Source organism: Actinacidiphila cocklensis (assembly GCF_907177275.1).
In the GTDB taxonomy this organism is placed as follows: Bacteria; Actinomycetota; Actinomycetes; order Streptomycetales; family Streptomycetaceae; genus Actinacidiphila; species Actinacidiphila cocklensis.
Map to the genome: position 1 here is coordinate 115344 of NZ_CAJSLV010000013.1, position 98184 is coordinate 213527.

The window sequence follows — 98184 nt, forward strand, 5'->3', positions numbered from 1 at the left end:
TCGCCGCCCAGGTCGGCCCCGACCACCTGGACGCCGACCTGCTGGTCGCGATGGACCGCGGCCACGAGAAGGCGCTGCGCAGGCAGGCCGACGACCCGTCACGGGTACGTCTGCTGCGCTCCTTCGACCCGGACGCGGCGGGCGACCCCGACGTGCCGGACCCGTACTACGGCGGCTCCGAAGGCTTCGAAGAGGTGCTGACCATGATCGAGGCCGCGATGCCCGGCCTCATGGACCGGGTGCGCGAGCACCTCGACGCATGACCTCCGAGAGCCCCGCCGCGGCGGCCGCCCGGCTGACGGGGCGACCGGCGGGCGGGGAGCGCCGCCTGTCGGGGACGCTCGCCGAGGCCGTACTGGACGGCGGCCGGGCGGTGATGGTCAAGCAGGCCGAGGGCGCGGGCGCGGCACGGGCCGAGGCGGCGGGGCTGCGCTGGCTGGCCGGCGCCGGTACGGTCCGGGTGCCCGCGGTCCGCGGCGGCGACGACCGGTGGCTGGTCACCGACCGGGTTGCCACCGGCCGCCCGGGACCGGCGGCGGCGGCCCGCCTCGGCAGGGACCTGGCCGGCCTGCACGCCGCGGGCGCCCCGGCCTTCGGCGCCCCGCCGCCAGGCGGCCCGCAGGACGCCTGGATCGGGCTGGCGCCGATGCGCAACACGCCCGGCCAGGACTGGCCGCGCTGGTACGCCGAGCACCGGGTGCTGCCGTATCTGCGGCAGGCCGTCGACAGCGGCGCCATGCCCCGCGCCGGGGCGGCGGTCGTGGAGGGCGTCTGCGACCGGCTGCCCGAGCTTGCGGGTCCCGCGGAACCGCCGGCCCGGCTGCACGGCGACCTGTGGAACGGCAACGTGCTCTGGGGCGCGGACGGGCACGCCTGGCTGATCGACCCGGCCGCGCACGGCGGCCACCGGGAGACCGACCTGGCGATGCTGCGGCTGTTCGGCTGCCCGCACATGGACCTGCTGGTCGACGCCTACCGGGAGGCGGCACCGCTCGCCGACGGCTTCGCCGCCCGCGTCCCGCTGCACCAGCTCTTCCCGCTGCTGGTGCACACGGTGCTCTTCGGCAGCGGCTACGCCGGCCAGGCGGTGGCCGCGGCCCGCGCCGCCCTGGCGGCCTGACCACGGGCCAGGGCGCCAGGAGCGCCGGCGGCGGGGGACGAAGGCTGCCAGTACCGCCTGCCAGACTCCCAGGACGGCGACGTGGCAGCAGTTTCGAACATGAGGCCGGTGAGCCGGCGTCAGCGGTCCGGAGCAGATTCGAGGCGTCCAGGACGCAGGTCCCGGCCACCTTGCGCAAGGACGGTTCGCCCCGCGTGAGCGGCACGGAGGTCGACCTTCCGGGCCAGGACCTGTCGTGTCCGGCTCGATGCGAGCGCTTGCTGGCGGAGTTCGCCTTCAGTGGCGGCGACGACGAAGCCGACTTCGAGCGCCTGGAGGGCGAGGTCGAGCCCATCCGCCGTGAGACGAGCAGCATCGACCCGCTCCCCTTCCAGGACGACGAGACCGCCTGGTCGGTGATCGGCGAGGAGGCCGCCGCGGGCCGGCGGTTCACGGGCGGCAGCCCGGGCGCCCGCTCCCTCTACGGGTGACCGCGGGCGCCGGTGCCGCGCACTGGATAGGGTGCGGCAACCGGAGGCGGGGACAAGGACGTCGGCCTCTTCGACACGGCGAGAAGTGAGCGACCATGACCGACGTCCCTGGCGGGCACCGCTTCGTGATCCTGCACGGCTGGCAGAACCACCGGCCCGTGGGCCACTGGCAGCACTGGCTGGCCGGGCGGCTTGCAGACCTGGGCCACGAGGTGGCCTACCCGCAGCTGCCGGAGCCCGACGACCCCGATCTCGCGGTGTGGCTCGGGCAGTTGCGTACCCTGCTGGCCGGGCCGCGGGAGCGGCCGGTCACCGTCGTGTGCCACAGCCTGGCCTGCGCGCTGTGGCTGCACGCCGTCGCCCGCGGGGAGCCGGCGGCGCCCGTCGAGCGGGTCCTGCTGGTCGCCCCGCCGTCGGGCGGCTTCCTGCGGCAGCACCCGCAGGTCGCCGCGTTCGCGCCGCCGCCGCTGACGCACCGGCAGGTGGCGGGTGCCGCCGGGCGCACCCGCGTCGTCTGCGGCGACGACGACCCGTGCTGCCCGGAAGGCGGTGCGGCCGAGTTCGCCGCACCGCTGGGCCTGCCCGCCGACGTCGTCACCGGCGGCGGGCACCTCAACCCGGACTCGGGGTACGGCCCCTGGCCCTCGGTCCTCGACTGGTGCCTGGCCCCGCCGGGCGACGACACCCCGCTACGGGGCCGCGACACGTAGGAGAACCGCGGTGCCGGCGGCCGCCCGGCCGGTCAGGAGGCGGCGAGGACGGTGACCGGGTGGTGGACGACGGCGCCGAAGAGGTAGCCCTGGTCGTTGGGCGTACTGCTGTCCGGCTGGCGGCGGCCCGCGGTGTCGGTGGCGCGGGCCAGCAGGGCCGTGGGACCTGCCGCCGTCGGGTGCCAGTCGGCCGACCAGCGCGACCAGGCGTGCGGGCGGGGCTCGTCGTGCAGCCGCGCGGGGCGCCAGGTGGCGCCCGCGTCGGTGCTCACCTCGACCCGGCGGATGCCGCCCGCGCCCGACCACGAGCGGCCGGTGAGCCGGTGGCTGCGGCCGGCGGTGAAGGCCGCGCCGTCCTGGAACTCGAAGGCGCTCTTGACGGTCTGCCGGGTCAGCGGGTCGCTGCCGCCCGGCGGATAGGCGGCGCCGAAGAGCCGGTAGAAGTCGGTGTTCCAGGGGGAGTACAGCGGCTCGGCCGACACCTCGATGTCCCCGACCCACTTGATGTTGGCGATGCCCACCCAGTCGGGCACCACCACGCGCACCGGGAAGCCGTGGTCGTAGGGCAGCGGGCGGCCGTTCATCTCGTACGCGAGGACCACGTCGTCCAGGGCCTTGGCGTACGGCAGCGGGCGCCGGACGTGGCCGAGGTTCGCCCCGCCTGACACCCACTCGTCGTCCAGGCCGCGCGGCTGCAGGTCCACGGTGTGCGGGCGGGCGCCGGCCAGTCGCAGCACCTCCGCAAGCCGCACCCCGCGCCAGCGGGCCTGGCCGATCGCACCCAGGGTCCACGCGGTGCCGCTGACGGTGTCGCCCTGCTGGGTGGTGTAGTACGAGCGGCCGTTGCCCGCGCACTCGACGAACGAGTCGACCGTCACCGACGGCAGCCTGCGCAGGTCGCGGTAGCCGAACTCGACGGGCCGGTCGAGCCCCGGCCCGCCGCGCAGACCGCTGCCCCACAGCTTCAGGCTCCAACTGTCCGCGTCCAGCACCGGTGTCGAGGTGTGGTTGCGGACGAAGAAGCGGTCGACCGGAGTGAGGTAGCCGGTACCGCGCAGCGCACTCCAGTTGGTCTCCGCGTTGGTGCCGCGCACCGTGAACAGCTCGGGCGGCAGCGGCTTGACGATGCCGGGCGGCGGCGGTGTGTCGGCGGCCGCGGCAGGGCGGGGCAGCGTGCCGGCCGCGGCCACCACGCCGGCGGCGGTGGCCAGCCGCAGCAGGTCGCGCCGGGACACGCCCTCCGCGCGGGCCTGTCCCGCCAGCCACTGGTGCAGCCGGCGGCGGTCGTAGACGTGCTCTTCCACGGACATGTGCATCGACTCCTCGACGGGAGGGGGGACCGCGCGCGGGGAAGGCGGCGCGGGAACGCGGGCATGCCTCGGCCGCGGAGCGGCGGCACGCCGGGGGGAGGTGGTGGGTCAGCGACAACAGCCGTGCAGCGGACAGCGGCACGCGGCAGGGGAGCGGCGGTTGTCGTGGGCGATCACGGGGCCGATGCTAGCGTGCGAACGGCCGCCCGGGGGAGCCGATCACCGACCCGGATCGGCCGTCGGCGGGCGTCGGCGCCGACGTAGGCTGATCGGCCATGGACTATAGGAAACTCGGCTCGACCGGTCTCGACGTCTCCCGTATCTGCCTGGGCTGCATGAGTTACGGCGTTCCCGACCGCGGCACCCACAGCTGGACGCTCGACGAGGAGGCGACCCGGCCGTTCGTGCGCCGGGCCGTCGAGGCCGGGATCAACTTCTTCGACACCGCGAACGTCTACTCCGACGGCACCAGCGAGGAGATCGTCGGCCGGGCGCTGGCCGACTTCTCCCGTGACGAGATCGTGCTGGCCACCAAGGTGCACGGCCGGATGCGACCGGGTCCCAACGGCGGCGGGCTGTCCCGCAAGGCGATCCTGACCGAGATCGACCACAGCCTGCGCCGGCTCGGCACCGACTACGTCGACCTCTACCAGATCCACCGCTGGGACCCGACGACTCCGATCGAGGAGACGATGGAGGCCCTGCACAACTTGGTGAAGGCCGGCAAGGCCCGCTACATCGGGGCGAGTTCGATGCACGCCTGGCAGTTCTCCAAGGCGCAGTACATCGCCGAGCGGCACGGCTGGACCCGTTTCGTCAGCATGCAGAACCACTACAACCTGCTCTACCGCGAGGAGGAGCGGGAGATGATGCCGCTGTGCGCCGACCAGGGCGTCGGTGTCATCCCGTGGAGCCCGCTGGCCCGCGGCCGACTCACCCGGGCCTGGGACGCCACCAGCGCGCGCAGCCAGACCGACGGGTGGGGCATGAGCCTGTACCGGGACACCGACCGGCACATCGTGGACGCCGTCGCGGGCATCGCCGATGAGCGCGGAGTCACCCGCGCCCAGGTCGCGCTGGCCTGGCTGCTGCGGCAGCCCGGGGTGACCGCGCCGATCGTGGGTGCCACCAAGCCGCAGCACCTGGACGACGCGATCGCCGCGGTCGACCTGGAGCTGAGCGACGAGGAGTGCCGGCGCCTGGAGGAGCACTACTCCCCGCGCGGCATCGCCGGCTTCGCGTAGGGGGTGGCCGGCAGGCCGTAGCAGTCCCGACGCGAGGGAGCGGCCCGGCCGTTCGGCCGGACCGCTCCCGGTTCTCCGCGCGGCGCCCGCTACGCCGCGGTCACCGCCACGGTGGCGGCCTGCGCCGGTGTGCCGGTCGGGTCCTGGGCGGTGGCCCTGAACGTGTGCGGCCCGGCGGCCAGCCCGCCGGTCCCGGTGCACGTCCAACTGCCGCTGTCGGAGACGGTGGCCGTGCACAGCGGCGCGTCGTCGGACGTCACGGTCACTTTCGCGCCGGGCTCCGCGGAGCCCGAGACGGCCGGGGCCGCGCCGACGGTGCCGCCCGCGGCGGGCGAGGTGATCGCCACCGGCGGCGCGAAGCCGGTGACGTCCGGTACGCCGTCACCGCTGATCTTCACCGCCACGCTGTGCACGGTCAGCTGGCCGCCGCCGTTGCGCAGCCGGAAGTCGGCAGCGGAGTGCTGCTGGCCGCCGAAGTAGGCGTCGGTCACGGTCACCGTCGCGGTCTTCCAGGTGCTGGTGCCGGTCAGCGTGATTCCCGGGGCCGACTTGTACGGGTCGGAGCTGCCGTTGTCGTACTGCACCGAGAACGACCCGGTGCCCTGGTCGTAGTAGGAGATCGTGAAGGTCGCCGTGTAGTAGCCGGCGTGCGCGATCGAGTCGTCGACGTCGAAGTAGATGTTGCTCTGGGTGCTGGTGCGTGCCGACAGGCCGTCGACCACCGCCGCGGTCGTCGGGCCGTCGAAGCCGCCCGAGGGCCGCTCGTCCTCGCCCATGCCGTACGCGTGGTTGTCCGTGCCGACGACCGCGCCGACCACGGCGGTGCCGGGCGGCAGGTCGGAGGCGTCGAAGGCGACCCCCGCGGAGGCGTCGCTCGCCATGCCGGTCGGGTCGGCGACGGTCGCGGTGGCGGTCTGCCGCCCCGGGGTGAAGCCGCCGCCGGGGGCGCAGCTCCACGCGCCGGCGTCGTCCGCGGTGGCGGTGCACAGCACGCCGGACGCCTCGCGTACGGTCACCGTGCCGTCGGGGATCGCCGTACCGGACACCGCGGAGGCGAGCTTGACGGTGGCGCCGGTGCGCGGGGTGGTGATCACCGGGGCCGGCGGGAAGGCGTGCCGGCCGGGCACCCAGGCGCCGGTGACCGTCATGCCGACGCTGTGCACGGTGACCGGGCCGCCGGACGAGTGCAGCCGCAGGTCGGCGCCGCCCGCCTGCAGCCCGCCGAAGTAGCCGCCGGTGAGGGTGACTTCCGCGGTCCTCCAGGTGTCGCTGCCGGTCAGCGCGATGGTGCCGGCCTCGTGGTAGCGGTCCTGGGAACCGGCGTCGTACTGCACGGACAGCGAGCCGGTGCCGGCGTCGTAGTACGACACGGTGACCCTGGCGTCGTAGGACCCGGTCGCGGCCACGTCGTCGCCGACGTCGAAGGACAGGTCGCCCTGCGCGGTGCGGGCGCTGAGCCCGGCCACGTCGGCGGCCGTGCTCGGGGAGCCGGCGTCCTCGGTCTGGCTGAGGCCGTAGGCCCGGTTGGTGGCGCCGAGCACGGTGCCGACGGTGGCGCTGCCGGACTGGGTGGCGGCGTCCAGGCCGAGCTGGACGCCGCCCAGGTGCCGGGCCGCGGTCGGCGCGCTGCCGGTGACCTTCGCGAAGGGCAGGGCGGTGGTGGGCGCGGCGACCTGCTGGACGAGGTAGGACTCGCCGGCCTTCACCGGGACGTTGAGCAGGCCGGCGGTGGACCCCTGCACCACCACGTGGCCGTTCCTGCCGTCCACGACCTCGGTGCGCTGTCCCGGCCACGGGTTCTTCACCCGCAGGGTGCCCGAGGTGCCGGCCTCGATGGCGGCGGTGACCAGCCTGCCGCCCTGCACCTGCACGTCGACCTTGGTCCTGCCCTTGACGTGGACGCTGCCCGCGCCGTCCCACTGGCCGGGCCAGGCCGGTGCGAAGCGGATGATGCCGTCGTAGTCCTGCGCGAGGGCCTCGGCGACCGCGGTCGCGACGCCGGACTCCTGCTCGATGTAGGGCTGGTAGCCGACGGAGTTGCCCAGGTCGGCGAAGCCGTTGGGGTAGACTTGGTGGCCCTCGGTGAGCGAGATCAGGTTGGCGCGCACCTCGTCGGGGTTCTGCAGCCGGGCCGCGTCGATGGCGTCCATCGACCAGTCGTTGCCGCCCTTGTTGGGCCGGTGGGCGTAGCTGCGCTGCTCCAGCGAGAACAGTCCCGCGTCCTGGTCACTGATGGTGTTCCAGGGCCACAGCGGCTCCAGTTCGATGTTCTCGCCGTTCCTGCGCTGCGCCGCCGGCTCGTAGGAGATCGCCAGCATGTCCGTGCCGGTGGCGTCGGCCGCCGCGGTCTCGGCCGCGGTGTAACCGGGGTTGAGCAGCTGGGTGCGGGTGGCCTGGTCGGTCCGCGGGTAGGGCGGGATCTGCGCCTGCGCGGTGGCGACCCGGGCCACCAGGGCCTTGTCGGCGCCGCGTTCGGTGCCCAGCACCTTCGCGATCCTGCCGATCAGCGGGAAGACCGCCTGGTCCAGCGCGATGTCGGTGGTCGGGTCCTGCACCGCCCACTGCGTCTCGTGCGCGTTGGCGTTGGCGTGCAGCAGCCCGTCGGCGCCCACCGTCTGGTAGGCGAGCTGGAATTCGGTGACGGACTTGATGAACGGCCAGTACCGCTTCAGCGCGGCCTTGTCGCCGGTCGCCTCGTACTGCTCCCACATGTAGAGGGCGATCTCCGGTCCCGAGGAGATGTCCAGGGCGTTCCAGTTGGGGCTGCCGGGCTCGCTGCACGAGCCGTTCTCGCCGACGCCGGGCGAGATGCCGTTGCCGTTGAAGCGCATGGTCTCCGACACGCAGGAGCCGGGGCGGCCGCCCATCTGCTGCTTGGTCCACGCCTCGATGGCGGGCAGGTCGTCGGAGTACATGTCGAAGATCGGGGTGTTGAGCTGGTAGTTGCCGCTGCTCATGTTGGCCGCGATCTGGGTGCGCAGATTCCACAGCCAGTACGCCGACGGCGTCCAGGTCTGGGTGTCGCGGTTCCAGGCGAACATGTCGGCCTCGCCGGCCTGGCTGCCCGGGTAGATGCCCTTCTTCATCGACGCCGCCTCCTCGTAGAGGTACAGCGTGCGCAGGTTCTCGACGTACTCGGCGCTGCCGTCGGCGGAACTCATCGCGATCAGGCCCGAATGCGCCCAGAAGCGGTCCCACCAGCGGTCCTGTGCGGACATCAGGCTCAGTACCGGCGCGGTCGCGTCATGGCCGATCACCTTGGCGGCCGTCGTGGCGGCGTCGCCGCCGGTCCAGCCGGGGGAGGCCACGACGACCCGGAAGGTGCCGTCTGCGTGCGGTCTGAAGCCGACCTTCACCTGGGTGGGGCCGGCGACGCTGGTCGTCACCTGGCGGCCGCCCGCGGTGATGGCGGCAAGCGATCCGAAGGTCCGGCCGCTGCCGATCGGCGGGGCGCTGTCGGCCCAGGTCTCGGCGAGGGTGCCGACCGTGCCGGACACCGCGGCGGTGGGCTTGCGCGGCGACCACAGGTCGATCGCGGCGGTCTGCGGCACGTCCGGGTCGGCGCCCGAGACGTCGACGATCAGCTCGTCCTTGCCGGCGGCGACCCAGGCCTTCAGCGACATGCCACCGCCCGACTCGCGCAGCACCCCGTCGGTGAGGTCCAGTTGCCCGTGGAAGTCGGCGGCGTGCGAGATGACGGACAGGCCGGGGATGGTGAGCCGGCCGGGGGACTTGCGGTCGGGCATGGTGTCGGACCGGTTGAGCTGGGCGGTGAAGCCGCCCGCGGCCCAGGCGGCCACGCCCAGCGATCCGTTGCCGAGCGGCATGGAGGCGGTGGGGTCGGAGTTCGGCGAACCGAGCACGATGTCGGAGCGGCTGACGACACCCGCCGGGTCGAGGGTGAGGTTTCCGTGCTGCCAGGCGGTGGTCGGTCCCGAGGCGGCCGCGGCGGTGCCCGCGTCTGCCACGGCGGCGCCCGCGAGGGCGGTGAGCGCCGCCGAGCAGAGCGCGACGATCCGTCTGTACGGAACCCGCCGGCGACGGCGGGGGAAGTTCTGCACGATGCCCTCCAGGGCGATACGGCTTCCAGTCAACGGTGTTGACGTAGTAGTCCGATGAATGCGCCTGCTCTCGTGCATGACTCCTCTACCGCGTGCGGAAACAGGGCGCCGGGCGCACTTAACATCGGATGACTGTTGTTCTAGACCACCCATGGCGACGGCGTAAAGACCTCGGACGCACGAAGTGCCGGTCCGCGGACAATCCTCCGCGGACCGGCACTCCTTGTCGCAGCCGGCGGCGTCACCCTGCCGCGGTCGTCGGCATCCCGAGGTCGACCGGCCCGCCGGCCCCGCGCGCGGCGGGCTTGCAGGCGTCGTGGCAGGCCTTCTCCAGGGAGCAGCACAGCGAGCAGATCGCGCCGCCGTGGAAGGGGCAGCCGGCCATGTCCGGGCGCTCGAAGTCCTCCGCGCAGACCGAGCAGGTCATGGTCGCCGCCGACAGCAGGCCGTCCTCCTGGAACAGCGGCTCGGCCTGGTCGTCGGTGCGGGCGATGTAGTAGCGGCCCTTGGTGGCCAGCGCGAGCAGCGGTGAGAGCACCATCGCCACGACCAGCGCGATGAACGGCGAGAACGCCTTGCCGTACGCGCCGAAGGCGTGGAAGTACGCGGCGATCGACACGGCGGAGGCCACCAGCATCGAACCGAAGCCCACCGGGTTGAAGTTGTACAGGTGGGCCCGCTTGAACTCGATGTAGGACGGGCTGAGCTTCAGCGGCTTGTTGATCACCAGGTCGGCGACGACCGCGCCGATCCAGGCGATGGCCACGTTGGAGTAGAAGCCGAGCACCGTGTTGAGGAAGCCGAAGACGCCGCCCTCCATCAGGGCCAGCGCGATGCCGACGTTGAGGAAGATGTAGACGACCCGGCCGGGGTGCCGGTGCGTCAGCCGGGAGAAGAAGTTCGACCAGGACAGCGAACCGGAGTAGGCGTTGGTCGTGTTGATCTTGATCTGCGAGAGGATCACGAAGAAGGTCGCCAGGCCCAGCGCGACCGGGGCCGCGAAGGTGTGGATGCCGGAGACGTACTGCTGGATCGGCTCGTTCGCCTTGGCCAGGCCGATGTGCCCGGCGATGTAGAAGGCCAGGAAGGCGCCGCCGATCTGCTTGGCCGCGCCCAGCACCACCCAGCCGGGGCCGGCCGCGAGTACCGCGGTCCACCAGCGGCGGGCGTTGGCCGGGGTCTTGTCCGGCATGAAGCGCAGGTAGTCCACCTGCTCGCCGATCTGCGCGATCAGCGACAGCGCCACACCGGCGCCCGCGCCGATCCCGAGCAGGCTGACCGAGGAACCAGTGGGCGAGTTGCCGGCGAAGTGCGTGAACCGCGAGAAGGCGTGCGGGTCCTGGATCGCGATCGACACGAACGGCGCCACCATCAGGACCAGCCAAACCGGTTGGGTCCACACCTGCATCGTCGACAGCGCGGTCATCCCGTAGAAGACCAGCGGCAGGATGATCAGCGCGCAGATCAGGTAGCCCACCGCCAGCGGGATGTGCAGGCCGAGGTCCAGCGCCTGGGCCATGATGGAGCCTTCGAGGGCGAAGAAGATGAAGGTGAAGCTGGCGTAGATGATCGACGTGAGGGTGGATCCGAGATAGCCGAATCCGGCGCCTCTGGTCAGCAGGTCCATGTCGATGGAGTATTTCGCCGAGTAGTACGAGATCGGAATTCCGGTGAGGAAGATGGTGACCGCGGCGGCCAGGATCGCGATCAGCGCGCTGCCGAATCCGTGCGAGATCGCAATCGAGCCGCCGATCGCGAAGTCGGCGAGGTAGGCGATACCGCCGAGCGCCGTGGTGGCCACCACGTAGGGGGTCCAGCGGCGGAAGGACTTGGGCGCGTAGCGCAGCGAGTAGTCCTCCAGCGTGGTGTTCTTCGTCCAGCCGTTGTACCGGCGGGTCGTCGTACCGGTGGCGCCGCCGGGAGGCGCCGGTGTGTCGACCGTGTCCGTCACGAGAACTCCCTTTTCCGTCCGCGGTGTGCGTCCGCCGCCTCGGGACGCGTCCCGGGCGGCGTTGGAAGAGTCCCGCCGGTTTGTTTCTCGGTGATGTCGGGTTCTTTAAATGCGTGACGCGCGGCCGGGAAATGCGTGACGCGCGTAGAACGAAAGGAAAGGGTATCCCGGGGAAAAGTGGTGATCCGCTGTCCGAATCCGCGCGGCGGAATTCGGCGGCGCGCATTCTGGCGGGCGGCAGGCGTACGGCCGGAGCGCGGCCGGGCGCGGATGCGGCGCGAAGGGCGCGGGCGGCGCCGGCCGAGCGGCAGATGCTTCCCCTAGAAAGTATTTCCTGGGGAAGGTAGTGTCAATGCCCGGAGGGGGGTTCAGAGTTGGGCGACGACCGCGAAGTCGAAGGTGTCCGCCCTGGCCAGGTAGACCCGCTGGTCGAGGTGGTTGCCGCGCAGCCGCAGCGCGCCGCGCGGGCCCTCGTAGCCGACCGAGTCCCGTACCGCGTGCATCGCGCGTACGTCCGTCGAACCGGCCCGCTCGGCCAGCGCGCCGAGCAGCCGCAGCCCCTCGAAGCACGACTCGCCGAGGCTGCCCACCACCGGCGCGTCCACCCCGAAGCGGCGGGCGAAGCGCCGGTTGAAGTCCAGGCTCTCCGCGGTGGCCAGCGTCTCGAAGTAGCCCGCCGCCGACCACAGCCCGGTGGTGCCGCCGGCGCCGCTGGCCAGCAGCATGTTCTCGTCCATGTGGGTGCTCAGCCGCTGGCATCGGTCGTGCAGCCCGCAGGCGGCGAAGGCCCGGTTGAAGCCGACCGCGTCCGCGCCGACCAGCAGCATCAGCACCGCGTCCGCCTCGGTCCGCTCGATCTGCCGCAGCACGGGACCGAAGTCGGCGCCGCCCAGCGGCAGCAGCGCCTCGCCCACCGTCCGCCCGCCGCAGTCCCGCGCGTGCCTGCGGGCGGCGGCCGCGGTCACCCGCGGCCACACGTAGTCGTTGCCGACGGTGAACCAGCGCCGTACGCCGGTCGCTTCGGCCAGCAGCCGCATCGCCGGCAGCAGGTGGCGCCGGTCGGTCTCCCCGGTGAGGAAGACCCCGGGGGTGCGCTCGCCGCCCTCGTACTGCGCGGTGTAGACGTACGGCACCAGGTGCGCGATCCGCGGAGCCAGCGCCCGGCGCACCGCCGAGATGTGCCAGCCGACCACCGCGTCCACCGCGCCGAGCCGCACCAGCGCCTCGACCTCCGCCGCCACCTGGTGCGGCGGCCCCGCCCCGTCCACCGGGACCAGCCGGACCTGCCGGCCCGCGACCCCGCCGGCGGCGTTCAGCTCCTCCGCCGCCAGCTGCGCGGCCAGTTCGCAGGACGGGCCGAGGATGCCGCCGGGGCCGTGCAGCGGGACGACCAGCGCCACCGTGAGCGGCGGATCGGTCCCGGCCGTGACCGGGCCGCGGGCCGGCTGCGGTTCCGGGAGCATGCGGCCACCTCCGTGAGGCGCGTACGGGTACGAGGAAGGTCGACCCGGTCCCGGCGCCCTCGCAGAGACCTCTAATGTGGCCGAACAGTAGACCTGGGAAAGGACACCGGCAAACATGCCCTCGGATCCGGCACGGCAGCCCGGGCGTGACCTCGCGCTCGTCCTGAGCCGCGCAGAACGCCTCATGGTGGCGCGGCTGTCGGAGCTGCTCGCCGCGGAGGACTGCTCGGTCGAGCAGTGGCGGGTGCTCAGCGCGGTGGCGGACGGCGGCGGGCACCCCATGACGGAGATCGCCGACTACGCGCTGATGCCCGCGCCGAGCCTGACCAAGCTGGTCGACCGGATGGTCGCCGACAACCTCGTCTACCGCAGGGCCGACCCCGGTGACCGGCGCCGGGTGCTGCTCCATCTGGCCGCGCGCGGCCGCATCCTGCACCAGCGCGCCGCCCACCGGGTGGCCGAGGACCACGCCAGGGTGCTCGCCGCGCTCGGTGACGGCGGCGGTCTGGCCGCCGCCCTCACCCTGCTCGCCGACATCGCGGGCGACGGCCCGCGCGCCCGCCTTCCCGGCTGACCGGCCCTCCGGCGCGGCTCAGTCCTGCCAGCTCCAGTCGGCCACCTCCGGCAGGTCGGTGCCGTGCTCGCGGATCCAGTCGTGGTGGCGCAGCCGCACCTCCTCCATCCGCTGGCGTACCGCGGCCGCGGTGACCGGCAGGCCGGGGACGCGGTCGATGACGTCCATGACCAGGCGGTAGCGGTCCAGGTCGTTGCGCAGCACCATGTCGAAGGGCGTCGTCGTGGTGCCGATCTCCTTGTAGCCGCGCACATGGAACTGGGTGTGGCCGGTACGGCGGTAGGCCAGCCGGTGGATGAGCCAGGGATAGCCGTGGTACGCGAGGATCACCGGCTTGTCGGGGGTGAACAGCGCGTCGAACTCCGCGTCGGTCATGCCGTGCGGGTGCTCCTCGTGCGGCATGAGGCGGGCCAGGTCGACGATGTTGACGACCCGGACGCCCAGTTGCGGGAGGTGGCGGCGCAGCAGCTGGGCCGCCGCCAGCACTTCGAGGGTGGGGACGTCGCCCGCGCAGGCCAGCACGACGTCCGGGCCGCGCCGGACGTCCTCGGTGCCGGCCCACTCCCACAGCCCCGCGCCGCGGGCGCAGTGCGCGCGGGCGGCGTCCATGGGCAGCCAGTCGAAGCTGGGCTGCTTGCCCGCGACGACGACGTTCACGTAGTCCCTCGACGCCAGGACGTGGTCGGCGACCGACAGCAGGGTGTTGGTGTCCGGCGGCAGGTAGACGCGGACCACTTCTGGCGCCTTGTTCAGCACGTGGTCGATGAACCCGGGGTCCTGGTGGGAGAAGCCGTTGTGGTCCTGCCGCCACACGTGGGAGGTCAGCAGGTAGTTGAGGGACGCCAGGGGGCGGCGCCAGGGCAGCGCCCGCGTGGTGCGCAGCCACTTGATGTGCTGGTTGACCATGGAGTCGACGATGTGGACGAAGGCCTCGTAGCAGGAGAACAGGCCGTGCCTGCCGGTGAGCAGGTAGCCCTCCAGCCAGCCCTGGCAGGTGTGCTCCGACAGGATCTCCATGACCCGCCCGTGCCGGTCCAGGTCCTCGTCCACGTCGAGCACGTCGGCCTGCCAGGCCTTGCCGGTGGCGCCGTAGACGTCCTGCAGCCGGTTGGACGCGGTCTCGTCCGGGCCGACCAGCCGGAAGTCGCGGCGGCCCGCGCTGTCGGCCATGACCCGCTCCAGCATCGCGCCCAGCACCCTGGTCGGCTCGTGGAGGGTGGCGCCCGGGGTGTCGACGGGCACCGCGAACTCTTCGAGCGGCGGCAGCGGCAGCTCGCGCAGCAGCAGGCCGCCGTTGGTGTGCGGGTTGGCGCCCAGCCTGCGCGCGCCGGCCGGGACGCACTCCAGGACCTGCGGGCGGGGGCGGCCGTCGTGGTCGAACAGCTCGGCGGGCCGGTAGGAGTGCAGCCACTCCTCCAGCCGGCGCAGATGGTCCGGGTTGTCGCGCACCGCGGCGAGCGGCACCTGGTGCGACCGCCAGGTGCCCGCGACCGGCAGCCCGTCGACCTCGGCGGGGCCGGTCCAGCCCTTGGGGGTGCGCAGCACGATCACCGGCCAGCGCGGCCGGTCGGTGGCGCCGTGCTCCCGGGCGGCGCTCTGGAAGGCGGCGATACGGTCCAGCGCCGTGTCCATGGCCGCGGCCATCGCCTGGTGGACGGCCATCTCCTCGTCGCCGGTGACGTGGATCGGGTCGTGGCCGTAGCCGCGCAGCAGTTCGTCCAGCTCCTGCCGGGGGAGGCGGGCCAGCACCGCGGGGTTGGCGATCTTGTACCCGTTCAGGTGCAGGATCGGCAGGACGGCGCCGTCGTGCACCGGGTCGAGGAACTTGTTGGAGTGCCAGGAGGCGGCCAGCGGGCCGGTCTCCGCCTCGCCGTCGCCGATCACGCAGGCCACGACCAGGCCCGGGTTGTCGAAGGCGGCACCGTAGGCGTGGGAGAGCGAGTAGCCCAGCTCGCCGCCCTCGTGGATCGAGCCGGGCGTCTCCGGCGCGACGTGCGAGGGGACGCCGCCGGGGAAGGAGAACTGCCGGAAGAGCCTCGCCATCCCGGCCGCGTCCCTGGTGACCTCGGGGTAGGTCTCGGTGTAGCTGCCCTCGATCCAGGAGTTCGCCAGGACTGCGGGGCCGCCGTGGCCCGGGCCCCAGACGCAGATCGCGTCGAGGTCGCGGGCCTTGACCACGCGGTTGAGGTGGGTGTGCACCAGGTTCAGCCCGGGCGAGGTGCCCCAGTGCCCCAGCAGTCGCGGCTTGATGTGCTCGGGTCGCAGCGGCTCGGCCAGAAGGGGGTTGCCCATCAGGTAGATCTGCCCGACCGCGAGGTAGTTCGAGGCCCGCCAGTGGGCGTCGAGCGCCCGCAGTTCGTCCTCGGGCAGGGCCTCGGGCGGGCGGGTGGTGGACGCGTCGGGCATCGGGACCTCCAGGCGGGGACGGTGTCGTCCGCACGAGCCTTCCCGTCCGCCGCGCTCGGCAGCAGGGCCGTTCGGGGCAATGTCGCGGGACGTGCTGCCCTGAGGGGACCCGAAGGGGCCGAGCCGTGCCGCCCTGAGGGGGACCCCGGGGGCCGGGCGTACGCTCGACGAGGGACGGCGGTCACGCCGCCGTACGGTCATGTGAACGCAGGAGGGCTGCCGATGCCGGTGCCGATTCGGGGCGGGGGAGTGGCGCAGCGGGTGCTGTGGATCACAGCGGCGGCGGGGCTCGCGCTCGACCAGGTGACCAAGGCGGTCGCGGCGGTGGTCGTCGAGGGCCACCCGCCGAGCCACGTGCTCGGCGGGCACGTCACCTTCACCGCCTACCGCAACTCGGGCGCGGCCGGTTCGTTCGCGCCGCGCGCGACGCTGGTCTTCACGGTGCTGGCGATCGGCGTGCTCGCCTTCATCGCCCGCACCGCGCCGACGGTCAGGACCAGGGGCTGGGCGCTCGGCCTCGGCCTGATCTTCGCCGGAGCCGGCGGCAACCTCGCGGACCGCATCTTCCGCACGCCGGGCTTCGGCCGTGGCGCGGTGCTGGACTTCATCCAGGTCGGGCACGGGGGGATCTTCAACCTGAGCGACCAGTGCGTCATGGCCGGCGTGGTGACGGTGATGGTCCAGCTCCTGCGGGGCGTTCCCCTGGGCTCGGCGCAGCCCCCGCCCGATGCCGCGCCGGCCACCTGCGGTGGCCCGCGGCTCTGAGCGGCCGGGCGCGCAGGCGCGGCACCGGGCGTGTCGGCCGGGGTGCGCGCCGCACCGGGCGGGTCCGGGGGTGGTCGCCGCGCGGGCGTGGGGGTTCCCGCGGCGGACGGCACGGGTCGTGCGTGTCGTGGGCGTGTCAGGGCGCGGTGGCGACGCGCCCGGCAGCGGGCGCGGACCGGGCAGGCGGGCGGGTCACCCGTCGGCCGCGGCGTCCGCCGTCATCGCCTGCAGCAGCGCGGGCAGGCCGACGGCCAGCGCCTGCTGCTCCTCCTGGGTGAGTGCCGCGAGCCAGCGTTCGTGGCGCTGCTTCATCGCCTCGGCTATCTGATCGGACGCGAGCTGCCCCGGGCCGGTCAGCACCACCTTCTGGAAGCGGCGGTTGTCCGGGCAGCGGGCGCGCTCGACCCAGCCCTTCTCGGTCATGCCTGCCACCAGCCGGCTGACGGTGCTCTTCTCCAGCCCGAGATACGAGCCGAGCTCGTGCTGAACGCAGGGGCCGGCGGCCAGATAGCCCAGTGCCAGCGACTCGGAGAGTGACGCACCGAGCCCCGGTACGAGCCGGGACGGGTCGAGCGCACCACGCCGTCTGAACAAGCCGTCCATCGCCAATTCCAGCACGTCGTGCGGTCCGGCGGGCATTACCACCTCCGTGGGCCGCTTCCAGGCGGCCCTGATTGCTACGCTGCCGTCGGGCAGTTGTTATGTACAACTAAAGCGTCTTGCTCATGGTATCGGACCGGCGTCGGGCGGCGTGCGCGGCGGGGTCGTGGTCGTCCTGGTCTGCGAAGTCCGGGGGGAGGTGTCTTCACGGTACATCCCTGGTCGCGGCGACCCGCGCGGTGCGTCGTCGAGGGCCTCGGCCGGGAACTGCACCGACCTCGGAGCCCGCGACGTCGGTGTAGTTGTCTACTCAATCACCGATGTGCCCGTAAGTGACCAGGCCCGGGGGAATTTCGTCAACTCACCGGCTGGAAAACGCCCGTGGAGCGGACGATGCGTCAGCTGCGGTCCGTACCAATGGTGTCTGGGGCGCCGGCGGTGAGCAGCGACAGGATCGTGGTGCTGACCAGTTCGCCGGCGGTATCGGCATCGGTCCGCCCCGAGCCCACCTGCTCCGCGGCCAGGTGCATCAGCGTGTAGACGGTGGCGACCAGCCAGTCCAGCGGCAGGTCGTCGCGGAAGGCGCCCTCGTCCCGGCCGCGGGCCAGCAGCCGCTCGATCCGGTCGAGCACCAGCTCCGCGTATCCGCGCAGCCGGTCAGGCGGCAGGTTCGCCGACGCCACCAGGTAGAGGTTGCGGTGCCGTTCGAGCACCTGCCAGGACGAGCCGAGCAGCCGGGCGAGCACCTCCCGCGGCGGCCCCTCGTCGAGCGGCAGCTCCGTCAGCGCCCGGTCGGTCTGCGCGAAGGCCCGCTGCAGCGCGGCGTCCACCAGCGCCTCGCGGGTCGGGAAGTGCGAGTAGAGGGTGACCCGGCTGACCCCCGCGGCCCGCGCGATCGCCGACATGTTGAACTCCCGGTCGGCGGGCACGCACTCCAGAGCGGCGTCCAGGATCGCGGCGATGCTCCGCTCGGCGTCCGATCGGCGGCGCCTCCCGGCGTCGCCGCGCCGGATCGGCGAGTGATCGTCCATGCCTGTGAGGATATCCGGACGGGCGGCGACCGCGGAGCGCCCGGCGGCCGCCCGGGGACGGCCCGCGGAGGGAAGCGTGGAGCCGTAGGCCTGACGCTCATAGTGGGCGTATAGGCGCTCTGTAGCCGGTCCCGGCAGAATCGGCGGACGCCGAGTGGGGTGCCTGGTGGGACCGGTCCACGACCGCCGGCGTGCGGCGACGTCAGATGTTGTGCGGACAACGGGAGGGCACGCCATGTCGAGCCATCAAGTGCAGTTGCTGTTCGTCGACCTCGCGCTCATCGTGATCGTGGCGCGCTTACTGGGCCGGGTGGCGGCACGCTACGGGCAGCCCGCGGTGATCGGTGAGATCCTCGGCGGGATCCTGCTCGGTCCCACGGTTCTCGGCGGCGCGGTCGACACGCTCTTTCCCGCGGGTGTGCGTCCGGTGCTGACCGGCCTGGCCGACGTCGGGGTGGCGCTGTTCATGTTCACCGTCGGCCTGGAGATCGAGACCCGGCACCTGCGCGGCCGGGGCCGGCTGACCGCGGGCACCGCGCTCGGCTCGATGCTCGTGCCGTTCTCGCTGGGCGTCGCCATGGCCTTCTACCTGCTGCGCAACCACCCGACCGACCGGCACGGGGCCTTCATCGTCTTCGTCGGCCTGTCGGTGTCGGTGACGGCCTTTCCGGTACTCGCCAGGATCCTCACCGACCGCGGCCTGTCCCGCACCGCGCTGGGCGGCATCGCGCTGGCGACGGCCGCCGTGGTCGACGTGCTGGCCTGGACCGGGCTCGCCGGGGTCCAGGCCGCCGCCGCGGGCGGCGGCGACCACTGGCGGCTCTTCCTCGCCGCTCCCTACCTGCTGGCCGTCGTCCTCGTCGTACGCCCGCTGCTGCGCCGGCTGGTCGGCGACGGCACCCCGGCCCGGCCGCAGAGCCCGAGCGCGGTGCTCGTGGTGCTGGTCGGCATCCTGCTGTCGGCCGCGGCGACCGAGGCGATGGGCCTGCACTTCATCTTCGGCGCCTTCATCTTCGGACTGGCCACCCCCAAGGGCGTCGCCGTCCAGGCCTTCCACACCGAGATCACCGAGCACGTCGGGCGGATCTCCGGGCTGCTGCTGCCGGTCTACTTCATGGTGGCGGGACTCGGCGTGGACCTGCGGCACTTCGGCGCGACCCAGGCCGGCGAGATGGGCGTCATCCTGCTGGTCGCGGTGGCCGGGAAGTTCGGCGGCACCTACGTCGCCGCGCGGCTGCTGCGGCTTCCCGGCCGCCCGGCCTGCGCACTTGCAGCGCTGATGAACACCCGCGGCCTGACCGAACTGGTGATCCTCGGCGTGGGCCGGCAACTGGGCCTGCTGGACGGCCCGTTGTACTCGCTGATGGTCGTGATGGCGGTCGTCACCACGATGATGACCGGCCCGCTGCTGAACCGGATCTACCACCGCCCGGTCGAGGTGCCCGAGGCGCGCGTCGTCCGGCGGCGGGAGGAGGAGAAGGCGGCGTCGTAGCGCCTGCCGGCGCAGGGCCTGCCCCCGCGGGGCCGAAAGGCATGGCCGAGGATGTCGAGAACGGCACGGCGGCGCCGTCCCAGGGGTGGATGCCCCCACGATGGCGCCATCTCGGCAAGGGAGACCCGGTATGACGATCCAGCGGTTGGACAACGTCCTCATCGTTGTCGACGACCTCGACGCGGCCATTGCCTTCTTCGTCGAACTCGGCATGGAGCTGGAGGGCAAGGGGCCGGTCGAGGGGCGCTGGGTCGAGCGGGTCATCGGGCTCGACGGCGTCCGGCAGGACGTCGCCATGCTCCGGGTCCCCGGCGGCCCCGGCCGCGTCGAGCTGGCGAGGTTCCACGCGCCGAAGGCGATCAGTCCCGAGCCCAGGGACGCGCCGGTGAACACCCTGGGCATCCGCCGCGTCATGTTCGCCGTCGACGACATCGACGACACCGTCGCCCGGCTGCGCACCCACGGCGCCGAGCTGGTCGGCGAGGTGGAGCGGTACGGGGACGTCTACCGGCTCTGCTACGTCCGCGGCCCCGAGGGCATCGTCGTCGGACTGGCCGAGCAACTCGGCTGAGCGCGCAGGGCGCTCGGGCGCACCCGAGGTGGGGCCGCCCGCGGCAGGGTGGCCCCACCCGAGGCGCCCGAAAATTCTCGGGAGAACCGTTGACGCGAGTGTGGGAGCGCTCCCATTATGCCTGGGAACGCTCTTTGGAACGTTCCAAGCGTTCCGTTCCCTTCACGGTTTCCTTCTTCCCCCCACACCTGGAGGATCCATGACCACCCGTCGGAAACGTGCGCGCCGCCGCGCCTGGGCGGCGTCGGCGGTCGGCGCGCTCATCGCGGCCGGCACCACCTGGGCGGTGCAGGCCGCACCTGCCGCCGCGGCACCCGCCGCGGCCGGCTGCAGCGTCGCCTACACCATCACCAACTCCTGGCAGGGCGGCTTCGGAGCCGACGTCGAGATCACCAACCTCGGTGACGCGGTGTCGTCCTGGAGCCTGAAGTGGACCTTCGGGTCCGGGCAGACGGTGACGTCGGCGTGGAACGCCGACGTCACGCTCAACAGCAGCCAGGTCACGGCGACCAGCCTCACCTACAACGGCGCGATACCGACCGGAGGTTCGACCTCCTTCGGCTTCAACGGGGCCGTGTCCGGCTCCGGTACGGCCACTGTCCCGGCGTCCTTCACGCTCAACGGCGTGGCCTGCACCGGCGCCACGACCACCACTCCGCCGACCACACCCGTCACCACGCCGCCCACCACCCCGGTGACCACGCCGCCGACCACCCCGCCGACCACCACCCCGCCGCAGGCCGGCCAGGGCCGCCAGGTCGAGAAGCTCGACCGCGGGGTGATCTCGGTGCGCAGCGGCAGCGGCAACCTGGTGTCGTGGCGCTGGCTGGGCACCGACCCGGACAACGTCGCCTTCAACGTCTACCGCGGCGGCACCAAGGTCAACTCCTCGCCGCTGACCGGCGCGACGGACTACCTGGACTCGGGCGCCGCGGCCGACGCGTCCTACACGGTGCGGGCCGTGGTCAACGGCACCGAGCAGGCCGCCTCGCCCGCGTCGCTGTCCTTCGCGAACGGCTACCACGACGTCCCGATCACGCCCCCGGCCGGCGGCACCACCCCCGACGGCGTCGCCTACACCTACGAGGCGAACGACGCCTCGATCGGCGACCTCAACGGCGACGGCCGGCTCGACCTCGTACTGAAGTGGTATCCCACCAACTCCAAGGACAACTCCCAGTCCGGCTACACCGGAGACACCATCCTGGACGGCATCACCCTGGACGGCACCCGGCTGTGGCGCATCGACCTGGGCCGCAACATCCGCTCGGGCGCGCACTACACGCAGTTCCAGGTCTACGACTACGACGGCGACGGCAAGGCCGAGGTCGTCACGAAGACCGCGGACGGCACGACCGACGGCACCGGCAAGGTGATCGGCAGCTCCAGCGCCGACTACCGCAACTCCTCCGGCTACGTCCTGTCGGGCCCGGAGTACCTGAGCGTCTTCAACGGGCAGACCGGCGCCGCGATGCAGACGGTCGACTACGACCCGCCGCGCGGCACCGTCTCCTCCTGGGGCGACTCCTACGGCAACCGGGTGGACCGCTTCCTGGCCGGAACCGCCTACCTCGACGGCCAGCGGCCCTCGATCATCATGGCCCGCGGCTACTACACCCGGACCGTGATCGCCGCCTGGGACTGGCGCAACGGCCGGCTCACCGAGCGCTGGCGCTTCGACAGCAACGACTCGGGCAACAGCGCCTACGCCGGCCAGGGCGACCACCAGCTCGCCACCGCCGACCTCGACGGCGACGGCAAGGACGAGATCGAGTACGGCGCCATGGCCGTCGACGACAACGGCGCCCGGCTGTGGAACACCGGCCAGGGCCACGGCGACGCGCTGCACGTCGGCGACCTCGACCCCGCGCACCCCGGCCAGGAGGTCTTCAAGGTCGACGAGGACACCTCCAAGCTCGCCGCCTGGTTCGCCGACGCCAAGACCGGCAAGATCCTCTGGTCCAACCCCAGTTGCGGCTGCGACAACGGCCGCGGGGTCTCCGACGACGTCTACGCGGGCAGCCCGGGCGCCGAGTCCTGGTCGTCGGGCGTCAGCGGCCTGTACAGCGTGGGCGGCCAGAACATCGGCCGCAAGCCCGGCTCGGCGAACTTCCTGGCCTGGTGGGACGGCGACCCGGTACGCGAACTGCTGGACGGCACCCACATCGACAAGTACGGCACCAGCTCCGACGCCCGGCTGCTGACCGCCTCGGGCGTGCACTCCAACAACGGCACCAAGGCGACCCCGACCCTGTCCGGCGACCTGTTCGGCGACTGGCGCGAGGAGGTCATCTGGCCCACCAGCGACAACCGGGCGCTGCGGATCTACGCCACCCCCGACCCGACCGACCTGCGGATCACCACCCTGCTGCACGACACGCAGTACCGCACCGCGATCGCCTGGCAGAACACCGCCTACAACCAGCCGCCGCACCCCAGCTTCTTCCTCGGCGACGGCATGCCCACCGCACCCCGCCCCACCGTCTACACTCCCTGACCCGGACGGCGGACCGCGCGCGACGACGGCGGGCGGGGGGACACGCTGCCCCCCGCCCGCTCGTCGCGCACCGCCCCGGGGAAGATGGCGGGATGCCGTTCACACTCAGTCATCCCGCCGCCGTGCTGCCGATGCTGCGCGACGGCCGGCCCCGCGGACCGCTGGTGGCCTCGGCTCTGGTCGCCGGGTCGCTGGCGCCCGACATCCCGTACTTCACCGACTCGCTGGTGCACGGCACCTTCGGCTTCGGGGTGTTCACCCACAGCCCGCTCGGCGTGCCCACCGCCGACGTGGCGATCGCCGCGGTGCTCGCCGCCGGCTGGCACTGGCTGCTGCGCGAGCCGCTGGTCGCGCTGCTGCCCGACCGGTGGGCGGACGCCGCCGACGCCATGACCGCGCCGACCGGGCGGACCCGCGGGCTCGCGGGCGCCGGCCGCTTCGCCCTGTCCGCGGCCGCCGGCGCGGCGACGCATGTGGCCTGGGACGCCTTCACCCACGGCGGCCGGGCCGGCGTGCGGCTGCTGCCGGTGCTGGACCGTACGGTGCTGGGCCGGCCCCTCTACTACGACCTCCAGTTCGGGTCGTCCGTCCTGGGCCTCGGCGTCGTCGGCTGGTACGTGGCGCGCACCCTGCGCGCCGCTCCCGCGGACGCGACCGCGCCGCGCGCGGCCTCCGTGCCCGTACGGCGGCGGCCGCGGCTCTCGGCCCGTACCAGGATCGCCGCGACCGCCCTGGTCGGCGCGGCGGCGCTGGCCGGGGCCGCGGCACGGCTGGCCCGCTGGGACGACGGCCCGCTGCGCAGCGCCGGGGTCCTCGACCTCGTGCCGACCGTCGCCTTCGGCGGCGGCGCGGGCGCCGCGGTCGGCCTGGCCTGCTACGCGGCCGTGGCTCGTACCGCGCTGGGGCGCCGGGGGACCGCGGCGTGAACGGCTGGGCGGACGCGCTGGCGCTGGCCGGGATAGTGCTGGCCGGCTCGACGGTGCAGCGGATGTCGGGCATGGGCTTCGCGCTCGTTGCGGTGCCCGCGCTGGTGCTGCTGATCGGCCCCACGCACGGCGTCGCGCTGGCCAACTGCGCGTCGGGCGTGATCAGTGCGGTGGGCCTGATCGACACCTGGCGCCAGGTGCGGCTGGCCGCGATGGCGCCGCTGGTCGTCGCGGCGGCCTGCACGGTGCCCGCCGGCACCTGGGCGCTGCGCCACGTTCCCGAGCCCGACCTGCTCACCGGAATGGGCCTGCTGGTCACCGTGTCCGTCGCGGTGATCGCCAGCGGCGTGCGGGTGCCGGCGCTGCGCGGCCGCGGGGGAGCGGTCACCGCCGGCGCGGCCAGCGGCTTCATGAACGCCTCCGCAGGGGTCGGCGGCCCGGCCGTGTCGCTCTACGCGGTCAACGCAGAGTGGACGGTCGCGGAGTTCGTGCCCAACGCGCAGTTCTACGGCGTCGTGGTCAACGCCCTGTCGCTGGGCGCCAAGGGCGTACCGCACCTCTCGACGCCGGTGTGGGCGCTGGCCGGCGCGGGCATGGCCGTCGGCACCCTCGCGGGCCGGGTGCTCGCCGCCCGGGTGCCGGAGCGCTGGGCGCGGCTGACCATCCTGCTGCTCGCGCTGACGGGTGGCCTGACCACCCTGGTCAAGGGCATAGGGGAGTGGTGACGCGGGGCCGCCGTCGCGGCGGCCCCGCCTGCACGGCCGCCGGCTGAGCGAGGCAACCTTCCGGCGGTGCCAGGTGGTTGCAGAGGTATGGGCACTGACATACGCACCGGCCGCGCCCCGCGCGAGCCTTTCCCGTGCGGCATCGGTCCGCCGCCGCAGGCGTGACTCCCCGCCTCCGCACCCTCCTTGCACCGAAGGGCTCCACCCCATGCCTTCCCCCTCCCCTCGCGCCCTGCTGACCGGGCTGGGCGCGGCGGCGATCGCCGTCCTCGCCGGCTGCGGCACACCTGTCGGCACGGCCGCGCAGGACCGGGCCGCGCCCGTCGTCGCCGACGACCTGCCGCCGGGCAGTGCCACGACGACCGCGCCGGCGCCGACCCCCGCCCCGCCCCGGCAGCTGGCAGGGGTCGGCCCGCGGACGCTGGCCCGAATACCGCAGCAGACCCGGCAGGTCGTGCTGGTGACGGGGCGGTCGCGCGACTCGTCCGACGCCACGGTCGTCCTCTACCGGCGGACCGCGGACGGCGGCTGGAAGCCGGGCGCCGCCTGGCCCGCGCACAACGCCAAGGACGGCTGGACCACCGACCACCACGCGGGCGATCTGCGGTCCCCGATCGGGGTGTTCACCCTCTCGGACGCCGGCGGCCTGCGCTCCGACCCGGGCACGAGACTCCCGTACCACCACTCCGGCGGCTTCGACATCGGCGGCCGCGGCTTCCGCGGGGAGCCGCTCGCCGGGTCCTTCGACTACGTCGTCGCGATCGACTACAACCGCGCGACCGGCGTGACCCCGCTGGACTGGACCCGCCCGATGGGTGCGTCGCGGGGCGGCGGCATCTGGCTGCACGTCGACCACGGCGGCCCCACCCACGGCTGCGTCAGCGTGTCCGAGTCGCACATGAAGCAGCTGCTCGCCGCCCTCGACCCGGCCCTGCACCCGGTCGTCGTCATGGGTGACGCGGCCTCACTGGCCGGCTGAGCCGGACCGGAAGGCGCCGGCATGGCGGGCGCACCAGTCCGCGAACGTCGCCGGCCTGCGGCCCAGCAGCCGCTCCACGGTGTCGGTGCGGAAGCCCTCGGTGTCGGCCCGCAGCATGGCGAAGCCCTCGACGAGGGCTTCGGCCAGCGCGGGCGGCGCACCGTCGGGGAAGCGGGCCGCCACCGCCTCCCGCGCGGTCCGCGCGGGGCGTACGGTGATCGGCCGGCCGGCGGCGGCGGCGATGACCGCCACCTGCTCGGCCACCGTGAAGGCCTCGGCGCCGGTGAGCGCGTACTGCTCGCCCCGGTGCCCCTCGCCGGTGAGGGCGAGCACGGCGACCGCCGCGATGTCGGCGGGGTCGATCGGCGCGATACGGCCAGGCCCGACCGGGTCGAGGACGTAGCCGTCCTCGCGGATGGTGGGGAGCCAGTCCAGCGCGTTGGTCATGAAGCCGCCGGGCCGCAGCACGGTGGCCGGGATGCCGGAGCCGCGGACGATCTGCTCGCGCTCGTGGTGCCAGCGGCCCATCGCGGGCATCGGGTCGCCCAGCACGTTGGTCGAGGACAGGTGCACGACGTGCCGTACGCCGGCGGTGCGCGCGGCCTCGACGGCGTGGGCGGTGGTGTCGGTGCCGATGCCGGGTGTGAGCAGGAACAGCCGGTCGGCGCCGGCGAAGGCGGCGGTCAGCGTGGCGGGCACGGTCAGGTCGCCGGTGACGCGTTCGGCGCTCGCGGGCAGCGCGGCTGCGCGGGCCGGGTCGCGCACCAGCACGCGGAAGGCGGCGCCTGCGGCGTCGAGTTGCCTGACCAGCTCCCGGCCGACGTTTCCGGTGCCGCCGGTGACGAGTATCATCGGGTTCTCCTCGGGTCGTTTGCCGTCTAATGATCCGGCGGAGAGAACGCTAGTCGGCTAATCATTAGCCGTCAATCGATTCCGTGGGCGACCCGCGCCCCGCTGCCGGGAGGCCGCGATGCCCGAATTCCTCGACCTGCACAGCAGGACGACCAAGGTGCTGCGGGCGCTCGCCGACGAGGCGATGCGCGCCAACGGCCTGCACTACGGGCAGCACCACCTGCTCGCCGCCCTGTGGGAGCAGGACGGCAGGACGCCGGGCGAGGTCGCTGCGAAGCTGCACGTGACCACTCCGACGGTGGTCAAGATGGCCGACCGGATGACCGCGACGGGCCTGCTGGTGCGCCGCCGCGACGACCGGGACAACCGGCTGGTCCGGCTGTGGCTCACCGACGCGGGACGCGCACTGCGTGAACCGGTCGAAGCCGCGCGGCGGGAGCTGGAGGAGCAGGTCACCGCGGACCTGGACGGCACCGAGCGCGCCGCGCTGATGGCGGCCCTCACGAAGGTCAACCGCGCGGCGGAAGAACTGGCCGACCGCACGCCGGCCCCCTGACCCGGTCGCCCCGGGCCGCCCGGCTCAGCCCTTTGCGGCAGCCGTGGCGGCCCAGGTGCGGAGGTGGTCGTACTGGGGGGTGAGGCGGTGGTCGGTCGCGCCCATCGGGTCCTTGAAGAAGAAGGCGAACTGCGGCTGCACCCCCGACGCGCCGCAGGCCATGGCGCGGCCCATCAGCCGTACCAGGTCCAGGACCAGCGGCGCGGCCAGCGCCGAGTCGCAGCCCTGCCAGGTGAACTGCATCGTCATCCGCACCCCTAGGAAGCCGTCGAAGGCGATGTGGTCCCACGCCGTCTTCCAGTCGCCGAGCGACGGCACCTCGTCGATGTGCACCTCGCCCTCGACCGGGTCGGGCAGCAGCTCCGCGAGGCTGCGCGCCTTGGAGGCGGTCTTGCTCGCCGCGGCGGACGGGTCCGCGAGCGTCGCCCCGTCGCCGCCGCCGAGCAGATTCGTGCCCGACCAGGCCCGAACGCGGAGCGCGCGGTGCGCGAACATCGGTGCGAGCGCGCTCCTGACCAGGGTCTCGCCGGTCTTCCCGTCGTTGCCCGTGTAAGGGACACCGATGCTGCGGGCGAGTTCGTCGAGCGCGGGCAGCCGCATCGCGCCCGACGGGGTGAAGTCGACGTAGCCGCACCCGGAGCCGAGCGCGGCATAGGCGTAGAGGGCGTGGGGGGGCAGTACGGGGTCGGGTCCCGCCAGTGCCGTCCGCAGCGCGGCCAGGTCGGCGAAGGCGGGGTGCGGGGCCGGTTGCGGGGCGGTCGAGGACAGGTTGACCACCACGACGCAGTCCAGCCCGTGCCGCTCGCGGAAGTCCGCCAACTGCCCGGCTATCGCGGCCGCCTGCGGTGCCTGGGAGCCGGCCGCCACGCCGACGCCGGGCCGGATCTCCCGGTCGGCCGCGGCCAGCGCCTTCCCTACGGCGACCGGCAGGTCCGCGGGCAGGACGCCTGCCGCGACCAGCTGTTCCGCCCTTTTGGCCAGCGGGACGCCGGTGATGTCGCAGCCGCCGAAGACCAGGTCGCCGACCGGGGTGAGGCCCGCCGCGCGGAAGTCGGGCAGCTCGGTGACGCAGCCGACCGGCGGGGCGAGCCCCGCCGCGACGGCCGCGGCGCCGACGACGACCGTCGTGGCCACGGAACCGCGTGCGCCGATGATCCACACCCCCAGCCGGGGACCGTGTGCGGTGGCCGAACCCATGCCTTCACCTCCGTGCGTCACCTGCTGCGGAGCGTTCGGGGAAGCGTGCCCTCAAGGCCGGGGAAGAGCGTGGGACGAGCGGCCGCCGGGGCCGTGGGGCGCGGTCGGCTCATCCGCGCTCACGGCGCCGACGTAGCTGTTCGTCAGTTCAGCGAATAAACTAATCACCCCTTCCCCTTGCGGCAAGAGGCAGTCAAGAATCCATCGAACGCACCACGCGCCGACCCGACGTGGGAAACCCTGAGGCGGTGCCCCGGCAGAGCGGGGGCCGGGGTCGAGTCCGTGGAAGTCGACGCGTAAGGTGCATCCCCGGCATCCGTGGGCGATCATCGCCGACACCCGTGGTGGCCGGCCGCGGCTGCCACCGCAGGCCCCGTCTTTTGCCCCGGCTTTGCTGTGAGTGTCATTGAACGCCGTTGACCTGCGGTGGAGCGTCTCTTAGTTTGGTGAATGAATAAATGGGCCAGAGAGGTTTGCCGAGCGGGACCGGGTGCGGTCCGCGCCGGCGGAGAAAGGTCGCAGCGTGATGAACGGCGGCGGGCAGCCGGCGAGCAAGCAGAGCATGCGCCGGCACAACCTCGCGCTGGTGCTCCGTCAGGTGGCGGCCGGCCAGAGCGCGTCGCGGGCCACCGTCGCCGCCCGGGTGGGCCTGACCAAAGCCACCGTCTCCTCGCTCGTCGAGGAGTTGCGGCTGGCCGGGCTCGTCATCGAGCACGTGCCGGAGAACCAGGGCAGGGTCGGCCGCCCCGGCGGCGCGCTCGCGCTCAACCCGCAGGGCGCGGCCGGCGTCGGCGTCGAGGTCAACGTCGACTACACCGCGGTGTGCGTCGCCGACCTGACCGGCGCCCCCCGGGTCCGGCTCACCGAGCGGGCCGACAACCGCGGCCGGGACGCCGAGGAGACGCTGTACACGGCCGGCCGGCTCGCGGCCCGCGCGTGCGCCGCCGCCCGGCGGGCAGGACTGACCCCGGTCCAGGTCACCCTGGGCGTCCCGGGCCTCGTCCACGACGACAAGGTGCTGCACGCCCCCAACCTGGACTGGCGCCACGTCCCCGCCGCGGAACTGCTGGTGCGGGGCCTGGGCCGGCAGCGGCTCGCGGTCTCGGTCGACAACGAGGCCAACCTCGCCGCGATCGGCGAGTTCCAGGCCAGGCCGGCCGGCGCCGGTGCGAGCTTCCTGTACGTGTCGGGCGAGATCGGCATCGGCGCCGGGCTGATGGTGGACGGCACGCTCTTTCGCGGCGGCGGCTTCGCCGGCGAGATCGGCCATGTCACGGTGCTCCCCGACGGACCCGAGTGCGGCTGCGGCGCGCGCGGCTGCCTGGAGCGGTACGCGGGCCAGGACGCGCTGCTCGAAGCCGCCGCGCTCGACACGGTGAGCGCGACCCGGCTGGGCTCGGCGCCCGCCGCGGCCGCCACCGCGACCCGTACCGTCGGCGGTTCCGGGCGCCCCGCGCTGCAGGACCCGCCGACCGAGGCCAACGCCCCGGTGGAGCGGCTCGCCGCGCTGGCCGCCGAGGGCGACGAGGCCGCGGTCAGGGCGCTCGCGGTGGCCGGCCGGGCGCTGGGTGTCGCGCTGTCCGGCGCGGTGAACCTGCTCGACCCGCCCGAGGTGGTGATCGGCGGGATATACGCCAGGCTGGCGCCCTGGCTGATCCCCGGTCTCCAGGTGCAGTTGCACGAGCGGGTCACCTCGGGCCGCTGGCGGTCCGACCGGCTCCAGGTCTCCGGGCTCGGCACCGAGGCCGCGGTGCGCGGCGCCGCGGGCGCCGGGGTGCAGGAGATCCTGCGCGACCCGTCGGCGTACATCGACCTGACCAGCCCGGTGCTCTGAACGATCACCAACTCCCGCCCGGATCGACCGAATTGACGGCCGATCCGGCGGTGAAGGCCGGGACGGAAGCGCTTCGTGGCTTGTCTGTGACAACCCTTGACGCTCCGCGCTCGGCCAATTAGTTTTTTGAACCAACGAACCAATTCATCACTCCGCTCGCGGTTTGCGCTGATCAGCGCGCCACGTCGGAGCTGAGGCATCCCTTGCCCCCACCAAGCCGCAGGACGGACCCGTCGCCGCCCGGCGCGAGCAGACGTGCTTCGCCGCGCCCCGACGCGCTCCGTCCGCTCCACCCTGCGGCACATCCCCCCGCAGTGCGTCACACGAGGAGCCGCCATGCGCACGCCCCGCCCACGCACCCGTCTTGCCCTGCTCGCGGCACTGAGCCTGTCCGCGGCAGCGTTACTGACCGCCACCGCCCCCGCGGTGAGCGCCGCCCCCGCCCCGGCGTCCGCCGACCGGGCCGCGGCGGCCCCCTTCAAGGTGCTGGTGTTCTCCAAGACCACCGGCTACCGCCACGACTCCATCCCGGCCGGCGTCGCCGCGATCCAGCAGCTGGGCCAGCAGAACAACTTCACCGTCGTCGCCACCGAGGACGACACGCAGTTCACCGACGCCAACCTCGCGCAGTACGCGGCCGTGGTCTTCCTGTCGGCGACCGGCGACCCGGTGACCACCCAGGCGGAGAAGGACGCCTTCCAGCGCTACATCGAGAAGGGCGGCGGCTACGTGGGCGTCCACGCCGCCTCCGACAGCGGCTACTCCTGGTCCTGGTACGGCAACCTGGTCGGCGCGTACTTCAAGCAGCACCCGGCCATCCAGGCCGCCACCGTCAACATCGAGGACCACGCCCACCCCTCGACCACGGGGCTGCCGAACTCGTACACCCACACCGACGAGTGGTACGACTTCCAGACCAACCCGCGCTCCACGGTGCACGTCCTGGCCTCGGTGGACGACAACTCCTACACCGGCTCCACGATGGGTGCCGACCACCCCACCACCTGGTGCCACAACTTCGACGGCGGCCGCGCCTGGTACACCGGCATGGGCCACACCACCGAGAGCTACACCGAGCCTAACTTCCTGCACCTGCTGCTCGGCGGCATCCAGACCGCGGCCGGCGTCGTGCCCGCCGACTGCACGGTCAGCTCCACCCCGCCGCCCGTCGATCACGGCATCCACCTCAAGGCGCACGCCAACGGCAAGTTCGTGACCGCGCCGAGCGGCACGCAGCCGCTGATCGCGAGCAGCACCACCGTGGGCACCAACGAGACCTTCGACGAGGTCGACCTCGGCGGCGGCAACGTCGCGCTGCGCGCCCACGTCAACAACCAGTTCGTGACCGCGGAGAACGCCGGTGCGCAGCCGCTGATCGCCAACCGGGCCGCGGCCGCCGGGTGGGAGACCTTCCAGCTGATCCACAACTCCGACGGCAGCATCAGCCTCAAGGCCACGGTCAACGGCAAGTACGTCACGGCCGAGAACGCCGGCGCGGCGGCGCTGATCGCCAACCGTACGGCGATCGGCCCGTGGGAGGAGTTCGACCTCTCCACCAGCTGAGCCCCCGCGGAGCAGCACGGCCGCACGCCATCCGCGGCCGTGATGATCTGTCATGCCCATGATCACTCTGGACCAAGGAGACCCACGTGTTGTCCGTACGACCACGACCACGACCACGGCTGCGCCCGCGCGTGCGCACCCGGCTGCTGAAGTGGCTGACGCTGCTGGTGGCACTGCTCACGCTGCCCGTCCTCGCGGTGCTCGCCACCGTGCCCGCGGACGCCTCGCCCACGAGCGCCGCGGGCGCCGCCGCGAAGCCGAACGTCGCCGGCGTCCCCGACAGCAGCTTCCAGAAGGTGCTGCTCAACAACTCGGGCGGAAACCCGCTGCAGTTGGACATCGCCAGCGACGGCCGGGTCTTCTTCATCGACATGCTCGGCGACGTGCGGATCATCAACACCGGCGGCACCACCGTCACCGCCGGGCACCTCGACGTCTTCACGGCGAACGAGAGCGGTCTGCTGGCGATGGCCCTCGACCCGGCCTTCGCCACCAACCACTGGATCTACCTCTACTACTCGCCGGCGTCGGCGAGCGTCGACCGGCTCAGCCGCTTCACCGTCAACGGCTCCACGATGGACATGACGAGCGAGAAGGTCGTCCTGGAACTCCCGGTGCAGCGCGCCGAGTGCTGCCACCACGGCGCCGGCATGGCGATCGACCACAGCAACGGCAACCTGTGGCTCTCCGTCGGCGACAACACCAACCCCTTCGCCTCCGACGGCTACGCGCCGATCGACGAGCAGGCGGGGCGGGCCAACTGGGACGCCCAGCGCACCGCGGGCAACACCAACAGCCTGTCGGGCAAGGTGCTGCGCATCCACCCGGAGACCAACGGCACCTACACCATCCCGGCCGGCAACCTCTTCCCGCCCGGCACCGACAAGACCAGGCCCGAGATCTACGCCATGGGATACCGCAATCCCTTCCGGCTGGCCCTCGACCCGAAGACCGGCTTCCCCGTGGTCGGCAACTACGGCCCGGACGCCGGTACCGCCAACGCCGGCCGCGGCCCGGAGAACACCGTCGAGTGGGACCTGCTGAGCAAGCCCGTCAACGCGGGCTGGCCGTACTGCATCGGCAACAACACCCCCTACATCGACTACAACTTCGCCACCAAGACCTCCGGCGCCGCCTTCGACTGCGCGGGCGGCCCGACCAACAACTCCCCGAACAACACCGGTCTGACCAAGCTCCCGCCGGCCACCCCGGCCGACGTCTGGTACCACTACAGCGCGGACCCGAACAACTTCCCGCTGCTCAGCGGCGGCGCCCCGATGGCCGGGCCGGTCTACCGCTACGACGCCAACCTGGTCTCCGACCGCAAGTGGCCGGCGGCGATGGACGCCCAGGCGATCTTCTCCGAGTGGAACACCAGCAAGGTCTACACGTTCCACGTCAAGTCGGACAACACCGGCACCGACGACATCCAGACGTTCCTGCCGTCGGTGTCGTTCAAGAAGCCGATGGACATGAAGTTCGGCCCGGACGGCGCCCTCTACATGGTCGAGTGGGGCACCGGATACGGCGGCAACAACGCCGACGCGGGCATCTACCGCATCGACTACCTCAACGGCGGCGCCCTCCCGGTGGCCTCGGCGGGCGCCAACCGCACCAGCGGCCCCGCGCCGCTCGCGGTGAACTTCTCCAGCGCCGGATCCAACGACCCGGCGGGCGGCTCCCTGACCTACCGGTGGGCCTTCGGCGACGGCGCGACCTCGACCAGCGCCAACCCCAGCCACACCTACAGCGCGGCCGGCAACTACACCGCCGTGCTGTCGGTCACCAACAGCGCGGGCAAGATCGCCACCGCGAGCATCGACATCACCGCGGGCAACACCATGCCGACCCTTACCATCAGCGCCCCACCCAACGGCGGGGTCTTCGACTGGGGTGACAAGGTCAACTTCTCGGTCAGCGTCACCGACCCCGAGGACGGCACGGTCGACTGCAGCCAGGTCAAGATCCAGGCCATCCTGGGCCACGACACCCACGGCCACCCGCTCGACCAGTACTCCGGGTGCAGTGCCACGGTCGCCACGACGCTGTCCAACGGGCACAGCGACGGCGACAACGTCTTCTACGTGATCGAGGCCAGCTACACCGACAAGGGCGGCAGCGGCGGGGCCGCCGCCCCGCTCACCGGCCGGGCGCAGATCACCCTGCAGCCCAAGCACAAGCAGGCCGAGTTCTACACCGACACCGGCCGCGCGAGCGACGGGCAGGGCACCGACACCCCGGGTGTCACCGTCGAGAACGGCGCCGACAGCGCCGGCGGCGGCCAGGACATCGGCTTCATCGAGGACGGTGACTACTGGACCCTGTCGCCGATCGCGCTCAACAACATCACCTCGATCGGCTTCCGTACCGCCTCGGCCAACGCCGGCGGCCGTATCGACGTCCGCTGGAACTCCCCGACCGGGACGCTGCTCGGCACCGCGACCGTACCGACCACCGGTGCCTGGCAGACGTACACCGACGTCACCGCCAACCTGAGCAACGTGCCAGGCGGCAGTGGCAAGGTCTACTTCGTCGCCCGCAACGGGTCCGGCCACACCGGCCCCGGCGCGCTGATGAACGTCAACTGGATGATGTTCAACGGCGCGGGCGTCGGTACGCCGGGCACCCCCGGCGGAACCGGCATCAGCCTCAAGGCGCACGCCAACGGCAAGTACGTGACCGCGCCGAGCGGCACCCAGCCACTGATCGCCGGCAGCACCACGGTCGGCAACGCGGAGCGGTTCGACGAGGTCGACCTGGGCGGCGGCAACGTCGCGCTGCGCGCCCACGTCAACAACCAGTTCGTGACGGCCGAGAACGCCGGCGCCCAGCCGCTGATCGCCAACCGGGCGGCACAGGGCGCGTGGGAGACCTTCCAGCTGATCCACAACTCCGACGGCAGCGTCAGCCTCAAGGCCGCGGTCAACGGCAAGTACGTGACGGCGGAGAACGCCGGCGCGGCCGCGCTGATCGCGAACCGGGACGCCATCGGCCCCTGGGAGGAGTTCGACCTGAGCACCTCGTGAGCGGCACGAACAGCCGCGGCTGACACCGCAACTGACACGGAACTGCCCCGGGCCGACGGCCCGGGGCAGTTCCATGCGGGGGTTTCGGGGTGGCGGATCAGGTGAAGGACAACGGCAGGTACTGGTCGACGTTGTCCTTGGTGACCGTCGCCGAGAACAGCGTGATCGAGGTCGGCACCTCCTGCTCGACCAGGTCGCCGATGCCCTTGCCCTGGCCGATCAGCCGGGCCAGGGTCACCGCGGACGCCGACATGCTCGACGGGTATATCACCGTCGCCTTGAGCACCCCGCTGTCCGCCTTGATCTCCTGCATCGCGTGCTTCGACCCCGCGCCGCCGACCATGAAGAACTCGCTGCGCCCGGCCTGCTTGATGGCCGCCTCCACGCCGATGCCCTGGTCGTCGTCGTGGTTCCACACCGCGTCCAGCTTCGAGCGGGCCTGCAGCACGTTGCTCATCACCTGCTGGCCGCTGTCCGCGGTGAACTGCGCGGCCTGCCGGATGCTCACCGAGAAGCCCGCCTTCGCCAGCGCCTCCTTGAAGCCCTGGCTGCGCTGCTTGGTGAGGTCGAGGTTGTCGATACCGGCGATCTCGCCGATCACCGGCTTGCTGACACCCTTCGCCTTGAGGGTCTTGATGATGTACTGGGCGGCGTTGACGCCCATGCCGTAGTTGTCGCCGCCGATCCAGGTGCGGTAGGCCAGCGAGTTGTCGAAGACCCGGTCGAGGTTGATCACCGGGATGCCCGCGTCCATCGCCTGGGCGCCGATCGAGGTCAGCGCCTTGCCGTCGAAGGGCAGGATCACCAGCACGTCGACCTTCTTGTCGATCAGCGTCTGCACGGCGCTGATCTGCGCGTTGACGTCGTTGGTGCCCTCGGCGGGCTGGAAGCTGACGTCGGTGTACTGTCCCGCCTGCGCCTTGGCGTTCTTGGTGATCGCCGCCATCCAGCCGTGGTCGGCGGCCGGCGCCGAGAAGCCTATGGTGACGTGCTTGCCCGGGGTGCTGCCCGACGCGGCGGTCGTCGCCTTCACGTTGGCCTTGTCCGCGTCGCCGTTGGAGTTGCTGGTGCACGCCGAGAGCAGCAGACCGCTGCCCAGGGCGCCCGCGCCGAGCAGCATGCTTCTGCGTCCCATGGGCATGGGTCCGGTCTCTTTCATTCGGGTGTTCCCTTTCGTCAGGGGTGGGGAGGCGGGGGAGCTGGAGGTGGAGCGGGTGGAGCCGCCGGTCAGGCGGGGGAGCGCGCGCCCCGGGTGCGCTGCAGCAGGACGGCGACCAGGATGATCAGCCCCTTGGCGATCTCCTGGATGTCCGTGGTCAGGTTGTTCAGCACGAAGATGTTGGTGATCGTGGTGAAGACCAGGACGCCGAGGATCGAGCCGAACAGCGACCCGCGGCCGCCGGCCAGCAGCGTGCCGCCGATGATCACCGCGGCGATGGAGTCCAGCTCGTAGAGGTTGCCGAGGTTGCTGGCGCCGCTGGTGGTGCGGGCGGTGAGCATCACCGCGGCCACCCCGCAGCACACCCCGGACAGCAGGTACAGCAGCATGGTGTGCCGCCGCACCGCGATGCCGGCCAGCCGGGCGGCCTCCGGGTTGCCGCCGACCGCGAAGGTGCGCCGGCCGAAGGTCGTGCGGTTCAGCAGCAGCCAGCCCAGTACCACGATCCCGGCCATCAGGTAGACCAGCAGCGGGATGCCGAGGAACTTGTCGGTCGCGATCCGGTTGAACGAGTCCACCGTGACCACCTGCGACTGCCGGTCCGACAGCCGCTCGGCGACACCGCGGGCCGAGGCCATCATGGCCAGCGTGGTGATGAAGGCGACGATCCTGCCGTACGCGATCAGGATGCCGTTGAGCAGTCCGACCGCCGAGCCCACGACCACCGCGGTGAAGAGCATCCCGCCGAGGCCGTACGACTGGGTGGCCACCGTGGTGCACCACACCGAGGCCACCGCGACGATCGCGCCCACCGACAGGTCGATGCCGCCGCCGATGATGACGAACGTCTGGCCCACCGTGATGACGCCGATGACCGCCGCGCTGGTCAGGATGTTGACGATGTTGTTGCTGGTCAGGAAGTTGTCCGAGGTCACGGTCCCCACCACGCCCAGCAGGACCAGCACCACCACCAGGCCGAGACTGTGCATCTGGTGCAGCGGGAACAGCCGGAGCAGCTGCTGCCGTCCGGACCCCGGCCGGCCGGGGTCGGGGCCCTCCTTCACCAGCGACGGCCTGGTCGCGACGTCGGCGCCCGACCGGGCCTGCGCGGGCAGCCCGGGGGCGTCCTCCGCGGGTCTCGGCGTCGTCTGGTCACTCATGCGCGGCTCTCTTCCATCACGAGGTCGAGTACGTGGGATTCCTTCAGTGAGGCCGCTTCGGCCTCATGGACGATCCGGCCCTCGCGCAGCACCAGCGCGCGGTCGGCGAGGCCGAGGACTTCCGGCACCTCGCTGGACACGAACAGCACTGCCACCCCGGAGTCGGCCAACTCCCGTACCAGCGCGTACAGCTCGGCCCGCGCGCCGACGTCCACTCCCCGGGTGGGCTCGTCCAGCAGCAGCACCCGGCAGCCGCGCAGCAGCCAGCGGGCGAGCACCGCCTTCTGCTGGTTGCCGCCGGACAGCGTGCGGACCGGGCGCTGCGGGTCGGCCGGGCGCATGTCGAGCGCGGCGACCCGCTCGGCGGCCGCGGTCGCCTCCCGGCGCCGGTCCAGCCAGCCGAAGCGGGCGAAGCGGCCGAGCGAGGAGATGCTGACGTTGCGTACGACGCTGTCCTGGAGGAAGAGGGCCTGACTCTTGCGCTCCTCGGGCGCCAGGCCGACCCCCGCCCTGACCGCGGCGGTGACCCGGCCGGGCGGCAGCCGCCGCCCGTCGACCAGGACCGAGCCGGACGCCGGGCGCGTCGCACCGTAGACGGCGTGCAGGATCTCCGAGCGGCCGGAGCCGACCAGGCCCACCAGGCCGACGATCTCGCCGGCGTGGACGGTGAAGCTGACGTCCTCGAAGCTGCCGGGCTGCGTCAGGTGCTCCACCCGCAGCACCTCGTCGCGCTCCGGTACGCCGCCGGCCGCGCCGCGCTGCGGGAAGTCGTACGCGGTCTCGCGGCCGGTCATCAGCGCGACGAGCTGGGCGGTGGGGGTGTCGGCCGGCAGGCCGCCGGCCACCGTGCGGCCGTCCTTGAGCACGGTGACCCGGGTGCCGATGGCCCGGATCTCGGCCATGCGGTGCGAGATGTAGAGGACGGCCACGCCGGTGGCGGTCAGTTCGCCGATGACCCGGAAGAGGTTGGCGACCTCGTCCTGGGTGAGTACCGCTGACGGCTCGTCCATCACGATCAGCCGGGTGTCGTGCGACAGCGCCCTGGCCATGCTGACGATCTGCTGCTGGGCGGGGGACAGGCTGCCGACCTCGGTGCCCGGTGCGATCTCCGGGTGGCCGAGCGAGCGCAGCAGTTCGCGGGCGGCGGCGGCGGTCTCGCCGCGCCGGGTGAGGCCGAAGCGGGCGCGCTCGTGGCCGAGGAAGATGTTGTCGGCCACCGACAGGCCGTCCACCAGGTCGAGTTCCTGGTAGATGGTGGAGATCCCGTGCCGCATCGCCGCCGTCGGGCTGGGCAGCACCACCGGCTCGCCGTCCCAGGTCAGATCGCCGCTGTCCGGCTGGTGCGCGCCGGCCAACACCTTGATGAGGGTGGACTTTCCGGCGCCGTTCTGGCCCAGTAGACAGTGCACCTCTCCTGGCTCGACCTCCAGATCGACGCCGTCCAGTGCCTTGGCACCGGGAAATGCCTTGGTAATTCCCCGCATTCGAAGCAGAGGAGAACTCACATTGCCACCTTGGGAGGGGAGAACTGTGCGTGCCGATTGAGACACAAAGCGTTCGTTCGTCAGTTCAGCGAACAAACTAATAAGCGGCGAGGGGGAGGGCAAGAGCGGGGACGGCACCAGTTTGGAAACCTGACGGCACCTCACCGGCGCCGCGGCGGCCGTGCGGGCCGCCGGTCGCGCGGCGGGGCCGGCTCGCGGGCCGATCGGTGCGGCGGGAAGGTCTACGGTGTATAGTTTACGCTGTATACCAACGCTGGAGCCGACAGACGGGGTCGACGACGATGACAACCGAGACGATCGAGCTTTCGGCCGGGACCATCGACTACCAGGACACCGGCGGCGACGGCCCGGTGGTCGTGCTGCTGCACGGCCTGCTGATGGACGCGACGCTGTGGGACGCCGTGACCGGGGAACTGCGCGCCGGGCACCGCGTCGTGGCGCCGACGCTGCCGATGGGCGCGCACGCCCGCCCGATGCGTGACGACGCGGACCTCTCGCCCAGGGCGCTGGCCCGGCTGGTGGGGGAGTTCCTGGAGCGCCTCGACCTGCGGGACGTCACGCTGGTGGGCAACGACACCGGTGGTGCGCTGGTGCAGTTGCTGATCGCGGAGGGTGCCGCGCGGGTCGGCTCGGTCGTGCTGGCGTCCTGCGACGCCTACGACAACTTCCCGCCCGGGCTGACCGGGAAGACCGTCGTCATGACCGGCAAGCTGCCGCCCGCGCTGTTCGGCCTGTTCATGCAGCAGATGCGGGTCAAGCCGGTGCGGCGGCTGCCGATCGCCTTCGGCTGGCTGACCAAGCGCGGCGACGCGGTCACCGCGCGCTGGATGCGGCCGATCCTGTCCCAGCCGGGGGTCAGGCGGGACACGGTCAAGGTGCTCCGGGGGATCGCGGCGGACCGGCAGGTCCTGGAGCTGGCGGCGGAGTCGCTGGCCGGCTTCGACCGCCCGGCCCGGGTCGTGTGGGCAGAAGGGGACCGTGTCATGCCCCCCGCCCACGGCCGGCGGCTCGCCGCCGCCCTTCCCCGGGCGCAGCTCGTCGTCGTGCCCGACAGCTACACCCTGCTCCCCCTGGACCAGCCCGCGGCGCTCGCGGCGGCCATCGGGGAGGCGGCGTCCTCCACCACCTGACCACGGGCGGCGCAGGACACCGGACGGGCTGTCAGGTCGTCGCCTCGGCCGCGACCGGGCCGCCGCCGAGGGCGTTGCGGCGGGCCGGCATCGTCAGGGACGTCATCCGCCGCCGGCCCGCGACCCGCTCGTACGCGTAGACCGCCCGGATACCCGCGCGAAGCGTCGCCGACTTGGCGGCGGACCAGTGCAGCAGCTCGCCCATGTGGGCCATCACCGCGAGGCTGACCTCGCGGTACACGCGGATCTCGGCCAGCGCGCACTCGTGCAGCGTGCGGTGGATCAGCCGCCCGTGCCCGGCCGCGGCGAGCCGCAGCAACTCCTCGTGGCAGTACGCCAGGTGGTTGTCCTCGTCCCGGGCGATCTGCCGGACCGCCCGGCCGATCTCGGGGTGGTCGCCGAAGTGCTTGAGCAGCAGCGCCATCTGCTCCGAGGCCCGCTGCTCGGTCACCCGGCTGTGCGCCAGATACGTGACGATGTCCTGCTCGCTGAGCGGCTGGTCCTTGCGCAGCCGGGAGTGGGCGAGCCCGATCCCGGCGTGCTCCAGCAGCATCGTGTAGTCGGTGTCCGCGGGGACCGGCGCCGGATCGAGGCCGCGCCCGTGCATCAGGCCGTTGAAGATCCGCCCGTGCTTGTCCTCGTCCGCGCCGTGGCGGGCGATCTTGGGGGCAAGCTCGGCCAGGCCCGGCGGCACCAGGGCCGCGATTCTGCCGTTCTCCCAGCCGCCCTGCGTCTCGCCGCTCGCGGCGATGGAGCAGAAGAGCCGAAAGGACTCGTCGTTGTCCAGGATCTCCGTGAAAAGGCCGCGCGCCGACAGCACCACGCCTCTCCTCTCGCCGTCCACCGGGTGTCACGACGAGTCAATGGCGGTGCCGTGGCGCCCGCAACCGGAGAGCGCCGCGGCTCGGCCGTCCGGAGGAGGAGGTGCCGCGTCCCGGCGGGGGAGCCGTCAGCGAACGGCCCCGTGGAGGTCCCGGCCGTTCGCCGTACGGGCCGCCGCGCGGGCGATGTTGCGGGTCATGCCGCCGAAGACGGCGGCGTGGAAGGGGGAGACGGCCCACCAGTAGGCGTGGCCGAGCAGGCCGCGGGGGTGGAAGAGCGCGCGCTGGCGGTAGCGGGTGCGGCCGCCGGGGTCGCGGTCCACCGACATCTCCAGCCACGCCAGGCCCGGCAGCCGCATCTCCGCGCGCAGCCGCAGCAGCCGGCCGGGCTCGATCTCCTCGACCCGCCAGAAGTCCAGCGAGTCGCCGACCCGCAGCCGCGTCGCGTCACGGCGGCCCCTGCGCAGCCCGACTCCGCCGGCCAGCCGGTCGAGCAGCCCGCGCACCGTCCAGGCCAGCGGGAAGGAGTACCAGCCGTTCTCGCCTCCGATGCCCTCGACCACCCGCCACAGCTCGGCCGGGCTCGCCTCGACCACGGTCTGCCGGCGGTCGGTGTAGAGGCTGCCGCCCGCCCAGTCCGGGTCGGTGGGAAGCGGGTCGCTGGGGGCGCCGGGCACCGCGGCCGACGACCAGCGGGTGCTGACCTGGGCGTCCTGCACCCGGCGCAGCGCCAGCGACAGCGCCTTGTTCACCCCGATGGGCGTGCCCGGCGGGTCGGGCACCAGGCCCGCGATGTCGTGCTCGGCGCAGACGACCTCGTGCCGCAACGATTCGGCCAGCGGTTTGGCGACCGCCGCCGGCACCGGGGTGACCAGCCCGATCCAGTGGCTGGACAGCCGCGGGGTCAGGACGGGCACGGGCACGATGATCCGCCGCGGCAGCCCGGCCACCGCCGCGTAACGCTGCATCAGCTCCCGGTAGGTGATCACGTCCGGGCCGCCGATGTCGAAGGTGCGGCTGACGTCGTCCGGCATGGTGGCGCTGCCGACCAGGTAGCGCAGCACGTCCCGTACCGCGATCGGCTGCATCCGGGTCGCCACCCAGCGCGGTGTGACCATCGCCGGCAGCCGTTCGGTGAGATACCGCAGCATCTCGAAGGACGCGGAGCCCGAACCGATGATGACCGCGGCCCGCAGCACCGTGGCCGGCACCCCCGACTCCAGCAGGATGCGGCCCACCTCGGCGCGCGAGCGCAGGTGCGGCGACAGGTCCCGCGCGGGCACCCCGTGCGGGGTCAGGCCGCCGAGGTAGACGATCCGCCGCACCCCCGCCGCCCGTGCCTGCTCGCCGAAGACCCGGGCCGCCATCCGGTCGGTCTGCTCGAAGTCGCTGCCGGTGCCCAGCGCGTGCACCAGGTAGTAGGCGACGTCGATGCCGCGCAGCGCGTCGCGTACCGACGCCTCGTCCGTCACGTCGCCTGCGACCACCTCGGTCCGGCCCACCCAGGGGTGGTCGCGCAGCTTGACCGGGGTGCGGGCCAGGCAGCGCACCCGGTGCCCGGCGTCGAGCAGTTCCGGTACGAGGCGGCCGCCGATGTAGCCGGTCGCCCCGGTGACCAGGCAGTGCAGCCCGGAATTCCCCGATCGGTCCTGCGGCTCCGCCTGGCTGTCCACGTCGGCACCCTCTGCTCGGCCTGCCCGGCCGGCTCGCCGGCGGTCCTTCACGACCCAGCACACCACGGACGGCTCCCGTCCGCGGCCGCGCCGGGGCAGAGATCACCCGAAGCGCCCAACGGCGGCGGGCGGGCCGGACCTCCGGCCCGCCCCGCGGGTCAGACCTCCAGGTCGTTCTCGATGGACTTGAGCTGGTGGCGGGCCATCGCCAGGTTCGCCCGGCCGCGGTCGAGCGCCAGGTAGAGGAAGAGGCCGGACTTGCCGCGGCCGCGGAGCAGCCGGATCAGGTGGTACTGCCCGCCCAGGGTGATCAGGATGTCCTCGATCTCGTCCTTGAGCCCGAGCAGCTCCATCGTGCGGGCCTTGGCGCGGACGACGTCGGTGTTGCCGGCGGCGGCGACGGACAGGTCGAGGTCCTTGCCGCCGCCGAGGGTGCCCAGCGCCATGCCGCTGGTGTAGTCGACGAGCGCCACGCCGATGACGCCCTCGATGGAGGTCATCGCGTCCTTGAGCGCGGTTTCGGTGTTGGCCATGATCTTCGTGCTTCCCTTCGACGGTGTGTTCCGGTGGGTGCGGGGGGATGGTGATGAGGTCGGTTCCTTCGCGGGGTCCTGCGCGCGGCTCCTTGCGCGGCCGGCCCGCGGCCTGGGCGGCTGGTCGGTCATCGCGCACCGCCGCCCTCCGGCGCCGCGGGAGCGGCGCCGAGCAGCTCGGCCAGCCGGGCACCGCTGCGGCGGGCCTCCAGGTGCAGCCGGCCGACGTTGGCGCGCGGCCCTGCGAGCACCGCGAGCACCGCGTCCCGCCCTGCCGCGTGCAGCACGACGCAGCCGGAGTCGCAGCGGACCAGCAGCTCGCGCATCGACTGCTGGCCCGCGCTGTCGGCGAGCCGCAGGCCCACGCCCAGCGCGGCGGCGGTCAGCGCCGCGAAGCCCTCGGCCTGCACTCCCGGGGCGTCGGCGGCCAGCAGCAGGCCGTCGGTGGTGGCCGCGATCGCCCCGGTCACCTCCGGCAACCGCGCCCGCAGCCCTTCCAACTCGGTACGTATAGCGGCTTCGTGCACCATCGACCTCCTCCGCTCGGCACGCAGCGCGTGCCGCTGCAACGCCCGCCTCACAACCGCTCCAGCGCGACCCGCAGCCGGCGCAGCAGCGCCGCGTCCGGGTCGTCGCCGATGTTCTGGAACCAGGCCGGCGCCCTGGCCGGCGCCCGCGTGCTGCCGCGCGGCGTCTCGACCAGCCCGAGCGCGGCCAGCCGGCGTACGTCGACCAGCGCGTGGAAGGCCGGCCGGCCCAGCAGCGCGGCGATCGCCGACGGGGTGCGCACACCGTCCGCGAGGCCGAGGACGGCGGCCTGGCGGCGCGGCAGGAACGGCCGCGCGGCGGGGCGCAGCGCGGACCGCGCCACCGTCACCGGCGCGGCGTCCAGCCGCGGGTGCGGCCACAGCGACTCCAGCAGCAGCCGGCGCCGCAGGGTCTCGCCCTCCACCGCCGCGACCGGGACGCCGCCCAGCGAGCCGAACCAGTGGCGTACCCCGTGCCGGAAGCGGCTCGGGCCGCCCGCGGCCGGCGACAGGACGAAGTAGGCCGCGTCGTACAGCGCGCCGAGCCGGCTGATCTCCAACTCGCCCGCCGCCAGCGTGCGGTGCTCGATCAGCCAGCGGCCGGTCGCGCACTCGGCGCCCGCTGCGGCCACCGCCTCCTGCCAGGTCTCGGGCGAGAGCCGCCCGCCGGCCGTCAGCAGCACCTCGATGCCGGGAGCGGCCGGGCTCTCGGCGTGCACCACCTCGCCCTCGGCCAGGTAGAGCGCGCCGGTGTCCCGGAGCAGCACGCCGGTGGCGCGCTGCTCCGCGAGCCGGGACAGCATGGGGGAGTGGGCGGCCGGGTTCATACCAGCACCAGCCCCTCGGCCAGTTCGCGTAAGCCCCGCAGCGCGAGCGCGAGGTTCGCCTGCGGCCGGTCCAGCCACAGGTAGAGGAACACCCCGCCCTCGTAGGGCGCTTCGACGAACCGCAGCAGGTGGTATCCGGTGCCGGTGACCACCACCGCCTCCTCGGCCGCGGGGCCGGGGCCGTGCTGGTCCGCGGTGAAGACCGGGTGCTCGGCGGTCGCCCGGGCGTAGGCGGCGGTCTCGGCCGCCACCGCCTCGTGGTCGCCGCCCGCCGCCTCGCCGATGACGCCGAGGGCCAGCCCGCTGACCCACTCCACCAGGGCGGCACCGCGTGCCCCGGGCAGCGTCATCGCCCGCAGCAGGCACTCGTCGATCCCGGACACACGGCTCCCCTCGGTCCACGCCGTCGCGCGGCCGCCCGTTCGGGCGGTGACGAGCAAGTTACGCTCCGTGCAATCCGTTTCGGGGACTTCTGGCATTTTCCTGCGGTACATGCGGGCAGTTGCCCTAGGATGCCCGCTGCATCCGGACAACGGCCGCCTGGCAAGCGCTACTTGCGGGTCGACAGCGTCGTGACGCCCAGGTCGAACAGCCCGTCGAGCACCAGGTCCACGCCGACCGCGGCCAGCAGCAGCCCGATCAGCCGGGCCACCAGCTCCACGATCGCGGTGTGCGCCTTCTGCAGCAGTCCGCTGAGCAGCAGGACGCAGGCCAGGTCCACCGCGATGACCGAGATGAAGGCGGCCACGACGGTGCTGCGCCAGCTCCAGTCGTTGCGTTCCGAGGCCTCGATGAGCACCGCCGTCATGGCCAGCGGGCTGACCACGTAGGGCATCAGCAACTCCCGCAGCCCGCTGGTGAGATCGGGGCCGTCCTGGCCGCGCGAGTCGGAGCCGATGTGCAGGCCGAGCACCAGGCCGACCGCGTAGAGGAAGAAGATGATCCCGCCCGCCAGCGCCAGTGCGGGCGTCGAGATGTGGAACAGTTCGAGCAGCCACGGCGAGGTGAAGCCGGCCGCCACCCCGATGACCACCGCGCCGGCCGACGACAGCAGGGCGATGGTGCGCAGGTCCTTCCTCGGGTGGTGCTGCGCGAGCCCCGCGAAGGCGAGCAGCACCTTGGGCGGGCCGATCACGGAGAAGAACGTGACGAATGCGGCGGAATAGGTCAGGGTGATCATAACGGGCATGATGCGCAGTTCCCGGCCCCTGGCCCGGTATTGACGCAGCCCCGGCCTGTGCTTTCCGGCAACCGGCAGTATCGTTGCCCAGGGCAAGCAAGGTTACGGAGAAAGAGTCCCCATGAGCGCCCAAGCAGACGCCGCGCAGGCCGGCACCGCCGCACCCCCGACGGGCTACACCCACCGGCAGATCATGATCATCCTGTCCGGTCTGCTGCTGGGGATGTTCCTGGCCGCGCTGGACCAGACGGTGGTCTCCACCGCCATCTACAAGATCGGCGAGAGCCTCAACGGCCTGACCGCGCAGGCCTGGGTGACCACCGCCTTCCTGATCACCTCGACCATCGCCACCCCGCTGTACGGCAAGCTCTCCGACCAGTACGGCCGCAAGCCGTTCTTCCTCTTCGCGATCTCGGTCTTCGTCATCGGGTCCGCGCTGTGCATGCTCTCGACCTCGATGTACATGCTGGCCGGCTTCCGCGCCTTCCAGGGCATAGGCGCCGGCGGCCTGTTCTCGCTGGCCTTCGCGATCATCGGCGACATCATCCCGCCCCGCGAACGCGCCAAGTACCAGGGCTACTTCATGGCCGTCTTCGGCACCTCCAGCGTGCTCGGCCCGGTCATCGGCGGGGCGCTCGCCGGGCAGGACTCGCTGCTCGGCATCGACGGCTGGCGGTGGATCTTCCTGGTCAACGTGCCGATCGGCATCGTCGCGCTGATCGTGGTGGCCAAGGTGCTGCACGTCAAGCAGGACCGCCGCGCCCACCGGGTCGACTCGCTGGGCGCGGTCGCGCTGGTCGTCGCGCTGGTGCCGCTGCTGATCGTCGCCGAGCAGGGCCGAGAGTGGGGCTGGGGCAGCGGCACCGCGCTGACCTGCTACGTCGTCGGCGCGGTCGGCATCGTCTGCTTCCTGCTCGCCGAGCGCAGGGCCGGCGAGGAGGCGCTGCTGCCGCTGCGGCTGTTCCGCAACGGCGTCTTCGCGCTGGGCTCCGCCCAGTCCGCGATCATCGGCATCGGGATGTTCGGCGGCATCACCCTGATCCCGCTCTACCTCCAGCTGGTCAAGGGCAACTCGCCCACCAGGGCGGGCCTGCTGACGCTGCCCCTGGTGCTCGGCATCATGGTGCTGTCCATGGCGTCCGGCCTGATCACCTCGCGCACCGGCCGCTACAAGGTCTTCCCGATCATCGGCTGCGTGCTGCTGGTCGGCGGCATGCTGATGTTCTGGCAGATGGACGCCGACAGCAGCCTGCTGTACGTCGACGCCGCGATGTTCGTGGTCGGCGCCGGGCTCGGGCTGAACTTCCAGACGATCGTGCTGGCCATGCAGAACGCGGTGCCGCCGCGGGACATCGGGGTGGCCACCTCCTCGACCACCTTCTTCCGCCAGATGGGCGGCACGCTGGGCGTCGCCGTCTTCCTGTCCATCGTCTACTCGGTGGTCGGCGGCCGGATCGGCTCGGCCTACGCCGACGCGCGCGGCACCGCCGCCTTCGACAAGGCCGCGGCCGCCCACCCCGGCCAGCTGAAGCTGCTCACCTCGGGCGGTTCCGGCAGCCTGAACGACACGTCCTTCCTCAGCCACGTCGACCCGGCCCTCGGCCACCCCTTCAAGGTCGGCTTCACGGGCGCCATCAACGTCGCCTTCCTGGTCGGCGCGGGTGTCCTGGTGGTCGCGCTGCTGCTGTCCACGCTGCTCAAGGAGGTGCCGCTGCGGACCACCGCTGCGGCCTTCGCCGACCCGGACGAGGCGCCGCAGCCGGAGGCCGGCCGCACCGCGGGACGGACCGGGGGAGGCGCCACGGACAGCGGCGCCGCCGGCGGGCCGGCGGCGTAGCAGCCGGACACGGCAAGGCCGTGGACTTCGATCGGGCCGCCGCCCCGCGGGGCGGCGGCCGTACCGTCGTGGTCGGCCTGGACGACTCCGACTCCGCATGGCGGGCCGCCGCCTACGCCGTCGGGCTCGCCCGCAGGCAGGACGCGCTGCTGGTGGTGGTCCACGTGCTGCCGGCGCACCCGACCGCGATGCTGGCCGGCCTGAACTGGATGCTCGCCGCCGACGACCTGGCGGTCGCCCGTCATCTGGAGCACCGGCTGGCGGTCGGGCTGGCCGGCACCCTCGGACTGCCGTCCCCGCGCTGGGAGTTCCACATCCTGCGCGCCGCCGACGTGGTGAGCGGGCTCGCCGAGACCGCCGACGGGCTGCGGGCGGACACCGTGGTCATCGGCGCCTCCCGCGGCCTGCGCCGCCGGCTGTTCGGCTCACCGGGCGTGCGGCTGGTCAGGACCGGGAGGTGGCCGGTGATCGTGGTGCCTTAGCGCGACGGTCCCCGGGGTCGGCGGGGCGCGTGTCATGGGCGGTGACAGGTGGGGCCGTGGTTGCTTGAATGCGGGGGGCGCCGGGTGCGGCGCCGCCCGCTGTCCGCCGACCGCTTGGAGCGTCCGCCGTGCAGATATCCCGTCGTGCCCTGCTGTCGATCGCCCCGGCCGGCACCCTGCTGGCCCTCGCGGGCCGGACGCGCGCCACCGCCGCCGAGGGCCGCACCGTACCGTCCGCCGCCACCGACCGGGCCACCCTGCTCGGCAACGTCACCGCGATATTCTGCGGCACCCCCGAGTCCAACGCCCGCCCCGAGGTCGCGGCCAAACTCGCCGCCATCCAGTCCACCGCCACCGCACGGCTCGCCGCCATGGACGCCGCGGGCGCCGGCGAGCTGTTCCACGGCGTGGGCCTGGGCACCAGCGACCCGCACCTGTCCACCTCCTTCCAGTACCTGTACGAGATCGCGCTCGCCACCCGGGCGCCCGGCTCCGCGCTGCTGGGCGACGCCGCCGTGCAGCAGCGCGTCATCGACGGCCTGACCTGGCTCTACGACGGCTACTACGGCGACCAGGCCACCGGCTACTACGGCAACTGGTTCACCTGGGAGATCGGCATCTCCACCTACGCCGGCCGCATCCTGGTGCTGCTCGCCGACGTGCTCGACCAGGCCGCGCCCGACCTCACCGCCACCTACGTCGCCGCGATGGACGGCTACCTGCGCAACGGCAAGGACGGCGACGTCGACCTCGACTCGCGCTTCCACACCGGCGCCAACCTCGCCGACATCACCACCAACCGCATCCTGCAGGGCGCCGCGCTCGGCGACACCGCCCGCATCACCAAGGCCGTCGCCGACCAGCTGACCGTCTACGCCACCGTCGACCCCTACGCCCCGCAGCACGGCGTCACCGACGGCTTCTACGCCGACGGGTCCTTCCTGCAGCACTCCTCGGTCGCCTACACCGGCTCGTACGGCACCGGGCTGCTCACCCGGGTGGTGCAGACCGTCAAGATCCTCGACGGCACCGGCTACGCCCCCGCCGACGGCGGCCTGGCCGGCGTCGTCACCGGCTGGGTCGCCGACAGCTTCGCGCCGCTGATCGTCGAGGGCTGGATGTCGGAGGTCGTCAAGGGCCGCGCGGTGTCCAGGACCGGTACCGGATACGCCGACGTGGCCGTCGTGATCGAGGCTGTCGTCGACCTGTCCGGCTACGCCACCGGCGAGGCCGCCACCGCGCTGGCCGGCTACGCCAAGCACCTGCGGCAGGTGACCAGGGCCGCGCCCGACCCGGCCGGCTTCGTCTCACCGGTCAGCGTGGCCCGCTACGCCGACCTGCTCGCCGACCCCGCCGTCCCGGCCCGCGACATCAACCCCGAGGCGCAGCACAGCGCCTACCCCGCCATGGACCGCAGCGTCCACCGCCGCCCCGGCTGGACCTTCGCGCTGGCCCGCAGCTCCACCCGGATCAGCGGCTACGAGTACATGAGCGGCGAGAACCTGACGCCCTGGTTCGAGGGCGCCGGCGCCCACTACCTCTACCTCGCCGGGCAGGACCAGACGCAGGCCTTCGGCGTCGACTACTTCACCACCGTGCCGCCCGACCGGCTGGCCGGCGTCACCGCCCCCGCCGAGACCCGGCTGACCGTCCCCGAGCTGTACGGCACCCAGTGGTACGACAACCCCGCCGCCGGGTTCACCTCGTCCTCGGAGTCGCAGAACACCTACGTCTACTTCCCGCTCGGCACCAACACCTTGTCCGGCGGCGCGGTCCTGGGCAGCTACGGCGCCGCCGCGATGGTGCTGGCCCCCGACGCGGCCTGGGCGGCGAAGCAGGCGGGGCAGCTCCCCGCCGACTTCGTCGCCTACCGCGGCGCCGACGCCACCAGGTCGTGGTTCATGCTGGACGACGAGGTCGTGGTACTCGCCGCAGGCGTCGGCGACTCCGCCGGGCGCGCGGTCATCACCACCGCGGACGCCAGGATCGCCGGCGCCGCCGACCCGGTGGACCTCACCGGCGAAGTGCGCGGCGGCGCCCCCTGGTCCGGCACCGGCACCGCCCCGCTGGCCTGGCTGCGCTACGCCGACCCCGCGCAGGGCACCGCCGTCGGCTACGTGCTGCTCGACCCGCACCAGGTGCGGCCCACCGTCGCCCTCGACACCGTCACCCGCAGCCGCCGCGCGGTCCGGCTGACCAACCCCGACACCCCCGTCACCAAGCAGGTCTTCACCCTGGCCTTCCACCAGGAGCCGGGCGCCCCGCACACCGCACTGGCCTACGCCATCGTCCCCGGCGCGACCGAGAGCGCGCTGCGCGGATACGCCCGCGGCCCGCTCACCGTCCTCGCCAACAGCGCCGACGTGCAGGCCGTGAGCCACCGCGGCATCGGGCTGCTGGCCGCCAACACCTTCACCGCGGGCTCCCACCGGGCCGGCCGCCTCACCGTCGAGGGCCCCGCGTCGGTACTGCTCCGCGAGGCCCGCGACGGCACGGTGTCACTGGCGCTCGCCGACCCGACCACCGAACGCTCCACGGTGACCGTCCACCTGGGCGGCCGCCGCCTGCAGCCGGTGGCCGCGGACCCCGGGCTGCGGATCGGGCACGGTCCCGCCGGCACCACCGTGGTGGCGGACACCGCCCGGCTCTACGGCCGCTCCCTGGCCGCCACCCTGCGCTGACCGGCGGTCAGCACGGGGCGCAGCCGGGCGGGCAGGCGGGTCAGCCCGCCCGGCAGCGCGACGACCATGACGACGAACAGGGCGCCCAGCAGGAACAGCGGCTGGGACAGCGGCACCCGCAGGAAGGACGGCAGGCCCGACACCGTCTCGGAGCCCGCCAGGTCGCCGAGGCGGTGGTCGGCCCAGGTGTAGAGCACACCGCCGACCAGCGGCCCCCAGCGCGAGCCCGACCCGCCGAGCACCACCATCACCAGCAGCGACAGGGTGAAGTCCGACGTCGTGGTCTGCGGGGTCGCACCGCCGGTCAGCAGCAGGTGGACGATCCCGCCGACCGCGGCCAGCGCCCCGGCCAGCACGAAGGCGACCAGCTTGAAGCCGTACGGGCGCAGGCCCAGCACCTCCACCCGGCGCTCGTTCTCCTTGATGCCCTCCCAGACCCTGCCGGTGGGGGAGCGGACCGCCCAGTGCACGACCGCCAGGGTCAGCACCAGGTAGGCCAGGGCGATCCAGTAGAGGTTGGCGGTGTTGCCGATGCCGGCCAGCGAGGACGGCAGCTTGTCGGCCGGGATGGCCCGGCCCTCCTCGCCGCCGGTGACACCGCCGGGATCGCGCTCCACCAGGATCGAGCCGGCCTGCGCGAAGGCCAGGGTGACCATGGAGAAGGCGATGCCGCCGACCCGCAGCGCCACCGAGCCGAGCGCCGCGGCCAGCGCGACACCGCAGCACAGGCCGAGCACCGCGGACACCGCGAAGGGCAACCCTGCCTCCACCATGATCAGTTCGGTCGCGTAGCTGCCCGCCGCGAAGTACAGCGCATGCCCGAACGACAGCAGGCCGGTACGACCGAGCAGCAGGTCGTATCCGGTGGCGAGCGCACCGAACACCAGGCACAGGGCCAGCAGTTGCAGGCTGCCCGCGCTGCCGATCGGGCCGTCGAGCAGCCCGGGCAGCGGCAGCGAGCTGTAGGGTGCGGCGAACAGCGCGACGAGCGCCACGGCGGGCCACCACCGGCCGTAGCGGCGCAACGTCCCGGCCGGCGCGGCCACATCGCCTGCGGTGGCCGCCTCGCGGGCGGGCGTGGCGGTGGTCATGCGAGCCTCCCGGTGATGCCGCGCGGCTTGAGCAGCAGCAGGGCGGCGAGCAGCACGACGACGGCGAGGTCGCCGAGGCCCGACGCGGTGTAGTAGTTGGCGAACTGCTGGACCAGGCCCACCCCGACGGCGGCCAGCGCGGCACCGGCCACCGAGCCCATGCCGCCCATGACCACCACCACGAAGGCGAAGATCAGCAGCGAGGTGCCCTGGCCCGGGTCGACCGAGCCGTAGTACAGCCCGCCCAGCGCCCCGCCGAGGGCGGCCGCGGCCCCGCCGATCGCGAAGACCAGCGTGAAGGCCCGGCGTACGTCGATGCCCAGCGCGGTGACCATCGCCCGGTCCTCCACCCCGGCGCGTACCACCAGGCCGTGCCGGGTGCCGCCGAGGAAGAGCCGCAGCGCCACCAGCACCGCGGCGGCGGCGCCGATCAGCACCAGCCGGTTCACCGGGATGTGCGCCCCCAGCAGCCCGAAGGTGCCGGACAGCGCGGCCGGCCCGGGGAAGGGCCGCGCGTCGGGTCCCCAGATCGCCGACAGCAGCGCCGGGACGGCGAGCCCGACGCCCACGGTGGCGAGCACCTGCTCGCGCGGGCGGTCGTACAGCGGGCGGATCAGGGCCAGTTCGAGGACCATGGCGGCCACCGTGCCGACGGCGGTGCCGAAGCAGACCGCGAGCACGAAGCCGGGGCCGCCGGAGCCCGCGCCCGGCAGATGCCCGTCCGCGGCCCACCAGGTGGCGTACGCGCCCACCGAGAGCAGCGCCCCGTGCGCGAAGTTGAGGACGTCCATCAGCCCGAAGATCAGCGAGAGCCCGGACGCCACCAGGAAGTACAGTGCGCCCAGGCCCAGTCCGGTGACGGCGAGCAGCACGACGGTCGACATCACGCCCCCGCCTTCCCGTTGTCCGCGGCCGGGCCCGCGGGCCGGGCTGCCTGGTTGTCGTGCGGTGCCATGAGGTGCTCCTCGGGACGGGCGGTGCCGCGGCGGCCGACGCCCAGCAGCCGCCGGGTGGCCTCGGGGTCGGCGAGCAGGCCGGCGGCGGGGCCGCGGTGCGCGGTGCGGCCGTCGGCGAGGACCACGCAGTGCTCGGCGAGCCTGCGCACCATCGCCAGGTTCTGCTCGACCAGCAGCACCGGCGCGGCCTGCGCGGCCCGCTCCAGCACCTGCGCGACCTCGGTGACCACCTTGGGCGCCAGGCCCTTGGTCGGCTCGTCGGCGATGATCAGCCGGTTGCCGTTCAGCAGGGTGCGGCCGATCGCCACCATCTGCTGCTGGCCGCCGGACAGGGTGCCCGCCAACTGCTTCGCGCGGGCCTTGAGTTCGGGAAACAGTTCGTGCACCAGGCCGTACGCGGGCTCGCCCGCGCCCGGCCGCTCCGCCAGCCGCAGGTTCTCCGCGACGGTGAGGGCGGCGAAGACCCCGCGGTCCTCCGGCGCGTAGCCGATGCCGCGGCGCACCAGCGCATGGGTCGGCAGCCGCACCGTCTCCTCGCCGAGGAAGCGCACGCTGCCGGTGCGCGGCACCAGGCCGAGCACCCCGCGCACCGTCGTGGTCTTGCCCGCCCCGTTGCGGCCGAGCAGCGCGGTGACACCGGACGGCGCGACGTCCAGGTCCACCCCGTGCAGGATGTGCCGGCCGCCGATGACGACCGCCAGGTCCCGGACCGCGAGCAGGGGTCCGGTGCTCACAGCGCCTCCCCGAGATACGCCTGCTGCACCACCGGGTCGGCGGTGACCGCCTGCGGCGTGTCCAGCGCGAGCAGGGTGCCGTGGTGCATCACCGCCAACCGGTCGGCCAGGCCCAGCAGCACGTCCATGTGGTGCTCCACCATCAGCACGGTCCTGCCCTCGTCGCGGTGCAGCGAGCGGATCAACTCGGTCAGCGCGGGCACCTCCTCGGCGCTCACCCCGGCCATCGGCTCGTCGAGCAGCATCAGCCGCGGCTCGCCGACCAGCAGCACCGCGAGCTCCAACTTGCGTTTCTCACCGTGCGACAGCTCCGCGGACGGCACCTCGGCCCGGTGCGTCAGACCGGTGCGCTCCAGCACCCGCCCGACCCGCTCCCGGTGGTCCGACGCGCGCCGCCAGATCCGGTACGAGCCGCCGGCCGCCGCCTGCGCCGCCAGCCGCACGTGACCGGCGACCGTCATCGCCGGCCACAGGCTGGAGGTCTGGAACGTCCGGCCGAGCCCGCGCCGCGCCCTGGCGGGCACGCTCTCGGCCGTCACGTCCGCGCCGTCCAGCCCGATCGAGCCCCGGGTGGCCGGCACGAGCCCGCTGATCAGGTTGAACAGCGAGGTCTTACCTGCCCCGTTGGGACCGATGAAGGCCAGGAACTCGCCCTGGCGCACGTCGAAGGACACCTCGTCCACGATGGTCGCGCCGCCCACCGACCAGCCCAGGTCGCGCAGTTGGAGTACGGGTGCCACGGATCAGCCTGCCATCTGCTTCGACGGCGGGGTGACCGCGTCCTTCGGCAGCCGGCTGATCAGCTCGGGCTTCGGGGCCGCGCCGGTCCCGGTCAGCTTCGCCGTGAACATCGGCTGCAGCAGCGCGTGGTCCACCGCGCGGATCTGCTCGTCGCCCTTGGGACCCTGGAACGACCAGCCCTCCAGGGCCTTCGCCATCGCCGTCGGGTCGGTGGCGCTGCCGGACTCCACCGCGTGCACGATCATCTGGGCCGCGGTGAATCCGTCCGGGCTGAACAGGTCGGGAGTACCGCCGGCCTTGGCGATGCCGTCCAGCATCGCCTTCTCCACCGGGTTGTTGCCCGCACCGGGGAAGTAGTGCGCCAGGAAGGACACCTTGGCGCCGGCCGCGCCGAACAGCGGGTAGGAGGCGGTGCCGGCCAGCCCGGTCACCACCTTGGTCGAGCCGACCACGCCCTGCTGGTCCAGCGCGGTCCACAGCGCCGGGGCGCTCGCACCGGCCCACGCCACGAACACCAGGTCCGGCTTCTTCGACTTGACCTGCTGCGCGAACGGCGTCAGGTCGCCCGCGCTCGGCGGCGCGAGCACCGAGTCGACCTTCGCTCCCTGCCCGTCGCCCAGCACCGTCTTGACCGCGGCCACATTGGCCTGGCCGAAGGCCGAGTTCTGGGTCAGCACCACGACCTTCCTGCCCTTGGAGTCGCCGAGCAGCGAACCGGCGGTGAGGATGTCCTGGTACGACTGCCGACCGGAGCGGAAGGTGTACGCGTTCACGCCGGTGAGCCCGTCGGTCGCGGCGGGTCCCGAGACGTACAGCACCCGGTTCTGCGCGGCCAGCGGCGCCAGTTGCAGCGCGACCCCGGAGTCCGTGGTGCCCGCGATGATCTTCGTGCCCTTGCCGATCAGCGTCTTGGCCGCGGCGACGGCCTTGGCCGGGTCACCCGCGTCGTCCTGCTCGGTGACGTGGATCTCGTGTCCCGCCGCCTTGCCGGTGCCGTGGGTGGCGTACGCCAGGCCGGCGTTGAAGCCTTCGAGGTACTGCTTGCCGTACGCGGCCAGCGGGCCGCTGCGCGAGTAGACCAGGCCGACGTCGACGGCCGCGCTGCCGCCCTTGCCGCCGTCGCCGTCCGACGAGCTGCCGGCGGTCCCCGCCTTGCTGCACCCCGCCAGCCCCGCCAGCAGGACGGTGGCGGCCAGCAGCGCAACTGCGGGGACCGATCTGCTTGTGTACGTGCTCGATGTGCTGCTGCGACGCATGGTGACCGGCTCCCGGAACGGTGGATGGTTGCGCACACCGTAGGAGCGCGTGCTCCCGCGGGACATGTGGCCGGACCACGTAGCCCAGGGCACCGCCATGTCGGCGGGGACCATGGCGGCACACCCCGCCGGAAAGCCCGTCAGGGCCTGCCCCGGGGGGCAGGCCCTGACGGTGGACCGATCCGCTGCCGTACGCTTCAGGCGCCTGCGACGAGGGCCGCGCGCACGCGCTCCGCCACGGTGGCCGCACCGGCGGTTCCGAGCAGGATCGAGTAGTGGTTCACGCCGGGGACGAAGCGGGTGGACACCGTGGTGAGCGCGGCAGCCTCGACGACCTCCGGCGGGTACAGGCCGACGGGCTCGTCGCGCAGCCCGCGTTCGGCCCAGAGCAACTCGGCGGGGACGCGCAGCCGGTGGATCGCGGCGAACACCTCGGGGTTGCGCAGCTCGTCCTCGGCGTCCTGGCGGATCGCCGCCGCCCGGCACGCGGACCGCAGGTGCGGCTCCTCGCCGACGAGGTCGCGGTCCAGATACGCCCGCACCGCCTCGCCGCCGAGTTCGGCGAACGCCGGATGCCCGGCCCAGAAGGCGTGGTAGGCGGCGCGGTCGGCGAACTCCATGTCGAGCTTGGCCATCGCAGGGCCGATCACCGCGTGCAGCACCTGGTCGATGTCCATGTCGGCCGGCACGGGGAAGCCCAGGCCGCCGTCGACCAGCACCAGGTGCCGGTAGCGCCCCGGGTCGCGGTGCGCGGCGACGCAGCCGACGAAGCCGCCCATGGAGTGCCCGGCGAGCACCGCGCGCCCGACCCCGAAGTGGTCCAGCACCGCCAGCAGGTCGTCGGCGTGCACCGCCATGCTGCTCTCGCCCTTGACGTCGCCGCTGCGCCCGCGCCCGCGCAGGTCGGGGGCCAGCACCTCGACGCCGTCCAGGGCCTCCGCGACCCCGGCCCAGGACAGGCCGTTGCCCGTGATGCCGTGCACCGCGAGGACGGTGCCGGCGCCCGGCGTCCCCGGCCAGCGGCGTACCGCAAGCGTGCCGCCCGGCACCTCGACGCCGACGTCCCTGTATTCCCTCATGCCGCTCCGCCCCGCGTCAGCCCAGCCCTGCAGGCCGCACGCCGTCCGTGCGGCTCCAGCAGCCTATGTGCCACCGGGCGGGGTGGCGCATGGCGGCGGCCGACACAGCGGGTGGTTCCGCCGTGTCGGCCGCCGCCACTGCCGCTCACTCCAGCAGCCGCCGCGCGAGCCCCGGCGGTTCACGGCCTGCCGACAGCCAGCCGACGGCCGCGGCCAGCACCGGTATGCCGGGGAAGGCCATGAGCAGTGGCACGACCGGGACATGGGCCAGTGGCGACAGGTCGTCGCTGTAGGCGCTGAGCAGGACCAGATAGGCGCCGAGCGTACCGAGCACCGTACCGGCCAGCGCCAGGGAGCCGGCCGTCGCGGCGGTGAGCGCACGCCGGTTGCCCGAGGTGGCGCCGGTCGCGGTGAGGGTGCGCAGGTCGTCGGTGGACTCCGCCCGCAGCGTGCCGACGGTCATGGCCAGCACCCCGAGCGCCAGCGCGGCCCCCGCGGCGACCGACACCAGCCGCACCGTGCGCAGCCCGCCCTGCCGGTCGCGGAACTCCGCCGACATGCCGCCGGCGGCGGCCATGTCGCGGGCGGCGGCACGGTCCTGGCCGGTCAGCTCGTGACCGGCGGTGACCAGCCAGCCCGCTGGGATGGTGCGCAGGCCGCGCGCCCGGGCCGCGGCCGGGGTGAGGAAGGCGTGCGGCACCGAGGTGTACGTGCTGCTGCCCGGTACGTGGGCTGACGGCGGGGCGTCGCCCGGCCGGTCGCGGCCCGTGGCGCCGAGTACGGTCAGCTCCGGTGAACCCGGCAGTGAGGAGAGGATCTGGGCGTCGGGCGCCGCCTTGATGGCCGCGCCGAGGCCGAACTCGCGCACCGCGGCCGGGGTGGCGACGTAGAGCGGGATGCTGGACCAGACGTTCGCACCGGTCCTGCGGCCCGTCTCGACCACCGGCTGGCCGTCGAGCCCGCTGCGCGTGCTGGTGTGCGGGACGGCGGGGTCGTACGCCATCTCCAGCGGCGTCGCCGTCCCCCCGACGGATGCCGCCCAGCGGCCGACAGCCGACTGCTGGGCACGCCTGGCGGCGTCGGAGAGCAGGGGGATGACCGGGTCCCGCGTTCCCGCGCGGATCATCGTCTGGCGGTCCGACAGATTCCCGGTGTCCGCGGTGTGCTGACTGGCCGCGGCCAGCACGCTGATCGCCACCGGCAGGCCGATCGCCAGGGTGATCGCGGCCAGCGCGGCGCCCGACCTGGCCTGGTGCCTGCCCAGGTCACGCAGCGCCAGCCGGGTGGTGAAGGGCGTGCGGCGGGCCGCCGCGGCCATCAGCCGCACCACGGGCGCGCTGAGCAGCAGCATGCCGAGCACCACGGCCACGATGCCGGCCACGACCAGCAGCCCGTTGGCGCGGTGCGCGGGGATCAGCGCGCCCGCGCCGGCCGCGAGCAGTGCCGCGGCGGCCCACACCGACTGCCGTGCGGGCAGCGGCCGGGGCGGGCGGGCGGACAGCGCCTGCGCGGTGGGGACACGCGCCATCGCCCGGGCCGGCCACCACGCGGCGGCGGTCGGGGTGAGCACCCCGAAGACCAGCAGCAGCGTGAGCATCGGCCACGGCAGGGCAAGGCGGTCGATGCGGTGCCCGGCGGCCGACTCCAGCCACGGGGCCAGCGGCATCCACACCGCGCCGCCCAGGATCGCGCCACCCGCCGTCGCGACGGCGCCGGTCAGCGCTCCGTGCCCGAGCAGCACCAGGCGCAACTGGCGGTCGGTGGCGCCGATCGTGCCGAGCATCCCGATCTGCCGAAGCCTGCGCTGGGCGACGGCGGCGAATCCCGCGGCGGCGACCAGCGAGACCAGCAGCAGCCCGACCGTCGCCAGCGCCACGATGAAGGCGTCGGCCGCCGCCCGGCCGAAGTCGCCGCGCTGCTCGACCATGACAGGTGCGCCGCCGGACGACGACCTGCGCAGCGCGTCGACCGCGCTCGACGGCGCGTCGGTGAGGACGTCGGCGGAGGTCGCGGGGCGCCCGGCGACCGTGCTGCCCGCGGCGCTCCCGGCCGCGGGAGCGGCCAGCGCGAAGGTGTCGCCGAGCAGCCCGGGGTTCTGCACCGTGCCGGTGACGGTCAGCCGCTGCCCGCCGAGGACGACGGGGGCGCCGGTGCGGGTGTGGAAGAGGTCGGCCGCCGAGGGCGTGAGCGCGACCTCGCCGCTGCCGGACGGATAGCGCCCGGACAGCAGCCGCAGCCGCCCCGCGGCGAACGGCCCGCGCGGGTCCTCGGCGCGGATGTCCAGGCCGTCCAGCGCGCCGGGCACCGGGACCAGGCGGTGCGCGGTGACATCCGCCGGCGCCAGCTTCGCCCGGGCCTCCGCGACCGCGGCGGGCAGCGCCGCGCCGCCGGCACCGCCGTCCAGATGCAGCCGCTGGGAGGCGGAGCCGAAGGTGCCGGCCGGCGTCTGCACATAGGCGTGCACCGCTGCGAGCCCGCACACGGCGGCGCCCACCGCGGTGGCGATCAGCGCGGTCAGCAGCGCCTGGCGGCGCCATTCGCGGCGCAGCAGCCGCCAGGACCAGCGCAGCACGGCGAGTGCGGCGGGCATCCCGCCGCTCCCCGAACCGTACGGCTGCCGGTCCGCCGACGGGCGCACCTGCGGTTGGGCTGCGGTCATCAGCGGGCCTCCTCGCCGGGCTGCGGGCCGCCGGGGGTCAGCAGCGACTCGGGTCCGGCGAGCGGGCTGGTGGAGTCGACGATCGCGCCGTCCCGCACGAAGACCACCCGGTCGGCCCACGAGGCCAGTTGAGCGTCGTGGGTGACCATCACGGCGGCCGCGCCGCTGTGGCAGGCGGACCTGATCAGCCGCATCACACCCTCGCCGCTGTGCGAGTCCAGCGCTCCGGTCGGCTCGTCGGCGAGCAGCAGCCGGCGCTCGCCGACCAGCGCCCTGGCCAGCGCGACCCGCTGCCGCTGCCCGCCGGACAGCTCGTCGGGGAAGCTGCCGGCGCGGTCGGCGAGCCCCAGTTCCTCCAGCGCGGCAAGCCCGGCGCGGCGGGCCTGCCGGCTTCTGACCCCGTCCAGCTCCAGCGGCATCGTGATGTTCTCGACCGCGGTGAGCCCGGCGAGCAGGTTGAAGTCCTGGAAGACGTAGCCGATGTGGCGGCGGCGCAGCCTGGCCCGGTCGTCGCGGCTCAGCCCCGACAGGGGAGTGCCCTCGATGTACACCTCGCCGCTGGTCGGTTCCTCCAGGCTGCCCGCGATGGTCAGCAGGGTCGACTTGCCGGACCCGCTCGGCCCCATCACGGCGACCATCTCGCCGGCGGCGACGCTCAAGTTCGCCTCGACCAGGGCCTGGACGGCGGCGGGACCCTCGCCGTAGGTCTTGGACACCCCGCGCAGTTCGAGCGGCGCGGTCACCGGACGCCTCCCGTGCCGCCCGGTGCGGGAGCGGGCGCTGCCGGCGCGGCCGCCCCGGGCGCCGTCCGCGGTACGGCCGACGCGGCGGCCTGCGGGCCGGGAGCGTGGTGCCGGAGCCGGGCCTGCGCCGCGTCCAGCCAGCGGACCACGGATTCCAGGCGGTACAGCTGCGCGTCGGCGACCAGCAGCAGCGACAGGTCGTCGAGCGCGTGCTCCTTGAGGCGGGTGTACTGCTGCATCCGCTCGATGGTGGCCCTGCGGTGCGACTGCAGGATCGCGGGCAGGTCGACCCCGGGCAGCCGCAGTGCGACCAGCACCTTGATCAGCAGTTCGTCGCGCGGCGGCGCGTCGGGAGTCGGCGGGGTTATCAGCCAGGTCGCCAGTTCGGCGCCACCGGCCGGGGTGATGCGATAGCTCTTCTGCGGACCGGCGTCCGCCGGCTCGTCCTGGTCGGACTCCACCAGCCCGTCCCGCTCCAGGCGCTGCATCGTCGAATAGACCTGACCGACATTCAGCGGCCAGACCTCTCCGGTCCGCGCTTCGAACTCCTGGCGCAACTGCAAGCCGTACTTGGGTCCTTCGCTCAGCAGCGCGAGCAAAGCGTGGCGCACACTCATCGGATCGACCTCCCCGTCCCCTTGTGTATACCCGGTATCATACTCGGTATACACAAGCAGAGAAGAAGGCCCGCGGGAGGAATTCCCGCGGGCCGTCCTTCTCCGGTGGTGCCTGGCGTCTGCCGGTCAGCGGTGCCCGTCGCTCCGCTTGCGGTGCAGCGTGAAGCGCTCGAAGACCGACAGCTCGCCGTGCGGCTTGTTCACGTTGTAGTAGGTGACGTGCAGCCGGGTGGTGTCACCGGGGAAGCGTCCCGGATCCACCGTGAAGGCGGCGAAGCCGTAGGGGTGCTCGATGTCGCGCACGCCGGTCCACACCGCCTCCTCCTTGACGTAGGTCGCGGCCCGCTTGCCGCCCTCGGGGCGGGTGGCGGCGACCGCCGTGATGACCTTCGCGGTGCCGTCCTTGAAGAAGGCCTGGTTGGTGGTGCCCGAGACACCTCCGCCGCCCAGCACCATGTGGACGGTGCCGAGACCGGTGTCGATGTCGTCTGTCCTGGTCGAGGCCGGGTTGGGGGTCAGCGTCTCGCTGCCGCCGACCACCCCGCGCACCGCGAGGGAGCGCTCGTAGTTGTGCTCGTGGCCGCAGACCACCAGGTCCACCTGGTAGCGGTCGAACAGCGGGCCGTACGCCGCGCGCAGCCCCAGGTCGGCGCCGTTGGCGTCGGAGGAGCTGATCATCACCTGGTGCATCGCCACGACGATCCAGTCGATGCCGGTGTCGCGCCGGGCCGCCTTCAACTCCCGTTCGAGGAAGGCCAGCTGGCGTCCGCCGGAGTAGCCGTTGACGTAGACGTCACCGCCGTCCTGGAGCGCGATGTCGTCGTTCTGCAGCACGATCACCCGCACGGAACCCGCGGTGAAGGCGTACCACAGGCCCGCGAGCTCGTCGTCGGTCTCGGTCGAGGGCAGGTCGAAGTACGTCTGGTACGCGCCCAGGCCGATCGGCCCGTTGCCCGACTCGATCTCGTGGTTGCCCGCGGCGGGCATCCATGGCCGGAAGCGCGCCGAACGGGTGTTGTTGGTGAAGAAGTTGTTCCAGGTGCGCACCCGGTCCACGTCCAGGTTGGCGTAGCACAGGTCGCCGTTGAGCAGGTGGAAGAGCGGCGCGACCTGCTCGATGCCGGTGACGATGTCCTTGGTCGCCGGGGTGGAGTTCGCGTCGAAGGCCGCCGTGCCGTCGCTCGCCCACGTCACCTGGGGCGCCGACTGGTCGCCGAAGCTGGTGAAGGTCAGCGGCTGGCGGCCGCGCGGCGCGGTGCGGAAGGTGCCGCTGTCCGGCGTGGCACCGTCGTGCGAGACCAGGTAGTAGTAGTCGGTGCCCGGGCGCAGCCCGCCGATCGGCGCGTGGTGGACGTAGACCTTCCGGCCCGACTTGCCGTCGGTGTACACCCGGGTCCGCGCCGGCGCGCCGGAGCCCAGGCCGGCCTCCAGCGTGCCGTACAGCACCCGCGGCCGCTTGACCGGGGCGTCGGTCAGCCAGGAGACCACCATCTGGGTGGACGGGTCCCGGCCGAAGGTCAGATGCAGGCCCTGCACCGGGGAGGCACCGCCGGTGTCGGGAGTGGGGTGGAAGGCGGGGGCGCCGGCCGGTGCGGCGGCGGCGGTGCCCGCGCCCAGCAGCGGTACGGCGACCGCGCCGACTCCCGCGGTCCCCAGCAGGCCGACCGCGGTGCGCCGGCTGAGGCGGTCCGCCGACGGGTCCTGTGCGTCCATCTGTGCGACCATCGTTGCTCCTTGGTGCATGGGCTGCGAATGCGTGAAGACTCGCGCCCCCCGGCGACGGCCAGTTGAACGCCGCCTTTCCGGACCGCGTCGGAAGACCGCGTGACCGGCGATCCCGGCCTCCCCGCGCACCCGCAGGGCCGCGCGTTCCGCTTCCCGGCCTCCGGACTCGGCTGTTCGCGACGCGTACCGCGGGCTTTCACCCGGGCGACACGGCCAGGTCGCCTGCGGTCGCTGCGCTTGGCACCACCCCGCACACTCCACCCTGCGAAGAGGTACCACGAGCCATGGCAGAACCCACCCGGCGGCGCTTCCTGCAGATCGCCGGCGCCACCGCGGGCTTCACCGCCCTGTCCAGCAGCATCCAGCGCGCCGCCGCCATCCCGGCCGGACGCCGCACCGGGACCATCAAGGACGTCGACCACATCGTCGTCCTGATGCAGGAGAACCGGTCCTTCGACCACTACTTCGGCTCGCTGCGCGGAGTGCGCGGCTTCGGCGACCCCCGCCCGGTGCGGCTGGCGAACGGCAAGCCGGTCTGGTACCAGCCGGACGGCAGCGGCAAGGACGTGCTGCCCTACCGCCCGGACGCCGACGACCTGGGACTGCAGTTCATCGAGGGCCTCAACCACGAGTGGACCGGCAGCCACGCCGCCTTCAACGACGGCCGGTACGACCGCTGGATCCCGGCCAAGTCCGCGGGCACGATGGCGTATCTGACCCGCGACGACATCCCGTTCCACTACGCCCTGGCCGACGCCTTCACCATCTGCGACGCCTACCACTGCTCCTTCATCGGCGGCACCGACCCCAACCGCTACTACATGTGGTCGGGTTGGACGGGCAACGACGGCAGGGGCGCGGGCCCCGTGCTGGACAACTCCGAGCTGGGCTACTCCTGGACCACCTACCCCGAGCGGCTGGAGAAGGCCGGGGTCTCCTGGAAGATCTACCAGGACGTCGGCGACGGCCTGGACGCCGCCAACTCCTGGGGCTGGATCCCGGACGCCTACCGGGGCAACTACGGCGACAATTCGCTGCTGTACTTCGACAACTACCGCAACGCGCAGCCCGGCGACCCGCTGTACGACAAGGCCCGCACCGGCACCGACGCCAAGGCCGGCGACGGCTTCTTCGACGTCCTGCGGGCGGACGTCACCGGGGGCAGGCTGCCGCAGATCTCCTGGATCGCCGCGCCCGAGGCCTTCTCCGAGCACCCCAACTGGCCCGCGAACTACGGCGCCTGGTACATCTCGCAGGTCCTCGACGCGCTCACCGCCGACCCCGAGGTGTGGAGCAGGACCGCGCTGTTCATCACCTACGACGAGAACGACGGCTACTTCGACCACGTCGTGCCGCCGTTCGCCCCGCCCGCCGAGGGCCGCGGCGCCTCCACCGTCAGTACCGAGGGCGAGATCTTCGCGGGCAGCGGCACCTACGCGGCCGGCCCCTACGGCCTCGGCCAGCGGGTGCCGATGACGGTGGTCTCACCCTGGAGCACCGGCGGCTACGTCTGCTCCGAGGTCTTCGACCACACCTCGATCGTGCGCTTCATGGAGCGCCGCTTCGGGGTGCACGAGCCGAACATCTCGCCCTGGCGGCGGGCCGTCTGCGGCGACCTGACCTCCGCCTTCGACTTCGGGCTCGGGCACGGCAGGCCCGCACCGCTGCCCGACACCGACGCCTACCGGCCGCAGGACCGCGACCGGCACGACAGCTACGTCCCGGTGCCGCCCGCGCACCAGGTGCTGCCGGTGCAGGAGAAGGGCAGCCGCCCCACCCGCCCGCTGCCCTACGCCCCGCAGGTCGACGCGGCCGTGACACCGTCCAACAGGCGCGTCACCCTCACCTTCGGCGGCGGGGTCGCCGCCGGCGTGTGCTTCCACGTCACGGCCGCCGGCCGCACCGACGGCCCGTGGACGTACACCGCGGAAGCCGGCAAGAAGCTCTCCGGCAGCTGGGACACCGCCGACCAGGGCGGCAGCTACGACCTGACGGCGTACGGCCCGGCCGGCTTCCTGCGCACCTTCAAGGGCTCCGCGGCCCACGCGGGAGCCGAGGTGACCGCCCGTCACGACGCGGCCGCCGGGCGCATCGAGCTGACCTTCACCAACTCCGGCCGCGACGACGTCCGCCTGACCGTCCGCAACTCCTACGACGGGCACCACGCGACGTACACCGTCCGCGCCGGCCGCCGCGAGACCCACACCGTCGACCTCGGCCGCAGCAAGCGCTGGTACGACCTCACCGTGACAGCAGACCACGACCCCGGCTACCTGCGCCGCCTGGCCGGCCACGTGGAGAACGGCAGGCCCGGGGTCAGCGACCCGGCCATCGCCACCGGCTGACCCCACCCGGCACCCGGCCACCGCTGCGGGCGGCGCCCACCGCGTACCTACGCGCCGCGCCGCCCGAAGCGGGCCGGCGGGACACCCATGTGCCGGGTGAAGTGCCGGCTCAGATGTGCCTGGTCGTAGAAGCCGACCGCGCCGGCCACGTCGACCGGCCGCTCGCCGGCCAGCAGCAGCGCCCTGGCCCGGTCGATCCTGCGCCCGGTCAGATAGGTGTGCGGCGGCAGCCCGTAGGCCCGGGTGAAGCTGCGGACCAGATGCGTGGGATGGGCGTGCAGCACCCGGGTCGCCTCGTCCAGCGACAGGCCGGTGCGCACCCGGGAGTCCAGCAACTCCCGCAGCTGAACCGCCAGCCGGTGGTCGGCCCGGTCCTGAGGGGGCGGCCGGCGCAGGTCCAGGTGCGTCAGCAGCCGTTCGCGGACGAAGGCCAGCCGTGATTCGGCCTCCAGGGTGTCGCCTGCGCCTCCCTGCTGCCGCAGCGCCTCGTGCAGCAGGTGCACCCGGTCGTGCAGCGCCGGGTCGAGCAGGATCGGCCCGTCCACCGCGGTGCCCGCCAGCCGTTCGGGGAGGACCGCCGTCGACAGGTACAGCACCCGCTTGCGGAAGCCGAGGCGGCCGACCGACCGCCCGTCGTGCGGCACCCCCGGCGGCAGCAGCACCACCCGTCCCGCGTCCGTCGCGCCGTGCCGCGTGCGGTCGAGGGCGAAGTCGACGACACCGTCGTCCAGCAGCATCAGGTCCCAGGTGTCATGGGTGTGCACCGGGTACGCGTGCGCGTCGAAGCGCGCGTGCAGCACCTCGCTGATCCCCGCCACGGCCGGTCGCCAGGCGCGGACCTCGGCACCGGGACGCGATCCCCTCACACCGGCAATCTAACAAGCCGCCGGCCGGACTGCCGTGGCAGGTCAGCGGCCGCGACGGCGTCGGAGTCTGTCCGGAAATGTTGACTCAGGCCGGTGTCGGGGGGGATCTCCGCGCACAAAGGAAACTTTGAAAAACTTTCCGCGCATCTTGACGCACCGAAACCCGCACGGGTTAATCGTCCCCAGCGACCGCCGCGGCCTGCACCTCCACCCCCCACCTCCAGGAGACGCACCGTGAGAATCCGAGGGCTTCGCACACCCGGAACCGTCCGCCGCGCGCTGTCCGGCGCCGGCGGCCTCGCCCTGGCCGCAGCGCTGCTGCTGCCCGCGGTGCCGCTGGCCGCGGTGGCGACGGCCGCCCCCGCGGCCGCGCTCGGCAACGGCCTGGCGCTGACCCCGCCGATGGGCTTCAACGACTGGAACGCGTACGGCTGCAACACGTCGGAAGCGCTGATCAAGCAGACGGCCGACAAGATGGTCTCCTCCGGGATGGCCGCGGCCGGCTACACCTACGTCAACATCGACGACTGCTGGCTCCAGCACTCCAGGGACGGCGCGGGCGACCTCCAGCCGGACTTCACCAAATTCCCCGACGGGATCTCCGGCACCGCCGCGTACGTGCACTCCAAGGGCCTCAAGCTCGGCATCTACGAGGACGCAGGCACCGCGACCTGTGCCGGCTATCCCGGCAGCCTCGGCCACGAGCAGCAGGACGCACGGTCGTTCGCATCCTGGGGCGTGGACTACCTGAAGTACGACAACTGCAACAACACCGGCGCCGCGGCCCTGCCCCGCTACACCGCGATGCGCGACGCGCTGGCCGCCACCGGCCGCCCGATCGTCTTCAGCCTGTGCGACTGGGGCGAGGAGACCGTGCAGAACTGGGGCGCGGGCGTGGGCAACCTGTGGCGCACCACCGGCGACATCAACGCCTCCTACGGCAGCATGCTCTCGATCTTCCACAGCAACCTGGCGCTGGCCGCAGCCGCGGGACCCGGCCACTGGAACGACCCCGACATGCTGGAGACCGGCAACGGCATGAGCACGGTCGAGGACCGCTCGGAGTTCAGCCTCTGGGCCGAGATGGCCGCCCCCCTCATCGACGGCAGCAACCTGCTCGGCGCCGGCGCCGACACGCTGTCCATCCTCACGAACAAGGCCGTCATCGCCGTCGACCAGGACGCGCTGGGCGTCCAGGGCAGCCAGGTCTCCGCCGCCAACGGCCTCGACGTGCTGGCCAAACCGCTGGCCGGCGGGGACGTCTCGGTCCTGCTGTTCAACGAGACGGGATCGACGGCGACCATCTCCACCAGCGCCGCCGCGATCGGCAAGAGCGGCGCCTCGTCCTACGGCCTGACCGACCTGTGGAGCGGCGCCAAGACCACCACCGCGGGCACCATCAGCGCCCCGGTGCCCGCGCACGGCACCGTGATGTACCGCGTCTCCGGCGGCACCACCACCCTCCCCGCGGCGGCACCCGTCCAGGCGGTCGGCGCCGGCAAGTGCCTCGACGCGTACAACAACTCGCTCACCAACGGCTCCGCGGTGGAGATCTGGAGCTGCAACGGCGGGGTGAACCAGGCCTGGACCCGCGCCTCCGGCGGCCGCATCACCGTCTACGGGGGGACCAAGTGCCTCGACGCGTACGACAACCAGACCGCGCCCGGCACCAAGGTGGAGATCTGGGACTGCAACGGCGGCGCCAACCAGCAGTGGCGGGCGAACTCCGACGGGAGCATCACCGGCGTCCAGTCCGGCCTGTGCCTCGACGTCACCGGCGCCTCCACCGCCGACGGCGCCCTGGCCGAGCTGTGGACGTGCAACGGCGGCGCGAACCAGCGCTGGTCGTAACCCGCCCGCGCCGTACCGGCCCCGCCCCGCCCGTGCCCGGGCGGGGCGGGGCCGGTACCGTCCGGTAGCGTTCCCGGGAGGCGCCCGGCCTCGGGCGCGCGGACGAAGGGTGAGCGTGGACGACGTGAGCGAATTCCGGGACATCCCGCCGACCACCCTCGCCGACGTCCTGGGGCGCAGCCAGGTCATGGACGCCGGGGTGCGGCCGCTGTGGGGTCCTGGGCCGCGGATCGCGGGGCCGGCGTTCACCGTGCGCTGCCCGCCCGGCGACAACCTGATGCTGCACGCGGCCATCTACCGGGCGGCGCCCGGCTCGGTGATCGTCATGGAGGCCGGCGACGCCGACTACGCGGTGGCCGGCGGCAACGTCTGCGCCGTCGCGCAGCGCCGGGGCATCGCGGGCTTCGTCATCGACGGCGTGATCCGCGACCTCGGCGAGATCCGCGCGATGGGCTTCCCGGTCCTCGCCCGCGGCGTCGTCCCCTGCCCCGGCGGCAAGAAGGCGGTCGTACCGCTCGGCGAGCCGGTGCGCTGCGGCGGCGTCGAGGTGCGCGCGGGCGACATCGTGGTCGCCGACGAGGAGGGCGTCGCCGTCGTCCCCGCCGGGCGCGCGGGCCAGGTGCTGGCCGACGCCCGCCAGAAGCTGGCCAAGGAGGCCGGTGAGAGCCTCGACGCGTGGGAGGCCGCGCACCGCGCCCGCGTCGACCGCATCCTGGCCGACCACGGCTACCTGGACTGAGCGGGCGGGGTCAGGACTGCCGCAGGTCCCTGATCCGCTGGATCTTGCCGACCGAGCGCTCCAGGCTCTCCGGCTCGACCACGACGACCTCCACGGTGACGCCGACGCTGTCCTTGACCCCCTGCGCGATGCGGCGGGCCGCGTCGTCCCGGTCCCGGGGCGCCGCGCCGGGCCTGGCCTCGACGAGGACCGTCATGTGGTCCAGCCGGCCGCGCCGGGTCAGGTCGAGGCGGAAGTGCGGTGCCACGCCCGGGACGCCGAGGACGACCTCCTCGACCTGGGTGGGGAAGACGTTCACCCCGCGCAGGATGACCATGTCGTCGCAGCGCCCCGTGACCTTCTCCATCCGCCGGAAGGCCGGGCGGGCGGTGCCGGGCAGCAGCCGGGTCAGGTCGCGGGTGCGGTAGCGGATGACCGGCAGCGCCTCCTTGGTCAGCGAGGTGAACACCAGCTCACCGCTCTCGCCGTCCGGCATCACGGCGTCACCGAGCGGGTCGACGACCTCGGGCAGGAAGTGGTCCTCCCACACGTGCAGGCCGTCCTTGGTCCGCACGCACTCCTGCGCCACGCCGGGGCCCATCACCTCGGAAAGCCCGTATATATCAACAGCGTCGATGTCGAGGCGCTCCTCGATCTCCCGGCGCATCGCCTCCGTCCACGGCTCGGCCCCGAAGATGCCGACCTTCAGCGAGGTGGACCGCGGGTCGACGCCCTGGCGTTCGAACTCGTCGAGCAGCGTGAGCATGTAGGACGGGGTCACCATGATGATCTCGGGCCGGAAGTCCTGGATCAGCCGCACCTGCCGGGCGGTCATGCCGCCCGAGGCGGGGATCACCGTGCAGCCGGCCCGCTCCGCTCCGTAGTGCGCCCCGAGGCCGCCGGTGAACAGGCCGTAGCCGTAGGCGATGTGCACCTTGTGGCCGGGCCGGCCGCCCGCGGCCCTGATCGACCGGGCCACCACGTCGGCCCACACCGACAGGTCGCCCTCGGTGTAACCCACCACGGTGGGGCGTCCCGTGGTGCCGCTGGAGGCGTGGATGCGGCGCACCCGGTCCATCGGCACGGCGAACATGCCGTACGGGTAGGTGTCGCGCAGGTCCGCCTTGGTGGTGAAGGGGAACCGCGCGAGGTCCTCCAGGCTGCGGCAGTCCTCAGGGGCCACACCGGCGGCGTCGAACTTGCGGCGGTACAGCTCCACGTTCGCGTACGCGTGGCGCAGCGTCGCCCGCAGCCGGTCGAGCTGCAGCTCGCGCAGCTGCTCGCGGGTCAGCCGCTCGGCGTCGTCGAGCAGCTCGGCGGAATAGTCCGCGCCCGCGGCCGGTCCGCTGCCGGCCCGTGCCTCCGGGCCGCGTCCGTTGTCGGCCTGTCCCACGGATGCACCTGCCTTGTCTCCCAACCGACCATTCGGTTAGCGTGCGGCCACGTAAGCAAGCGTCGCCGCCGCCTGTCAAGAGGAGGGAACGCATGTCACGCACGCCCCGCACCAACGGCTGCCGCGGCCCGTTCGCCCCGCGTCCCGCCATCGAGGAGAGCCATGTCCGATGAGGTCTACCTGGTCGACGGCGCCCGCACCCCGCAGGGCCGGTACGGCGGCGCGCTCGCCTCGGTGCGGCCCGACGACCTGGCCGCGCTGGTGGTGGCCGAGGCCGTCCGGCGCGGCGGCATCCCGGCCGAGGCGGTGGACGAGGTGGTCCTCGGCGCCGCCAACCAGGCCGGCGAGGACAACCGCGACGTCGCCCGGATGGCGGTCCTGCTGGCGGGCCTCCCGCACACCGTGCCCGGCTACACGGTCAACCGGCTGTGCGCCTCCGGGCTGACCGCGGTCGCCTCCGCCGCCCAGGCCATCCGCTCCGGCGAGGCCGACCTGGTGGTGGCGGGCGGCGTGGAGTCGATGACCCGGGCGCCCTGGGTCATGGCCAAGCCGGGCACGCCCTGGGCCAAGCCGGGGCAGGTGCACGACACCGCGCTCGGCTGGCGCTTCACCAACCCGCGCTTCAGCGCCGCCGACCGGGCGGTGCCCGCAGGCGCGGGACCTGAGGCGGCGAAGGTGACGCTGTCGATGGGGGAGACCGCGGAGGAGGTCGCCGCGCTCGACGGCATCACCCGGGCCGACAGCGACGCCTTCGCGCTGCGCAGCCACCGGCGGGCGGTGGCCGCCCAGGAAGCCGGGCACTTCGACCGGGAGATCGTCGCCGTGCCGGTCGGCGACGGCGCGGTCGGCCGCGACGAGGGGCCGCGCCCCGGCACCTCGCCCGACAAGCTCGCCGCGCTGCGGACGGTCTTCCGCGAGGGCGGGGTCGTCACCGCAGGGTCCTCCTCCCCGCTGTCCGACGGCGCCGCCGCCCTGGTCGTGGCAGGTGCCCGGGCGGTCGAGCGGTACGGGCTGACGCCGCGTGCCAGGATCGTCACCTCCGCCTCTGCCGGTGTGCAGCCCCACCTGATGGGGCTCGGCCCGGTGCCCGCAACCGAGAAGGCCCTGGCCAGGGCCGGGTGGAAGAGCGCGGACCTGGACGCGGTCGAGCTGAACGAGGCCTTCGCCGCCCAGGCGCTCGCCGTGATCGGCCGCCTCGGCCTCGACCAGGACACGGTCAACGCCGACGGCGGCGCGATCGCGCTGGGCCACCCGCTCGGCTGCTCCGGGGCGCGCATCCTGCTCACCCTGCTGGGGCGGCTGGAGCGGGAGGGCGGCCGCCGCGGGCTGGCCACGCTGTGCGTGGGCGTGGGCCAGGGCGTCGCGATGCTGGTGGAGCGGGTCTGACCGGCAGGGGCGTGCTTCGGCCGGTCGGACCCGGCCGGGGCTTGCCTCGGCGGCGAAAGATCCGCACACTTGATACCGAACGAACGGTCGGTTGGGATGGCTGGTCAGGACGAGGAGGCAGGGCATGCCAAGGGAAGGCTCATCGGGCGGCGACGGCGGCGGTGACGGCTCCGCCGACCCGCAGCTCCAGCAGCGCTTCGACACCACCATCGCCGGCAACCAGCGCATCGAGCCGCGGGACTGGATGCCCGACGGCTACCGCAGGACGCTGATCCGGCAGATCGCCCAGCACGCCCACTCGGAGATCATCGGCATGCAGCCCGAGGGGGAGTGGATCAGCCGCGCGCCCTCGCTGCGACGCAAGGCGATCCTCTTCGCCAAGGTGCAGGACGAGGCGGGCCACGGTCTGTATCTCTACTCGGCCGCCGAGACGCTGGGCGCCGACCGCGCCGACCTGACCGAGCGGCTCATCGAGGGCCGCCAGAAGTACTCCTCGATCTTCAACTACCCCACTGCCAACTACGCCGACGTGGGCGTTATCGGCTGGTTCGTGGACGGCGCGGCGATCTGCAACCAGGTGCCGCTGTGCCGCAGTTCGTACGGCCCCTACGCCCGCGCGATGGTGCGGGTGTGCAAGGAGGAGTCCTTCCACCAGCGGCAGGGCTACGAGCTGCTGATGACGATGATGCGCGGAACCGACGCCCAGCGCGCGATGGTGCAGGACGCGGTGGACCGCTGGTGGTGGCCGTCGCTGATGATGTTCGGCCCGCCGGACGGCGACTCGCCGAACTCGGCCCGCTCGATGGCGTGGAAGATCAAGCGGCACAGCAACGACGAGCTGCGGCAGCGCTTCGTCGACATGACCGTGCCGCAGGCGGAGCGGCTCGGTGTCACCCTGCCCGACCCCGAGCTGTGCTGGAACGAGCAGCGCGGCCGCCACGACTTCGGCACCCCCGACTGGTCGGAGCTGCAGCGGGTGATCAGCGGCGACGGACCCCTCAACACCGAACGGGTCGCCCGCCGCCGGGCGGCGCACGAGGACGGCGCCTGGGTCCGCGAGGCGGCCACCGCCCACGCGGCCAAGCAGGCCGCCAGGGCGCGGCAGAGCGAAGGAGCGGCAGTATGAGCAGCGACGGCACGGGCACGGCCGAGCGGGACTGGCCGCTCTACGAGGTGTTCGTCCGCGGCAAGCGCGGGCTGAACCACGTGCACGTCGGCTCGCTGCACGCGGCCGACGACCGGATGGCCCTCACCCACGCGCGCGACCTCTACACCCGCCGCAACGAGGGGGTGTCCATCTGGGTGGTGCGCTCCACCCACATCGCCGCCTCGACCCGCGACGAGAAGGACCCCTTCTTCCAGCCGAGCGCCGACAAGGTGTACCGCCACCCGACCTTCTACGACATCCCCGACGATGTCCCGCACATCTAGGAGCCGGCCGGCATGAGCGACGACATCGACGCCATCGACGCCACCGACGACCATGTCTACCTGTCCCTGGCCGAGGGGCACGACGACGGCGCCGCCCGCTGGGCGTTCGGCACCGGCTTCGAGGACCCGCTGCACGGCGTGGACACCGCGGTGCCCGACGGCGTGGACACCGCGGAACTGGCCGCGATGTGCCTGGCGCTGGGTGACGACGCGCTGGTCTGCGCGCAGCGCCTTGCCCAGTGGTGCACCCGCGCGCCGGAGTTGGAGGAGGAGGTCGCGCTCGCCAACATCGGCCTCGACCTGCTCGGCCAGGCCCGGCTGCTCTACGCGCGCTGCGGCCAGGTCGACGGCACCGGCCGCGGCGAGGACGCCTACGCCTACACCCGCGACCCGGACGACTTCCGCAACACGCGGCTGGCCGAACTGCCCGACACCGACTTCGCCTTCTGCGTCGTCCGGCTGCTGGTGCTCTCCAGCTGGCGGCTCGCGCTGTTCGGCCGGCTCGCCTCGGCGGCCGACCCGGTGCTCGCGGCGGTGGCGGCCAAGGGCGTGGCCGAGCTGACCTACCACCGGCAGTATGCCGCCGACTGGGCGCTGCGCCTCGGCGACGGCACCGAGGAGTCGCACCGCAGGATGCGTGCCGCGCTGGCCGCGGTGGCGCCCTACCTCGGCGAAGTACTCGACGCCCGGCCGCAGTTCGCCGCCCACGCCGACGCCGTACGGCAGGAGACGCTGGCCGTGCTCGACCAGGTGCTGCTCGCCGCGGGGCTCGACCTGCCGGCCGCGGCCGCTGTGCCGGGCTCCGGGCGGCGCGGCGAGCACACCGAGCATCTGGCCCCGCTGCTGGCCGAGTTGCAGAGCGTGGCCCGCGCCCATCCGGAGGCGGCATGGTGACCGCCCCGTCCCTGCGGACCGCCAGGCAGGTCGCCGCACAGGTGCCCGACCCCGAGCTGCCCATGCTCACCCTGGCCGACCTCGGGGTGCTCAGGGACGTCCGGCTGACCCCGGACGGCACCGTGGTGGCCAGCCTCACGCCCACCTACTCCGGTTGCCCGGCGATGGCCGAGATGCGCGCCGACGTGGCCGCCAGGCTGCGCCGCGCCGGCTTCGAGAAGGTGGAGATCCGCACGGTTCTCGACCCGCCGTGGTCCACCGACCTGATCACCCCGCACGGCCGGCGCACCCTGCGCGAGTACGGCATCTCGCCGCCCGGCCCCGCACCGCGCCGCACGGCCGGTCCCGTTCCGCTGGTGCTCGGCGCACCCCGGCGCGCGGTCGGCTGCCCGCGGTGCGGCTCGACCGACACCGAGGAGACCTCCCGCTTCTCGGCCACGGCGTGCAAGTCCCTGTGGCGCTGCCGTGCCTGCCGCGAACCCTTCGAGCACGTCAAGGAGTTGTGATGGCCCCGACCAGCACCGCCGCCGCCGGGGCCGTACGGCCGCGGCGCCGCCCGGTCTTCCACGAGCTGCGGGTGGCCGACGTCAGGCCGCTGTGCGAGGACGCCGTGACCGTCGGCTTCGAGATCCCCGACGAGCTGGCCGCGGAGTTCGCCCACCGCCCCGGGCAGTCCCTCACCCTGCGCCGCACGGTCGACGGACGCGACGAGCGGCGTTCGTACTCCATCTGCTCGCCTGCCGGGGCTCCGCCGCGGATCGGGGTGCGCGTGGTGCCCGGCGGGCTGTTCTCCGACTGGCTGGTGCACGGGGTGCGCCGGGGCGACACCGTCGAGGTGCTGCCGCCGACCGGCGCCTTCACCCCTGATCCGGGCGACCCGGGGCACCACGTGCTGATCGCCGCGGGGTCGGGGATCACCCCGATGATGTCCATCGCGGAGTCCGTGCTCGCCGCCGACTCGCGCTCGCGGGTCACCCTCTTCTACGGCAACCGGCGCACGGGTACGGTGATGTTCGCCGACGAGCTGGCCGACCTCAAGGACGCGTATCCGGCCCGCTTCCAGATCGGCCATGTGCTCTCCCGCGAGCCGCGTGAGGCCGAGCTGCTGTCCGGCCGGCTCGACGCGGACCGGCTCGCCGCGCTCATCGCCGGCCTGGTGCACGTGCCGAGCGCGGACCACTGGTGGCTGTGCGGGCCGCAGGGCATGATCACCGACGCGCAGGCGGTGCTGGCCGGGCTCGGCGTGCCCGACGACCGCGTCCACCGGGAGCTGTTCTTCGCCGACGACGAGCCCGTCGCCCCGCTGCGGCACCCCGACGAGGCCGTCAGCGGCCCGGTCAGCCAGGTCACCGTCACCCTCGACGGCCGCAGCTCCACCGCCGCCCTGCCGACCGATGCCACGATCCTCGACGGCGCCCAACGCGTCCGCCCCGACCTGCCCTTCGCCTGCAAGGGCGGCGTCTGCGGCACGTGCCGCGCCCGGGTCACCGAGGGCCGTGCCGACATGCGCCGCAACTTCGCCCTGGAGACCGCCGAGGTCGACGCGGGCTACGTCCTGACCTGCCAGTCCTTCCCCGCCTCCGACACCCTCACCGTCGACTACGACGCATAGTCCGTTCCGTCCACCGGATGATCAACCGGCGTCTAGACTCCCGGACATGACAAACGGGGAACACGCTTTCGCTCAACTCGCCTACCGCACGCACCACCACCACAGCCACGGCGGCACCGGCGGCCTCGGCCTCACCGGCCTGATCGTGGCGCTGGCCGTCATCGCGCTGATCGTGCTCGCCGTCTATGCGGTGAAGCGGTCCGGCGGGGAGTGAGCAGACGCCGCGCGCCGGCGCTACGGCATCGGCTGGCCGCGGTCGTCGTATTCGGTACGGGCCTCGGCCACCTCGGCCAGATGTGCGTACGACCACTCGGCGAGCGTCGCGAACAGCGGCGCCAGGCTCATGCCCAGCTCGCTGATCTCGTACTCGACCCGCGGCGGCACCTCGGGGTGGTAGGTGCGGACGACCAGCCCGTCGCGCTCCAGCTGCCGCAGCCGCTGGGTCAGCACCTTCGGGGTGATGGAGCCGATCCTGCGCTCCAGCTCCACGAAGCGCTGCCGCCCGAACTCGTTCAGCAGCCACAGGATCGGCGTCGTCCAGCGGCTGAACACCAGGTCGACCACCGGGCTGATCGGGCACGGCTCGACCGGCACCCGTGCGGCGGCCCGGCCGGTGGCACGGCCGGCGGTGCGGACGGGGGTGGCAGTGGTGTCGGCCATGGCGGGTGCCTCCGGGTCAGGTCATCACTATCCTGGAGGTACCCACTATAGTCGCGTGCCCGCCTTGGCGTGCCTCGGTCGGGCGTCGACACGCAGGGCGGGGGACCCCCGGGCCGCCCGCGCCCCCGGGGGTCCCGGGCGCTCAGGAGTAGGCCAGCCCGGGCAGCGCGCCGTCCATGGCGTACCCGCCGTCGACGTCGAGGCACGCCCCGGTGGTGTAGCAGGCCTCGTCGGACGCCAGGTAGCAGATCGCCGAAGCGATCCACTCGGGCGGGGCGATACCGAGCGGGACCCTGGACAGCAGCGCCCGTTCGACGTCCGGCGTGTAGATCGGCCTGCTCATGCCGGTGCGCACCGGACCCGGCCGCACGCAGTTGACGGTGATGCCGTGCGGGGCGAGTTCGGAGGCCATCGTGCGCGTCATCGCTTCGAGACCGCCCTTGGTCGCGGTGTACGGCGCCGCGCTCGGCTCGGAGACGACGGCGTGCACCGAGGAGACGTTGACGATGCGCCCGCGGACCTGCGTCTCGGCCATGAGCCGGGCGACGGCCTGGGTGAGGAAGAACGGCGCCGTCAGGTTCACCGCCAGGACCCGGTCCCAGTCGTCGCGGCCCACGTCGAGGAACGGTGCGATGTGCAGGACGCCGGCCACGTTGGCCAGGACGTCGACCCGTCCTTGGTCCGCCCGTACGGCGTCGGTCAGGACGTCGGCGGCGTCCGGCCGCGCGACGTCGAGGGTGAGGGTGCGCAGCCGGTCGGTGCCGGGCTCCGGCCAGGGCGCGTCGTGCCGGAGGTCCACGGCCAGGACGTGTGCGCCCTCGGCCAGCAGCCGTACCGCGGTGGCCCTGCCGATGCCGGAGTCGGCGCCGGTGACGACCGCGACCTTGTCGGTGAATCTCATCTGCCGCCCGCTTCCTTGCTCATGAGCCCCGCCCGACGCCGCCCGGAACGGGCGGCAACACACCGTTGGCAGGGTGGGGACGAACGTATCGGCGGGTCTCGGCCGCGTCGATCGCGTCCGTCGGAAGGCGCCGGTCCCCATGGCGGTACGGCGGCCCGTTCCGGCCTGCGTCCCCCGTCCGAGGAGCCACGGTCCGGACGGCGGCTCCGGAGGATTCCCGGCGGGCTACGGCCGGGTCTGGACCAGCGGGCGGGTCGCCGCGGTCAGCAGGACGTCCTGGAGGACGCGGGCGGCCCGCGGCGGGGCGACGTCGCTGCGGTGCGCGAGGGCCACCGTCCGGCGCAGGCCGGGCCGGGCCAGCGGGGTGACCCGCAGGTCGTGGCCGGCTCGGGCGGCGACCATCTGCGGCACCACCCCGATGCCCAGCCCCGCCCGGACGAAGCCGAGCACCGCGTCCATCTCGCCGCCCTCGACGGTGAAGTACGGCTCGAAGCCGGCCGCACGGCATGCGGCGAGCGTGAGGTCCCGCAGGTCGTAGCCGTGCCGGAACATCACCATCGGCCGCCCTTCGAGATCGGCGATCCGCAGCGGCGAGGCCGGCGCCTCGTCGGCGGCCGACGAGACCACGACCAGGTCCTCCTGGAACAGCTCCACCGTGGTCAGCGCCGGCGAGGGGGTCGGCAGCGGCAGGACGACCAGTGCCAGGTCGAGCGCCCCGCGCGCCAGGTGGCGCACCAGGTCGTGCGAGCCGCCCTCCTCGACGATCAGCCGGATGCCCGGGTGCCGGTCGTGGAAGGCGCGCAGCACGTCGGGCAGCAGGCCGGTCGCCAGGCTCGGGGTGGCGCCGAGCCGCACCCGGCCGCGGCGCAGTTGCGCCAGTTCGAGCACCTCGTGCCGGGCCGTGTCCGCGTCCGCGAGGATGCGCCGCGCCAGCGGCAGCAGCGCCTCGCCGGCGTCGGTGAGCGCGATGTTGCCGCGCGCCCGGCTGAAGAGCGCCGCACCCAGCTCCTTCTCCAGCGCCCTGATCTGCTGTGACAGCGACGGCTGCGAGACGTGCACCGCCTCGGCCGCCCGGGTGAAGTGCCGGGCGTCGGCGACGGCCACGAAGTACGCCAGCTGCTGGAACTGCATGCTGCCACGATAACCCGTCGATAGGCATCACCTATCGAGTCCAGCCCGATCATGTCTTGGACCACTGGTCATCCCCGGCCGTAGCGTCGTGTCCATGGCACTGGCAACGCGGACGGACCGGCGGCCCTCGATGGCCCGCACGGTCTGGGGGTCGACCGTCGGCAAGAAGGCGGTCATGGCGGTGAGCGGCCTGGTGATGCTGCTCTACCTGGTCGTCCACATGTTCGGCAACCTCAAGATCTTCTTCGGCCCCGGCACCTTCGACGGGTACGCGCACTGGCTGCGCACCCTCGGCGAGCCGTTCCTGCACTACGAGTGGGCGCTGTGGATCATCCGGGTCGGGCTGGTCGCCGCGGTGGTCGCGCACGGCGTGTGCGCGTACCAGCTCAGCCGCCGCGACCTGCGCTCCCGGCCGGTCGGCTACGTCCGCCCCCGGGCGCGCAGCAGCTACGCGACCCGCACCATGCGCTGGGGCGGGGTGATCCTCGCCCTGTTCATCGTCTGGCACATCCTCGACCTGACCACCGGCACCGTGCAGCGCGGCTTCGTGCCGGGCCACCCGTACCACAACGTCGTCGCCGCCTTCCACGACTGGTGGAACAACGTCTTCTACATCGCCGCGGTGCTCGCCCTCGGCCTGCACGTCCGGCACGGCTTCTGGTCCGCCGCCCAGACCCTCGGCGCCGGCAGCCCCACCCGCGACCGGGTGCTGAAAGGCACCGCCAACGTCCTCGCCCTGGTGCTGACGGCCGGCTTCGTCGCCGTGCCCGTCGGCGTCATGACCGGACTCGTGAGCTGAACGAGCCGACCGAGCTGTGAGTGAGCTGACATGACCGAGTACACCCGCTACACCACCGGCGAACCGCTCGCCGACACCAAGGCGCCCGACGGCCCGATCGAACAGCGCTGGGACACCCGCCGCTTCACCGCGAAGCTGGTCAACCCCGCCAACCGCCGCAAGCACACCGTGATCGTGGTCGGCACCGGCCTGGCAGGCGGCTCCGCCGGCGCCACGCTCGCCGAACAGGGCTACCACGTCGTGCAGTTCTGCTACCAGGACTCCCCGCGCAGGGCGCACTCCATCGCCGCGCAGGGCGGTATCAACGCCGCCAAGAACTACCGCAACGACGGCGACTCGATCCACCGGCTGTTCTACGACACCGTCAAGGGCGGCGACTTCCGCTCCCGCGAGTCCAACGTCCACCGCCTGGCGCAGATCTCGGTGGAGATCATCGACCAGTGCGTGGCCCAGGGCGTCCCCTTCGCCCGCGAGTACGGCGGCCTGCTCGACACCCGCTCCTTCGGCGGCGTCCAGGTCTCCCGCACCTTCTACGCCCGCGGCCAGACCGGGCAGCAGCTCCTGCTGGGCGCCTACCAGGCGCTGTCCCGGCAGATCGCGGCCGGCAACGTCGAACTGCACGCCCGCACCGAGATGCTCGACCTGCTCGTCGTCGACGGCCGCGCCCGCGGCATCGTCGCCCGCGACCTGGTCAGCGGCGAGATCTCGACCCACTTCGCCGACGCGGTGGTGCTCGCCTCCGGCGGCTACGGCAACGTCTTCTACCTGTCGACCAACGCGATGAACTCCAACGCGACGGCGATCTGGCGGGCGCACCGCCGCGGCGCGCACTTCGCCAACCCCTGCTTCACCCAGATCCACCCCACCTGCATCCCGCGCACCGGCGACCACCAGTCCAAGCTCACCCTGATGAGCGAGTCGCTGCGCAACGACGGCCGGATCTGGGTCCCCAAGGCCAAGGGCGACACCCGCCCGGCCGCCGGGATCCCCGAGGACGAGCGCGACTACTACCTGGAGCGCATCTACCCCTCCTTCGGCAACCTCGTGCCCCGCGACATCGCCTCCCGCGCGGCGAAGACCGTCTGCGACGAGGGCCGCGGCGTCGGCCCCGGCGGCCAGGGCGTCTACCTGGACTTCGCCGACGCCATCGCCCGGCTGGGCCGCAAGGCCGTCGAGGACAGGTACGGCAACCTCTTCGAGATGTACGAGCGCATCACCGCGGAGAACCCGTACGAGGTCCCGATGCGGATCTACCCGGCCGTGCACTACACGATGGGCGGCCTGTGGGTGGACTACGACCTGCAGACCACGATCCCGGGCCTGTTCGCGATCGGCGAGGCCAACTTCTCCGACCACGGCGCCAACCGGCTGGGTGCGTCCGCCCTCATGCAGGGCCTGGCCGACGGCTACTTCGTGCTGCCCGCCACCCTCAACGACTACCTCGCCAGGCACCCGGGGCACGACACCCCCGGACCCGAACACCCCGCCGTGGCAGCGGCGCTGGCCGAGACCGAGGAGCGGCTGCACCGGCTGCTCGGCGCCGACGGCGACCGCAGCGCCGACTCCTTCCACCGCGAGATCGGCGAGCTGATGTGGGAGTTCTGCGGCATGTCCCGCAACGAGGAGGGCCTGCGCAAGGCCCTCGACCGCATCCCGCAGATCCGCGAGGAGTTCTGGCGCCGCATCAAGGTCCCCGGCACCGAGGCCGAGTTCAACCAGTCCCTGGAGCGCGCCAACCGCGTCGTGGACTACCTCGAACTCGCCGAGCTGATGTGCCTGGACGCCCTGCACCGCGCGGAGTCGTGCGGCGGCCACTTCCGCGAGGAGTCGCAGACCCCGGACGGCGAGGCCGCCCGCCGGGACGAGGACTTCGGCTACGCCGCCGCCTGGGAGTTCACCGGCACCGGCCGCGCCCCCGTCCTGCACCGCGAAGACCTCGCCTTCGCCTACGTCCACCCCACCCAGCGGAGCTACGCATGAGGCTCACCCTGCGCATCTGGCGCCAGCACGACACCGACGCACCCGGCGGCATGGCCACCTACGACGTCGACGGCATCTCGCCCGACATGTCCTTCCTGGAGATGCTCGACACCCTCAACGAGCGGCTCACCGTCGAGGGGGAGGACCCGGTCGCCTTCGACCACGACTGCCGCGAGGGCATCTGCGGGGCGTGCAGCCTGGTCATCAACGGCGAGGCGCACGGCCCGGAACGCACCACCAGCTGCCAGCTGCACATGCGGTCCTTCCGCGACGGCGACACCATCGACGTCGAACCCTGGCGGGCCGCCGCCTTCCCCGTGGTGCGCGACCTCGTCGTGGACCGCGCCGCCTTCGACCGGATCATCCAGTCCGGCGGCTACGTCAGCGTCCCCACCGGCTCCGCGCCCGAGGCGCACGCCACCCCGGTGCCCAAGGCCGCCGCCGACAGCGCCTTCGAGCACGCCGAGTGCATCGGCTGCGGCGCCTGCGTGGCGGCGTGCCCCAACGGCTCCGCGATGCTCTTCACCTCCGCGAAGGTCAACCACCTCAACGTCCTGCCGCAGGGCGCGCCCGAGCGCGAGACCCGGGTGCTCGACATGGTCGCCCAGATGGACGCCGAGGGCTTCGGCGGCTGCACCCTGACCGGCGAGTGCGCCACCGCCTGCCCCAAGGGCATCCCGCTCACCTCGATCACCGCCATGAACAAGGAGTGGCTGCGCGCCACCCGCAAGGTCCCCAGGAGCTGAGCGCCGGCGGCTCGGGAGATCCCCACCGCACGCCATCCACGGCGACGACCGGCTGCGGTACGCCGAAGTCCGCACCGACCGGCGGACGGCGGCGGTTCGCGGTGGCTGCCACCGCGAAATCCGGTTGCCGCCCCCGGCGCCGCCCTGCTGTAGTCGGGACGTCAATTGCAGTCGACCAGGGAGCAATGATCATGCGCGGTTCCGTCATGCCCGCCCAGACAGGAAACCCCCCCTATCTTGAGGACATGACCAGCCGTGCCTTCGCTCAACCTCGGCATTCTCGCGCACATCGACGCAGGTAAGACCAGCCTCACCGAACGGCTGCTGTACTCCGCAGGAGTGATCGACACGATCGGCAGCGTCGACCGGGGCAGCACCACCACCGACACCCTCGCGCTGGAGAAGCAGCGCGGCATCACCATCAGGTCCGCCGTGGTCTCCTTCGAGGTCGGCGGCACCACCGTCAACCTCATCGACACCCCCGGCCACCCCGACTTCATCGCCGAGGTCGAGCGGGTGCTCGGCGTGCTCGACGGTGCCGTCCTCGTGGTCTCGGCCGTGGAAGGCGTCCAGCCGCAGACCGTGGTCCTGATGCGGACGCTGCGCCGGCTGCGCATCCCGACGCTGGTGTTCGTCAACAAGCTCGACCGCCGCGGCGCCGACCTGGACCGCACGCTGGCCGGCATCGCCACCCGGCTCACCCCCGACGTCGTCCCGCTGGCCTCGGCAGTCGCCCAGGGCGGCAAGGACGCCGCGGCGCTGCCGTACGAGGCCTCCGACCCCGGCTTCGCCGCCCGGCTCACCGAGACGCTGGCCGGCCATGACGACGGCCTGCTCGCCGAATGGGTGCGCGCGGGCACCGACGCGCTGCCGCACCCGCGGCTGCGGCAGGCGCTCGCCGCGCAGACCGGGCGGGCGCTGGTGCACCCGGTCTACGCCGGCTCCGCCGTCACGGGCGCGGGCGTCGACGCGCTGATCGAGGGCATCGCCGAACTGCTGCCGGGCTCCGCGGGCGACCCCGAAGGGCCGCTGTCCGGCAGCGTGTTCACCATGGAGCGCGGCCTCGCGGGCGAGCGGATCGCCTACGTCCGGCTGACGTCCGGGACCCTGCACGTCCGCGACCGGCCGCCGCTGCACCGGGACGGCGCCGTGGTGGGGGAGGGCCGGGTCACCGCGCTCAGCGTCTTCGACCACGGCACGGCCGTGCCCGGGCCGTCGGCCGCGGCCGGCAGGATCGCCCGGGTGTGGGGCCTGGGCGAGGTGCGGATCGGCGACACCGTCGGGGCGCCCGCACAAGCGCCCGGCGCAGCCCACCACTTCGCCCCGCCGAACCTGGAGACAGTCGTGGCGGCCCGCAGGCCCGCCGACCGCGCCGCGCTGCACACCGCGCTGGGGCAACTCGCCGAGCAGGACCCGCTGATCAACCTGCGGCGGGACGAGGACCGCGGCGAGATCGCGGTCTCCCTCTACGGCGAGGTGCAGAAGGAGGTCATCCAGGCGACGCTGGCCGACGACTACGGGGTGGAGGCCGACTTCCGGGAGACGACCACGATCCACATCGAGCAGGTCACCGGCAGCGGCGCCGCCGTCGAGTTCAACAAGAAGGACGCCAACCCCTTCCTGGCCACCGTGGGCCTGCGGGTCGACCCGGCGCCGGCCGGCAGCGGCATCTCCTTGCGCCGCGAGGTCGAACTGGGCTCCATGCCCTACGCGTTCTTCGTCGCCGTCGAGGAGACGGTGCGCTCCACGCTGGCCCAGGGACTGTACGGCTGGCAGGTCGCCGACTGCACGGTCACCATGACGCACTCCGGCTACAGCGCCCGGCAGAGCCACGCGCACGCCGTCTTCGACAAGAGCATGTCGAGCACCTCGGGCGACTTCCGCAACCTCACCCCGCTGGTGCTGATGGCGGCGCTGCGGCAGGCCGGCACCCGGGTGCACGAGCCGATGCACCGCTTCAGGATCGAGCTGCCCGCCGACGCGCTCGGCGCGGTGCTTCCGGTCCTGTCCCGGCTGCGCGCGGTGCCGCGCGCCCCGGCGTCCACCGGGCCGGCCGGCTCGGTGCTGGAAGGCGACATCCCGGCGGCCCGCGTGCACGACCTGGAGCAGCAGCTGCCCACGCTGACCCGCGGCGAGGGCGCGCTGGAGACGGTCTTCGACCACTACGCCCCGGTGCACGGTGTGCTCCCGGTACGCCCGCGCAGCGGCCCCGACCCGCTGGACCGCAGGGAGTACCTGCTCCAGGTGCAGCGGCGGCTGGGGCCGGCGGCGTCACGCACGGCGGTGGTTCGTGCTTGACGCTGCTCCGCGGATCTGCCTACGGTCGACAGGGCCGCCCTTCCACGTACGGAGATGCCATGGAACGCACCGTCAAGACCCCAGGTCCCGACCACCCCATCACCGTGGAGCCCAACCCCTCGCGGGTCGTCGTGCGGGCCGGCGGCCGGGTCGTCGCCGACACGACGAAGGCGCTGACACTGCGTGAGGCGTCCTACCCGCCGGTGCAGTACATCCCGCTGGCCGACGTGGAGCCCAGCGCCCTGGAGTCCACCGACAGCCGCACCTACTGCCCGTACAAGGGCGACGCCTCGTACTTCTCGCTGGTCACCGCGGACGGCACGGTCGCCGACGCGGTGTGGACGTACGACAAGCCCTACGACGCCGTCGGCACGATCGCCGGTCATGTGGCCTTCTACCCGCAGCACGTGGAGCTGACCGAGTCCTGACCCGGTCCTGACCCTGTCTTGCCGCCCGGGCCGGCCCGTCCGGCCCGGGCGATGAATTTCCCCGGACGCCGTTGTCTCTATTGACGAGGCATATTCGGCAACCGAGGAGAGATCATGTCCGTCAACGAGCCGGCGGGAACCACCGTCGTCGTCACCGGCGTCGGGCGCGGCTTCGGCCGGGGTACGGCCATCGCGTTCGCCAGGGCAGGGGCCAGGGTCGTCGGGCTCGGGCGGGACGCGGACGCGCTGGAGAAGCTGCGGGCGGAGCTGGGCGACGCCTTCGTCCCCGTGCGCGGCGACGCCACCGACCCGGACCTGGCCGCGGAACTGCTCAGCCGCCACACCCCGGCGACCGTGGTGCTCAACGCCGGGGCGGCGCCCGCCATGCGGCCGCTGCAGGACCACACCTGGGACACCTTCCGCACCAACTGGGACGTGGACGTCCAGCAGGCCTTCCACTGGGCGCGCGCCGCCCTGCGGCTGCCGCTGCCGCCCGGCAGTACCGTGCTGTCCCTGTCCAGCGGAGCCGCCCTGCGCGGCTCCCCGCTCAGCGGCGGCTACGCGGGCGCCAAGGCCACCGTCCGCTTCGTGTCCGAGTACGCCGCCGCCGAGTCGCGGCGGCAGGCGCTCGGCATCCGCTTCCTCGCCGTCCTGCCCGCGCTGTCCCCGACCACCGACCTGGGCACCGAGGCGGCGGCCGCCTACGCCGCCTACCAGGGGGTCGACGCGGACGCCTTCGTCCGCGCGATGGGTCCGCTGCTCACCCCGGAGAAGGCCGGCGCGGCCATGGTGTCGCTGGCCGCGGACGAGGAGCGGGACACCCTGGCGTACACGCTCTCCGCCGGGGGCCTGCAACCGGTGTGACGCGGCCGCCGCGCCGCGCGCGATGACTTTCGGGTCGCTGGCGAGTCTGTACTCGTGGAGGGGTTCCCCAACCACCCGGAGACATCACGTGAACACGCTGAGCGGCCAGGCCGCCGCCGGAGCGGTGCCGCAGGACGGCGACGCCTTCCTCCGGCAGGCGGCCGAATACCGGCCGGAGCTGCTGGCCCACTGCTACCGGATGCTCGGCTCGGTGCACGACGCCGAGGACCTGGTCCAGGAGACGTACCTGCGCGCCTGGCGCGGCTACGGCGGCTTCGAGGGCCGCTCCTCGCTGCGCTACTGGCTCTACCGCATCGCCACCAGCGCGTGCCTGACGGCGCTCCAGCACAGCAGCCGCCGCTTCGTGCCCGCGGGCCTGGGCGCCGCGAGCGACGATGCCACCGCGCCGCTGAACCCCACAGGGGCGGAGATCCCCTGGGTCCAGCCGATGCCCGACCCGCCGCCCGACCCAGCCGCGGTGGTGGCCGAGCGCGGCAGCGTACGGCTCGCGCTGATCGTCGCCCTCCAGCAGCTGCCGCCCAAGCAGCGGGCCGTGCTCATCCTGCGCGACGTCCTGGACTGGCACGCCGCCGAAGTGGCCGCCCTGCTCGACACCAGCGCCGCCGCGGTCAACAGCGCGCTGCAGCGCGCCCGCGCCCAGCTGCGGCAGGCCGCCGCGACCGAGGACGAGGTCACCGACTCGCTGGACGAGCGGGGCCGGGCGCTGGTCGACCGGTTCGCGAAGGCCTTCCGGGACGCCGACGTGGACGCGCTGGCCCGGCTGCTGCGCGACGACGTGCGGCTGGAGATGCCGCCCGACCCGCTGTGGTTCGCAGGCCGCGACATCGTGCTGCGCTTCCTGGCCGAGCGGGTCTTCCCGGCCGCCGGAGAGCAGCGGCTGCTGGGGCTCACCGTCAACGACGGCCAGCCGGCGCTGGCGACGTACTGGCGCGGCGGCGACGGCCGCTTCCACCCGCACGCGCTGCAGGTCCTCACGCTGCGCGGGCACCGGGTGGCCCGGATCCTCGCCTTCCGCGACACCGTGTGGTTCCCCTCCTTCGGCCTGCCCGCCGCTCTCGATGCCGACGCACCCCCGGCCCCGTCATGGCTGAGGTGACCGGCCGGGACAGCACGCTGCCGCTGCTGGAGCAGGCGGTCGGGTACGGGCTGGGGTGCGTCGACCTGGTGCCGCCCGGCGGGCTGCGGCTGCCGACGCCCTGCCGGAGCTGGGACCTGGACGCGCTGCTGTGCCACCTGTACGAGTCGGTGTGCGCGCTGCGGGAGGCCGCGGAGTACGGCGTGGTGGCCCTGCTGCCCGCCGCCGCACCTCCTGCCGACCCGGTCGCCGCCCTGCGGTCGGGAGCCCGGGCGCTGCTGGAGAGCTGGCGCGGCCGCGAGGGAGCGGAGGTGGAGGTCTGCGGCATGCCGGTGCCCGGCGCGACGGTCGCCTTCATCGGCACGGTCGAACTGGCCGTGCACGGCTGGGACATCGCCCAGGCGTGCGGTACCCCGCGGCCCATACCGGCGCCGCTGGCGCTGGCGATCCTGCGCAGGGCGCCGATGATCACCGGCGGTGCCGACCTGTTCGCGTCCCCCGTCCCCGTCTCCCCGCTGGCCGGCCCCGGCGACCGCCTGGTCGCGCTCCTCGGCCGCGTACCCGACGCGGGTTAGGGCCGCGGCAGCGCGCGGCAATGGCCCCTCCACCTGTCACAGGCAGAGGGGCCGCGGTGCCGCCCGGGCGCCGCTTGGAGACCTCGTCGAAAGCAGCCCGTCCTTGGCGTCCTTCCGCCGCCCGCGGTGGGCCGCGAGGATCGGCGAGGGAGGCCGCCGCGGCATCCCCCTGCGGTGCTGCGGCGGTCCCCTCGGTCACCGGGCCGGGCCGTCAGACCCGCTCGGCCTGCGGGAGCGTGTCGGACGACGGCGCCGTGTTCGGGTTCGCGGCGTCCGCCTGCCGCTTGCCCGGGGCCAGCACAGCGACCGCGGCACCGGCGGCCGCCGCCACCGCCGCGACGATCTCGGCGGCCTTGAAGCCGTCCATGAAGGACGCCGGCGATCCGTAGCCGCCGTGCGCGGCGAACACCGCGACCAGCACCGCGACGCCGAAGACGCCGCCCGCCTCGCGCACCGTGTTGTTGGTGCCCGCCGCGACCCCCGAGTCCTCCAGCGGCACCGCGCCGACGACCGCGTTCGCCACCGTCGGGAAGGTCATGGAGATGCCGACGCCGGCGAGGACCAGCGGCACCACCAGCGTCCCGTAACCGGCGTCGGGCGATGAGACCAGCGCCAGCCACAGCAGCCCCGCGCCCTGCAGCAGCAGGCCCAGCACCATGAAGGGCCGGTTGCCGAACCGGTCGGACAGCGCACCCGCGAGCGGCGCCACCAGCATCGGCATGCCCGTCCACACCAGCAGCCGCAGACCCGCCTGCAACGGGTCGTAGCCCAGGCCGAGCTGGAACATCTGGGCGATCATGAACAGCGACCCGATCAGCGAGAACATCATGAAGAAGACGACCGCGTTGGCGGTGGAGAAGCCGCGGCTGCGGAAGTACCGCAGCGGCAGCATCGGGTAGCGCGCCCTGCGCTGCCACATCAGGAACACCGCCATCAGGACGACGCCCACCAGCAGCGCACCGATCACCTGCGGGTCGCCCCAGCCGACGGACGGCGCCCGCACCGGCGCCCACACCAGGGCGAACAGCGCGGTGCTCACCAGCGCCACACCGACCAGGTCGAGCTGCGGCCGCAGGCCCCGGCTGTCGCGCAGCATCACCATGCACAGCACCATGACCGCCAGGCCGACCGGCACGTTGATCCAGAAGATCCACTGCCAGGCGATGTCCTGGATGATCAGGCCGCCGAGCACCGGCCCCGCCGCCACCCCCAGGCCCGTGATGGCGCCCCAGATGCCGATCGCGGCGCCCCGCTTCTCCAGTGGGAAGGCGTTGCTGATCAGGGTGAGGGTCAGCGGCAGCACCACCGCGGCACCCGCGCCCTGCACGACCCGGGCGGCGATCAGCGCGGACGTGGAGCCCGCGGTGGCGCAGGCGATGGACGACAGCGTGAAGACGCCCACCCCGAGCACGTACACGTTGCGCCGCCCGAAGCGGTCGCCGAGCGCCGCGCCGGTCAGCATCAGGCACGCGAACGCCAGGTTGTAGCCGTTGATCGTCCATTCCAGGTCGGCCAGGCTCGCGTGCAGGTGGTCCTGCAGCGTCGGCAGCGCCGTCGAGACGACGACCACGTCGAGCGAGGTGAGGAACGCCCCGAGCGACGCCAGGACGAGCGTCCATACCGTCCGCGGGGAAGCGGAAGGCTCCGTGCTTGTTGTCACCTGAAAAACCTCCAGTCCGGCCCCGGCGGGCAGCCGGCGGCACCCGTGGGCGGCCCCTTCTCCGCCGCCCCCACCGGTCGCCGTTGAGCCGGTTCGCGTGGGACGGGGATGGGCATGGCCCTCAGGAATAGAGACCAGGGCTTTCGTGGAAAGTCATCGCGGCAGCCCGCCGCCCGGCGGCGCCGGTCAGGTCACAGGACCGCCGGCTTCGGGGACCGGTACCGGGCCCGTCGAGCCGCGCAGCACCAGCTGAGTGGCCAGCTCGACGTGCAGCGCGTCCACCGTGTGCCGGTCGAGCAGCCGCATCAGCAGCGAGACGGCCATCCGCCCCATCTCCTCCAGCGGCTGGCGGACCGTGGTCAGCCGCGGCACGGTGCTGCGGCTCAGGTCGATGTCGTCGAAGCCGGTGATCGACAGGTCCTCGGGCACCCGCAGGTCCCGCTCGTAGGCGGCCCGCAGCGCGCCGACCGCGGCCTTGTCGTTGAAGGCCACCAGCGCGGTGGGCCGTTCCGGCAGGTCGAGCAGCTGGCAGGCGGCGTCGTAGCCCCAGTCGGCGGTGGGCTCGATGCTGCGCAGCAGTTCGGGGGAGGGCAGCACACCGGCGTCGGCCAGCGCGGAGGTGTGCCCTGCCAGCCGGGACTGGCTGGCGAGCCAGTCGCCCGGTCCGCCGATCACCCCGATCCTGCGGTGGCCGAGGTCCACCAGATGCGCGCTGACGGTGCGTGCGGCGATGAGGTTGGCGGCGGAGACCGACGCGATGTCCTGCGGCAGCGGGGTGCGCGGGTCCACCACCACGAAGGGGAAGTCGGCCGCGCGCAGCGCCTCCAGGTCCCGTTCCGGCTCCGGCGGCACGACCAGGATCGCGCCCGCGATCGCGGGGTCGGCCGGCAGGTCGCCGAGCACCTGCAGCTCGCGGGCCGCGTCGCCGGCACTGAGTACCAGGCGCCTGCCGTACAGGTCGAGCGTCTCGGCGATCGAGGAGACGATCACCCCGAAGTAGTCGGTGAGGACGTACGGGCAGCGCACATAGATCGCGCCGCTCGCCGTGCCGCGCCTGGCGGGCGCCGGGGCGCCGAGCCTGGCCACCGCCCGGCGCACCAGCTCGCGGGTGTCGGGGGCGACGTTCGCCTGACCGTTCATCACCCGCGAGACGGTGGCGATCGATACGCCCGCTTCCGCCGCGATGGCCCGGACGGTGGCCCGGGAGCCCGGCTGCCTAGCCATGCGTTACACCGCGCTGTTTCATGCGCACAGCCTAGCGCCGCCCATGGGGGTGTTGACATGGCCGGGTGGTAAGCGGTGTCCTGGATCTCCGCCGGATGCCGCCGGAAAACGTTACATCCCGTTTCACGCGCGCCGCTCGGTGGCGGGCGTCCGCGTCCGGGACCCGGCGGACCGCAGCTGCCGAGGGATCAGCTGCGGTCCGGCTCCGGGACCGCCCGGTCCTGCTCCGCCCGCTGCGCCGGTACGTCCGCGGGTCCGCCCGCCGCCCGCCGCGACTGCCAGTGGCGTACGCCGTAGAGGGCGCCGCCCGCGAGCAGGCCCCAGAAGGCGCCGCTGACACCGAAGAAGGTCACGCCCGACACCGTCACCACCACGGTGACCACCGCGGCCTCCCGCTGCCCGGGATCGGCCGTCGCCGCGGTCAGCGCGTTCGCCAGGGCGCCCAGCAGCGCGAGGCCCGCCACCGCCTCGATGACGTGCGACGGCGCCGCGTCGACCAGCGCGACGGCCGCGCTCGCGGCCAGCCCGAGCAGGATGTAGACGACGCCCGCCGCGGCCGCCGCACGGTAGCGCCGGCTCCTGTCGGGTCCCGCCTCCTCGCCCGCGCACAGGGCCGCGGTGATCGCCGCCAGGTTGACCGCGTGGCCGCCGAAGGGCGCCGAGGCCAGCGAGAAGACACCGGTCCAGCCGAACAGCGGGCCGGGCCGCGGGTGGTAGCCGTTGGCACCGAGCACCGCGACGCCCGGGATGTTCTGCGAGGCCATCGTGACGACGTACAGCGGCAGCGCGATGCCGACCGCGGCGGCGACGGTGAAGTGCGGTGCGACCGCCACCGGGTGCGGCCACATCGGCCCGAGCGTGTCGGCCTTGATGTGCGTGGTCGTCGCGATCAGCACGACCGCCACCACCACGGCGGCGGGCACCGCGTAGAGCTTGCGCACGCTGCCGACGACCGCCCAGGTCAGCACGACGGCCAGCCCGATGGCCGGGTGGGACTTCACGGCCTGCGCCGGCGCCAGGCACAGCGGCAGCAGGATGCCGGCCAGCATGGCGTTCGCCAGCGGCGCCGGGATCGCCGACACCCAGCGGCCCAGCGGCTGCCACAGCCCGGAGGCCACGATGAGCGCCCCGGTGAGCAGGAACGCCCCCACTGCAACCGGGAATCCGCCGTGCGGCACCGCCGAGCCCGCCAGCAGCGCCGCCCCCGGTGTCGACCAGGCGATGCTGATCGGCAGCCGTGAGCGCAGGCTCAGGAAGATCGTGCAGAGCCCCATCGCGACCAGCAGCGCCATCAGCCCGGACGCCGCCTGGGCGTGCGAGGCGCCGACCTTGGACAGGCCTTCGAGGACGACGGCGAAGGAGCTGGCGAAGCCGACGAAGGCGGCGATCACCCCGGCCGTCACCGCCCGCCACAGCCCGCCGGCGCCCTGGCCCCCGCCCGTGTCCTCGGCCGTCCTTCCCGGTGCGGCAGTGGCCACCGGAACCCCCTCCGATCCGCCCCCGGCGACGTCCCCGGGGCAATCCGCGCATCCTAGTGGGGCGGTGTGCCGCCGCGCCCGCCGATTTCCGGGCGCCGGGAGCCCCTGCGGGTCAATGCCCCCGGGCCGCCCGGCGCCCGGCGGTCACGGCCGGCTGAAGGTCAAGATGAGCTGCGGTCGGCCCGAGCCCCCCGGCACCTCACGGGACCAGAACCACGCCGAGTCGGTGCCGGCCGAGGTCAGCGCGAGGTCGTAGGGGCCGCCGAGCGCCGCGGCGAGCGAGGGCAGCGCGAGCGCGGCCGAGTAGTCGGCCTCCGCCGCCGCCGCCGGCGCCGGGACGGTGCCGACCGCCGCCGGGTCGACGTCCGGGCGGGTGGTCCAGGTCGTGTCGGCCTCCGTCCAACTGCCCGTGACATGCTGCACGGTGACCGGGTCGGTGGAGTTCGCGGCCGCGTCCGCGCTGGTGCGCAGCGTCAGCTGGGCGCCGGTGAGCACCATCCCTTCGGGCGCGGCGGGCAGGTCGAAGCGCAGGTAGGCGTCGTACTCGGAGCTGCCGCGCACCGCGAGCTGCTGGGCGGCGCCGTAGACGACGCTGGGCGCACCGGCGTTGACGTAGGTGTCCGCGCTGTCCTCGACGGTCAGCGTGGTGGACGTCGCCGTGCCGTAGGTGGTGACGCTCGCCGCCGTGGAGCGTGCGCTGGTGTTGCCTGCCGCGTCGCTCGCGGCGACCTGGTAGACGTAAGTGGTGCCCGGCTCGGTCGTGGTGTCGGCCAGGCCGACGGTCGGGCGGATCCAGAAGGTCGAACTGGCGCTGACCGTCCCGATCTTGGCGCCGTTGCGGTAGATCGTGTACGTCAGCGCGGAGTCGTCGAGGTCGAGCGAGGCCTGCCAGCTGAGGCGCACCGCGCCCCTGGTCGACAGCGCCGCCGTCACCGCCTGCGGCACGGACGGGCTGCGGGTGTCCGGGGTGTTCGCGAACCGGACCAGGCCCTGCTGCGGCCGGTTGCCGTTGCTGGCGATCCGGGTGAACTCGCCGCCCACCCACAGGTAGTCGGTGCCGCCCTTGGAGGCGGTGGTCAGGGCGCGCGGGCCGATCTGCTCGGTGCCGGCCGGGCCGTCGTCGGTGTCGGGGAACCAGCTGAGCAGCGGGCGCGGGTTGCCGACCGACTCGGCGAGCAGGTGCTGCCGGTCGGGCATCTGCGGAAACCCCCCCATGCTGGAGCAGTCGTGGCCGTGCGAGGCGCTGTAGAGCACGCCCTTGTAGACCTGCACCGCCTGCGTGGCGCCCAGGCAGGTGTCCCGCCAGCGCTGGTTCAAGGTGGCGAAGTCCACCGCGATCCGGCCGTCGAAGACCCCGCCGCCGGTGCCCTCGTTGCCGGTGTAGAAGCCGGTGGCGTCCGCGGCCAGGTCCTGCACGGTCGAGGTCGGCGGGATGAAGCCCGGGTAGGTCCGCACGTTGGCGCCGGTCGTGGCGTCCACCACCGCCAGCGCGTGCGAGTCGGCGCCGTTGACGGTCGCGAAGTCACCGCCCAGCACCACCTTCGAGCCGTCGGGGGTGAGCAGCAGCGCCTTGCCGTCGTCGTCGGCGGCGGGGGCGAAGGCCCGCAGCGCACCGGTGGCGGAGTCGACCGCGGCGAAGTGCTGCCGGGTCTGCCCGCCCACCGAGGTGAAGTTCCCGCCGAAGTAGACCGTGCCGCCCGCGACCGCGATCCCGCGGACCTGCGCCGACACCGACACCTTGAAGTCGGGCTGCACCGTGCAGGTCGCGATGTCGATCGCTGCGAGGTTGCTGACCGGCGTGCCGTTGACCGAGCCGAACGTACCGCCCGCGTACAGCGTCGACTTGTCGGGGGACACCGCGAGCGCCCGCACCGTCGCGATGCCGCTTCCCACGGTGAACGACAGCCGGCAGGACGTCGGGGCGCCGGAAGCGGCGTCGAACGCCTGGAAGTTGAGCGCCTGCTGCTCGCCGGTCCCCGCCGCGGCTCCCGGCGGCCTGACCGAGGAGAAGGTCCCCCCGGCGAAGACCACCCCGTCCGCCTGCGCCAGCGTCCACACGACCCCGTTGGTCTGCCACGTCGGCAGGTCGTCCGCGGTCATGGCCACCGGCCCGGTCAACGCCCCGGCCGGACCCGCCGAGGAGAACCCGACCATCGACGCGGCCGCCATCCCGACCGCGACGGCCCCTGCACTGCTTTTCCTCATGCGCCCCCCTGCACCCACCTGACACGCGTGTACCGAACGCGTGCAACCTGTGGCAAGGCTAGCGTTTGCGCTCCTATCGGGTGGCGAACTCGCCGCTTCCCGGCCCGCGTTCACCGGGCGTACGGCGGCGGGCCGGGGTAGCGGTGCGGCGCGTCAGTCCCCCGCGGGGGACGAGCCGGCGACGGCGGCGTCCTTCGGGGTCTGCGCGCCCTGCGGTACGGACCCGGCAGCCTGGGCGGGGCGGCGGCCCGGGATGCCGAGGGCGATCAGCACCCCCAGCGCGGCGTAACCGGTGACCGCGGTCATCGCCGCCGTGAAACCCCTGGTGAACTGCTCGGGGGAGGCGTAGCCGCCGCGGCTGGAGAAGACCGCGACGGTGACCGCGACCCCGAGGACCCCGCCGAAGATCCGCAGCATCATGAAGACCCCGGACGCCTGGCCGATCTCCTGGGGCCGCACCGCGCCGACGACCGCCCGCTGGGCCGCGGGCATGGCCATCGTCAGGCCGATACCGCTGACCACCAGCGCGGGCACCAGCACGGGATAGCTGGTGTCGATACCGGCGACCAGCGCGATCCAGCCCATGCTCAGCGCCTGCAGCAGCAGCCCGGCGATGACGAAGGACCGCTCACCGAAGGTGTCGGCCAGCCGGCCGACGATCGGCGCGCACACCATCAGCGTCGCCGACCACGGCATCAGCCGCAGACCCGCGCCCAGCGGGCCGTTGCCCAGCACCGTCTGGAAGTACTGCGCCATGAAGAACAGCGTGCCGTACAGCGAGGCGAAGACCAGGAAGTTCGCCGGGTTCGCGGTGGCGAAGGCCCGCGCCCGGAAGAAGCGCATCGGCAGCATCGGCGCCTTCGTCCGCTGCTCCCACCGCACGAAGGCGACCAGCAGCGCGGCACCGAGCACCCACGACGCCAGTACCTCCGCACTGCCCCAGCCCGCCGCGTTTCCCCGCACCAGCCCCCAGACCAGGCCGAACGCGGCCAGCGTCACCAGCACCACCCCGACCAGGTCGAAGCGGTCGTTCGGGCCGACGCTCTCGCCGACGCGCCGCGCGGTCAGCACGACGGTGACCAGCCCGACCGGCAGGTTCAGCCAGAAGATCCACTGCCAGGCCAGGCCCTCGGCGATGACACCGCCGATGAAGGGTCCGCTGAAGGTCGCAAGCCCGGTGAAGCCCAGATAGAGCCCCATCGCCCGGCCACGCTGCTGCGGCGGGAAGATCGCACTGATCATCGTGAGCGACAGCGGCAGCACCATCGCGGCACCCGCGCCCTGCAAGGCCCGGAAGGCGATCAGCGCGCCGATGTCCGGCGACAGCGCGCACGCCGCGGACGCCACCGTGAAGACCGCGAGACCGCTGCTGAAGATCCGCCGGCGCCCGAGGCGGTCGCCCAGCGCCGCCCCGGTCAGCAGCAGGACCGCGAACGCCAGGTTGTACGCGTTGACAACCCACTCCAGTGATTCGGTCGAGGCCGTCAGGTCCCGCCGGATCGTCGTCAGCGCCGTGGACACCACCACGCTGTCCATCGCCATCATGAACGACGCCAGTGAAGCAAGACCCAGCACCCATGCCTGTGCGGACGTCATCCGCCCCTTGTCGCTACTCACCGCTACCCCTCTGCTCACATCGCCCCACGGCGGCGCGCGGCCCGTCCTCGCTCGCACGGTCCGCGCCCAGGCCCTGGGCTGTTCTCCCGGGTAGACACCGCCGGCAGGGGAATCCGGCCGGTGCAGCGGAGCGGACCCCGGGAAGGCTGCGCCTGCGGCAGCCCTCCCGGGGCCTGTGTCCCGGCGCCGCCCGCCGCCGCGCACCGCCCGAGCCGACCTCGGCGGTGCGCACGGCGGGGGAGCCGGAGCCGTCAGCCGGCGGGCCGGCCGCCCGGCAGGTCGAAGCCGACCGCGCGCACCCCGGTCAGCTCGCCGAACTCGCCGCGGGTCGTCCCCTCGACCCGGCCGGCGAGGCCGCCGAGGCCGGCCTCGATGCCGAACAGTCCGGCGATCACCGCCTCGGTGACCGCGACCGCGGCCTCGCTCTCCCGGTTCGACACCCCGCGCTCCGCGACCCGGTAGGACCCGTCGGCGGTGACCCACTCCGCCGACCGGGCCACCGGCTGCGGCTGCACGTCGCGGCGAGCAGCCACCCGCGCTGGGACGTCACGGGCGGCCCGCCCGCCACCCGCACGCTCTTCCACGACGCGTCCCGCCCGTCCCGTATCGAACTCCCGGTCACCGCCCCCGTGCAGTGACCGGGATCGCGTGCGGCCGTGGCCCGAGGTCAGGGGGAGGCCAGGTCGAACTCCTCCCAGAGGCCGATCGCGTCGCGGTTGGCGATCAGCGGGGCGGCCCCCGCGCTCTCGGCCGTGACGTACTTGCCGTTCACCTGGGCCTTGAGGCTGACGCTGTGGTCGGGGTTCTGGATCAGCTGGAAGGTCTCCCACGGGCCGACGGCCGTACGGTTGGCGATCAGCGGGGCCGCTCCTGCGTTCTCCGCGGTCACGATCATCCCGTTGGCGTGTGCCCGCAGGGCGATCATGCCGTTGCCCAGGTCCAGTTCGTCGAACTGCGCGGCGGTGTCCGGCGAGTCGCCCGCGGCGATCAGTGCGGAGGCGCCGCCGTTCGGCGCGGTGACGTACTTGCCGTCGGCGTGCGCGCGCAGCGCGATCCAACTGGCCGTGGGCTGGCCGGGAGGCCCGAAGGAGGAGAGGTTCACCGCGTCGGCGATGGCCTGCAACCCGGCCTCGTTCGGGTGCAGATGGTCGCCCGCGTCGTAAGCCGGCAGGTAGCGCGTGGGGTTGGCCGGGTCGTGGGTCGCGGTGTCCTGGTCGACCAGCCCGTCGCATCCGCTGCCCGAGCCGCGTACGAAGGCGTTGATCGCCGCCCGGGCGTTCTCCCCGGCCTGCGTCCAGCCGCCGGAGCCCTGGTAGGGCGTGAGCGTGGAGCAGAGGAAGGACAGCCCCGCCTGGTGCGCGCGGGAGATCAACTGCTGTATGCCGGCGATCAGTTGGGCGCCGGTCGGCGGATTGCCCGAACCGAGGTCGTTGATCGGGTCGTCGGCGAGCACCACCCAGCGCACGCCCGGCTGGCCGATGACGTCCCGGTCGAAGCGGGCCAGCGCGCTCTGCCCCGCGCCGTCGCTGAGCAGCTTGTTGCCGCTGATGCCCTGGTTGAGCACGCCGACCGTGCGCCCGCTGTCGGCCAGCCGCCTGGCCAGGTCGTTGGGCCAGCGCCGGTTGGAGTCCTGCGCCGAGGCGACACCGTCGGTGATCGACGCACCCAGCGTGACCACCGCGCCCTGGGCGGCCGGATTCTGCACGTCCAGATTGGTCAGGAAGGAGTAACTGCCGCTGTTCGAAGCGCCGTTCAGCGTGGCGTTGGCGCTGACGTCGCCGCCGGCCAGGTAGTTGGTCTGGGTGCCTTGCTGGTGATAGGTCGCGGACCCGGTGGGCTGCGGCAGGTACAGGCTGACCGCGACGTCGGACAGTGCGGGCACGGCGAAGGACGCCGAGTCGCTGACCGCGGAGCCGCCGGCCGGCACGGTCACCGTGCGCTGCCCGCCGAAGGTCACCGGCCGGTCGGTGCCGGTGTCCACCGACGAGCCGGAGGTGCGCCGCGCGAGGTGCACGTCGGCGACGGTCAGCGGCGCCGAGCCGAAGGCGTTGGAGATCCGCACCCGGGCCGCGGAGCCGCCGATACCGGTACGTACGATCTGCCGCAGCGTCTGCTGGTTGTACGAGGGACCGCCGCTCTGCGGGGAGACCGACCAGGTACCGGTCCAGCCGTCCGCGGCGGCGGGAGCCGCACCGGAAGCGGGAGCGGGAGCGGGAGCCGGTGCGGCCGGGATGGCGGCGGTCGCACCGGTGGCAGGGGCCGAGACGGACAGGCCGGCGGCCAGGACTGCGGCTGCCAGGACGGCGGCGCGGCGCACGGAGCGCGCATGACGTTGCACAGGAGCCTCCTGTGATGTGGGGGAGTGGCACTGTAATGCCCCCACTGGTCCGCGCCAATCCCCTTGCGTAGGCGAAGAGTTCGGATGACTGATCCTCTCACGCCGCAATTTGAGCGCGATTCGACGCCATCGCCGCTCTGACATCGGATCTCTCGCCGCTCGGGGTGGCCGCCGTCACCGTGGTCGCAGGATGCCCGCGCGCTCGGGACGCCCCGGCCCGGATTGCCGGATTTTGCTAACCTTGGGGGAACCCGACGAGCGCGCCGTACCGGGACCCTGCAAAGACGGCGCACCCCCGTAAATCCACATCCACGGAGGTGCCCTCATGGCATGGGTCCTGATCATCGTCGCCGGCCTGCTCGAAGTCGTCTGGTCGATCGGCATGAAGTACACCGACGGCTTCACCCGCCTGTGGCCGAGCGTCTTCACCGGCGCCGGGATCGCCGCCAGCATGCTGCTGCTGTCCCAGGCCGCCAAGACTCTGCCCATCGGTACCGCGTACGGCGTCTGGGTCGGGATCGGCGCGGCCGGTGCCGCCGTCGTCGGCATGCTGGTGCTCGGCGAGCCCGCCACCGCCGCCCGGATCTTCTTCGTCGCCCTGCTGCTGGTGGCGGTGGTCGGCCTGAAGGCCACCGCGGGCCACTGAGGCGGCCGGCGGCGGGTGACCTGCGCCACCACGGACGACCGCTGCGCGCACCGCGACTTCACACGCCCTTCTCCGGCCGTACGCACACCCGTGTTTACCTGGGGTGATGGACCACATCACCCCCTTGCGGCAGGAGTCGTCGTCACGCGGTGCTGTCGCGCCGCGACCCGGTCCACGCGGACAATGTGCAGCGGGGACCCGTGCCCGTCGGGCCGTACCCGATCGTTCCGCGGTTCCACTGACGGCCGGGCGGCGAAAGGCGGGAGCATGGTGAGCACGGACACCGGAGCGGCACTTCTGGCGGGCATGCGTGTCGACTACACCGACCAGGACGATCCGGTCCTGGTGCGGCCCGACGGCAGCGTGGTGGACACCTGGCGGGAGAACTACCCCTACGACGCCCGGATGGAGCGCCCGGAGTACGAGGTGCACAAGCGGCTGCAGCAGATCGAGCTGCTCAAGCTGCAGAGCTGGGTCAAGGAGACCGGGCAGCGCGTCGTCATCGTCTTCGAGGGCCGGGACGCAGCAGGCAAGGGCGGCACCATCAAGCGGTTCATCGAGCACCTCAACCCCCGCGGCGCCCGGGTGGTGGCCCTGGAGAAGCCCACCGAGCGGGAGAGCGGCCAGTGGTACTTCCAGCGCTACGTCGCCCACCTGCCCACCGCGGGCGAGATCGTGCTCTTCGACCGGTCCTGGTACAACCGGGCGGGCGTCGAGCGGGTCATGGGCTTCTGCACCGACGACGAGTACCGCCGCTTCATGCGGCAGGCGCCCGGCTTCGAGCGGATGCTGGTCGACGAGGGCATCGCACTGGTGAAGTTCTGGTTCTCGGTCTCCCGCGACGAGCAGCGCACCCGCTTCACCATCCGGCAGGTCGACCCGGTACGGCAGTGGAAGCTCAGCCCGATGGACCTCGCCTCGCTCGACCGGTGGGACGACTACACGCGGGCGAAGGTCGCGATGTTCCACGACACCGACACCGAGTACGCCCCCTGGACGGTGGTCAAGAGCAACGACAAGAAGCGCGCCAGGGTCGAGGCGATGCGCAGCGTCCTGGCCCGCTTCGACTACACCGACCGCGACGACGAGGTCGTCGGCACCCCCGACCCGCTGATAGTCGGCGCCGCCGCGAACCTGCTGGAGGCGGGCGAGGACGCCGCGGCCCACTCGCGGCTGCAGCCCTGACCTGCAGCCGGGCGCAGACTGGGAGGTACGTACGGAGAAGGCGGGCGCTGCGGTGGACGACCAGGCGAGGCGGGGCGCGGCCGATGCGCTGACCGACGTGGCGGGGCTGCGGGTCGGGCACGCGGAGCGGACCGGTGACGGATGGCTGAGCGGGGTGACCGTCGTGCTGGCACCCGACGGCGGCGCGGTGACCGCGGTCGACGTACGCGGCGGCGGCCCCGGCACCCGGGAGACCGACGCGCTCGACCCGCGCAACCTCGTCCCCGGCGTCGAGGCCGTGGTGCTGACCGGGGGCAGCGCGTACGGCCTCGACGCGGCCTCGGGGGTGGTGGCCTGGCTGGAGGAGCAGGGCCGCGGCTTCCGGGTCGGCGTGCCCGGGCAGGTGGTGCCGGTGGTGCCGGCCGCGGCGCTGTTCGACCTGGGCCGCGGCGGCGACTGGGGCGCGAGGCCGGGACCCGCGCTCGGCCGCGAGGCGGTGGAGGCCGCGGCGGCGAGCGCGGAGGGCGCACCGGTCGCGCAGGGCTGCGTCGGCGCAGGGACGGGCGCGGTGGCCGGCGGCCTCAAGGGCGGCGTCGGCACCGCGAGCACCGTACTGCCGTCGGGCATCACGGTGGCCGCCCTCGTGGCGGTCAACGCGGCGGGCTCGGTCGTCGACCCGGACAACGGTGCCCTCTGGGCCGGTCCCGGCACCTCGGGCGGCCCCGGGCGCGGGCAGGCGCAGGTCGGCGGCCCTGGCTCCGTCCGGGCGCGGGCCGGTGGGCCGGTGTCGCCCGAGGTGCTGCAGCGGGCGCGGCAGTGGCTCGCGGCGGCCGCCGCGG

At 73.2% G+C, this 98184-nt stretch carries 83 protein-coding genes and 1 riboswitch (1 of these 84 cut by a window edge); of the genes, 42 read left to right on the plus strand and 41 right to left on the minus strand.

From position 1 onward, the window contains the following. The 4 genes from NFU81_RS03320 to NFU81_RS03335 form a co-directional block, all read left to right on the plus strand. On the plus strand, nt 1-263 hold the 3' portion of the coding sequence (locus NFU81_RS03320; protein WP_274038084.1) for a low molecular weight protein-tyrosine-phosphatase. Its footprint begins 202 nt before the window's first position; the window shows 263 of its 465 coding nt (coding positions 203-465); the start codon falls outside the window, past its left edge; its stop codon occupies nt 261-263. Further along, complete coding sequence (locus NFU81_RS03325) at nt 260-1120, plus strand: fructosamine kinase family protein (RefSeq protein WP_251484784.1); 861 nt, start codon at nt 260-262, stop codon at nt 1118-1120. The genes NFU81_RS03320 and NFU81_RS03325 overlap by 4 nt, the downstream gene beginning before the upstream one ends. Nucleotides 1121-1314: 194 nt before the next feature. Further along, the gene (locus tag NFU81_RS03330) at nt 1315-1590 is read left to right on the plus strand and encodes a hypothetical protein (RefSeq protein WP_422665136.1); all 276 of its coding nucleotides are present in this window, start codon (nt 1315-1317) and stop codon (nt 1588-1590) included. Between the two features lie 95 nt (nt 1591-1685). Next, a complete protein-coding gene (locus tag NFU81_RS03335) occupies nt 1686-2300 on the plus strand; it encodes an RBBP9/YdeN family alpha/beta hydrolase (protein WP_251484785.1) in 615 nt (204 codons plus the stop codon). Between the two features lie 32 nt (nt 2301-2332). Here NFU81_RS03335 and NFU81_RS03340 read toward each other — a convergent pair whose 3' ends face one another. After that, nucleotides 2333-3610, minus strand: coding sequence for a sulfite oxidase (locus NFU81_RS03340; RefSeq protein ID WP_251484786.1), 1278 nt, complete (start codon nt 3608-3610; stop codon nt 2333-2335). A 275-nt stretch (nt 3611-3885) separates the two neighbouring features. Here NFU81_RS03340 and NFU81_RS03345 point away from each other — a divergent pair, with 275 nt between their 5' ends. Continuing rightward, the gene (locus NFU81_RS03345; protein WP_251484788.1) at nt 3886-4854 is read left to right on the plus strand and encodes an aldo/keto reductase; all 969 of its coding nucleotides are present in this window, start codon (nt 3886-3888) and stop codon (nt 4852-4854) included. A gap of 89 nt (nt 4855-4943) precedes the next feature. Here the strand turns inward: NFU81_RS03345 and NFU81_RS03350 are convergent, their stop codons facing one another. The 3 genes from NFU81_RS03350 to NFU81_RS03360 all read right to left on the minus strand — a co-directional run bounded on the left by NFU81_RS03350 (nt 4944) and on the right by NFU81_RS03360 (nt 12329). Beyond that, the gene (locus NFU81_RS03350) at nt 4944-8948 is read right to left on the minus strand and encodes an Ig-like domain-containing protein (RefSeq protein ID WP_251484789.1); all 4005 of its coding nucleotides are present in this window, start codon (nt 8946-8948) and stop codon (nt 4944-4946) included. A gap of 208 nt (nt 8949-9156) precedes the next feature. Further along, nucleotides 9157-10866 (minus strand): purine-cytosine permease family protein, encoded by a 1710-nt coding sequence (locus NFU81_RS03355; RefSeq protein WP_251484790.1) that lies wholly within the window; start codon nt 10864-10866, stop codon nt 9157-9159. A gap of 368 nt (nt 10867-11234) precedes the next feature. Beyond that, nucleotides 11235-12329 carry a substrate-binding domain-containing protein gene (locus tag NFU81_RS03360; RefSeq protein ID WP_251484791.1) on the minus strand — a complete coding sequence of 365 codons (1095 nt, stop codon included), beginning with the start codon at nt 12327-12329 and terminating at the stop codon, nt 11235-11237. A 115-nt stretch (nt 12330-12444) separates the two neighbouring features. On the opposite strand from NFU81_RS03360, the gene NFU81_RS03365 reads away from it, so the two are divergent. After that, a complete protein-coding gene (locus tag NFU81_RS03365; RefSeq protein WP_251484792.1) occupies nt 12445-12903 on the plus strand; it encodes a MarR family winged helix-turn-helix transcriptional regulator in 459 nt (152 codons plus the stop codon). 18 nt (nt 12904-12921) lie between these two features. Here the strand turns inward: NFU81_RS03365 and NFU81_RS03370 are convergent, their stop codons facing one another. Continuing rightward, nucleotides 12922-15309, minus strand: coding sequence for a phosphoketolase family protein (locus tag NFU81_RS03370; RefSeq protein WP_251484793.1), 2388 nt, complete (start codon nt 15307-15309; stop codon nt 12922-12924). A 222-nt stretch (nt 15310-15531) separates the two neighbouring features. Between NFU81_RS03370 and NFU81_RS03375 the strand changes: the two genes are divergently transcribed. After that, nucleotides 15532-16074 (plus strand): signal peptidase II, encoded by a 543-nt coding sequence (locus NFU81_RS03375; RefSeq protein WP_251484794.1) that lies wholly within the window; start codon nt 15532-15534, stop codon nt 16072-16074. A gap of 192 nt (nt 16075-16266) precedes the next feature. Here the strand turns inward: NFU81_RS03375 and NFU81_RS03380 are convergent, their stop codons facing one another. Both NFU81_RS03380 and NFU81_RS03385 read right to left on the minus strand, forming a co-directional pair. Then, a complete protein-coding gene (locus NFU81_RS03380) occupies nt 16267-16713 on the minus strand; it encodes a MarR family winged helix-turn-helix transcriptional regulator (RefSeq protein ID WP_251484795.1) in 447 nt (148 codons plus the stop codon). A gap of 359 nt (nt 16714-17072) precedes the next feature. Further along, nucleotides 17073-17705 (minus strand): TetR/AcrR family transcriptional regulator, encoded by a 633-nt coding sequence (locus NFU81_RS03385; protein ID WP_251484796.1) that lies wholly within the window; start codon nt 17703-17705, stop codon nt 17073-17075. Between the two features lie 235 nt (nt 17706-17940). Between NFU81_RS03385 and NFU81_RS03390 the strand changes: the two genes are divergently transcribed. From NFU81_RS03390 to NFU81_RS03415, 6 genes are all read left to right on the plus strand, one after another. Then, entirely contained in the window at nt 17941-19197 is a 1257-nt protein-coding gene (locus tag NFU81_RS03390; protein WP_251484798.1) for a cation:proton antiporter domain-containing protein, read from the plus strand. A gap of 130 nt (nt 19198-19327) precedes the next feature. Beyond that, entirely contained in the window at nt 19328-19768 is a 441-nt protein-coding gene (locus tag NFU81_RS03395; protein ID WP_251484800.1) for a VOC family protein, read from the plus strand. A 199-nt stretch (nt 19769-19967) separates the two neighbouring features. Next, a complete protein-coding gene (locus NFU81_RS03400; protein WP_251484801.1) occupies nt 19968-22265 on the plus strand; it encodes a rhamnogalacturonan lyase family protein in 2298 nt (765 codons plus the stop codon). Between the two features lie 92 nt (nt 22266-22357). Continuing rightward, nucleotides 22358-23191, plus strand: a complete 834-nt coding sequence (locus tag NFU81_RS03405) for a DUF4184 family protein (RefSeq protein ID WP_251484803.1) — start codon at nt 22358-22360, stop codon at nt 23189-23191. Then, nucleotides 23188-23916 (plus strand): sulfite exporter TauE/SafE family protein, encoded by a 729-nt coding sequence (locus tag NFU81_RS03410; RefSeq protein ID WP_274038082.1) that lies wholly within the window; start codon nt 23188-23190, stop codon nt 23914-23916. The genes NFU81_RS03405 and NFU81_RS03410 overlap by 4 nt, the downstream gene beginning before the upstream one ends. Nucleotides 23917-24124: 208 nt before the next feature. Continuing rightward, nucleotides 24125-24895, plus strand: coding sequence for a L,D-transpeptidase family protein (locus NFU81_RS03415; RefSeq protein WP_251484805.1), 771 nt, complete (start codon nt 24125-24127; stop codon nt 24893-24895). On the opposite strand, the gene NFU81_RS03420 is transcribed toward NFU81_RS03415, so the two are convergent. Continuing rightward, on the minus strand, nt 24881-25747 hold the full coding sequence (locus tag NFU81_RS03420) for an NAD(P)H-binding protein (protein WP_251484807.1): 867 nt from the start codon (nt 25745-25747) through the stop codon (nt 24881-24883). The genes NFU81_RS03415 and NFU81_RS03420 overlap by 15 nt on opposite strands. Before the next feature lie 118 nt (nt 25748-25865). On the opposite strand from NFU81_RS03420, the gene NFU81_RS03425 reads away from it, so the two are divergent. Continuing rightward, nucleotides 25866-26303 (plus strand): MarR family winged helix-turn-helix transcriptional regulator, encoded by a 438-nt coding sequence (locus NFU81_RS03425; RefSeq protein ID WP_251484809.1) that lies wholly within the window; start codon nt 25866-25868, stop codon nt 26301-26303. A 24-nt stretch (nt 26304-26327) separates the two neighbouring features. Here the strand turns inward: NFU81_RS03425 and NFU81_RS03430 are convergent, their stop codons facing one another. Continuing rightward, nucleotides 26328-27500 carry an inositol-3-phosphate synthase gene (locus NFU81_RS03430; protein WP_251484812.1) on the minus strand — a complete coding sequence of 391 codons (1173 nt, stop codon included), beginning with the start codon at nt 27498-27500 and terminating at the stop codon, nt 26328-26330. Nucleotides 27501-28026: 526 nt separating this feature from the next. Here NFU81_RS03430 and NFU81_RS03435 point away from each other — a divergent pair. The 3 genes from NFU81_RS03435 (at nt 28027) to NFU81_RS03445 (ending at nt 33923) form a co-directional block, all read left to right on the plus strand. Continuing rightward, nucleotides 28027-29334 carry an ROK family transcriptional regulator gene (locus tag NFU81_RS03435; RefSeq protein ID WP_251484815.1) on the plus strand — a complete coding sequence of 436 codons (1308 nt, stop codon included), beginning with the start codon at nt 28027-28029 and terminating at the stop codon, nt 29332-29334. A 336-nt stretch (nt 29335-29670) separates the two neighbouring features. Next, the gene (locus tag NFU81_RS03440) at nt 29671-30897 is read left to right on the plus strand and encodes a ThuA domain-containing protein (protein ID WP_251484818.1); all 1227 of its coding nucleotides are present in this window, start codon (nt 29671-29673) and stop codon (nt 30895-30897) included. 86 nt (nt 30898-30983) lie between these two features. Beyond that, a complete protein-coding gene (locus NFU81_RS03445) occupies nt 30984-33923 on the plus strand; it encodes a PQQ-dependent sugar dehydrogenase (protein ID WP_251484822.1) in 2940 nt (979 codons plus the stop codon). Between the two features lie 97 nt (nt 33924-34020). On the opposite strand, the gene NFU81_RS03450 is transcribed toward NFU81_RS03445, so the two are convergent. From NFU81_RS03450 to NFU81_RS03460, 3 genes are all read right to left on the minus strand, one after another. Next, entirely contained in the window at nt 34021-35064 is a 1044-nt protein-coding gene (locus NFU81_RS03450) for a substrate-binding domain-containing protein (protein WP_251484825.1), read from the minus strand. Nucleotides 35065-35150: 86 nt separating this feature from the next. Next, nucleotides 35151-36242 (minus strand): ABC transporter permease, encoded by a 1092-nt coding sequence (locus NFU81_RS03455; RefSeq protein WP_251484826.1) that lies wholly within the window; start codon nt 36240-36242, stop codon nt 35151-35153. After that, a complete protein-coding gene (locus NFU81_RS03460) occupies nt 36239-37726 on the minus strand; it encodes a sugar ABC transporter ATP-binding protein (protein WP_251484828.1) in 1488 nt (495 codons plus the stop codon). Before NFU81_RS03460 ends, NFU81_RS03455 begins: the two co-directional genes overlap by 4 nt. Nucleotides 37727-38028: 302 nt before the next feature. Between NFU81_RS03460 and NFU81_RS03465 the strand changes: the two genes are divergently transcribed. Further along, nucleotides 38029-38877: an alpha/beta fold hydrolase gene (locus NFU81_RS03465; RefSeq protein ID WP_251484829.1), complete on the plus strand. Its 849-nt coding sequence runs from the start codon at nt 38029-38031 to the stop codon at nt 38875-38877. 31 nt (nt 38878-38908) lie between these two features. On the opposite strand, the gene NFU81_RS03470 is transcribed toward NFU81_RS03465, so the two are convergent. The 7 genes from NFU81_RS03470 to NFU81_RS03500 form a co-directional block, all read right to left on the minus strand. After that, nucleotides 38909-39697 carry a ferritin-like domain-containing protein gene (locus NFU81_RS03470; protein ID WP_251484831.1) on the minus strand — a complete coding sequence of 263 codons (789 nt, stop codon included), beginning with the start codon at nt 39695-39697 and terminating at the stop codon, nt 38909-38911. A 129-nt stretch (nt 39698-39826) separates the two neighbouring features. Beyond that, entirely contained in the window at nt 39827-41371 is a 1545-nt protein-coding gene (locus NFU81_RS03475) for an SDR family oxidoreductase (RefSeq protein ID WP_251484833.1), read from the minus strand. Between the two features lie 158 nt (nt 41372-41529). After that, entirely contained in the window at nt 41530-41904 is a 375-nt protein-coding gene (locus NFU81_RS03480) for a hypothetical protein (RefSeq protein WP_251484835.1), read from the minus strand. Nucleotides 41905-42032: 128 nt separating this feature from the next. Beyond that, nucleotides 42033-42434 (minus strand): roadblock/LC7 domain-containing protein, encoded by a 402-nt coding sequence (locus NFU81_RS03485; protein WP_251484836.1) that lies wholly within the window; start codon nt 42432-42434, stop codon nt 42033-42035. 47 nt (nt 42435-42481) lie between these two features. Further along, nucleotides 42482-43258: a transcriptional regulator gene (locus NFU81_RS03490; RefSeq protein WP_251484837.1), complete on the minus strand. Its 777-nt coding sequence runs from the start codon at nt 43256-43258 to the stop codon at nt 42482-42484. Next, nucleotides 43255-43608, minus strand: a complete 354-nt coding sequence (locus NFU81_RS03495; protein WP_422665138.1) for a hypothetical protein — start codon at nt 43606-43608, stop codon at nt 43255-43257. The genes NFU81_RS03490 and NFU81_RS03495 overlap by 4 nt, the downstream gene beginning before the upstream one ends. Before the next feature lie 200 nt (nt 43609-43808). Beyond that, the gene (locus NFU81_RS03500) at nt 43809-44438 is read right to left on the minus strand and encodes a MarC family protein (RefSeq protein ID WP_251484841.1); all 630 of its coding nucleotides are present in this window, start codon (nt 44436-44438) and stop codon (nt 43809-43811) included. A gap of 121 nt (nt 44439-44559) precedes the next feature. Between NFU81_RS03500 and NFU81_RS03505 the strand changes: the two genes are divergently transcribed. The 3 genes from NFU81_RS03505 (at nt 44560) to NFU81_RS03515 (ending at nt 49438) form a co-directional block, all read left to right on the plus strand. Beyond that, a complete protein-coding gene (locus tag NFU81_RS03505) occupies nt 44560-46275 on the plus strand; it encodes an MDR family MFS transporter (protein WP_251484842.1) in 1716 nt (571 codons plus the stop codon). 20 nt (nt 46276-46295) lie between these two features. Beyond that, complete coding sequence (locus tag NFU81_RS03510) at nt 46296-46757, plus strand: universal stress protein (RefSeq protein ID WP_251484844.1); 462 nt, start codon at nt 46296-46298, stop codon at nt 46755-46757. A gap of 128 nt (nt 46758-46885) precedes the next feature. Then, on the plus strand, nt 46886-49438 hold the full coding sequence (locus tag NFU81_RS03515) for a polysaccharide lyase family 8 super-sandwich domain-containing protein (protein WP_251484847.1): 2553 nt from the start codon (nt 46886-46888) through the stop codon (nt 49436-49438). On the opposite strand, the gene NFU81_RS03520 is transcribed toward NFU81_RS03515, so the two are convergent. From NFU81_RS03520 to NFU81_RS03565, 10 genes are all read right to left on the minus strand, one after another. After that, nucleotides 49405-50529: a branched-chain amino acid ABC transporter permease gene (locus NFU81_RS03520; RefSeq protein ID WP_251484850.1), complete on the minus strand. Its 1125-nt coding sequence runs from the start codon at nt 50527-50529 to the stop codon at nt 49405-49407. The genes NFU81_RS03515 and NFU81_RS03520 overlap by 34 nt on opposite strands. Continuing rightward, complete coding sequence (locus NFU81_RS03525) at nt 50526-51413, minus strand: branched-chain amino acid ABC transporter permease (RefSeq protein ID WP_251484851.1); 888 nt, start codon at nt 51411-51413, stop codon at nt 50526-50528. The genes NFU81_RS03520 and NFU81_RS03525 overlap by 4 nt, the downstream gene beginning before the upstream one ends. Continuing rightward, nucleotides 51413-52219 (minus strand): ABC transporter ATP-binding protein, encoded by an 807-nt coding sequence (locus NFU81_RS03530; RefSeq protein ID WP_251484855.1) that lies wholly within the window; start codon nt 52217-52219, stop codon nt 51413-51415. The genes NFU81_RS03525 and NFU81_RS03530 overlap by 1 nt, the downstream gene beginning before the upstream one ends. Then, nucleotides 52216-52959, minus strand: a complete 744-nt coding sequence (locus NFU81_RS03535; RefSeq protein WP_251484858.1) for an ABC transporter ATP-binding protein — start codon at nt 52957-52959, stop codon at nt 52216-52218. Before NFU81_RS03535 ends, NFU81_RS03530 begins: the two co-directional genes overlap by 4 nt. A 3-nt stretch (nt 52960-52962) precedes the next feature. Further along, nucleotides 52963-54216 (minus strand): substrate-binding domain-containing protein, encoded by a 1254-nt coding sequence (locus NFU81_RS03540; RefSeq protein WP_251484861.1) that lies wholly within the window; start codon nt 54214-54216, stop codon nt 52963-52965. A gap of 197 nt (nt 54217-54413) precedes the next feature. Continuing rightward, on the minus strand, nt 54414-55295 hold the full coding sequence (locus NFU81_RS03545) for an alpha/beta fold hydrolase (protein ID WP_251484863.1): 882 nt from the start codon (nt 55293-55295) through the stop codon (nt 54414-54416). Between the two features lie 145 nt (nt 55296-55440). Then, nucleotides 55441-57954 (minus strand): FtsX-like permease family protein, encoded by a 2514-nt coding sequence (locus NFU81_RS03550; RefSeq protein ID WP_251484865.1) that lies wholly within the window; start codon nt 57952-57954, stop codon nt 55441-55443. Beyond that, nucleotides 57954-58697 carry an ABC transporter ATP-binding protein gene (locus tag NFU81_RS03555; protein ID WP_251484867.1) on the minus strand — a complete coding sequence of 248 codons (744 nt, stop codon included), beginning with the start codon at nt 58695-58697 and terminating at the stop codon, nt 57954-57956. The genes NFU81_RS03550 and NFU81_RS03555 overlap by 1 nt, the downstream gene beginning before the upstream one ends. Beyond that, on the minus strand, nt 58694-59314 hold the full coding sequence (locus NFU81_RS03560) for a PadR family transcriptional regulator (protein WP_251484869.1): 621 nt from the start codon (nt 59312-59314) through the stop codon (nt 58694-58696). The genes NFU81_RS03555 and NFU81_RS03560 overlap by 4 nt, the downstream gene beginning before the upstream one ends. Nucleotides 59315-59440: 126 nt before the next feature. Further along, entirely contained in the window at nt 59441-61039 is a 1599-nt protein-coding gene (locus tag NFU81_RS03565; RefSeq protein ID WP_251484871.1) for a purple acid phosphatase family protein, read from the minus strand. A gap of 284 nt (nt 61040-61323) precedes the next feature. Here NFU81_RS03565 and NFU81_RS03570 point away from each other — a divergent pair, with 284 nt between their 5' ends. Next, on the plus strand, nt 61324-63384 hold the full coding sequence (locus tag NFU81_RS03570) for a phosphocholine-specific phospholipase C (protein WP_251484873.1): 2061 nt from the start codon (nt 61324-61326) through the stop codon (nt 63382-63384). Nucleotides 63385-63431: 47 nt separating this feature from the next. Here the strand turns inward: NFU81_RS03570 and NFU81_RS03575 are convergent, their stop codons facing one another. Then, entirely contained in the window at nt 63432-64250 is an 819-nt protein-coding gene (locus NFU81_RS03575) for a helix-turn-helix transcriptional regulator (RefSeq protein WP_251484875.1), read from the minus strand. Between the two features lie 240 nt (nt 64251-64490). On the opposite strand from NFU81_RS03575, the gene NFU81_RS03580 reads away from it, so the two are divergent. Both NFU81_RS03580 and NFU81_RS03585 read left to right on the plus strand, forming a co-directional pair. Continuing rightward, nucleotides 64491-66101, plus strand: a complete 1611-nt coding sequence (locus NFU81_RS03580) for a glycoside hydrolase family 27 protein (protein ID WP_422665139.1) — start codon at nt 64491-64493, stop codon at nt 66099-66101. 115 nt (nt 66102-66216) lie between these two features. Continuing rightward, a complete protein-coding gene (locus tag NFU81_RS03585) occupies nt 66217-66840 on the plus strand; it encodes an RraA family protein (protein ID WP_251484877.1) in 624 nt (207 codons plus the stop codon). A gap of 10 nt (nt 66841-66850) precedes the next feature. Here NFU81_RS03585 and paaK read toward each other — a convergent pair whose 3' ends face one another. Continuing rightward, nucleotides 66851-68131, minus strand: a complete 1281-nt coding sequence (gene paaK, locus NFU81_RS03590) for a phenylacetate--CoA ligase PaaK (protein ID WP_251484966.1) — start codon at nt 68129-68131, stop codon at nt 66851-66853. A gap of 243 nt (nt 68132-68374) precedes the next feature. Here paaK and NFU81_RS03595 point away from each other — a divergent pair, with 243 nt between their 5' ends. The 7 genes from NFU81_RS03595 to NFU81_RS03625 all read left to right on the plus strand — a co-directional run bounded on the left by NFU81_RS03595 (nt 68375) and on the right by NFU81_RS03625 (nt 73749). Then, the gene (locus NFU81_RS03595; RefSeq protein WP_251484880.1) at nt 68375-69598 is read left to right on the plus strand and encodes a thiolase family protein; all 1224 of its coding nucleotides are present in this window, start codon (nt 68375-68377) and stop codon (nt 69596-69598) included. Between the two features lie 124 nt (nt 69599-69722). Further along, complete coding sequence (paaA, locus tag NFU81_RS03600) at nt 69723-70724, plus strand: 1,2-phenylacetyl-CoA epoxidase subunit PaaA (RefSeq protein ID WP_251484883.1); 1002 nt, start codon at nt 69723-69725, stop codon at nt 70722-70724. Next, nucleotides 70721-71029, plus strand: coding sequence for a 1,2-phenylacetyl-CoA epoxidase subunit PaaB (paaB, locus tag NFU81_RS03605; RefSeq protein ID WP_251484886.1), 309 nt, complete (start codon nt 70721-70723; stop codon nt 71027-71029). Before paaA ends, paaB begins: the two co-directional genes overlap by 4 nt. A 12-nt stretch (nt 71030-71041) precedes the next feature. Continuing rightward, nucleotides 71042-71923 (plus strand): 1,2-phenylacetyl-CoA epoxidase subunit PaaC, encoded by an 882-nt coding sequence (gene paaC, locus NFU81_RS03610; RefSeq protein ID WP_251484889.1) that lies wholly within the window; start codon nt 71042-71044, stop codon nt 71921-71923. Then, nucleotides 71917-72429: a 1,2-phenylacetyl-CoA epoxidase subunit PaaD gene (gene paaD / locus NFU81_RS03615; protein ID WP_251484891.1), complete on the plus strand. Its 513-nt coding sequence runs from the start codon at nt 71917-71919 to the stop codon at nt 72427-72429. The genes paaC and paaD overlap by 7 nt, the downstream gene beginning before the upstream one ends. Continuing rightward, nucleotides 72429-73535: a 1,2-phenylacetyl-CoA epoxidase subunit PaaE gene (paaE, locus tag NFU81_RS03620; protein WP_251484893.1), complete on the plus strand. Its 1107-nt coding sequence runs from the start codon at nt 72429-72431 to the stop codon at nt 73533-73535. The genes paaD and paaE overlap by 1 nt, the downstream gene beginning before the upstream one ends. A gap of 46 nt (nt 73536-73581) precedes the next feature. Further along, nucleotides 73582-73749, plus strand: coding sequence for a hypothetical protein (locus NFU81_RS03625; protein WP_251484895.1), 168 nt, complete (start codon nt 73582-73584; stop codon nt 73747-73749). Between the two features lie 20 nt (nt 73750-73769). On the opposite strand, the gene NFU81_RS03630 is transcribed toward NFU81_RS03625, so the two are convergent. The 3 genes from NFU81_RS03630 to NFU81_RS03640 form a co-directional block, all read right to left on the minus strand. Then, nucleotides 73770-74195, minus strand: a complete 426-nt coding sequence (locus NFU81_RS03630; RefSeq protein WP_251484896.1) for a winged helix-turn-helix transcriptional regulator — start codon at nt 74193-74195, stop codon at nt 73770-73772. A gap of 142 nt (nt 74196-74337) precedes the next feature. Then, the gene (locus NFU81_RS03635) at nt 74338-75096 is read right to left on the minus strand and encodes an SDR family NAD(P)-dependent oxidoreductase (protein ID WP_251484897.1); all 759 of its coding nucleotides are present in this window, start codon (nt 75094-75096) and stop codon (nt 74338-74340) included. Nucleotides 75097-75321: 225 nt separating this feature from the next. Next, nucleotides 75322-76227 (minus strand): LysR family transcriptional regulator, encoded by a 906-nt coding sequence (locus NFU81_RS03640; RefSeq protein WP_251484898.1) that lies wholly within the window; start codon nt 76225-76227, stop codon nt 75322-75324. A gap of 94 nt (nt 76228-76321) precedes the next feature. On the opposite strand from NFU81_RS03640, the gene NFU81_RS03645 reads away from it, so the two are divergent. From NFU81_RS03645 to NFU81_RS03680, 8 genes are all read left to right on the plus strand, one after another. Continuing rightward, a complete protein-coding gene (locus NFU81_RS03645) occupies nt 76322-77026 on the plus strand; it encodes a succinate dehydrogenase cytochrome b subunit (protein WP_251484899.1) in 705 nt (234 codons plus the stop codon). 30 nt (nt 77027-77056) lie between these two features. Next, a complete protein-coding gene (locus NFU81_RS03650) occupies nt 77057-79006 on the plus strand; it encodes a fumarate reductase/succinate dehydrogenase flavoprotein subunit (RefSeq protein WP_251484901.1) in 1950 nt (649 codons plus the stop codon). Continuing rightward, a complete protein-coding gene (locus NFU81_RS03655) occupies nt 79003-79752 on the plus strand; it encodes a succinate dehydrogenase/fumarate reductase iron-sulfur subunit (protein WP_251484903.1) in 750 nt (249 codons plus the stop codon). The genes NFU81_RS03650 and NFU81_RS03655 overlap by 4 nt, the downstream gene beginning before the upstream one ends. A 255-nt stretch (nt 79753-80007) precedes the next feature. Then, nucleotides 80008-82050 carry an elongation factor G gene (locus tag NFU81_RS03660; RefSeq protein ID WP_251484905.1) on the plus strand — a complete coding sequence of 681 codons (2043 nt, stop codon included), beginning with the start codon at nt 80008-80010 and terminating at the stop codon, nt 82048-82050. 59 nt (nt 82051-82109) lie between these two features. Then, nucleotides 82110-82478 (plus strand): DUF427 domain-containing protein, encoded by a 369-nt coding sequence (locus tag NFU81_RS03665; protein WP_251484908.1) that lies wholly within the window; start codon nt 82110-82112, stop codon nt 82476-82478. 114 nt (nt 82479-82592) lie between these two features. Continuing rightward, nucleotides 82593-83342 (plus strand): SDR family oxidoreductase, encoded by a 750-nt coding sequence (locus tag NFU81_RS03670; protein ID WP_251484911.1) that lies wholly within the window; start codon nt 82593-82595, stop codon nt 83340-83342. 88 nt (nt 83343-83430) lie between these two features. Further along, entirely contained in the window at nt 83431-84459 is a 1029-nt protein-coding gene (locus NFU81_RS03675; RefSeq protein ID WP_251484914.1) for an RNA polymerase subunit sigma-70, read from the plus strand. Beyond that, a complete protein-coding gene (locus NFU81_RS03680; protein WP_251484917.1) occupies nt 84447-85013 on the plus strand; it encodes a TIGR03086 family metal-binding protein in 567 nt (188 codons plus the stop codon). Before NFU81_RS03675 ends, NFU81_RS03680 begins: the two co-directional genes overlap by 13 nt. A 211-nt stretch (nt 85014-85224) precedes the next feature. On the opposite strand, the gene NFU81_RS03685 is transcribed toward NFU81_RS03680, so the two are convergent. The 7 genes from NFU81_RS03685 to NFU81_RS03715 all read right to left on the minus strand — a co-directional run bounded on the left by NFU81_RS03685 (nt 85225) and on the right by NFU81_RS03715 (nt 95535). Then, nucleotides 85225-86673, minus strand: a complete 1449-nt coding sequence (locus NFU81_RS03685) for an MFS transporter (RefSeq protein ID WP_251484918.1) — start codon at nt 86671-86673, stop codon at nt 85225-85227. Nucleotides 86674-86859: 186 nt separating this feature from the next. Continuing rightward, complete coding sequence (locus tag NFU81_RS03690) at nt 86860-87897, minus strand: LacI family DNA-binding transcriptional regulator (RefSeq protein WP_251484920.1); 1038 nt, start codon at nt 87895-87897, stop codon at nt 86860-86862. A 188-nt stretch (nt 87898-88085) separates the two neighbouring features. Continuing rightward, entirely contained in the window at nt 88086-89375 is a 1290-nt protein-coding gene (locus tag NFU81_RS03695; RefSeq protein WP_251484922.1) for a benzoate/H(+) symporter BenE family transporter, read from the minus strand. A gap of 144 nt (nt 89376-89519) precedes the next feature. Next, a complete protein-coding gene (locus NFU81_RS03700; RefSeq protein ID WP_251484923.1) occupies nt 89520-91580 on the minus strand; it encodes a DNRLRE domain-containing protein in 2061 nt (686 codons plus the stop codon). Between the two features lie 153 nt (nt 91581-91733). Beyond that, complete coding sequence (locus NFU81_RS03705; protein WP_251484926.1) at nt 91734-93197, minus strand: MFS transporter; 1464 nt, start codon at nt 93195-93197, stop codon at nt 91734-91736. A 251-nt stretch (nt 93198-93448) separates the two neighbouring features. After that, complete coding sequence (locus NFU81_RS03710) at nt 93449-93730, minus strand: hypothetical protein (protein WP_251484928.1); 282 nt, start codon at nt 93728-93730, stop codon at nt 93449-93451. Nucleotides 93731-93864: 134 nt separating this feature from the next. Continuing rightward, nucleotides 93865-95535: a GDSL-type esterase/lipase family protein gene (locus tag NFU81_RS03715; protein ID WP_251484930.1), complete on the minus strand. Its 1671-nt coding sequence runs from the start codon at nt 95533-95535 to the stop codon at nt 93865-93867. Between the two features lie 234 nt (nt 95536-95769). After that, nucleotides 95770-95829: riboswitch (guanidine-III (ykkC-III) riboswitch) on the plus strand. A gap of 31 nt (nt 95830-95860) precedes the next feature. Between NFU81_RS03715 and NFU81_RS03720 the strand changes: the two genes are divergently transcribed. The 3 genes from NFU81_RS03720 to NFU81_RS03730 form a co-directional block, all read left to right on the plus strand. Continuing rightward, nucleotides 95861-96181 carry a DMT family transporter gene (locus NFU81_RS03720; protein WP_251484934.1) on the plus strand — a complete coding sequence of 107 codons (321 nt, stop codon included), beginning with the start codon at nt 95861-95863 and terminating at the stop codon, nt 96179-96181. Nucleotides 96182-96448: 267 nt separating this feature from the next. Continuing rightward, the gene (ppk2, locus tag NFU81_RS03725; protein WP_251484936.1) at nt 96449-97366 is read left to right on the plus strand and encodes a polyphosphate kinase 2; all 918 of its coding nucleotides are present in this window, start codon (nt 96449-96451) and stop codon (nt 97364-97366) included. Between the two features lie 52 nt (nt 97367-97418). Continuing rightward, nucleotides 97419-98184 (plus strand): P1 family peptidase (locus NFU81_RS03730; RefSeq protein WP_251484940.1); only part of this gene is annotated, 766 nt, incomplete at its 3' end.

What these genes read in the sequence shown, in the direction of transcription:
- paaA (WP_251484883.1), top strand. Translation starts at nt 69,723, where the DNA reads ATGCCAAGGGAAGGCTCATCGGGCGGCGACGGCGGCGGTGACGGCTCC.
- NFU81_RS03420 (WP_251484807.1), bottom strand. Translation starts at nt 25,747, where the DNA reads ATGATACTCGTCACCGGCGGCACCGGAAACGTCGGCCGGGAGCTGGTC.
- paaC (WP_251484889.1), top strand. Translation starts at nt 71,042, where the DNA reads ATGAGCGACGACATCGACGCCATCGACGCCACCGACGACCATGTCTAC.
- NFU81_RS03650 (WP_251484901.1), top strand. Translation starts at nt 77,057, where the DNA reads ATGACCGAGTACACCCGCTACACCACCGGCGAACCGCTCGCCGACACC.
- NFU81_RS03375 (WP_251484794.1), top strand. Translation starts at nt 15,532, where the DNA reads ATGCCGGTGCCGATTCGGGGCGGGGGAGTGGCGCAGCGGGTGCTGTGG.
- NFU81_RS03645 (WP_251484899.1), top strand. Translation starts at nt 76,322, where the DNA reads ATGGCACTGGCAACGCGGACGGACCGGCGGCCCTCGATGGCCCGCACG.
- NFU81_RS03690 (WP_251484920.1), bottom strand. Translation starts at nt 87,897, where the DNA reads ATGGCTAGGCAGCCGGGCTCCCGGGCCACCGTCCGGGCCATCGCGGCG.
- NFU81_RS03670 (WP_251484911.1), top strand. Translation starts at nt 82,593, where the DNA reads ATGTCCGTCAACGAGCCGGCGGGAACCACCGTCGTCGTCACCGGCGTC.
- ppk2 (WP_251484936.1), top strand. Translation starts at nt 96,449, where the DNA reads ATGGTGAGCACGGACACCGGAGCGGCACTTCTGGCGGGCATGCGTGTC.
- NFU81_RS03700 (WP_251484923.1), bottom strand. Translation starts at nt 91,580, where the DNA reads ATGAGGAAAAGCAGTGCAGGGGCCGTCGCGGTCGGGATGGCGGCCGCG.
- NFU81_RS03720 (WP_251484934.1), top strand. Translation starts at nt 95,861, where the DNA reads ATGGCATGGGTCCTGATCATCGTCGCCGGCCTGCTCGAAGTCGTCTGG.
- NFU81_RS03680 (WP_251484917.1), top strand. Translation starts at nt 84,447, where the DNA reads ATGGCTGAGGTGACCGGCCGGGACAGCACGCTGCCGCTGCTGGAGCAG.
- NFU81_RS03490 (WP_251484837.1), bottom strand. Translation starts at nt 43,258, where the DNA reads ATGAACCCGGCCGCCCACTCCCCCATGCTGTCCCGGCTCGCGGAGCAG.
- NFU81_RS03460 (WP_251484828.1), bottom strand. Translation starts at nt 37,726, where the DNA reads ATGCGGGGAATTACCAAGGCATTTCCCGGTGCCAAGGCACTGGACGGC.
- NFU81_RS03560 (WP_251484869.1), bottom strand. Translation starts at nt 59,314, where the DNA reads ATGAGTGTGCGCCACGCTTTGCTCGCGCTGCTGAGCGAAGGACCCAAG.
- NFU81_RS03435 (WP_251484815.1), top strand. Translation starts at nt 28,027, where the DNA reads ATGAACGGCGGCGGGCAGCCGGCGAGCAAGCAGAGCATGCGCCGGCAC.
- NFU81_RS03360 (WP_251484791.1), bottom strand. Translation starts at nt 12,329, where the DNA reads ATGCTCCCGGAACCGCAGCCGGCCCGCGGCCCGGTCACGGCCGGGACC.
- NFU81_RS03345 (WP_251484788.1), top strand. Translation starts at nt 3,886, where the DNA reads ATGGACTATAGGAAACTCGGCTCGACCGGTCTCGACGTCTCCCGTATC.
- NFU81_RS03465 (WP_251484829.1), top strand. Translation starts at nt 38,029, where the DNA reads ATGACAACCGAGACGATCGAGCTTTCGGCCGGGACCATCGACTACCAG.
- NFU81_RS03400 (WP_251484801.1), top strand. Translation starts at nt 19,968, where the DNA reads ATGACCACCCGTCGGAAACGTGCGCGCCGCCGCGCCTGGGCGGCGTCG.
- NFU81_RS03370 (WP_251484793.1), bottom strand. Translation starts at nt 15,309, where the DNA reads ATGCCCGACGCGTCCACCACCCGCCCGCCCGAGGCCCTGCCCGAGGAC.
- NFU81_RS03395 (WP_251484800.1), top strand. Translation starts at nt 19,328, where the DNA reads ATGACGATCCAGCGGTTGGACAACGTCCTCATCGTTGTCGACGACCTC.
- NFU81_RS03540 (WP_251484861.1), bottom strand. Translation starts at nt 54,216, where the DNA reads ATGCGTCGCAGCAGCACATCGAGCACGTACACAAGCAGATCGGTCCCC.
- NFU81_RS03635 (WP_251484897.1), bottom strand. Translation starts at nt 75,096, where the DNA reads ATGAGATTCACCGACAAGGTCGCGGTCGTCACCGGCGCCGACTCCGGC.
- NFU81_RS03440 (WP_251484818.1), top strand. Translation starts at nt 29,671, where the DNA reads ATGCGCACGCCCCGCCCACGCACCCGTCTTGCCCTGCTCGCGGCACTG.
- NFU81_RS03485 (WP_251484836.1), bottom strand. Translation starts at nt 42,434, where the DNA reads ATGGTGCACGAAGCCGCTATACGTACCGAGTTGGAAGGGCTGCGGGCG.
- NFU81_RS03455 (WP_251484826.1), bottom strand. Translation starts at nt 36,242, where the DNA reads ATGAGTGACCAGACGACGCCGAGACCCGCGGAGGACGCCCCCGGGCTG.
- NFU81_RS03550 (WP_251484865.1), bottom strand. Translation starts at nt 57,954, where the DNA reads ATGACCGCAGCCCAACCGCAGGTGCGCCCGTCGGCGGACCGGCAGCCG.
- NFU81_RS03325 (WP_251484784.1), top strand. Translation starts at nt 260, where the DNA reads ATGACCTCCGAGAGCCCCGCCGCGGCGGCCGCCCGGCTGACGGGGCGA.
- NFU81_RS03625 (WP_251484895.1), top strand. Translation starts at nt 73,582, where the DNA reads ATGACAAACGGGGAACACGCTTTCGCTCAACTCGCCTACCGCACGCAC.
- NFU81_RS03520 (WP_251484850.1), bottom strand. Translation starts at nt 50,529, where the DNA reads ATGACCACCGCCACGCCCGCCCGCGAGGCGGCCACCGCAGGCGATGTG.
- NFU81_RS03480 (WP_251484835.1), bottom strand. Translation starts at nt 41,904, where the DNA reads ATGGCCAACACCGAAACCGCGCTCAAGGACGCGATGACCTCCATCGAG.
- NFU81_RS03430 (WP_251484812.1), bottom strand. Translation starts at nt 27,500, where the DNA reads ATGGGTTCGGCCACCGCACACGGTCCCCGGCTGGGGGTGTGGATCATC.
- NFU81_RS03500 (WP_251484841.1), bottom strand. Translation starts at nt 44,438, where the DNA reads ATGATCACCCTGACCTATTCCGCCGCATTCGTCACGTTCTTCTCCGTG.
- NFU81_RS03415 (WP_251484805.1), top strand. Translation starts at nt 24,125, where the DNA reads ATGCCTTCCCCCTCCCCTCGCGCCCTGCTGACCGGGCTGGGCGCGGCG.
- paaD (WP_251484891.1), top strand. Translation starts at nt 71,917, where the DNA reads ATGGTGACCGCCCCGTCCCTGCGGACCGCCAGGCAGGTCGCCGCACAG.
- NFU81_RS03570 (WP_251484873.1), top strand. Translation starts at nt 61,324, where the DNA reads ATGGCAGAACCCACCCGGCGGCGCTTCCTGCAGATCGCCGGCGCCACC.
- NFU81_RS03335 (WP_251484785.1), top strand. Translation starts at nt 1,686, where the DNA reads ATGACCGACGTCCCTGGCGGGCACCGCTTCGTGATCCTGCACGGCTGG.
- NFU81_RS03495 (WP_422665138.1), bottom strand. Translation starts at nt 43,608, where the DNA reads ATGACGCTGCCCGGGGCACGCGGTGCCGCCCTGGTGGAGTGGGTCAGC.
- NFU81_RS03525 (WP_251484851.1), bottom strand. Translation starts at nt 51,413, where the DNA reads ATGTCGACCGTCGTGCTGCTCGCCGTCACCGGACTGGGCCTGGGCGCA.
- NFU81_RS03640 (WP_251484898.1), bottom strand. Translation starts at nt 76,227, where the DNA reads ATGCAGTTCCAGCAGCTGGCGTACTTCGTGGCCGTCGCCGACGCCCGG.
- NFU81_RS03380 (WP_251484795.1), bottom strand. Translation starts at nt 16,713, where the DNA reads ATGCCCGCCGGACCGCACGACGTGCTGGAATTGGCGATGGACGGCTTG.
- NFU81_RS03655 (WP_251484903.1), top strand. Translation starts at nt 79,003, where the DNA reads ATGAGGCTCACCCTGCGCATCTGGCGCCAGCACGACACCGACGCACCC.
- NFU81_RS03340 (WP_251484786.1), bottom strand. Translation starts at nt 3,610, where the DNA reads ATGTCCGTGGAAGAGCACGTCTACGACCGCCGCCGGCTGCACCAGTGG.
- NFU81_RS03365 (WP_251484792.1), top strand. Translation starts at nt 12,445, where the DNA reads ATGCCCTCGGATCCGGCACGGCAGCCCGGGCGTGACCTCGCGCTCGTC.
- NFU81_RS03425 (WP_251484809.1), top strand. Translation starts at nt 25,866, where the DNA reads ATGCCCGAATTCCTCGACCTGCACAGCAGGACGACCAAGGTGCTGCGG.
- NFU81_RS03565 (WP_251484871.1), bottom strand. Translation starts at nt 61,039, where the DNA reads ATGGTCGCACAGATGGACGCACAGGACCCGTCGGCGGACCGCCTCAGC.
- NFU81_RS03390 (WP_251484798.1), top strand. Translation starts at nt 17,941, where the DNA reads ATGTCGAGCCATCAAGTGCAGTTGCTGTTCGTCGACCTCGCGCTCATC.
- NFU81_RS03595 (WP_251484880.1), top strand. Translation starts at nt 68,375, where the DNA reads ATGTCCGATGAGGTCTACCTGGTCGACGGCGCCCGCACCCCGCAGGGC.
- paaE (WP_251484893.1), top strand. Translation starts at nt 72,429, where the DNA reads ATGGCCCCGACCAGCACCGCCGCCGCCGGGGCCGTACGGCCGCGGCGC.
- NFU81_RS03385 (WP_251484796.1), bottom strand. Translation starts at nt 17,705, where the DNA reads ATGGACGATCACTCGCCGATCCGGCGCGGCGACGCCGGGAGGCGCCGC.
- NFU81_RS03505 (WP_251484842.1), top strand. Translation starts at nt 44,560, where the DNA reads ATGAGCGCCCAAGCAGACGCCGCGCAGGCCGGCACCGCCGCACCCCCG.
- NFU81_RS03665 (WP_251484908.1), top strand. Translation starts at nt 82,110, where the DNA reads ATGGAACGCACCGTCAAGACCCCAGGTCCCGACCACCCCATCACCGTG.
- NFU81_RS03630 (WP_251484896.1), bottom strand. Translation starts at nt 74,195, where the DNA reads ATGGCCGACACCACTGCCACCCCCGTCCGCACCGCCGGCCGTGCCACC.
- NFU81_RS03450 (WP_251484825.1), bottom strand. Translation starts at nt 35,064, where the DNA reads ATGCCCATGGGACGCAGAAGCATGCTGCTCGGCGCGGGCGCCCTGGGC.
- NFU81_RS03545 (WP_251484863.1), bottom strand. Translation starts at nt 55,295, where the DNA reads ATGAGGGAATACAGGGACGTCGGCGTCGAGGTGCCGGGCGGCACGCTT.
- NFU81_RS03405 (WP_251484803.1), top strand. Translation starts at nt 22,358, where the DNA reads ATGCCGTTCACACTCAGTCATCCCGCCGCCGTGCTGCCGATGCTGCGC.
- paaB (WP_251484886.1), top strand. Translation starts at nt 70,721, where the DNA reads ATGAGCAGCGACGGCACGGGCACGGCCGAGCGGGACTGGCCGCTCTAC.